Below are 115,343 nucleotides of genomic sequence, written 5' to 3'. Positions count from 1 at the left end.
GAACCTTCTCGCCCAGCTCACCGATCACCAGGTGCTGCGCTTCGGCCTGGCCAAGACCATGGCCCGCGGCCGCATCGACGACGAAAAGGTGGCCACCTCGGCCGGCGTGGCGCTGGTGCAGAACGGACCCGCGGCCGGCCAGGTGCTGTGGTCGGGCAGCGGCGGCAACCCGAGGCTCAAGCCTTATGTCGCGGTCGGCACCGACCTGTCGTGGGAGAACTACTTCGGCAAGTCCAGCTACGTCGCGGTGGCGGTGTTCAACAAGAACCTGCTGAACTACATCTACAACCAGACCACGCTGCACTACGACTTTTCCAACTACACCAACGACAACCCCACGCTCACCCCGACCAGCAACTACGGCTCGTTCACCCGGCCGGAGAATGGCACCGGCGGGCGCATGGAGGGCCTGGAGCTGTCCGGCTCGCTGGAGGGTGGACTGGTCGCCGATGCGTTGGACGGCTTCGGTGTGCAGGCGAATTTCTCGCTGACCAACAGCAGCATCCCTAAGAGCTCGGTGTCCTCGATCCCGGGCGGCCCTCACACCCTGCCCGGCCTGTCGCGCAAGGTGGCCAATTTTGCGATCTACTACGAGAAGCACGGCTTCTCCGCGCGCATCGCCGAGCGCTACCGGTCCTCGTACACCGGCGAGGCGGTCGCGCTGTTCGATCAGCTCGGCTACACCACGATCCTGGCCAACCGGCAGACCGACCTGCAGCTGGGCTACGCCTTCGACGAGGGCCGCATGAAGGGCCTGTCCCTGCTGCTGCAGGTGAACAACCTGACCAACTCGTCGGATACCACCCAGCAGATCGCGGGCCTGCCCAACAGCGTGCAGGTCGCCCGCCCGCTGGAGTACGACACCTGGGGGCGCACGGTGATGTTCGGGCTGAACTACAAGCTCTGACGCCGTCATCCCGGCCCGCGTGCCAGCGCGGGCCGGGACCCCATAGGCAGCGCGGGCGGCGCCACGCATACTCGGACGAACGTCACTCGACTTACCACGGGGAGCACCATCGAAATGAGAGCAGCACGCACCCTGCGGCCCCTGGCCGCCCTGATCGCCTTGGGCCTGACCGCCACCACTGCCGTCGCCGGACCGCCCGGGCCGCCGATGCAGACCCGCGAGCTGGGCGAGGCGATGGCCATGCTGCGCCACGCGATCAGCGTGCCCACGGTCAAGGGCAACCACCAGGTGCCGGCGCTGGCAGCCTATCTGGCCGACAAGCTCAAGGAAGGCGGCTTCGCCGCGGACGACGTCCAGATCATCCCGGTCGGCGAGACCGCCGCGCTGGTCGCCCGCTATCGCGGCACCGGCCACGGCAAGCCGATCTACCTGTCCGGGCACATGGACGTGGTGGCGGCCAAGCGTTCGGACTGGACCCGCGACCCGTTCACCCTGATCCAGGAAAACGGCTACCTCTACGGCCGCGGCACCGCCGACATGAAGACCGCCGACGTGGTGCTGGTGGAGACGCTGATCCGCCTCAAGCGCGAAGGCTTCAAGCCCAGCCGTGACATCGTGCTGCTGCTGTCCGGCGACGAAGAGACCGACATGGCGACCACCCGCGAGCTGGCCCGGCGTTACCACGACGCCGAGTTCCTGCTCAACGCCGATGCCGGCGGCGGTACGCTGGACCCGGCCAGCGGCAAGCCGGTGGTCTACCAGATCCAGGCCGCCGAGAAGACCTATGCGGACTTCCGCATCACCTTCACCTCGCCCGGCGGCCACTCCAGCGAGCCCTCGCCGGACAACGCGATCTACCGTCTGTCGCACGCGATCGACAAGGTGGCCGCCTACGCGTTCCCGCCGATGATCAACGACATCACCCGCGCCTCGCTGCGGGCCACCGGCCAGCACACGCCCGGCGCACTGGGTCAAGCGATGCTGCGGTTCGCCGCGCACCCGGACGATGCCCAGGCGGCCGCGACGATCTCGGCCGACCCAGCCTATGTCGGACAGATCCGCACCACCTGCGTGGCGACCATGCTGCAGGGCGGCCATGCGCTCAACGCCCTCCCGCAGAGCGCCAGCGTCAACGTGAACTGCCGGATCTTCCCCGGCACCCCGGTGGCCAGCGTGCGCGAGACCCTGACCAAAGTGATCGACGACCCGACGGCGACCATCACCGTGCTCGATCCGAAGCCGGTGGAAAGCCCCGCCTCACCGCTGCGCCCGGACGTGATCGCCGCGGTGACCGAGGCGGTGCATGCCCGCTTCCCGGGTGTGGAGATCGTGCCGGGCATGTCCGCTGGCGCCTCCGACAGCATGTACTTCCGCAACGCCGGTGTGCCCTGCTACGGCACCGATGCGGCCTTCACCAAGCCCGACGACACCTTCGCCCACGGCCTGAACGAGAAGCTGCCGGCGTCCGAGGTGGGCGCCGGACTGCAGTTCTGGCACCAGGTGCTGACCAAGCTGGCGAAGTGAGCCGGGCCCGGGCCGGCCGGATCGGCCGGCCCGGCTATAATGGGCGGTTCCCGCGCCTCGACACGTCGCCATGTCCACCCATCTGACCGAAACCCGCCGCCGCCGTACCTTCGCCATCGTCAGCCATCCTGACGCGGGCAAGACCACGCTGACCGAAAAGCTGCTGCTGTTCGGCGGCGCGATCCAGATGGCCGGCTCGGTGAAGGGCCGCAAGGCGGCGCGCCACGCCACCTCGGACTGGATGGCGCTGGAGAAGGAGCGCGGCATCTCGGTGACCTCGTCGGTGATGCAGTTCCCGTACGAGGGCAAGATCGTCAACCTGCTCGACACCCCGGGCCACGCGGACTTCTCCGAGGACACCTACCGCGTGCTCACCGCGGTGGACTCGGCGCTGATGGTGATCGACTGCGCCAAGGGCGTGGAGGAGCGCACGATCAAGCTGATGGAGGTGTGTCGCCTGCGCGATACGCCGATCATGACCTTCATCAACAAGCTCGACCGCGAGGGCCGCTCGCCGATCGAGCTGATGGACGAGGTGGAGTCGGTGCTGGGCATCGCCTGCGCGCCGGTGACCTGGCCGATCGGCATGGGCAAGCGCCTGAAGGGCGTGTACCACCTGGTGCTCGACGAGGTGCACATCTTCGAGCCCGGCAAGAACTTCACCCGGCAGGACTCGACCATCTTCAAGGGCCTGGACGCCCCCGGCCTGGAAGAAGCGGTGGGCGCCGAGGCGATGGCCGAGCTGCGCGAGGAACTTGAACTGGTGCAGGGGGCCGCGCCGGCCTTCGACCTGGACGAGTACCTCGCCGGCAAGCTGACCCCGGTGTTCTTCGGCTCGGCGGTGAACAACTTCGGCGTGCAGCTGCTGCTGGACTTCTTCGTCGAGCACGCGCCCTCGCCGCGTCCGCGCGGCACGCTCACCCGCGAGGTGTCGCCGGAGGAGGAGAAGCTGACCGGCTTCGTGTTCAAGATCCAGGCGAACATGGACCCGGCGCACCGCGACCGCGTGGCATTCATGCGCGTCTGCTCGGGCACCTACACCGCTGGCATGAAGATGGTGCAGCCGCGCACCGGCAAGGACGTGCGCATCGCCAATGCGCTCACCTTCATGGCCAGCGACCGCGAGATCGTCGAGACGGCCTACCCCGGCGACGTGATCGGCCTGCACAACCACGGCACCATCACCATCGGCGACACCTTCACCGAGGGCGAGCTGCTGAGCTTCACCGGCATCCCCAACTTCGCGCCGGAGCTGTTCCGCCGCGCCCGCCTGCGCGATCCGCTCAAGGCCAAGGCGCTGCAGAAGGGCCTGGCCCAGCTGTCGGAGGAAGGCGCCACGCAGTTCTTCCGTCCGCTGATGTCGAACGACCTGATCCTCGGCGCGGTCGGCGTGCTGCAGTTCGACGTGGTGGCCTACCGGCTGAAGGACGAATACAACGTCGACGCCAGCTTCGAGCCGGTCAGCGTGTCCACCGCCCGCTGGGTGCACTGCGACGACGAGAAGATGCTGGCCGAGTTCCGCGAGAAGAACGCGATGAACCTGGCACTGGATGCAGCCGGCGAGCTGGTCTACATCGCGCCGACCCGGGTCAACCTGCAGCTGGCGCAGGAGCGCTGGCCGAAGGTCCGCTTCTCTGCCACACGCGAGCACGCGGCCTCGGTCGAGGTCTGACGTTCCGCAGCAAGGCGTGCGGGGCTCAAGGGGCCGGCGCCTTGCAGTAGCGGTCGATGAACGCCTGGTGCATCGGCATCGCCGCCGCTGCCTCGGCCATGGACAGGCGCACGCGCTCGACGAACTGCACCAGCTCGGCCTCGGGCATGCGGTCCACCACCGGGTGGTAGCTGCGCGGCACGATGCCCTGCCCCAGCATCACCTGGATCCAGCTCGGCAGCGCGAAGAATTCCTCCGCATCACGGAAGAAGCGGCCGCTGGCGCGGAACAGGTCGATGTTCTCCTGCAGCGAAGCAGGCACCTCCATGGTGCGGCACGTATCCCAGAACGGCGTGTCGTCACGCTCGGTCGCCTTGTAATGCAGGATCAGGAAGTCGCGGGTCTTTTCGTACTCGAAGATCGTTTCGCGGTTGTAGCGCTCGACCAGCACCGGATCGAAATCGCGGTCGGGAAACAGGCCCAGCAGGCGCTGCAGGCCGGACTGGATCAGGTAGATGCTGGTCGACTCCAGCGGCTCCATGAAACCGGCGGCCAGGCCCAGCGCCACCACGTTCCGGTCCCAGAACCGCTTGCGCCGACCGGTGGTAAAACGCAGCGGGCGCGGATCGCCCAACGCCGGGCCGTCCAGGTTCGCGAGCAGGGTCGCGGCCGCCTCGTCGTCGCTGATCCGGTTGCTGGCGTACACATAGCCATTACCGACACGATGCTGCAGCGGGATGCGCCACTGCCAGCCGGCCGGCCGCGCCGTCGCGCGCGTGTAGGGCAACGGCGGCCCGGTGATTTCACACGCCACCGCCATCGCGCGGTCGCAGGGAAGCCAGTGCGTCCAGTCCTCGTAGCCGGCCTGCAGCGCCTGCTCGATCAGCAGGCCGCGAAAGCCCGAGCAGTCGATGAACAGCTCGCCCTCGATGCGCTCGCCGCCTTCCATCACCACCGCGTCGACGAAGCCGTCGTCCGCACGACGGCTCACCGAAACGATCTTGCCCTCCACCCGCTGCACGCCGCGCGCCTCGGCCAGGCCGCGCAGGTAGCCGGCGTATGCCGCCGCGTCGAAGTGGTAGGCGTAGGCGATGTCGCCCAGCGGCGAGCCGGGCGGTGCGTCGGGGGCGCTTGCCATGAAGCGCCCCATCGGCGCCGCCACGGTCTGCAGCGAGTAGGCACCGATCGGCTCCGCGCGTCCGCCGAGGAACAGCTTCAGCCAGAACTGGTGGAACGGTAGCGGACCCAGCCCCCGGCCGATCTTGCCAAAGCCGTGGATGTAGCTTTCGCCGACGCGCCCCCAGTCGTTGAACTGGATGCCCAGCTTGAAGGTGGCCTGGGTGCGGACCACGAACTCGCGCTCGTCGATGCCCAGAACCGAACGATTGAACGTCTGCATGTGCGGCACGCTGGCCTCGCCCACGCCGACGATACCGATCTCCTCGGACTCGACCAGGCGGATCCTGGCGCCCTCGCCGACGTAGGTAGCCAAGGTCGCCGCCGCCATCCAGCCGGCGCTGCCGCCGCCCACGACGACGATGTTCCTGATCCGGTGGTCGTTCATTGCCCCTGCATCCGGGATGAGGTTCGTGAATGAAAACGGCAGGGCCTGCAAAAGTACAGGCCCTGCCGTCACGGGAGGATCCGTTGCCTCAGAACTTGTACGTCAGGCCCATGTAGACGATGCGGCCGGCGTACCCGTTGGAGTAGAAACGGGCCTTGGTGTCGTTGCCCAGGTGCGAGCGCGACTCCTCCTTGGTCAGGTTCAGCACCGAGGCAGACGCGCTGAGCGCCTTGGTGATGTTGTACGCCACATTGAGGTCGATCTGCTGATATGGCTCCTCGTACACGTTCAGGCCGTTGACCAGCCCGTCGACCACCTGGCCGCGCCGGTTGTACGAGGCCCGCGCCAGGAACCGGGCGGTTTCGTAGAACACGGTGAAGTTGGCCTGGTTCTTGGCACTGCCGACCAGTGGCGACTTGCCGATCGCGGTGCCGTCGCCGAGGGTGATGGCCGCCTCGTTGGTCTTGTTGTAGGTGTAGTTGACCTGGAATCCGAGGCCGAAATCGAGCGTGTGCTGGGCGTACAGCTCGACGCCTTCGGACACGCCATTGCGGCCGCCGGCGGTGGTCGAGTAGTTCTGCACGGTCACCTTCTGGCCACCGACGTCCATCGACACGTTCTGCACCACCGGCACCGAGAAGTTGCTGACGTTCTTGCGGAACAGGTCGGCGCCGAGCACGGAGCCCGGATGGAAATACCACTCCAGTGCCAGGTCGTACTGGGTAGCCTTGTACGGCTGCAGGTTCTTGTTGCTGCCTGCGCCGTACCAGCCCACCTCGTCGCCGCCACCGATCAGGCGACGGTCGTTGACGTATTCCTGGCTGTAGTACTGCAGGCCGCCGGGGGCGGCGATGTCGTTGTAGCTCGGACGCGAAATCACCTTGGACGCGGCACCGCGCAGCAGCAGGCTGTCGGTCAGGTCGTAGGCGATGTTGAAGCTCGGCAGGACGTCGGTGTAGGTACGGTCGAGCGAGCTGACCACGAACGAGGAGATGTGCCCGGTCGCCGGGTTGGTCTGGCTGTCCGGCAGCGTCGTGAAGCCGCTGACGCAGCCGGAGCCGGCGGGCGCACCCACCGCCGGCAGGCCGCCGGTCTGGCAGGGCGCCGGGCTGCCGTTGGGTCCGTTGAAGAAGTAGTCGTTGTAGTAGTCGACCTGGTCGGTCGAATCGGCGTGCTGCCGGGTACGCGCGATATGCACGCCGAAGTTGCCGCGAAGGCGCTCGGTCTTGAAGTTCGCCTGCAGGTAACCCGAGTAGATCTTCTCGTCGACGTTGTAGACGAAGTTGTTCTCGTTGCGGGTCTGCATGCCGCCGTAGGTCTGGTTCAGATAGGCGATGTAGGCCGGGTAGTTGATCGCCGGGAAGGCACTGGCGCGGATGCCGCCGGCGATGTCGCCCAGCGACTGCCCGTACAGGAACTGCGGTTGGAACACCGAGGCATTCGGGTCGCAGCCGTTCTGGAAGCGGTTGTCGTAGTTGGAGGGATCGGTACCCTGGCAGACCCAGTAGTTGTTGCCGGTGCTGCGATGGGTGCCGCCGTCTCGGTACTTCACGCCAAACTGCAGCGAGTCCAGCCAGTTGCCGTAGGCGAGCCAGGTGAAATCGGCCTGGGCATACTTCTGCCGGGTCGCGTTGCGTGTCCAGGAAGAACCGGTCGAACCGAGGTCGATCTCGCCGATGCCATTCTTGAGGTTCTGCAAGAGCTCCGGCGAGAACGTCATCGTCGGCGTGCCGACCAGGCTCCACGCACTCATGTAGTTGCCGAGGTCGTAGTCGCCCGTCGCGTTCTGGCGGCGCGGCTTGATCGGCACCGAGAGCTGCAGTTGCGGACCGCCCTGGGCCCAGGTGCGGCCAGCCTTGAAGCTGGCGTTGAACGACTCGCCCTCCCATTCGCCGCCGAGGTCGACGGTCTGCGACAACGCGTGTTCGCGGTTGTAGCTGCCGGTGATCTGCGGCGTGGGGATGGTGCAGTCGTCCGGGCCAAAGCCGCCGGTATTGGTCAATCCACCTGCTGCCGCCTCGGCACTGCTGCAGTAGTAGGTCTTGCCCGGATGCACCGAATAGTTGGCGCCGGTGACGATGGTGCCGCTGGGATCGAAAGTCAGGCCGTCGAGCATGCGGCCGCCGGGCCAGTTGCCGTCACCGTTGTATCGGGCCAGGTTCCATTCCGGAATCTTCAGCGTGTTGGTCTGCGAGTCCTGCGACAGGTCGAAGCGGAAGTAGTTGGCCGTCAGGGTGAGCTGGTCCACCGGCCGGAACTGCACGGTCAACTGTCCGCCCTTGCGCTCGCGCTGCTCGTCCTTGATGTTGAGATTGACCGAGGTCGGCATCGCGAAATTGCAGTAGTAGCCGCAGCCGGTGGGCGAACCGTTGACGAAGGGACCGGTGTACGGATGGTTCTGGTCGTTGAAGCCCGACTGCCCCCACCAGTAGCCGGTCATGCCCGACGGCCTGCCGTTGACGTCGGTGGCCGGATGCGCGTCGTAGTTGTCGCCGTACCACTGCCAGTTCTCGGTGCTGGCGCCCATCGTGCGCGTCGTGCGTCGCTGGGTGGTGTAGCCGACGAGGATGCCGAGGCGGTCGTCCTTGTCGTGCCAGGAATACAAGCCGGAGAACTGTCCGTCGGTCTTCTTGGTCGTGTCGGCCCAGGTGCCCTCGGCAGAAACGAAGCCGGAGTTCGCCTTCATGTCCAACGGACGGCGGGTATGCAGGATCACGGTGCCGCCGATTCCGCCCTCGTCGATGCGCGCTTCGGGCGTCTTGAACAGTTCGGCACTGGAGAGCATGTTCGACGGCAGCAGCGTGTAGTTGAACGAGCGCGTCGGGTCGCCGTTGGATTCGGCCGTGGCGATGTAGTTGCCGTTCAATTCGGTCAGGGTCAGCTCCGAGGACAGACCGCGGACGCTGACGTTCTTGCCCTCACCGCCGTCGCGGCTGATGATCACGCCAGGCACGCGCTGCAGCGCGTCGGCCACGTTCTTGTCGGGAAACTTGCCGATGTCCTCGGCGGTGATGACCTCGACGACGGCGTTCGCTTCGCGCTTCTGGTCCAGGCTCTTCTCGATCGAGTAGCGGTAGCCGGAGACCGTGATCTTGTCCAGCGAGACCACCTTGTCCTGCTTCGCCTTCTTTTGCGTTGCCTTGCCCTGTTGCGCCTGGCTCTGCTGGGCCTTGTTCCCGGCATCGGCCTGCGCCTGGGCCCCCACGCAGTACAACGCCGACAGCACGGCCACGGTCAGCATCCTGGCCGGCACGGATTGACGTTTCATATCTATACCCCTTGGATCTGGATCAGCACGACTCCAGAGCAGCCGCCCCTTGGCTCGCCCCTCCGAAGCATTCACAGCCCCTGATTTGAGACGTGGAATTTAGATCGATCTAAATTCCACGTGCACGAACCGTATCCGAAATTTCCTCGGGTGTAATGCTGCGGCGCACTGCAACGGGGTGGGCCATCCTGGGCGATTACCGCGCCAAACCGCGGATCGGCATGGGTGGTGACGAGGCCGGTCGTGCCGGAATGCATCCACCGGGTTGCATCCGTCTTGCCTGGCCCGGGGGGCGCGAGATCTGCTCCGTGCATAAGCCGACACGCACTACGCCGCACGCGATAGCTCGCGACACGCTCACGCAGTGCCGGTCCGCCTCGGCCAGACCAGGCAGGACCTGCGGCGAGCGACACCTGCTCAACGGCGCGGCGAGAGCACCGCAGGAGCACGTGCGCGCCAACCGTGATGCGAGCCTGAGCCTTGCCGGCCTGCACCACGACGATCCGCCGCGCCAGACAGGCGGGATTCGTTGCAGGTCTGGGAGGCACCCCCGAGCGCTGCGTGGGTCACTGGGTGCACCATGGCAAGCCGGACATTGGAGCAGGCTGGAGCCCGGGATGATGACCTGGCGCAACGTGCGGCCCGTGTCACCAGGCCGATCATCCTGACCGACGGGTCGGCCGATACCGAGCGCCGGCTGCCTAACCGGTTCCACTCGCTGGCCGCGACGGACATCTCATGGCAAACGTCAGCACCAGCCGGGGCGTGCCGCTGCGACACGACGGGTCGCGGGATGGGCAGCCGCCGCTCCAGGAGGCCGACTGCGCGCTCCAGAAGGCGAATCCACCCGCGGTAGCGGTACGCGCCCGGCGGCTACGCCGACTGGTTCCCTACCCGCGGGACCGGGGCGAAACCCACATGCGTACCTCGGCTTCGAACACCGCCTCGCCGGCGCCGTCGGTCACCCTCACCGCGACCGGCCACTCGTAGCCGGTGGCGGCCGACAACGCCGGTGCCGTGGCTAACGCGGTCGCGCGCAGCGTGCCCACGGCCTTCTTCAGATAGCGCACTTCCATGCCCTTGGGGATCCAGCGCATGTCCGCCGGGACGGTGGCGTCGGTCATCACCCCGGCACTGAGTTCGGCCATGTTGCACAGGGCGATCGCGTGCACGGTGCCGATATGGTTGTGCACGCGGCGACGGTCACGGATGCGCACCGCGCAACGACCGGGAGCCAGTTCCACGAAGCGGGGCGCAATGGTCGCGAAATACGGTGCCTTCAGGCACACCGCACGCGAGAACAACCAGTGACCGAGCGGCCAGCGGGTGATACGGCGGTACAGCGCAAGCACGCTGGATGACATGAGCCTCCCCCCACAAAAAGGACAGCGGCCGGATGGCCGCTGTCCGTGCATCGCTTCCGGACCGGGCTTAAGCCGCGTCGGCCAGCCCCTTGGGCGCCGATTCGCTGCGCACCACGGCGGCACGCAGCTCCTTCGGATCGAAGTCGTCCACCGAGATGAACTCGAAAGTGCCTTCGCGCACGCGCTTGAGCAGCGCCGCTTCACCATCGGTGATGACTCCCGCCTTCGCCGCCTCCAGCAACTGGTCGTTGTATTCGTGGGAGGTGAACTGGCCGGTCTTTTGCGCCTTGAGGAACTTGCGCTCCACCGGCTCGGCAGCGATAACGTCCGGCAGCAGCGCATTCATCCGGCCCACCGTGTTGTTCGCGCTCGGCGTGAGGTAGGCCCACTCGGTCAGACGATCGCGGGCTTCGCCCGGCGCGGTGATGATCGCCGCGACGCGACGGCCGAGGCGATCCGACGGCGGCACCTCACGACGCCCGAACGGGAACACCAGCACGCGCAGCAACCAGCCCACCGGCTTCACCGGGAAGTTGCGGATCGCGCCGTCCAGCGCCATCTGCATGCGCCACACGCACTCGTGGAACGCCCAGGCCAGCAGCGGACGGTCGGCCTCGGGACGGCCGGTGTCCTCGTAACGCTTGAGCATCGCGCTGGCGATGTACAGGTAGCTGAGCACGTCGCCGAGGCGGGCGGACAGCTTCTCCTTGAACTTCAGCTTGCCGCCCAGCACGCCCATGAACACGTCGGCGCACAGCGCCAGCGCGGCGGAATAGCGGTTGAGCTTGCGGTAGTAGCGGCGGGTGTAGGCATCGCCCGCGGCATCACCGATCGCCGAGCCGGTGATACCCAGGGTGAAGGCACGCACCGCGTTGGAGATGCCGAAGCCGATATGGCCGAACAGCGCGCGGTCGAACGCCCTCAGGCGATCGCCGTAGTCGGCGATCGACAGCGACTGCATTTCCTTCAACACGTACGGATGGCAGCGGATCGCGCCCTGGCCGAAGATCATCAGGCTGCGCGTCATGATGTTCGCGCCTTCCACCGTGATCGCGATCGGCACGCCCTGCCAGGCGCGACCGGCGTAGTTCTTAGGGCCCAGCTGCACGCCCTTGCCGCCGTGCACATCCATCGAGTCGCCGGCCACCACTCGGCCCCATTCGGTGGCGTGGTACTTGGCGATCGCGGACGGCACCGCCGGCTTCTCGCCGCGGTCCACCGCCGCCGCCGTGGCGCGCGACAGCGCCGCGGTGGCGTAGGTGAGACCACCAATGCGCGCCAGCGCCTCCTCGACGCCCTCGAACCGGGCGACCGCCAGGCCGAACTGCTTGCGCATGCGAGCGTAGGCGCCCGTGGCCGCGACCGCCATGCGCACGCCGCCCGTGGCGTTGGACGGCAGCGAGATCGCGCGGCCGACCGACAGGCACTCCACCAGCATGCGCCAGCCGTGGCCAGCCATGTGCGGGCCGCCGATCAGCGTGGTCAGCGGCGCAAACACATCCTTGCCGTGCACCGGGCCGTTCTGGAACGGGATGTTCAGCGGGAAGTGGCGACGGCCGATCTCCAGCCCCGGGGTCGAGCGCGGCAGCAGCGCCAGGGTGATGCCCAGGTCTTCCTTGTCGCCCAGCAGGTGCTCGGGGTCGTACATGCGGAAAGCCAGGCCGACCACGGTCGCCACGGGGGCCAGGGTGATGTAGCGCTTGTCGAAGGTGAGGCGGATGCCCAGTGTCTCGACGCCGTCGACCACCTGCTTGCAGACCACGCCGTAGTCGGTCAGCGAGGTCGCATCGGAACCGGCGTACGGGCCGGTCAGCGCGAAGCACGGGATCTCCTCGCCCACCGCCAGACGCGGCAGGTAGAAGTTCTTCTGCTCGTCGCTGCCGTAGTGCAGCAGCAGTTCGGCCGGACCCAACGAGTTCGGCACGGCGACTGTGGAGGCCACCGTCGCGGACATCGTGGCCAGCTTCTGCAGCACCGCCGAATGCGCCAGCGCGGAGAACTGCAGACCGCCGTACTGCTTCGGGATGATCATGCCGAAGAACTTGTTCTTCTTGATGAACTCCCAGACCTCCGGCGGCAGGTCGCCCAGTTCATGGGTGATCTGCCAGTCGTCGATCATCGAGCACAGCTGCTCGACCGGGCCGTCGAGGAAGGCCTGCTCCTCCACGCTCAGCTCGGGCCTGGGCTGCTTCAGCAGCTCGTGCCAATCCGGCTTGCCCGAGAACAGCTCGCCCTCGAAACCGACCGTGCCGGCCTCCAGCGCGGTCTGCTCGGTGTCGGACAGCTTGGGCGTGACCTTGGCGAAGACCTTCAGCAGCGGCGCACTGATCTGGCGGCGGCGGAAGGTCGGCATCAGCAACGGTACGGCGATCGCCGCCTCGATGATCAGCAGCACCACCGTGGTCGCCGGAGCGCCGGCAAGCACGCCTACGGCCAGGGTGGCGAGGGCGGTGGCGATCGCCCACGTGCGCAGGCTGGTGCGGTGATAGGCACAGGCGCCGGTGGCGATCAGCGCGGCCAGCAGGGTCAGTAACACGGACATCTCGACACCCTCGTTGCAGGTTGGTGTTGCGGTTCAACCCGCCGCGATGCCCGGACGGGCATCGTGGCGATCCAGGTCGCGGACGAACGTTGCGATCTCGCGCGTGAACGCGTCGTTCGCATCGCCCGCCAGCATGTGCGTGGCCGCCGGCAGCTCGACGTGGCGGGCATGCGGCACCAGTTGCAGGAATTCCTCGACGGTGGCGCGCGACACCACGTCGCTGCGACCACCGGAGAGCAGCAGCACCGGCACGTCCACCTTCGCCGCGGCGGCCATCAGGCGGGGCTGGTAGCGTTCGCTGTCGCTGACCACGCCGGCCAGCAGGGCCGGGTCCCAGTGCCAGCGCAGCCGGCCGTCGTCGCCTTCGCGCAGCAGCGGGCGAAGCTGGTCTTCGGTCTTGCGTTCGCGCCGCTGCGGCAGGTACTCCGCGATCGCCTCGGCCGCGTGTGCGTAGTCGGAGAAACCGTCCGGGTGCGCCTGCATGAAAGCGAGGATGCGCTCTACGCCCGCAGTCTCCCAGCGCGGCGTGATATCCACCAGCACCATCGCGCGGAACGGCGTGGGGCGTTGCTCGCCAGCGACCACCAACCCGAGCAGGCCCCCCATCGAGGCACCCACCAGGATCGGAGCGTCCGGCTGGGCGGCAGCCACGATCGCCAGGTCGGTCGCGAACTGCTCGATGTGGTAACCGCCACCGGGCACGCGATCGCTCTCACCATGGCCGCGGCTGTCGAAACTCACGCATTGCCAGCCGTTCGCCGCCAGCGCCGCGGCGCTACCCGACCAAGCACCGCGCGTCTGGCCGAAACCATGAGCGAACAGCAACACCGGGCCGCCGGCAGCGCCACGGGTATCCACCGCCAGCTCGAGGCCGTCGGGAGTCTTGAGGCGGGAGGTACGGGGGACGACTTCGAACATACGCATGAGTATGGATTTTGCCCGAGGCCGCCGTCAACCCGCGATGCAGCATCGACGGCACGTCCCGCCCGATCCCGGACAGGCTTGGCGCGTCGCACATTGCAAAGAGGGGGACGCGGGCTACCATACGCCGATGAATGCAAACGCCAAACCTGAACGGACCCGCCTCAGCGCCGAGGACTGGGAAGAAGCCGCGCTCAAGCTGATCGCCGAGCAGGGCGTCAACGCGGTGGCTGTCGAGGCCCTCGCCCGGCAGCTGGGGGTGACCAAGGGCAGCTTCTACTGGCACTTCCGCACCCGCGAGGCACTCGTGCAGGCCTCGCTGGAGCGCTGGGAGCTGTATGGCGAACGCGAGATCATCAGCCAGATCGAGGCCATTCCCGACCCTCGCGTGCGGCTGCCCGAGCTGTTCCGCCGGGTCGCCCACGAGCTGCAGCCGCACCGCGTCTATGCCGCATTGCTCAAGGCGCTGGATCATCCGCAGGTGATCCCGGTGATGGCCCGCGTGTCGCAGCGGCGCATGGAGTTCCTCAACACCGCCTACCGCGAAGCCGGCATGCCTCCGGTCGAGGCGCTCAATCGGGCTCGCCTGACCTACGCCGCCTACGTCGGTTTCCTGCAGCTCAATTTCACCCTGGGCCTCCCGCGGATCACGCATGAGGAGTTCGACGCCTACGTCGAGCACATGATCGCGACCCTGATCCCGGCCTGAGACCTGCTCCGCCCCCAGCAAAAACGGCGCCCATGGGCGCCGTTTTTGCTGCACCATTCCTTGCAATGCCAGTGCACGTAAACTAGCGTGCGCGCTTCTTTTTCTGGCAAGACCACGGTGAGGAGCACATGGCAAGCACGTTGCAGGCATTGGAAAGCTGGGTCAACGAGACGGCTGCGCGCACGCGCCCGGCACGGATCCACTGGTGCGACGGTTCCGATGCCGAGTACGCCGCCCTGGTGCAGCAGATGCTGGCCAGTGGCGACCTGATCGAGCTGAACCAGGAAACCCATCCCGGCTGCTACCTGCACCGGTCGAACCCCTCCGACGTGGCCCGCGTGGAGCACCTGACCTTCGTCTGCCCGCCGAACCGCGAGGACGCCGGCCCGAACAACCACTGGATGGACCCGGCCGAGGCGCACGCGAAGATGGATGCGCTGTTCGACGGCTGCATGGAAGGCCGCACCATGTACGTGGTGCCCTACTGCATGGGACCGATCGACTCGCCATTGTCGCGCTGCGGCGTGGAGATCACCGACAGCCCGTATGTGGTGGCCAACATGCGCACGATGACCCGCATGGGTGCCGCCGCCCAGTCCCGCATCGAGCGGGAGGGGAGCTTCGTGAAGGGCCTGCACTCCACCGGCGAGCTGGATCCGGATCGCCGCTTCATCATGCATTTCCCTGAAGAGCTATCGATCCAGTCCTACGGCTCCGGCTACGGCGGCAATGCCCTGCTGGGCAAGAAGTGCCATGCCCTGCGCATCGCCAGCCACCAGGCCCGCCGCGAGGGCTGGCTCGCCGAGCACATGCTGATCGTCGGCATCGAGAACCCGGCCGGCGAGACCCACTACATCGCCGCGGCCTTCCCGTCGGCCTGCGGCAAGACCAACCTGGCCATGCTGATTCCGCCCGAGGGTTACCGCCGGGAGGGCTGGAAGGTCTGGACGGTGGGCGACGATATCTGCTGGATGCGTCCGGGCGAGGACGGCCGCCTGTACGCGATCAACCCCGAGGCGGGCTTCTTCGGCGTGGCTCCCGGCACCAGCGCGAACAGCAACCCGAATGCGCTGGCCAGCATTGCGCGCGACACCATCTTCACCAACGTGGCAGTAACTGCCGACAACCAGCCATGGTGGGAAGGCCTGCCGGGCGAACCGTCCGTCGACTGGCAGGGGCGCCCCTACGATCCGGCCAACGGCCCTGCCGCGCACCCGAACGCCCGCTTCACCGTGAGCGCGAAGCAATGCCCGACCTGGTCGGAGAAGGCCGAGGACGCCCAGGGCGTGCCGATCAGCGCCATCGTCTTCGGCGGCCGCCGTCCGTCGCTGCTGCCGCTGGTGATGCAGGCGCGTGACTGGACCCACGGCGTGCTGATGGGCGCGGCGATGGGCTCGGAAACCACCGCCGCGGCCACCGGAGCGGTCGGCGTGCTTCGCCGCGATTCGATGGCGATGAAGCCGTTCTGCGGCTACCACTACGGCGACTACTTCGCGCACTGGCTGTCGCTCGACCGACCCACCGCGAAGCTGCCGGCGATCTTCCACGTCAACTGGTTCCGCAAGGGCGAAGACGGTCGCTTCCTCTGGCCGGGGTTCGGCGACAACCTGCGCGTGCTCGAGTGGATGATCGAGCGGGTCGCGGGACGGGCAGAAGGACGGGAGACTCCGGTCGGCGTGGTGCCCTCGCCTGGCGAATTGCGATCGGAGGGGCTCGACCTGTCAAGGCAGAGCCTGGAGGCATTGCTGGCGATCGACGAGGATGGCTGGCGACAGGAGATGGAGGCGATCGGCGGTTACCTGCGGGAATTCGCTCCCCGGTTGCCCGAGGCGCTGATGCGCGAGCAGGCCCGGATCGCCGCGGCCCTGGCGCAAACCCCGGAAGCCCCTCGGCGCAGCGTCGCCTCGGCGTAGGCCTTTCCACCCGTCCGGCCGCCACGGCGACCGGACGGGTGATTCAAACCCTTTGCGAGGGTGGTGCATCGAAGCTGGCAAGATGAGCACCGCCTGCCTCGCCACCGGATACCCGATGACGCCCGCGATGACCGCACCGGCCCCCGACACGGAGGATGTGCGCGCCGCCGCCGGCGGTGACCGCGTGGCCTTCCAGCGCCTTTATCGCCGCCACGTCGATCGCGTGTACGGTGCGGTGCTCCGGCTGGCCGGCTACGACCACGCCCGCGCCGAAGACCTTACGCAGGACGCCTTCGTCCGGGCCTGGCAGAAGCTCGCCGAGTTCCGCCATGAGAGCGCCTTCGGCACCTGGCTGTATCGGCTGGCGGTCAACGTGGCACTGATGGACATCCGCGCGCGTGGGACCAACCCGGTGGGTTTCGTCGACGAGGACGCCCTCCCGGAGCAGGGCGACACGCCGTTCTGTGCCGCCGAGCGGGACGAACTGGAGCGTGCAATCGGCAAGCTGCCGCCGCGTGCACGGGCGGTGCTGGTATTGCATGACATCGAAGGCTGGAAACACGAGGACATCAGCCGGGACCTGGACATGGCCGTCGGAACCTCCAAGGCGCAGTTGCACCGCGCCCGCGCCCTGCTGCGCAAGCTACTGGGAGAACCCGCATGAACGATTTCGAATGGCGCCGGCAATTGCGCGATCTGGGCCAACCGCAAGCACCGGGCCGCGACCTCTGGGCCGGCATCGAGCAGGCGATCGGCGTTGGCCGTCCGGCCGCACCGGGAGGCCGGACGCCTGCGCGGGCAACATGGTTCTTCGCTGCCGGGCTGGCCGCCGTGACCGTGCTCGCGGTCGGCCTGGCAAGGCTGCAGCCGGCGCCGACCCCGACGACACCGGATATCGCCGCAAGCAGTCGCTGGAAGCCCGAGGATCCGCGCCTGGCCGGCGCCGCGATCGAGTTGGGCGCCGCCCAGATCGAACTGCGCCAGGCCATCGCGCAGGCACCCGGTTCATCGGCGCTGCAGCGCCTGCTCGAACGTACCGAACAGCAACAGTCACGCCTGCGCCAGCTGGGCCACGACGCGGGCTGAAGCCCCGGAGCATCCTCATGAAGACATTCCGCTATCTGACCCTGCTCGCCGCGCTCCATGCCGGAGCTGCATGGGCCGACACACCGTTGGATCTCACCCACGCTGCCACACCGAAGGTCCGCGTATCGATCAGCAACATCAAGGGCGAGGTCAACGTTACCGCGTGGGACCGCGACACCGTCCACGTCGGCGGCACGCTGGGCGACGGCGCTCGCCCGCTGGAGATCACCGGGTCGGACGATGATCTCGAGATCAAGGTGCGCGCGCAGGGGCATTCCGGGCTTCTCAACTGGGGCAGCGACAACGCCATGGGGGCAAGCACGCTTGATGTGCAGGTTCCACGCGGTGCATCGCTCGACGTAAGCGTGGTGAGCGCCCCCCTGAGCATCGACGGGATCGACGGCGGCACGGTCGAAGTGAACTCGGTGAGCGGTCGCGTCCGCATCAATGCGCGTACCCCGAAGCTCAGCGTGGACAGCGTCAGCGGCAGCATCGAGCAGGCCGGCCACGCGGCGACCGCCGATCTGCAGACCGTCAGCGGCGACATCCTCGCTCCGGTGCTGGGCGCCGAGGCCCGGCTTGAAACGGTATCCGGCAAGGTACAGGCGCACGGCGGCCCGTGGAAGAAAGTCACGCTCAGCACCGTATCGGGCGACGTGGACGTGGCCGGCGACATGGCCGCAGACGGCAAGATGGACATCGACAGCATGAGCGGCGACGTCCAGGTGTCGTTGCCGACCGGCGTGTCCACCTCGATCCACGCCAGCAGCTTCAGTGGCAACCTTCGCAGCGCCTTCGGCACGGCGCAGCGCAACGAACACGGGCCAGGCAGCGAACTCGACGCCACGGCCGGCAGTGGCAGTGCCCGCATCGTGATCGAGAGCTTCAGCGGTGACGTGCGGATCCGCGCCGGCGATCACTGAGCCGGGCGAAACCGGGCGCAAGAAAATGCCGTCGCGATGCGACGGCATTTTTATTGGGTTCGTGGTGCCGGAAGCCGGTACTCAGAGATCCTGGTGATACTGCACGTACGGGGTCCTGGACTGGTCGGGCTCGGGACCGACCGGAGTGCTGGTCGAGGAGCCGGACGACCAAAGATTCTGCGCACCGACGCTCAATTGACCCTGCCAGGGAAGCTTCCAGGTCACCCCGAAGTCGATGCTGCTCCAACGGCGGTCCGGGCTGTAGGCACCGGGGATGCCAGCCGAAGGCTGCATCACCCGCCCCACCAGACTGCCGCTGAGCGGGCCGCGGTCGATGCCGAAGCTCAGCGCCTTCTGGTCGAGCGTATCGATGCCCATCAGGTTGCCCGGGAGCAGATGGATGCGCCCCACGCTGGCACCAAGGTCGATGCCGCTGCTGGCGTCCAGCGCCACACGGCCACGGGCATTGAGTTGGGTACTGCTGCCGAACGAGGACAACCCGTTCACGCCGGGAAGTGCGCCCGGCAGCACGCGCGGGAGGCGCGCGGCACTGTTCACGGCGTCGGCGCCCATGCTCAGACCGAGGCTGTAGCGGCCGGCACTGTAGGTTGCGCCGACTTCGCTGCCGAGCACTCGATAGGGGGCATTGGCCCAGGAATGCTCGGTGACTCCGGCGTGGGCCTGCAGGGAGGGGCTCAGCCGGTAGAGCACCCCGTTGGTAGCGACCGCGCCAGCATCCACCACGCTGAAAGCCAGCGGGGCGTCCGCCGCGGAGACGCCGGCCGGCTGCCGACCAGCCCCCAGCATGAGTACCCGACCGTCAGCGCCCCGCCACAGCGGGACCGCTACCCCGGGAGACACCTCGGCCACCTGGTCGGCCTGTCCGGACAGCAACTGACCGGCAAACTGGTCGTTCCCGGGCAACGCCTGAGCGGCCGCCGAGAGCGGCAGCAGCAGAAGCACGGCGAGGGCAAGTGGGCGGCGCATGACGGCAAAAAGCACACCAAGTCGGAGATGACGATCAGTATATCCCTTTTTACGTTTTGCTAACAGCACCGAAAAGCCGCTGTGGTGCACAGAACGGCAGGGCTGACGCCAGCATCGGACCCCCGTCCGAGCGAATGGTTTCCTGCGCCAAAACACGCCGCGCCCGGCGACAAAGCAAGGCTGCCGAGCTATAAAGGCTGCCTGTAATTTTTCACGTCGAGTTCACCCTCCCTGATGAGCTTCGTGCCCACCCAGAGCGCGAGCGGATCTGGCCGGACCAGTTCCGGGCAGCTTGCGCTGCATGGAGCGGTCGAACGGCTGTTCAGCGTGACCGACGCGGCCGGCGTCGTCGATGTCTGCGAGCGCCTGCTCGCTACTCTCGGATTCGCCGGACGCCTGCGCTGGCGGCTCCATGGCGACAGCTGGACGCCGGACCCGGGGGTGCGCCAGATCGACCTGGCCGACGATCCGCAGGGCCTGCGCACACTGATTCTCGAGTGTCCCGCCGCGCCACTGCCGGTAACCCTGGAAGCCGAACTGGCCTGGCTGGGCCGGGTGGTGGCTTCGCGGCTACGGCAACTGGCCGAAACCGCCAGGCTCTACGAGGCCATCTCCCGCCTGGCCATGGCCGAGCGCCTGCAACGCGCGCTGTACGCGATCGCCGAGCAGGCCGGTTCCGACCATGCGATGCCGGACATGATGCGCGCCCTGCACGGCATCGTCGGCAGCCTGATGTACGCGGAGAATTTCTACATCGTGTTGTATGACGAAGCCTCGGGAAGCGTGCGCTTTCCGTACTACGTGGACACGATGGACAAGGACCCGCCCTCGCCCGGCGAGAGTGTTCCGCTCAGGGAGATGGAGTACAGCCTCACCTGGAACCTGCTCAAGGGCGGGCAGCCGATCATGGGATCGATCGAGGAGGTGTCGCAGCAGTTGCCCGGCCGGCTGATACCGATCGGACCGAACTGCGAGCACTGGCTCGGCGTCCCGCTGCTGCGCGAAGGGCGGGTCGTGGGCGGTATCGTGATGCAGAGCTACCGCAGCGACACGCGATATACCCAGAACGACCGCGAACTGCTCAGCTATGTCGCCCAGCACGTGCAGACAGCGCTGGAGCGCCGGGCGGCCCACGCCGAGCTGGAGCGTCGCGTGGCCGACCGCACCGCTGCTCTGCGGGAGGCCAACCGGGTGCTGCGCCAGCAGGTGCTGCAGCGTCAGCGCGGGGAGCGGCTGCAGGCAGCACTGTTCCGCATCGCCGAAATGGCCAGCGCACCGGAGAGCCTGGAGGGCTTCTACGCTGCCGTGCACCGGATCATCAGCGGCCTGCTCTACGCCCGGAATTTCTACATCGCGCTGCTGGACGAGGACGGCAAGCAGATCAGCTTCCCCTACTCGGTCGACGAGGTGGACGCGGTGCGCCCGCCGCGCTCGCACGGACGAGGCGCCACCGAATACGTGCTGCGCCACGGCAAGCCGCTGCTGGCCGATCCGGCCGAGATCGACCGGTTGGTGTCGATCGGCGAAATCAGCCAGTTCGGCGCCCGCTCGGTGTGCTGGCTGGGCGTGCCGCTGGTCTGGAACGACCGCGTCATGGGCGTGCTGGCGGTGCAGAGCTACACCCCGGAGCACACCTACACGGCGCGCGACCAGGAGCTGCTCACCTTCGTCAGCTACCACATCGCCAACGCGCTGCAGCGCAAGCACACCAATGAGTCGCTCAAGCAGGCCTATGCGAGCCTGGAGCGACGCGTCGACGAGCGCACCCGCGCGCTGGCGCTGGCCAACCGGGATCTGCGCGAGCAGATCGCCGAACGCGAGCGGGTCGAGCGCCGGCTCAAGTACGAGACGCTTCACGACTCGCTGACCGGCCTGCCGAACCGCACCCTGCTGCTGCAGCGGCTCGACCACGCACTGAACCAGTACAAGGCCGATCCGCAGCGGCTGTTCGCAGTGCTGTTCATCGACCTGGACCGCTTCAAGGTCATCAACGACTCGGTCGGCCATCTGGTCGGCGACGACCTGCTGTTCCAGGTGGGCGGCCGCATCCGCGGCTGCCTGAAGACGCGCGACCTGGTGGCCCGCCTCGGCGGCGACGAGTTCGCGGTGCTGCTCGACGGCATTACCGAACCGGCCATGGCGCAGCAGATCGCCGAGCGCATCATCACCCAGCTCCAGGCCCCGTTCCGGCTGGGCATCAAGGAGATCTTCACCTCGGCCTCGATCGGCATCTCCCTGCCCGCGCCTCATTACCAGCAGCCCGAAGAGCTCCTGCGCGACGCCGATGCGGCGATGTACAGCGCCAAGGACGACGGTCGCCATCGGGCCGCGCTGTTCGACGACCGCCTGCGTTACGAAGCGCTGTCCCTGCTCGAGATGGAGGGTGACCTGCGCCGCGGCCTCGCGCGCAACGAGTTCGAGCCCTACTACCAGCCGGTGGTGGCGATCTCCGATGGCAGCATCGTGGGCTTCGAGGCACTGCTGCGCTGGAACCACCCGGAACGCGGCCTGCTGTCGCCCGGCGATTTCCTGATCGTCGCCGAGGAGAGCGGCTGCGCCGAAAACATCGACTGGCAGATCTTCGAGCAGGTGTTCGCACAGACGCTGGTGCTGACCCGCGGCGAGGGTTTCATCAGCATCAACGTGTCCGGCCGGCATTTCCGGCTGGCCGACCTGGACGAACGGCTGCTGGCGGCAATGGAACGTCATGGCGTGCCGACCCACTGCATCCGCATCGAGGTCACCGAACGCGCGCTGCTGGAGAATCCGCCGCAGGTCAAACGCATCCTGGAGAGCCTGCGCCAGCAGGGCGTGCGGATCTCCCTGGACGACTTCGGCACCGGCTATTCGTCACTGAGCTACCTGCACCAGTACCCGATCCAGACCCTGAAGATCGATCGCTCCTTTATCACCGAGCTGCCCCGCGACCTGGCCGAGCTGGAGGAGAACCAGGGCCTGGCCGTGGTGCGCGGCATCCAGGTGCTGGCCGACTCGCTGAAGATGGAGGTGATCGCCGAGGGCATCGAGGAGGAGCACCAGCGCGAAGCACTGCTCCGTATCGGCACCCGCTACGCGCAAGGCTTCCTGTTTGCGCGCGCGCAGCCCGCCTCGCACTGGCTGGGGCCCGACGCGCCGGCCCGGCTCCTGCCGCTGGCGGACTGAACGTCCGCCCTCGTTGTCTTACTGCGCCGTGGTCGACTGCGGGGTGCCACCCGGACTGCTCAGCAGATGTTCGGCGTCGATGCGGTCGAAGGTGTAGCGCTGGGCGCAGAACTCGCAGATCACCTCGATCTCGCCGTCGCGCGCGGCGAGCGCCGCCTCCACTTCCTCGCGCCCCAGCGCGCGCAGCATGGCCGACACCCGCTCGCGGGTGCAGCTGCAGCCGAAGGCCAGCGGACGCGGCTCGAACAGGCGCACGTTCTCCTCGTGGTAGAGCCGGTACAGCAGCTGTTCGGGTGCCGTGGCCAGCATCTCGTCCGCGCCCAGCGTGGCGGTGAGGTGCTCGATGCGCGACCACGCGTCCTCGTCCTGCACCGCGTCGTGCCCGCCCTCGCCCGGCAGGCGCTGCAGCATCAGGCCGACCGCATGCTCGCCATCGGCGGCCAGCACGATGCGCGCCGGCAACTGCTCGGACTGCACGAAATAGGCTTCCAGCGAGCGGGCCAGATCGGGCTGATGCAGGTCCACCAGGCCCTGGTAGCGTTGGCCGCGCTCGGCCGAGCCGATGGTGATCGCCATCACCGCGCCGGGCAGGTCTGCCAGCGCCAGCGGCTCCGGCAAAGGATCGCTCCACCGCGCCAGGCCGCGCAGGCGACCCCGGTCGGTGCACTCGGTGAACAGCAGGCGCAGGGCACCGGCGCTCTTGAGCTCGATCGACAACGCGCCGTCGAGCTTGATGTTGCCGGTCAGCAGCGCGCTGGCCGCCAGCGACTGGCCCAGCAGCGCCCGCAGGGAAGCCGGATAGTCGGCCCGGCCGGCGACTTCGCGCCAGGCCGGCCCCAGCCGCACGAGCACGCCTCGCACGCCCGCACGCTCGAGCAGGAAGCGGTGCAGCACGTCTTCGACCAGAATCGTTTCCACGGGAAGCCTCGTCATTCGTTGAACCCGGCTATATGGGGCTGGCCAGCGCCGCCTCAACGGTCGCTCCACACGCGCCCCTTATACTCGATGCTTTCGCGCCAAGCCGCCGTCCATGCCCCCACGAACCGCACTACGCCGCCTGCTGCGCTGGCTTGGCCTGCTCGCCCTGGCCTGGGTGGCCCTCAGCTGGCTGTTCGTGCTGGTGCTGCGCTTCGTTCCGCCGTGGACCTCGGCGGTGATGATGGAAAGGCAGCTCAGCGCCTGGATGCACGGTGAGAAGGATTTCCACCTGCACCACCGCTGGGTGCCGTGGCGCGAGGTTTCGCCCTGGGTGCCGCTGGCGATGGTGGCCGGCGAGGATCAGAAATTCCCGTTCCACCACGGCTTCGACTTCGACCAGATCCAGGACGCGATCGACGCCGCCGACGACGGCCGGCGCCTGCGCGGGGCCAGCACGATCAGCCAGCAGACGGCCAAGAACCTGTTCCTGTGGAACGGCCGCAGCTTCATCCGCAAGGGGCTCGAGGCTTACTTCACGGTGCTGCTGGAGGCCACCTGGCCCAAGCGGCGCATCCTCGAGGTGTACATGAACATCGCCGAGCTCGGGGACGGCATCTACGGCGTGGGAGCGGCCAGCGACACCTACTTCCACGTGCCGCCCGCACGCCTCGGTCCGGAGCAGGCCGCGCGGCTCGCCGCGGTACTGCCCAGCCCGCGACGGTTCCACGTCGACCGTCCGAGTGCCTATGTGCAGCGCCGGGTGGACTGGATCGAAAAGCAAATGGAAAGGCTGGGCGGGCCAGGATATCTGGACAGCGAACGCCCGCCCGCCAATACCGGCCGGCGCTGACCTCCTCTATTGGCCAGCGGCCGGCCAGTGCATAGCATGCCGTGTCGACCCGAGCCGCCTTCCCCATGACCGAACTGACCATCGTCGTCCCTGCCTACAACGAATCGAGCGTGCTCGACGCGTTCCACGCGCGCGCGCTGGCCGTGCTCGACACCCTGGGCATGGATGGGCGACTGCTCTACGTCGATGACGGCAGCCGCGACAACACCTGGGAACTGATCCGCGGCTACTGCGCGGACCCGCGCGTGACCGGACTGTGCCTGTCGCGCAACTTCGGCAAGGAGGCGGCGCTCACCGCCGGCCTCGACGCGGTCACCGAGGGCGCCGCCGTGGTCATCGACGCCGACCTGCAGGATCCGCCCGAACTGATCCCCGCGCTGGTCGAGCAATGGCGGGCCGGCTACGACGTGGTCTATGCCACGCGCAGCGCCCGCGCCGGCGAAAGCCGGCTCAAGCGGTTCACCGCGGCGGCCTTCTACCGGACCATGGAGCGTCTCTCCAATACCCCGCTGCCACGCGACACCGGCGACTTCCGTCTGCTCTCGCGCCGCGCGCTGGACGCACTGGCCACGCTGCGCGAGCGCCAGCGCTTCATGAAGGGCCTGTTCGCCTGGATCGGCTTCCGCCAGACCGCCATCCGCTACCAGCGCGACCCGCGCTTTGCCGGCGACACCAAATGGAACTACTGGCGGCTGACTCAGCTGGCGATCGAGGGCATCACCTCGTTCTCCAGCGCTCCGCTGCGCCTGGCCACCTGGATCGGCGTGGCCGCGGCGGCGGTCTCTTTCGTCTACGGCACATGGGTGTTCACCAAGGCGCTGATCTGGGGCGACCCGGTGCGCGGCTACCCCACGCTGATGGTGGTGATCCTGTTCCTCGGTGGCGTGCAGCTGCTGGCGCTGGGCGTGATCGGCGAGTACCTGGGACGCAACTACACCGAGACCAAGCAGCGCCCGCTGTACTTCGTGCAGGAGCGTGTCGACGGCGACCGCTGAGGCGATTCACGACGCCACCACACCGCAGCGCTCCGGCGGCGCTAGACTCGGCACAGATCCAAGCCCGGGAGTCGGCCATGAACCAGGTCAAGCATCTGCTGGAGATCAAGGGTCACGCGGTACACGCCGTGCCACCGGAAACGCCGGTACTGGACGCGATCCGGATGATGGCCGAGCGCCGCGTCGGCGCCCTGCTCGTGATGCACGCCGAGCGGCTGGAAGGGATCGTTTCCGAGCGTGACTACGCGCGCAAGGTGATCCTGCAGGGGCGTGCCTCGGCGTCTACCCCGGTGTCCGAGATCATGAGCGCACAACCGATCACGGTGACCCCGGAGACCGAGGTGCTCGAATGCATGCGCTTATGCACGCACAGCCGGATCCGGCACCTGCCGGTGATCGAAGACGGCCGCGTGGTCGGCCTGATCTCGATCGGCGACCTGGTCAAGGCGGTGATCGACGAGCAGGCCGAACAGATCGAGCAACTGCAGCGCTACATCACCGGGTGAACCTGCGCTGGGGGAGTGCGGGCTACCCTGCCGCGGTCCCCTCGGTGCCCGGCCCGGCCGACTCGTCGGGCGCCAGATCGGCGGACCAGCCGGCACGGGTGGCCACCCAGGTGGCCATCGAGGCCACCCCCGCGCCGAGCAGCGCCAGGCCACCGACGCCGAGGCCGAGCATGCGCAGGCCACTGACCGCGCTGGTGACCACCACATCGCCGAATCGCCAGACGGCGGTCTCGACGAAGTTCTTGCCCTTGTAGCGGGTTTCGCGGGATACCCGCGTGTAGAGCGCATCGGTGGCCGGCTTGGTCATGCCGTAGGCAAAGCCGCGCGTGATCACCATCGTCAGGGCCAGCAACGACACACTCGAGCCGAACACGACGACGCTGCCGTCGGAACCGGACAGCGCCAAAACGACCAGCAGCAGCACGTTCACCACCGCTGGCACCACCAGCCCCCAGCCGGCACCGAGGCGGATCAGCAGCCATCGCGTGGCGCTCAGTTGCAGCACCGCCCCAAGCGTGTTGGTGGCCAGGTCCAGGTTGTTGTAGAACGCCGTACGCGCCACCACGCCGGCGAAATGTGCCTTGGCGTAATCGGCCACCAATGCATAGGCCAGCGTGCCGATGCCGTCACCGAACAGCATCAGCAGCGCCATGTAGCGCATGAACGGCTGGGTCCACACCGCGCGCAGGCCGGCCCACAGCGAGCCGCCGATCACCTGGTCGCCGCGACTCTGCGGCTCCCTGCCCTCCCTCGCCGACAGCAGCAGGAGCAGTCCGAGCGACGCACCCAGCGCCAGCGCCGACACCAGCAGCAACGGCGGCACCCCGATAAGTTGCAGCAGCAGCTTGGTCAGCAGCGGGCCGAAGACGGCCCCGCCCATGCCGCCCAGTGCGATCAGCGAAAACGCCTTGCGCGCCTCGACGCTGGAGAAGATGTCGGCCATGAAGCTCCAGAACAGCGACACCACGAAGAGGTTGAACACGCTGACCCACACAAAAAACACCACGCCCAGGTTGCGCGCGCCGAGACGATCCTGCGCCAGGAAGGCCGGCACGAAAGCCAGCAGGCACAGGATGAAGAAGCTGTAGCTCCAGCACAGCAAGGGACGCCTCGGGAAGCGCGCCACCAGAAGGCCGAAGACCGGCGTCAGCGCCAGCATGACCACGAACACCGCCCCGTAGAAGAGCGGCAGCGACTGCGAACCCACGGCGCCGCCGAGCTGGTTCATCACCGGCCGGATGATGTAGTACGACGTCATCAGGAAAAAGAACGCCAGTGCCGACAGGGCCGAGGCGGTACCCAGCCTGGCAGCGTGATTGGGGGATGCGCTCAAGGGGAGTTCCAGCGTGGGTCCGGCAAAGACTAGCATGGGGCCATCAGGCCCCCGCGGGGGCACGGGGGAACGGGAATGGCTTACGACTACGTCATCGTCGGCGCTGGCTCGGCCGGCTGCGTGCTGGCCCACCGGCTGAGCGCGAATCCGGACACGCGGGTACTGCTGCTGGAAGCCGGGCCGCGCGACTGGAACCCGCTGATCCACATGCCGGCGGGCCTGGCGCGGCTGGTCAAGGTGCGCAGCGTGAACTGGGACTACCACACCGAGCCCGAGCCGCAATTGCTCGGCCGGCGCCTGTGGTGGCCGCGCGGCAAGACGCTGGGCGGCTCCAGCTCGATCAACGCGATGTGCTACATCCGCGGCGTGCCCGGCGACTATGACCGCTGGGCCGAGGCCTCGGGCGATCCGCGCTGGAGCTGGCACCAGGTGCTGCCCTGGTTCAAGCTGAGCGAGGACAACGCGCGAGGTGCAGACGCCCGCCACGGCACCGGTGGGCCGCTGGGCGTGTCGGACCTTCGCCACCACAACGTGCTGTCGGACGCCCTGCTGGAGGCAGCCGGCCAGGTCGGCCATGCGCGCAACGAGGACTTCAACGGCGAACACCAGGAAGGCTTCGGCCTGTACCAGGTCACCCAGCGCAACGGCGCGCGCTGCTCCACCGCGACCGGCTTCCTGCGGCCGGTGCGCGACCGCGCCAACCTCGAGGTACGCACGGGCGCCCTGGTCGAGCGCGTGATCATCGAGCGCGGCCGCGCGGTCGGGGTGCAGCTGCGCAACGGCAGCGGCTCGCAACGCATCGATGCCGGCCAGGTACTGCTGGCGGCCGGTGCGATCAATTCCCCCCACCTGCTGATGCTGTCGGGCATCGGTCCGGCCGACCACCTGCGCGAACACGGCATCCCCGTCGTGCTCGACCAGCCGGAAGTCGGCGGCAACCTGCAGGACCACCTGGACATCTGCACCCTGGTCGGCAGCACCCGTCCGGTCACCTACGACCATCTGAACGAAGTGGCCGCAGGCCTGCGCTACCTGATCGCGCGGCAGGGTCCTGGCACGTCGAACATCGCCGAGGCCGGCGGCTTCCTGCGCAGCCGGCTGGCCACCGACGAGCGCTGCGACCTGCAGTTCCATTTCGTGCCCGCCCTGCTCGACGACCACGGTCGGCACCGTCTGCCCGGCGACGGCTACACCCTGCACGCCTGCTACCTGCACCCGCGCAGCCGCGGACGGCTGCGGTTGCGCTCGGCGGACCCTGCCCGGCCGGTGGCGATCCACGCCAACTACCTGGGCGACGGCGAAGGCCACGACCTCGCCCGGATGATCGAGGCGGCGAAGCTGTCACGCGACATCCTCGCCCAGGCCGCCTTCGATCCCTACCGGGGCGAACCGGTGTTCCCGGAGACGGCGCTGGAAAGCGACGCCGAGTTCGAGGCTTTCATCCGCCGCAAGGCCGAATCGGTCTACCACCCGGTCGGCAGCTGCCGGATGGGCCGGGATGCCGGCGCCGTGGTCGACAGCGAATTGCGCCTGCGCGGCATCGACGGACTGCGTGTAGTCGACGCCTCGGTGATGCCGGAACTGCCCTCGGGCAACACCAATGCGCCGACGATCATGATCGCCGAGCGAGCCAGCGCGCTGCTGCTCGGCATGGAGCACTGAAGCCGGCGGTGACGCTCCCGCCTGGAGGCTGACTCCCGCCTGTTCGTGCACCCCGGGTTTCGTTGTGGCCGGGCGCGAACTCGCCGACAATCCGGCGATCAGAAGCATGACCGGCGCCTGCCGGAAGTCCCCCTTTTTTCCCACCTCCGGCAGCGCTGCCGGGCACACCCTCGAGCCGCATGCCGTTCCGTCCCCTGACCCTTGCCCTCGCCAGCGCGCTGGCTCTGTCCGTCGCCATGTCCGCCGCTGCGGCCCCACTTCGACAGGATCCGACCACCCAGGTGGTCAGCAACGTGCCGTCCGCCCAGGTGCCACCGGCCCGGGTCAAGGCAGCCCTCGGCGACTACCGGCACTGGCTGGACGAACTGGGCCGGCGTCATTCGGTTGCGGGCCTGGCGACCGCCGTGGTGGTCAACGACAAGGTGGCCTTCGAATACACCATGGGTTACGCCGACGCCTCCACCAAGGCTCCGGTGGAGCCGAACACGGTGTTCCGTCTCGCCTCGCTGTCCAAGGCCTTCGCCACCGGACTCACCGCGCTGCTGGTGCGCGACGGCAAGCTGAGCTGGGATACCAGGCTGATCGACGTACTGCCGTTCTTCAAGCTCAAGGACATGCAGGCGGCCGAGCAGGTTACGGTCGGCGACATTCTCGGCCAGCGCGTCGGCCTGCCGCGCAACACCTACGACAACATGCTCGAGGACGACGTCCCCTACGAAGAGCTGGTCCGCAAGCTCGACGAGGTGGACATGGCCTGCGGCCCGGGCCAGTGCTACGGCTACCAGAACGTCGCCTTCAGCCTGATCGGCGATGTGATCTACACCGAGACCGGGGACTTCTTCTATCGCCTCGTGGACAAGCGGATCTTCTACCCGCTCGGCATGAAGACGGCGAGCTACGGGCGCGCCGCGCTGGAGGCCAGTCCGAGCTGGGCGCGTCCCCATCGACCCGCTGGTCACGGCGAGTGGCGCCCATTCGAGCCGAAGGAGGCCTATTACCGCGTCGCTCCCGCCGCTGGTGTGAACGCCAGTCTGCGCGACATGGAGAAATGGCTGATTGCCCAGATGGGTGGCCGACCCGACGTGCTGCCCGCCGACCTGCTGGCCGTGCTGCATGCCCCCGGCGTGGCGACACCGGTGGAGATGCACTCCACGCCCTGGCGCCGCGCGCGGATCACCCAGGCCCATTACGCACTGGGCTGGCGCGTATTCACCTATGGCGGCGAGACGCTGATCTTCCACGCCGGCGCGGTGCAGGGCTATCGCACGATGATCGGCTTTTTCCCCAAGTACCACGTGGGTATCGTGACCATGTGGAACTCGGCCGGCGCAGCGCCCTCCGGCCTGATGCCGATGATGTTCGACCGCCTGCTCGGCCTGCCGCACGTGGACTGGGCCGGGCTGGAGAGTCCGCCGCCGACCCAGCCGGAGCGGAGACGCTCTCCGCGTCGTCACCACCACCGCTGACGTCGGTTGGCGGACCGACCGCAACGGTCAACGCCGCCTCCCGGACAAGCAAACGGCCAGCAGTCCTCTGCTGGCCGTTTTCGCTCAACCCTCGCGCCCCGTCAAAGCTTGAAGTTGATGCGGTTGGTGACCGTGCTGTCGACCGGCTCGCCATTGCGGGTTGCCGGCTTGAACTCCCAGCGGTCTACCGCATCGATCGCCGCGCGCTCGAAGACATGCCGCGGCTGCGCCTCGACGACCTTGATGTCCGCGGTATGCCCGTCAGGCTTAACCGTGAAGGACAGCACCACGAAGCCCTCGGTCCGCGAGCGCTGCGCCTGGGTCGGGTAGCGCGGCTGCACGCTGCGGATGAGCACAGCAGGCGTCAAGGTCGGCTGCACCGGTGCAACCTGCGCGGTCTGGCTGGGCGTGCTGGCGGGCTTCTGCGTGGTCGCCGGTCCTGCCGGTCTGGCCGTCGCCGTCGCCGTCGCCACCTGCGCCGCCTGCTCCTGCGCCGCCTTGTCCGCTGCCGCCTTGTCTTCGGCCGCCTTCTGCGCAGCGAGCTGCTGCTGGCGCGCCTGGTCGGCAGCTTCCTGCTGGGCCTTGTCGGCCACCTTGCGCTGGGCATCCAGCTTGGAGCGCAGGATCGTCAGCGTGTAGTTGGCCGGATCGGCTTTCGCGAGCAGGTCGATCTCGCGCTGGGCCTCGTTGAAGTTGCCGGCATTGATCTGCTGTTCGGCCGCGCTTGCCGCGAACGGGAAAGTCTCGCGCAACGCGTCGGTCGCCACCGGATTGCCCGGCTCACGCTCCAGCGCCTTGAGGTAGAACTCGAAGGCGTTGTTGCCGGCCGGCGCCAGATAGCGCTGGTCGTTCATCGCCTTGCGGGCCTCGGCCAGCAGCTGGTCGGTACCCATCGCCTCCACGTTGGCCGGCGGCGGCGCCTGCACGGTGTTGGTGGTGACCGGGCTGGACGGATGGCCGCCTGCGTCGGACAGCAGCATCTCTTCGTGCGGCTGGATCACCAGGAACCAGGAGGCGACTGCCAGGACGACGATGATGGCCAGAGCGGCCAGTGTGACGGGCCGTACGGCCCCGCGCGCGCGACGGCGCGCCTCGAGTTTGATTCGGGTATCCATGATCTCTCGCTGAGTGGCATCAGATACCCGCGCTTTTTCCCCCCGTAAATCCAGGAGCGACGACCTGCCCCCAGGTGCGGCGCGGCGCGGATGAGCGAAAGGTAACCGCATTGCGGAGTCACGGCAAACGGCGGCAGGGCCTGTCGCCATGATGGGTGGGGAACGGCTTTTCCCGACCCCAGAACGAAGCATCCCGGCGCATGGCCGGGACGAATCGCTTTCGAAGGGCTTCCCCGCGCTGGGCACCGCGGGGAAACAAATTCGAACGAACTTTCTAGTTATGTAGCGACTTACTTCTTGGCCTTGGCCGTCTTGGTGGCCTTGGCCACCTTGGCCGGAGCGGCCTTCTTGGCAGCGGCCTTCTTCGGCGCGGCCTTCTTGGCAGCGACCTTCTTCACCGCGGTCTTCTTGGCGGCGGTCTTCTTGGCGGCGGCCGGCTTCTTGGCAGCAGCCTTCTTCGGAGCAGCCTTCTTGGCGGCAACCTTCTTCACGGCAGCCTTCTTGGCGGCCGGCTTCTTCGCCACCGGCTTCTTGGCGGCGACTTTCTTCACGGTGGTCTTCTTGGCGGCCTTCTTGGCGGCCGGTTTCTTTGCAGCGGTTTTCTTGGCAGTGGCCATGGTTCGTCTCAGCTCCTCATCAGTTGGCAGTGGTTGCCCAGTAAAAGCGTGAAGGAACGCCTCGACCAGCAAATCGCTGTTGGTGGCGTGCCGAAGATTGTTCACCTGGCGGTGGGTGCGCAGATCGGACAGAAGTCGCAGGACGTGAAGTGGAATCGAGACGGTGATCTTGCGTACCGCGCCAGCTTTCTCGCCGTGCTCGACATAGGGTTGTACATACTTCACTGCCGACATAGCACCTGTTCCCCAGAATCTGGTGCGAAAGCTATTCCCGAAGATTTCAACTGTCAATTGATTTTGAACACCCGGAAACGACCCGCCAGCCCCCTCCCAGCCCGCCCAAAAGCCCCGCCACACAAGGCGTTGCGGCAATTCGCGAATCAATAAGAAAGACGTATAGACGTCCATACAAAATTCTTTCGCATTTGCCGTCCGTCGCGGAAAACCGCGCTGTATAAAGGTTTGCGGCCACCATCGGAAAAAAACGCATCGCCGGCACATGCATCGCATGCACGATACGCTTGCTCGCAAACGCGCTCCCGGCACCTCGGAAAAATGGATGAACGGAAGACGACCGAAGCACCGTTCGCGGAGGAAATTTTTTTCCTTCACCCGCGCCGGCGACGTCCGGATACGACGACGGCCGCTCTCGCGGCCGTCGTCGGAACAATCGAGGAGCCGATCCGTCAGTGGTCTTCGTTCTCGATCTGCTCGGCGTAGGCGTCCGCGGAGAGCAGGTCGTCGAGTTCGGCGCGATCGCTCGGACGCACGACGAACAGCCAGCCCTCGCCGAACGCATCTTCATTGATCACTTCGGGCTTGTCGGTCAGCGCCTCGTTGACCTCGACGATCTCGCCGGACACCGGCGAATAGATGTCCGAAGCGGCCTTCACCGATTCGACCACCGCCACGCCATTGCCTGCCTGCACGCTCGCACCGATCTCGGGCAGCTCCACGTACACCAGGTCGCCCAGCGCCGCCTGGGCATGGTCGGAAATGCCCACGCGAACCAGGCCGTCGTCCTCGACGCGGGCCCATTCGTGGGATTTGAGGAATTTCAGATCGCCGGGAATCTCGCTCATGATCGGGTCCAGTCGTTGGAGTGGGAGGAAGGTGGACGCGGCGATTCTAGCGCGCGCGCCCGGTGCCGCCGAGTCACCCCGGCGGCAGGGAGTCAGATGCCCTCGCAGGGCTTGCCGTCGCGCACGAACGGATACTTGACCAGGCGTACCGGCAACTCGCGGCCGCGGATATCCACGCGGATGTCGCCCGGCTCGCCGGCCGGGATGCGGGCGAAGGCGATCGCCTTCTCCAGCGTGGGCGAGAAGCTGCCCGAGAGGATTTCGCCCTCGCCCTGCGCGGTGAGCACCTTCTGGCCGTGACGCAACACGCCCTTGTCGTCCAGCACCAGGCCGACCATCACCCGCTTCACGCCATCGGCCTTCTGCGCCTCGAGTGCGGCGCGGCCAATGAAATCGCGGCCTTCGTCCAGCGCGATGGTCCAGCCGAGGTTGGCCTCCCACGGCGAGACATCCTCGTCCATGTCCTGGCCGTAGAGGTTCATGCCGGCCTCCAGTCGCAGGGTGTCGCGTGCACCCAGGCCGCAGGGCCTCACGCCCGCATCGACCAGCGCCTGCCACAACGCCACGGCGTGCTCTTCCGGCACGATGATTTCGAAGCCGTCTTCGCCGGTGTAGCCGGTACGCGCGACGAACAGCGGCATGCCGTGCGGACCCGGCGCCGCGGCGGCGGCGAACTTGCCCAGCTTCTCGATGCGGGGGCGATCGGCCTCGGCGATCAGGCCGATGACCTTGCCGCGGGCGTTCGGTCCCTGCACCGCGATCATCGCGAACTCGGGGCGCTCCTTGACGGTGACGTCGAAGGCTCTGGCCTGGGTCTCGATCCAGGCCAGATCCTTGGCGCGGGTCGCCGCGTTGACCACCAGCCGGTAGTGGGCGTCGTCGAAGAAGTAGACGATCAGGTCGTCGATCACGCCGCCGCGCTCATTGAGCATGCACGAGTACAGCGCCTTGCCGGCGACCTTCAGCTTGTCCACGCTGTTGGCCAGCAGGCGCCGGAGGAACTCGCGTGTGCGCGGTCCGTGCAGGTCGATCACCGTCATGTGCGAGACGTCGAACATGCCGGCGTCGCCGCGCACGGCGTGATGCTCCTCCATCTGCGAGCCGTAGTTGATCGGCATGTCCCAGCCGCCGAAATCGACCATGCGGGCGCCGAGCGCGCGATGGGTGTCGTTGAGTACGGTCTTCGCAGTCATGGGGAGCGCGCCTGGGGAAAGCGCGAATTATCGCCGCCGCGCCCCGGCCAAGCCAAGCGGCAGTGCCGCGTCAGCGCGACGTGACGATCCGGCGAAAGGTCAGGTTGAGCCGCGGCCGCTCCAATCCCTTCGCCCGCGGCAGGTCGTGGCGATACAGGCGCTGGGTGTCGCCGGCCATCCGCAGCAGGCTGCCGTGGCGCAGGATCAGGCTGCGGATATCGTCGCGCCGCGAGGGTTCCCCGCGGGCGCGCCGCGGGCGCAGCCGGAAGCGCCGCTCCGCACCGAGGCTGAGCGAGGCGATCACCGGCCGCTCGCCCAGCTCGGGCTCGTCGTCGCTGTGCCAGCCCATCGCGTCGTCGCCATTGCGATAGAGATTGGCCAGCACGCTGTTGAAGCGTTCACCGCAGGCCTGCCCGACCCGTGCGCGAAGTCCGTCCAGCCGCTCCGACCAGGGATGCGGCTCGAAACGCGTGCCGGAATAGACGTAGCTCGTGCCCGGATCGCCGATCCAGCAGCTCAGGCGCGGCGAAGCCACCTCGCGCCCGAAGATCCGGATCCGGTGATTCTCCCAGCGGATCGCGACGAGCAGCTCGGCGAGCAGCGCATCGGCCTCGGTCGGCGCCAGCCAGTCCTCGATGATCGACAGCTCCGCCCCGGGTAGCGGCAGCGCCTGCCACGTGGCTGCGCCCATCACGACGCCCTCAGGCGATCGCGGGGTACGACGGCTCGGCATCCAGCGTGGCCGCCACGATGCCGGCCAGTTCCAGCAGGCGCAGGTCCGAGCCGCGCGCACCGACCAGCTGCAGGCCGATCGGCAGACCGTCCGGCAAGGTACCCATCGGGATGCTCACCGCCGGACAGCCGGCCAGGCTGGCGAAGCTGGTGAGATCGGCGATCGAGTCCGGCACCGGGCCATCGAGCGGAAACGCCCCCTGCGGGGTGGTCGGTAGCACCAGCACATCCACCTGCGAGAACAGCCGGCGCATCTTCAGGGTGGCCGCATCGAGCACGCGGTCGGCGTTGGCATAGTCGCCAGCCGATTTGTGCGCCGCGTAATCCAGCATGTGGCGGAAGCGGGGCGAAACCGGATGCGCGGTGTCGGCCAGGTCGGCGGCGAAGGTGCCGAGCATCTCCGCCTCCATCAGCAGCAGGCCGGCGCGGCGGGTGCGGGCGAAATCCCAGTCGCTGAAATCCACGGTGCGGCGCTCGCCCAGCTCGCGCGGCAGCTTCGTCATGGCCGTATCGAACACGGCGATCACGTCCGGCGCCACGCCGACCGCGGCCAGGTCCGGCAGCAAGCCGGCACGCAACCGTCCCGGCTCCCAGTCCGGCAGATCGAAGGCGACGCGCCGGCGGCGCGAGCGGGCATCGTCGGCGTCATAGCCGGCGAGCACCTGCAGCAGCACCGTGAGGTCGTCCACACCGCGTGCCAGCAGACCCACCGCATCGAGGCGCCGCGCGGCGGGCACCAGGCCACGGGCTGAGATCTCGCCGTGAGTGGGCTTGAGCGCGAACACGCCGCAATAACTGGCCGGGATGCGGATCGACCCGAGGCTATCCGAGCCGACCGCCGCCACCGCCAGGCCGGCCGCCACCGCCGCCGCCGCGCCGCCGGACGAGCCACCCGCGCTGTAACCGTGCTTCCACGGATTGTGGGTGGCGCCGAAATGCGGATTGTCGGTCACGGCGCCCAGCGCGCCTTCGTCCATGTTGGTCTTGCCCAGCAGCACCGAGCCGGAAGCACGCAGGCGCGCGACGGTGTGGGCGTCGTCCTCGGCCGGCACCAGACGCCCCGGCAGCCCGGCGCGGGTCGGCCAGCCCGCCACGTCGAAGTTGTCCTTGATCGCGACCGGGATGCCATCCAGCCGCCCGATCACCCCGTCACGCCGGCGCTTGCTGGCCGTGCGCGCCTGCTCCTGCACCAGGCTGCCGCGCACGTCCACGTAACAGTTGAGCTGCGCATCGATGCGCTCGATCGCCTGCAGGTAGGTGTCGGCCAGCACCTGCGGCTGCACGCGGTCGATCGCCAGCCAGTGCAACAACTGGCAAAGGGTCGCCCGGCGCATGTCCCGTTCGGAGATCGGCGGCAACGAATTCATGCAGGCTCCCTGTAAAAGACGTGCCGGGATTATCCCCGCGCCACGTGAAGCGAATGCAAGGCTTGCCGCAGCACGTTTGCCCGGCAGCGCGGGAATCCGGACAATGCGCCTCCTGTTCGATACCCGCGCGCACGGTCAATCCGGCGCCCCAGCCCGACCCGATGGAGCCCGCCATGAGCGAACGCGAGACGATGGAATACGACGTGGTGGTGGTGGGTGCAGGCCCCGCCGGCCTGTCCTTCGCCATCCGGCTCAAGCAGCTGCAGCCGGATACATCCATATGCGTGATCGAGAAGGCCTCGACCATCGGTGCGCAGATCCTCTCCGGCGCGGTGATCGAGGCGCAGCCGCTGGACGCCCTGCTGCCGGGCTGGCGCGACAATCCGCCGCCGATCTGCGTGCCGGCCACCGACGACGAGTTCTGGCTGCTCAACAAGACCGGCGGCCGCAAGCTGCCGGTGCCGCCGGGCATGAACAACCACGGCAACTTCATCGTCTCGCTTGGCGCGATGTGCGCCTGGCTGGCGCCGCAGGCCGAAGCGCTGGGCGTGGATGTGTTCCCCGGCTTCGCCGCCGCCGACACTGTCCATAACGAGGACGGCTCGGTCGCCGGCGTGCGGATCGGCGACATGGGCGTGGCGAAGGACGGCTCGCACAAGCCGGGCTACACCCAGGGCATCGACATCAAGGCCAGGGTCACCGTGCTGGCCGAGGGCGCGCGCGGCAGCCTGACCAAGCAGCTGATCAAGCGCTTCAGGCTCGACGCGGACAGCGACCCGCAGGGCTACTCGATCGGTATCAAGGAGCTGTGGCAGGTACCGGCCGGCCGCGTGACCCCGGGCAAGATCGTGCACAGCGTGGGCTGGCCCGCCGACAGCCGCACCTACGGCGGCAGCTTCCTCTATCACCTGGACGGCGACCGCATCGCGCTGGGCTACGTCAGCGGCCTGGACTACACCGACCCGAACTACCAGCCGTGGGAAGCCTTTCAGCAGTGGAAGAACCACCCGATGGTCAAGCCGCTGCTCGAGGGCGGCAGCATCCTCTCGGCCGGCGCCCGTGCCATCGTCACCGGCGGCTACCAGTCGCTGCCGAAGGTGGAGATGCCCGGCGCGCTGCTGATCGGCGACACCGCCGGCCTGCTCAACGTGCCGAAGATCAAGGGCACCCACCAGGCGATCAGGAGCGGCATGCTCGCCGCCGAGCACCTGGTGGCCCATGACCTCAAGCCCGCCGGCTTCGACGCGAAGCTGCGCGGCTCGGAGGTGATGGCCGAGCTGAAGAAGGTGCGCAACATCAAGCCCGGCTTCAAGAAGGGCCTGTGGTTCGGCATGGTGAATGCCGCGTGGGAAACCGCCGTCGGCGGCGCCTCGCCGTGGACGCTGAAGAACAAGGCCGACTGGTCGATGCTGCACAAGCTCGGCCAGCAGGAAGAGCCGAAGCGCGACTACGTGTCGCGCGAACTGCCCCCGCGCGACCGCCTTGCCGCCGTCTACTTCGCCGCCACCGAACACGACGAAGACCAGCCGGTGCACCTGCAGGTCGCCGACACCTCGGTCTGCGTGACGAAGTGCGCCGAGGAGTACGGCAACCCCTGCACCCGCTTCTGTCCCGCCAACGTCTACGAGATCGTCGACGACGAGGCGGGCAAGCGCCTGCAGATCAACGCCGCCAACTGCGTGCACTGCAAGACCTGCGACATCAAGGACCCGTACCAGATCATCAACTGGGTCACGCCGGAAGGCGGGTCGGGACCGAATTACCAGAATTTGTGAGCAGCACACTCACCTGGCGCATCCAGCGCCTCCTGTATCTCTCCCGGCGCGCCCGGGGCAGCATCGCATTGCGCGGCTGGGCGGGGACGCTCCGGCATCTTCTCCAGCGCCGCGCGAACATGTCCGGCGGCCATGCCTCCGAGACCACCATCCCGACTGCCGCTGCGCCCTTGGCGAGACTGATCACAGGAAGGCCGATACGCCGCATGCTGGTCATCGACAGTGTGGCACCGGATCCAACCCGTGATTCCGGCTCTGTACGCGCATGCCACATGCTCCATCTGCTGCACGAAGACGGGTGGGAGCTCGACTTTCTCGCCAGCGACGGCTTTTCCAGCACCGCGGACGTCGTCCGCCTGGCCAACATGGGGGTGCGTTACATCCAGTCATCCCCTTTGCGATGGCTACGAGAACACGGGCAGCAACTGGAGGCCGTTCTGCTCAGCCGGGTGAGCACCGCCACGCAGTACCTAGGACTGATCCGCCGTCACGCGCCCCAGGCAAAAGTCATATTCGACACGGTGGATCTGCATTACCTGCGCGAGCAGCGGGCCGCCCGCTTGAGCGGGAGCAGGCAGCTCAGCCGCCATGCCGAGCGGTCTCGCCGCCGCGAGTGGCAGGCCATCACCCATAGCGATGTGACCCTGGTGGTAAGCACCGAGGAACAGGCCGCACTGGCGCGTGACCTCCCCGGAAGTAGGGTGGAACTGCTCAGCAATATCCATGAGGTGCATGGACGCCGGCAGGGCTTCAACGAGCGTAAGGGCCTTCTCTTCATCGGCGGCTTCGGCCACCCCCCCAATGCCGACGCCGTGCGGTGGTTCGCCACGGATATCCTGCCCCTGCTGCTTAGGGAGGAACCGGAGCTCACCCTGCATGTCGCGGGAGACGTCGACACCACATCGCGGCAAGCGCTGTCCCGGCCGGGTCTGACGCTCCACGGCAGGGTGGCCGATCTCGAGCCACTGCTGGAGAGTTGTCGCGTCTCCGTCGCTCCACTGCGATTCGGCGCCGGGGTCAAGGGCAAGGTAAACCACGCCATGAGCTACGGACTGCCTGTGGTGGTCACCCCGATCGCGGCGGAGGGCATGCACCTGACCGATGGTGTCGACGCGCTCATCGCAGCCGACGCACAGGAGTTCGCCGCAGCGGTGCTGCGCCTTTACCGCGACCAGCGACTGTGGACGCAACTGTCCGAGGGCTCGTTGGCGAATGTGCGTACGCATTTCTCTATTGAACTCGCTCGTCGCACCCTGCGCAGGGTCTTGGCCGAGCCCGGGCAATCCTCCTCGACCGGAGCATGACGTGCGACGACTGCTCACACCTCTGCGGGCCTGGCTTGCAAGCCGGCCCGAGTTGCGCCGCCGCCTGACCCGATTGATCAGTCGCATCCCGGCACTCGACATGCGCCTCCGCCGACTCCTCCACACGGCGGAGCCCCGGGGCGACCATCACAGGATCGATAGCGCGCACCTGTCGGAAGAAGCACGACTGGTCATGGATCGGCTTCGTGCACGGAGCCACCGCCGATGAAGCTGCTGCTCGACATGCAGGGGGCCCAGTCCCAGAGTCGCTATCGCGGCATCGGCCGCTATACGCTGGAACTGGGCCGGGCCATGGCGACCCGTCCCCTTCCGGGGATGGATCTCCACTTTGCGCTGAACATGCAATTCGGAGAAGCGGCCGACGCGGCCATTTCCGCCCTTGGGCCACACGCCGATACCGCACACCGACTCTGTTACCGGTCTCTCGAAGACGTGTCCTTCGTTGCGCCTTCCAACGAGGTCCGCCGGCATGCTGCAGAAGCGATCGTCGCGCACGCTTTCGAGCAGTCGGGCGCCGACGTCGTGTGGTACAGCAGTGTTGTGGAGGGGTACCACGAAGACGTGGTGATCCCGGCGCGCTCCCTGCACACGGCACGCTCGGTCGCGACGCTGTACGACCTGATCCCGTTGCATGAGCCGGATACCTACCTGAATCACCCGCGCCTTCGTCACTGGTACGACACGCGCGTAAAGACGCTGATGCAATGCGACCTGCTGCTGGCAATCTCGGAATGGGCTCGCACCGATGCCATCGACCGGCTGGGGCTCGTGCCCGAACGCGTGGTGAACATCGGTGCGGGAGTGGATCCGCTCTTCCGGCCTCCCGCTATCCCCGGACCGCTGGCTGCCTCCTTGGCACACGCACTGGGCGTACGTCAGCCTTACGTGCTCTACAACGGGGGACTCGACCCACGCAAGAACGTACCCAGGCTCATCGAAGCATTCGCCCGTCTGCCCGAAAACGTCCGCAACCGCCACCAATTGGTGATCGTCGGCCGCACCTCCGCCGAGCAAATGGCCACGCTGTCGGCCGCTGTGCGAAAGGCCGGCCTGCCGGCCGCGACGGTGATCTTCGCGGGTTACGTTTCTGACCAGATGCTCGTCGAGCTGTACGCACGCTGCGCGCTCTTCGTATTCCCATCACTGCTGGAAGGCTTCGGCCTCTCCCCGCTGGAGGCGATGTCCTGCGGGGCAGCGGTGCTTTCCAGTCGTGCCGCGAGCCTGGCGGAAGTGGTCGGTTGCGAGGACGCCATGTTCGACCCGACCGATGCCCTGGCCATGTCGGAAAAGATGCGGCAAGGCCTGGAAGACCCCGGGTTCAACGCCTTCCTGCGCCACCATGGAAAAGCGCAATCTGCCAGATTTTCCTGGCAGGACACTGCTGCGCGCGCATATCAAGCGATCGATGCGTTGCCGGACCGCCGGATGGCGAGCGCCCGCAGCAGTGCAATCACCGTCCGCGCATCGTCGGTCGTGTGCCTGCATTCCGGCAGGCCACCGGGCTGGGTCGAGGCAATTCGGGGCCTCGCAAAGTGCGAGGCCGCCGAGCTGCCAGGGGACATCAGCCAGGCCAGCGACGCCTTGCGTCTGCAACTCGTCGCCACCGACCACATTGTCTACGCGCTTCCCCTCAGTGACGTTTGGCGTATGCCCTCCTGGCTCCAGGCCTGGCCGGGGACATTGGTGATCGAGCATGACGCCGAACCCTTGCACAGCGGAGGCTCCGCGCTGTTTCGAGCGCGCTACCGCGCCGGTGGCTATGCCGCCTGCCTCGATCCCCTGGCGACCATCCCGTTGCGCCTGGGAGAACGCTGCCTCGGCGTCGTATTCGATGAAGGCTGTTCTCCGACCGCTCTCTCCATTGATCCCGCGGTACCGCATGACTGCTTTTCTCCGGCCACGCACCCCGATCGCCTGATCTCCCGCCTCCTGGCATGGAGAGAGACATCTGCGGCCTCCAGTGAAAGTCGCCTGCTGGACGAACTGGCCGGCGATGCGACCGCAAGACTGGCCGATGACGAACTGGCCGCCATCAGCGACGCGATCGTCGCTGCACGCCCCTCCGCCCATGCACACCGCTGGCTGATCGATGTATCGCAGATTGCCCGGAACGACCTGGGCACCGGCGTACAACGTGTGGTGCGCTCGGTTCTCCGGCAATGGCTCCTGCATCCACCGCTGGGGATACGCATCGAACCGGTCGCCTTTGTGGAGGGGCACTTCCGCTTTGCCCGGCGCTACACGCTTGGCCTGATGGGAATCGATGCCGGGCAGTTGGACGATGACTTCGTCGCACCGGCCCTGGGAGACCAATACGTGGGCCTGGACTGGTCCGCCGAGACCATGGCCGCCGCTGCACCGGTATTGCAGGACTGGCATCGCCTGGGAGTAGGCATGCACTTTGTGGTGCACGACCTGCTTCCGTTGTCGCAACCCGAGGCGTTTCACCCATTCGCCCGCGAGCTTTTCCTCGGCTGGCTGCAGCTCGCCTCCCACGTGGCCGATGCCTTTCACTGTGTTTCGCGGGCCACGGCATCCGAGCTGGAGCAGTGGCTGGGCAACGGCGGAGCGCCGTTCCAGTTCGGGCGGCAGCCCGCAGTGGACTGCTTTCCTCTCGGAGTCGAAATAACGACGTGCGCCAGCGCCCCCGGTGAACTCCCCCTGCTACTGGCAGACGCGATGGCTGCACGTCCCTCGCTGCTCATGGTCGGCACGCTCGAGCCGCGCAAGGCGCATGCACAGGCACTGGGTGCGGCGGAGCATCTGTGGAACCAGGGAGTGGACGTCAACCTGGTGATCGTGGGGCGCTACGGCTGGCTGGTCGAAGACCTCGCCCGGCGGCTGGAACAGCATCCGGAGCAGAGCCACCGCCTGTTCTGGCTTCGGGACATCGGCGATCCCGCACTGGAAGCGATCTACCGGAAAGCATCGGTTCTACTCGCACCGTCCCTCGGCGAGGGTTTCGGCCTGCCACTGGTCGAGGCCGCACAGCGCAGTCTGCCGGTAATCGCCCGAGACCTGCCAGTATTCCGCGAGGTCATGGGCGACTATCCGGTCTATTTCCAGGGTCAAGAGCCCGGGGATCTTGCCCGCGTGCTGGCCGCATGGCTGGGCAACACCCCTCCACCGGCACCGAAGCGGGACTGGCCCAATTGGGCCCAGAGCGCGCAAACCCTGGCAGCAGCCATCCAAAAGCTCTCCCCGGGATGACCGGACCTCAAACGATCGTTTGATCCGAGCCAGTCATGCATAATTACGGCTTTGGCCACCCCCGCCCGGTGGAAAGACTCCCAAGGAACTGCACATGAAGATTCTGGTCGGCTACAAGCGCGTCGTGGACTACAACGTCCGCATCCAGGTCAAGCCCGACGGCACCGGCGTGGTGACCGACGGCGTGAAGCTCTCCGCCAATCCGTTCGACGACATCGCCCTGGAAGAGGCACTGCGCCTGCGCGAGAAGGGCGTGGCGACCGAGGTGGTGGTGGTGGGCATCGGCCCGGCCGACCTCACCGCGCACCTGCGCAACGGCCTGGCGATGGGCGCCAACCGAGCCATCCACGTGGTCACCGCCGATGCCGTGCAGCCGCTCAGCGCGGCGCGCGCCTTCCTCAGGCTGGTCGAGAAGGAGCAGCCCGGCCTGGTGCTTATGGGCAAGCAGGCGATCGACGACGACGCCAACCAGACCGGCCAGATGTTGGCCGCGCTGTGGGACCGCCCGCAGGCCACTTTCGCCAGCAAGCTGGAGATCGCCGACGGCAAGGCCACGGTGACCCGCGAAGTGGATGCCGGCCTGGAAGTGATCGAAGCCGAGCTGCCCGCCGTGGTCACCACCGACCTGCGCCTCAACGAGCCGCGCTTCATCAAGCTGCCGGACATCATGAAGGCCAAATCCAAGCCGATCGACACGATCGAGTTCGCCTCGCTGGGCGTGGAAGCGCACGACCACCTCACCACCACCCACTACGCCGCGCCGGCCAAGCGCAGCAAGGGCGTGATGGTGAAGGACGCCGCCGAACTGGTCGCCGCCCTCAAGCAGAAGGGCCTGCTGTAATTCCTCTTCGCGTCCCGCCCTCCCGCAGGGCAGGACAGGCGCTACGCGTCGAACGCGCATCGCCGACACCACTGGAGACACCTTCATGAGCAAGATCCTGGTCATCGCCGAGCACCTGCACGGCAAGCTCAACCCGGCCACCGCGCGCGCCGTGAGCGCCGCTGCCGCCGTCAAGGCCGAAGCCATCGACGTCCTGGTGCTGGCCGACAACGTCGACGCCATCGCCGCCGAAGCCGCTGCCATCGAGGGCGTGAGCCGCGTGCTCAGCGTTGCCCGCGCGGAGAACGCGCACGCGCTGGCCGCCGTGCTGGCGCCGCAGATCGCCAAGGCCGCCGCCGGCTACAGCCACGTGTTCGCGCCGTCCACCACCTTCGGCAAGGACCTCGCCCCCCGCGTGGCCGCCCTGCTCGGCGTGGCCCAGGTCAGCGACGTGATGAGCGTGGAAGGTACGCATACCTTCAAGCGCCCGATCTACGCCGGCAACGCCATCGTCACCGTCGAGGCCAACCCGGCGCACGCCGTGGTCGCCACCATCCGCACCGCCTCCTGGCCGGCCGCCGCGAACGGTGCAGGCAAGGCTCCGGTGGAAGCGCTGGCGCTCGACGTCGCCCTGCCCTCGCACACCCGCTTCGTCGAACTGCAGCAGGGCTCGAGCGACCGCCCCGACCTGCAGAGCGCCAGCAAGGTGGTGTCCGGCGGCCGCGGCGTGGGCTCCAAGGAGAACTTCGAGATCATCTACAAGCTCGCCGACAAGATCGGCGCGGCCGTCGGTGCCTCGCGTGCGGCGGTCGACGCTGGCTACGTGCCGAACGAACTGCAGGTCGGCCAGACCGGCAAGATCATCGCCCCCGAGCTGTACATGGCGATCGGCATCTCCGGCGCCATCCAGCACCTCACCGGCATCAAAGACGCCGGCACCATCGTGGCGATCAACAAGGACGGCGAGGCGCCGATCTTCGAGGTAGCCGACATCGGCCTGGTCGGCGACCTGTTCAAGATCATTCCGGAACTAGGCGAGCTGCTCTAAAAAGCGGGTGACATGCGAATTCTCTTTGTAACTCGCAAATACCCACCCTCGGTCGGGGGTATGGAGGTCTACTCCCGAGAGCTCTATCAGGCCCTTTCCGACAAGAGCGCAGACATCAAGCTGCATTGCCCGACCAAGCCGATCATCGGAAAACCGTCCCTGCTGCAGATGCTCGAATTCTCGTGGACGGCGGCCAGAGCCGTCTGGCGTTATCGGAAGAGCATCGACATCCTGCTTCTTGGCGATGTGCTTCTGACCCCCCTGTCCCTTGTTGCCAAGCTGTTTTGCGGCAGCCACCTGAAGGTGGTTGCCGCGGCACATGGAAACGATGTGTATTTCGCTCAAAATCGATCCGTCAAAGGGTGGATATACCGGTTAGGGGTCAGGTCGTTTTCCAGGCACGTAGACCTCCTCATCGCCAACAGCCTCGACACGGAAAGTGCCGCAGAGAAACTCGGGTTCTCCCCAACAACCAGAGTTCCCTTGGGCACCACCATCCCCAATGCGACAAGTCCCAGCCGGATTACCGAGTCTGCCATTCTCTTCGCCGGGCGCCTCAACAGATGCAAGGGGCTTGCATGGTTCGTGAGCGAGGTTCTTCCCAAGTTGCCTCCTGACATCCGCCTGATCGTGGCGGGTCCCAAGTGGCATGACAGCGAACTGGACGCGGTGCTCTCAACGCACCGGGCGGACTACCTGGGAGCGGTGACCCGAGCGGAGCTGGATGAGCTTCGCAGACACGTCATCGCTACCGTGATGCCGAATTTGCCAGCGAGCATTTCCGGCCAGAACGAGGGCTTTGGCCTGGCTGCGCTCGAATCTGCTGCGGTTGGCATCCCTGTCGTGGCATCAAGGCTCGGAGGGTTGTCGGAGGCCGTGGTTGAGGGCATCACCGGATTCCTCGTCGAACCGACGAATGCGGATGCGTTCGCAGAAAAAATCAACGAGATCGCGCATTGGTCCCCGGACGAGCGGATGAACTTTGCCGCCAGGGCAACCCAGGAGATCGAGCAGCGCTTTACCTGGGATCGTGTCGCCCAGGAATATCTGAGCTGCTTTGAAACACTCATCACGAAGAGCGGTGGCGCGAGCGTCGGCGGCTCGTCCTAATTACTCACTGATTCAGCCGGGCTACGCAAAGAACTATGAATCTGAATGGATACAGCGTAGTGACCGTCGCTCTCGGCCTTCGCTCGCTGCTCCTCAGCGGCCTGATGGTCTTGTTGGCCCGATCGTTCGGAACCTCCCTTTATGGAGGCTACGCAACGGCGGCGAGCATTGGCGGATTTCTCTCTACGTTTTCCGGCCTTGGCGCAGGCCCCCTGCATGTGCGGGAGGTCGCTCTCGGCGAACATCTTTTCGAAGCGAGCTTCGACAGGATGATCCGAAGGATCATCCGCACCACTCCGATTCTTCTCGCTCTTACCGCTCTACTCACCTGGCTTCTGATACCCGGCAGCCTTCCCCTGGGTTCGCTGTGCATCCTGGCATTGGGCGAATACCTCTCAGGGGTCGCATCGGATACCTGGATGCGGTCAATGCAGTCCCGGGAGCGATTCCCCGGAATGGGGATCGCGGTCTGCGCGATCCCTTTGGCAAAGATTCTTCTTGGTGGAGCAATCCTCTGGTCCGGATACCTCTCTCTCGAAGCATGGGCCTGGGCATCCTTCCTGACGGGAGGAATGGCTTTCATCCTGGTCTGCTTCGCCGGCCTATCGTCTTCCGCGTCCCGCGATGACGTGGCATCGGGCGCGAAGCCGGAGAAGGCCTTCGGCGCCATCGGATTCGCCATCGCGTCTGCTTCCTCCCGCGTACACGGAGACGCAGACAAGGTTGTCCTGACCCGACTGGCCAGCCCAACGGTCACCGGCCAGTACACGGTCGCGTATCGATTGACGGACGTACTCACGCTTCCCGTCGTGGCTGGCGCCGAGCGACTGCTCCCCAGACTCTTCAAGATTGGAGCGGAACGATCGACCGAATCGCACGCTGACCTGCTCAAGATGAGCATCGCCGGCGCCAGCTTGGCACTCACGTTGAGCGCAATCACCTACGCGGTCGCGCCACTGCTTCCGTGGGTCTTCGGTGCCGAATTCCAGGCATCCGTCAACATGGCTCGCGCTCTGTCGTTCGTCCCGGCAAGCATGACCTTGTGGGTAATGGTCCGCTCCTACGCCGGGACCAATGGCTTCGAGCACGCCATGGGCCTGTTCGAGCTGTTCGGCGCCGGCTTCAACGTTGCAGCCTCGTTGCTCCTCGTGATGCGATTCGGATGGTCAGGTGCGGTCATGGCGACGTACCTCACCCATCTTTCGATGGCGTCGACCCTTACCCTGTGGATAGCCTACCGACGGAAGTTCATCCGCCGCTAACCGGCCTACCCGGCGGCACCCGCCATGCCAACAGCTGACCAACAAAACGAACCGCAATGGATACCCCGACATGCCCCTGAAGATCTGGCTGCCAGCGATACGCGCCCTCAGCGGTGGTGACGTATACGTTCGACGCCTTGCGGCGGCCCTATCCAAGGCCGGCGCAGATCCGGTCATCGAGTGGTTGCCACACAGCTATCAGTATTTCCCTCAACTGTTGCATGGCCATCGAAAGCCCGCTGATGCCGACATCGTGGATGCCAACAGTTGGATCGCCTTCGCATTCCGGCGGCCGGGCCTGCCGCTGGTCGCCACCGCACTCCATTGCGTCTATAAGCGGGGGTATCCCGAATGGAAGTCGCGGCCCCAGGCCATTTACCACGACTATCTGGTAGGAATGTTCGAGCGACGCTCCTTCTCGAGAGCCGATGCCACCATCGCGATAAGCCAGTCGACGCATGACGAAGTCATGGAGGATTTCGCGCCCCGTCGCATCCAGACCATTCCGCTCTGGGTCGACGTGGATCGCTACACCCCGGCGAGGGGCAGCACGGCGTCAGCGAAAGCTTCCAGGCCATCCCGAATATTGATCGTGGGCAACATGAGCCGGCGCAAGGGTGGAGATCTTATCGCCCCGTTCTGCGACGCCCTCGGGCCGAGCTTCGAGGTAACGGTGGTGGCTGGCCTCCGTGGCGACACGCCGGATGTGTCGCCGCGGGGCGCCTCCCTGAGTTTCCTCAAAGGACTCAGCGAATCCGAGCTTATCGGTCAATATCAAGGCGCCGACATAGTCGTCTCGTTGAGCCGGCACGAAGGATTCGGCTACACGGCACTCGAAGGGATGGCATGCGGCAAACCCGTCGTGGCCTTCCGGGTTTCCGGCCTCAAGGACGTCATCGAAGATGGTGAAACCGGATGGCTTGTCGATGTAGACGATGTCGCCGCCATGGCAAGAGCATGCCATGTACTGAGGCTTGATCCGCCGAAAGCAGCCGAACTCGGTGAAAAAGGACGTGAACGCGCGATCCGGCTTTTCAGCGAGGATGTAGCCGCCGCAGCCCATCTGGATCTCTATCAGAGTCTGTTGGACACCCGGCCCTAGCCCACCTACTTCAGGGAGTCCTTCGAATGAATCCGTCAATACTGAACCTTGGCTGCGGTGAAGACTATGTCGAAGGTGCGACGAACGTCGATTTCTATGCTGAGCGCACTGATGTCCGCCATGACCTAAACTGCATCCCTTACCCTTTTGAGGACAACAGTTTCGATATCATTCGTTGTATGAATGTGATCGAGCATCTGGACGACGTCTTCCAGACGATGGCCGAGATCCACCGCATTGGAAAGCCGGGAGGACTGGTCGAAATAAGAGTTCCCCATTTTCGAAGCGCTTGCCTTTACGAGGACATTACCCACAAGCGGGGTTTCGCCTGGCGGACCTTGGATATCTTCTGTGACAGGGGAACAATTTACGGCAATTACTCAAGGACCCTGTTCACCATAGAATCCCGGAGATACACGCCGTACAAGCTCCGCTGGCTGTACGACCTGCTGTCGAAGATCCCGGTGCTCACCGACAACCTTCTCAGCAAATATGTCCCGATGGCCTCGATCTACTTCCGGCTGCGAATCGTCAAGTAGCCTGCCCACCAGCAGGCATGCGAGAGCGATGAGCACTTCATCCGTGCAGGCCAACCTGGCGGAGACAGGACATCATCCGTTTCGCGTATCCGGGAGAGGGCCCGCTCCGACTCCGCGACGTCGGACGAGGGGATTCGTGTTTCGCAGACCCGGTCCCACGCGCTGCGTCTGGATTGCGCGGAAGGTGGCAGGCCACAATGGCACCTTGCCGCCGCCGCAACGTGTTTGAAGCGATAATGGACGCTTATGAAACTCATCATCCAGATCCCCTGCCTCAATGAATCCGAGACATTGGCCATCGCCCTGGCGGATCTGCCTCGGGTAGTCGATGGCTTCGACATCGTGGAATGGCTGATCATCGACGACGGCTCCACCGACAACACGGCAGAAGTTGCCAGGGCCCATGGGGTGCACCATGTGGTCCGGCACCCCGTGAACCGCGGCCTCGCCGAGGCATTCATGACAGGGATCGATGCATGCCTGAGGCTGGGTGCCGACGTCATCGTCAACACCGACGCGGACAACCAGTACAGCGGCGCGGATATCGGAAACCTCACGCCCCCAATCCTCTCGGGTGAGGCCGATATCGTCATCGGCGCCCGCCCGATCGACCAGACCGAGCACTTTTCCTGGATCAAGAAGAAGCTGCAGCGTCTTGGGAGCTGGGCGGTGCGGATGGCCAGCGGCACTGATGTAGCTGACGCCCCGAGCGGCTTCCGCGCGATCTCACGCGAGGCAGCCATGCGACTGAACGTGTTCAACGCCTACACCTACACCCTGGAGACGATCATCCAGGCAGGTCGCAGCAACATGCGTATCGCATCGGTGCCGGTGCGCACCAATGCCGATCTCCGCCCTTCCCGCCTGGTCAAGAGCATCTCCAGCTACGTCAAGCGCTCGCTGGGCACCATCCTGCGGGTATTCATCATCTATCGACCTCTGGCCTTTTTTGCCTGGATCGGCGGGGCAGTGTTCGCACTTGGACTCGTGGCGGGGTTCCGTTTCCTCTACTTCTATGCCATCGGCTCAGGTGAAGGCCATGTGCAATCGGTTATTTTCAGCGCGCTATGCATCATTTCAGGCCTACTGCTGGGGATGATGGGCATGGTCGGCGACCTTATCGCGACCAACCGAAAGCTGCTCGAGCGCATCGACCTGCGCCTGCAGCACCTGGAACATCGCGACGACCACCCCCGACGTTGACATCACGCTGCTGAGCCTTATCAGTTTCACGGAGACACACGCATGATCATTCCTGTCATCCTCAGTGGCGGCAGCGGCACCCGGTTGTGGCCGCTTTCGCGCAAGAACCTTCCCAAGCAGTTCCTGCCGCTGGCCGGAGACTCGAGCCTGTTCCAGCAAACCGTCGAGCGCGCGAGCCAATTGGGAGACGTGGGCGCGCCGATCGTGGTTTGCAGCGACGATCACCGGTTCCTGGTCGCTGAGCAGCTGCTGCAAATGAAGGTCGGCGGTGCGTCGATCATCCTCGAGCCCGCTCCCCGCAACACTGCGCCCGCTATCGCCCTGGCAGCCCTGCAGGCGCTGCAACGCGATCCCGACGCGGTCATGCTTGTGCTGCCGGCCGACCACCTCATCGGCGACACCGCGAGCTTCCAGCATGCGGTCGAACAGGCGTTGCCCGTGGCCACCAACGACTGGCTCGTGACCTTCGGTATTCGCCCCGAGGCCGCCGAGACAGGCTTCGGTTATATCCGTCGCGGCGAGGCGCTGGAACATGCTTTCCGCGTTGCACAGTTCGTGGAGAAGCCCGATGCATCCACCGCCCAGCGCTACGTCGACGATGGAGGCTACGACTGGAACTCGGGCATGTTCATGTTCAAGGCCGCACGTTACATGGAAGAGCTGGACCGCCACGCCCCGGCCATCGCAGCTGCCGTCCGTGCCGCGTTCGCCCGAGCCAAGAGCGACCTCGACTTCGTGCGCATCGATCCGGCCACGTTCATCGCCAGCCCGGAGGATTCGATCGACTATGCAGTGATGGAGAAAACCGACCGAGCAGCGGTCGTCCCGGTAAGCTGCGGCTGGAGCGACATCGGCTCATGGGCTGCACTCTGGGCGGCCGCCGACAAGGACGACTCGGGCAACCGGCTGGAAGGCGACGTCATCGCCATCGACAGCCGCAACTGTCTGGTTCGCTCCAGCGAACGCCGCTTGGTGGCCACCATCGGAGTCGATGACCTGGTGGTGATCGATACACCCGACGCCACCCTGGTGGCATCCCGCGAGCGCTCGCAGGACGTCAAGAAGCTCGTCGACCAGCTCAAGGCCGCCGGCCGGCCGGAGCATGTGTTCCATCGCAAGGTCTACCGTCCATGGGGCAACTACGACTCGATCGACATGGGCGAGCGTTTTCAGGTCAAGCGCATCGTGGTCAAGCCCGGCGCGGCATTGAGCCTGCAAAAACATCACCACCGTGCGGAGCACTGGATCGTCGTTTCGGGGACGGCCGAGGTCACTCGCGACGAAGAGGTATTTCTGCTCAGCGAGAATCAGAGCACATACCTGCCGCTTGGCAGCGTGCACAGGCTACGCAATGTCGGCAAGGTACCCCTTGAGCTCATCGAAGTGCAGTCTGGCAGTTACCTAGGCGAAGACGACATCGTGCGCTTCGAGGATGTCTACGGACGCGCTTGATATCGGTTACGGCGAACCACAAGCCGGCCGTTAGGGTGGCAGCATCGTTTACGAATCGAGTCGGGCGCCGAATTGCGAAGACAGGAATTGCGCTAAGAAGCTCGCTATCGCGCCTCATCCTTCGATGGGGCCGGTGGCATCGGAAGCGCCTCCACGGACTTGAGCCCCAACGCCAGCACGCGCCCGTCATTTCCCAGGCCGACAGACCTCGGACTCACGGCGTCGGGCAAGTCGAAATCGATTCTGAGTTTCCGTTCTGCCTCGAGAAGCTCAGGCGAGATATCGACGTTAAAGCCCAGAGACGTTCGTGGGTAGACAACATCGCTTGAGCTCATCACGCGGCCGTCGAGGAAAACCGTCACGCGCTGGCGCGGATGTTTTGCCGTAACCAGCAGGTTCGCCTCGAAATGCAGACGCAGCCCCCCGGACGGATGCGGCAACTGGCGATTGTCTATGACAATCCGGGCGTGCTTGCCCGACGTCCATGTGCCGAAATTCTCCGGGACGCTCCAGCCATCGGCGAGGAAGCCGCCCCACGCCCCACTGGCGTTGAAGTACCCGATCTGGCGCATTGGTAGCACGGGACGCGTCAAGCGATAAAGGTACAGGCGCTTCTGAGCTACGGGCCCGAAATCGTCCGGGTAAAGAAAGCTGTGGTCGTATGCGAAAATCTTGATACGGGTACTTCCCACCGACTCGAACCCTTGTGGGGCGACCGGAGTCGACGAGACGAGAAAGACATCGTCGTAGTGGGCATCAATTCCCGCTATGTATGCATGATTATTGAGCGAAGCATCGCTCACGCTGATCGCCGAGAGGCCGAAGGTATAGACGATCGGTGTCTTCAGCTGAGTTACGCCCGGCCAACCTGGCTGGAGGGATGTCATTAACACCACATCCCCGGAATCGACCGGCGACAGAAGCTGCTCCAGTGCCGAGTAGAGCTGATCGTTTTCAGTTTTCCCCAGCTGGGCGCTGCTCGCGTAACCCATGTACAACAACGAAGCGCCCACCAGGCATCCGGTGACCGTCTTCCACGCGCCCCTTCTCATCTGCCACCACACAACAATGAAAAGGAGTCCGAGATACGGAACCACTTCACTCAAGAAATATCGTGTGTAATAGGGCCCGTAGGGAACCGCCCACTGAAGCAAGACCGCAAAGACGAGGAAACCGCTGACAAAAAAGCGCAGGAACTCAGCCGGCGGGTCCTGACGCCGCGACATGAGCACCACGACCCCTGCCGGGAAGAGCGGCCCAAGATAGACGAGCAACGCAAAGAGGCCCGTAGCCTCCACCGACGACCACCCCATGCGTGCGAGATGCCACTGTGTGCCCAGGCCGTTGTGCAGGTATCGATTCGTCCAGCCAAGCTGGTAGATCTTGACCAATCCCGCGATGAGGCAAAGGAGAACGATCAGGCCAAGATATTTTCTCGCCCGCTCCAGCCATTGATTTGCGAGCATCACGCGCCAGCGCTCCGATCTTGATGCCAGTCCGATCAGAAGCCAGCCCCCGAGGATAACGGAAGCGGAGGCCACCAGGCCCTGGTGCCAGTGGCTCCCAAAGAGATGCTCGAATGACATCCGATAAATGTCTCGAGAATAGGTCCTTGACCAATGCAACCCATAGCGAACGGACAATGCATAAAGCGCCGTCACGATTACCGACCACAGAACCATCGACCTGCGCATTGCACGATCTTGATCGCCAATGGAACTTGCGATTGCCACAGCGACGATAAACGGTAGGTACGTGAAACCGCTAATGCGGGTCGTGAACAGGCCGGCAAACGACAGCGCCGACAACCAGAGCAAGCGCGTTCCATCTCGCCGACTTTGCTGCCGCCGCAGGTCCACGAGATATGAGAAGCCCATCAAGGAAAATGCCAGTGCCTCAATCTCCGTGACGGGAAACTTCGAAAAAAACGCATGCAATGGATTCAGCGCGAGGAACAGACCCGCAACCAGCGCGGCCTTGGGAGAGCCCGACAAGCCCAAAGCGAGCCGGTACATGAATATGACGGACAGCAGGCTAAATAAAGTGAGCGCGTAGATCTCGGCCGGTATGCTGAATATCCCGGCAAACAATGCCATCCAAACTGGGAAGAGGTGGTAAAACTGAAATTCTAGGCGAGGAGACGAATTATCGAAGCTATATATACCCGGCAAGTAGTATGCGCCACGATTCTCCTCAAGATAGGTCTTGGCGAGGGGCGTGCCGGCAAGCCGTTGCAGAGGGAGATCCTGCACCACCACCCCTCCTGATCGGAGAATGTGGTTGGCTGCGTTTACATAGATGCCTTCGTCCTGGCCGCCGAGGACGTAGTGATAACCCGGCAACCGGAAAAAGAGGCACACCAGAACCAATAGCGCGAGATGACGCCAGTCGGGCAAAGCCTCGGTATCGTGTCGAACCCCTCGCGTGAGCCAGCCATAGCCCGCTGTGATGAGCAGTGACCCGATGAGGATCTGAGGCGCCAGAAAGTGCCCTGTCAATGCAGCAGCAAGCCCTATGGCGCTGGTACTGAGCACCCACACCACTAGGAGCTCCAGCCCCCGCTCCACTCTCCTGCCCGCGATGCAATTGCCGTACGCCACTTCTCTGCGCTCCTTCCCCGATTGAAGTCTTTGGCGGCAATCGTCTCTCAGCCTGCCGAGCGGTCGCGGCAGGCTGGATCGACCGACGGCGCCGCCAGGCGCCCTCGTGCTCTGTCAGGACGAATACATCCAGGCGAGAGTTTCTCTGAGCATATGAAATTCAGTGATGCCCGCTAGTTCACGAAGGCGCTGGTTGGCGCCGACGAGCCGATGCACTTCATTGTCCCGAACAAAAGCCGGATTGACCTTTACTTCGATGTGATACCCAGCGGCATCAGCCATCATTTCCAAAACGTCCTGCAGCGAGTGCGCCACTCCCGTGCACAAGTTCAGCGTACGGCCTACTGGCTTTGCTCTTACGATAGCCTTGTAGGCTCGAGCCACATCCCTGACATCACCGAAGTCCCTTGATATCCCGGCGTTCCCCAGCTCTATCACTCTCTCCCCTCGCCGAAAATGATCGACGATCTTGGGAATCAGGAACTGGGTGGACTGCCCGACTCCTGTGTAATTAAAAGGGCGAGTGACCGTTATTGGCAGCCGATCCATCCATAGCCTGGCCATGTACTCCATGGCCAGCTTGCTCACTGCGTAATCGTTCGCCGGAGCCGGTGGGGTGTCCTCGGTAATCGGATCCACCTCGGCATTGCCATACACGTTGGCGCTGCTCGCCAGCACCACGAGTTCGGGGCGTTTCTGGGCGCCAGCCAATGCCTCCAGCAGATTGCGCGTACCAACCACATTGACCCGATACATCTCATCCACGTCTCCGTGGGCCACGAAGGCGACAGCAGCCAGGTGCAGGACGACATCGGCATCTGCTTCGGCAACCGCCTGGGCGACGGCATCCCGGTCCAGCAGATTCGCCCGAATCGTGTGGCCGTCGTCGTCGCGCAAGTGATTGGCGAGGCCGATTACTTCGTACCCGGCCTGCTCGAGTTCACGGGCTACGTAGCTGCCCGTGAATCCGGTGCGCCCGGTCAGGAGCGCGCGCGGCCGCGCCATGTCAGAAGGACGCGCCACGCTCGTTCCGCACGAGGTCCGCCTCCACCATCATCCGGCAAAGCTCCTCGAGTGACGTCTTGGGTTCCCAGCCAAGCTTCGCGCGTGCTTTCGAGGCGTCTCCAATGAGCAGATCCACCTCGGCAGGGCGGTAGAAGCGGGGATTGATGCGAACCAGTTCGCGGCCGCTGCCTGCTTCGACACCGCGCTCGTGCTCATCGCGGCCACGCCACTCGATGTCGATACCGACCCCCTTGAAGGCCATCGATACGAAATCCCGCACCGTCTCTGTCCGATTTGTCGCCAATACGTAGGTGTCAGGCTCGCTCACCTGCAACATTCGCCACATGCCCTCCACGTATTCCTTCGCATAGCCCCAGTCACGCTTCGCATCGAGATTGCCCAGCTCCAGGACATCGAGTTTGCCGAGTTTGATCTTGGCGACGGCGTCCGTGATCTTCCGGGTAACGAATTCGCGACCGCGCAGCGGCGATTCGTGGTTGAACAGGATGCCGCTACTGCCGAAGATGTCGTAGGACTCGCGGTAGTTCACCGTCATCCAATGCGCATAGAGCTTGGCCACGCCATAAGGACTACGGGGGTAAAAAGGCGTGGTCTCGGTCTGCGGTACGGCCTGAACCTTGCCGAACATTTCCGACGTGGACGCCTGGTAGAACCGTATGTTGCGGTTCACGGTTCGGATGGCCTCCAGCATATGTACGGCACCGATACCGGTGATGTGGCCGGTGGTTATCGGCTGGTCGAACGAAACCCCGACAAAGCTCTGCGCAGCGAGGTTGTAGACCTCGGAAACCTCCGTATTCTCCAGCAGCCGGATGCTTGACCCGAGATCGGTCAGGTCGTACTCCACCAGCGAGAGATTCGGATGATTCTCGATACCGAGTTCCTCGATGCGCCAGAAATTCACCGAACTGGTCCGGCGGTAGGTACCGTAGACCTTGTAGCCTTTCTCCAGCAGCAGCTGCGTCAGGTAAGCGCCATCCTGGCCGGAAACGCCCGTGATCAAGGCAGTTTTCATGTCAACTCCCATTTGGTTCTTCGATGATGGTCCGTTGTCGTGGCCTCCGCAGCAGGGAGCCACCAGCTCAACCTCGAATTCTCGCCCGGCATGTGCTCGGACAGCAACGCTTTTTGGGGGGGCACTATGATCGGCGCCCTTGTGCCGGGACCACGGGCTGCACTTCGATTCCAGCGATCCACCCTTCATCGCCGTCATTCGCACGAATCCGGATCTCCAGATCCTTCACATCGATATTCAGCACGAAATCGAATCGGGTGGTGTCCGCCTCCCCGACTCGGACATCGGCCGCCGCGATGCTCCGCTCGGCATGGATCCTGGTTCCATCGGCGCTGCACACTTCCACCGTTCCCGTCAGTTTTCCTCCCCAGGCGATACTGAGGACGTAACGACCCGCTTTGTAAGGAACGCGCGGCCCCTGGAGCAGGATCCCCGCACATCCGGAGCTCATGATCCGGCCGCGCTCGAGCCGGCCAGCCTCGATGGCCAAGCGATAGTCGAAAGCTGCGTATCGCCTCAACGGCGTGGGCATCCAACGGTGCGTCCAGTGCCCTTCCTGAATCACCTCGACCAGGCGGTCCGTCGCCTTCTTCCAGGTGTTCCACGTCATACCGGCGCTCTGCGGAGCTTGCCCTTCTGCATCCAAGTCCAGCCACCTGCGCACGGCTACGGCGATTGCCTCGGCCTCGTATCCCGCAAAATAGAGCGCGTGCTCAGCGGCAATTTCACGGAACACAGGAAGGTCGCGCGCAAGCAGCGGCACGCCGTGGTGGGCGGCCTCGATCAACGGCAAGCCAAAGCCCTCGCCTTCCGAAGCCATGATCAGCGCGGAAGCACGGCGATACGCCGAAAGCAGCAACTGGTCGTCGGCGCGCTCGAACCAGAAGAAGCGCTCTCCACGCATCGGGTGGCTGGCCATGCTCGCCAGCAGGTCGTCCACCAACCACCCCCGCTTGCCGATGACCACGAGGTTGACCTCGACGCCGTCGCCCCAGAGCTCCTCGAAGGCAGCCAGCGCCTGAGCATGCCCCTTGCGTGGCTCGACGGTCCCGACCATCAAGAACGTCGGTCGCTTTCCCAGCGCCGCCAGCGCCTGATCCGGTTGCTCGCCCGCCATGGCCGAAGGAACCGTCGGTGCCAGATCGGCGCCGAGATGGAACCAGCCGATACCGAGCGGACGCAATCGTTCCGGCCGGCACTGGTGCAACCAACACTCAAGCTCATCTGCCACTGCCGCGGAAATGCAGAGCGCGCCGTCGGCCACTTCGGCGACAGCTTCGTACCAAGCTCGGAACAGGGGCAGTCCGGGAGGATCGAAGCAATCCGGCCGCAGCAGCGGAAGCAGGTCATAAACCACGAAATGCAGTTGCACACCACGATTGCGCATCCCGCGGAAAAGCTCGATGTTCTGCGGAACCAGATGGGCGCCGAGATCGAGCCCCAGGTAAACGTCTCCCGCCGAGCAGGCCACCGCCTCGTCGGGCGGCAACGGGTACCCGGGAAAGTAGCGTCGCGCGCAATATTCATACGCATAACGCAGAATGCCGTCGTCCCCCAGACGGACCGGCTCCACCCGAAAACCTGCCGGGGGCGAAGCCATCAGCTCGTCCAGCACGTGCCGGACAACACGCTGTATGCCTGTTCCGGCATCATGGACAGCGAGGTTGGAGATATCGACCAACCATTGAGGCGTGGACCGGGACGCTGGCGCATTGGCAGCAAGTGCGGAGGCGATACGCTGCCACTCCCCTTCGCCAGGGGACGCCGGGCCATGTACGGCCCGTTCCCTCTGCACCAAAGCGTCGATGGCGTGGCGGGCAGCGTCCCGCCACGCCATCGACGCCCCCCCCAGGTCGCCGCCCGGAGGCGCCGCAACCACCTGGCTGCGCCCGAGGGTCGTCAGGCTGTCGATGTTCACCAGCGGCCCCACGATGGACTCGGCGAATTCGCCATCGATCGCCGCCTTGAGCGCTGGATAACCCCCTGACGCGTAAAGCAGCGCAAGGACGATCGCACGCCCCTCCTCGCTCTGCGCGAGTGCATGGAGTGGCTTGCCGAAGGTCCTGTCGCGCACCACGATGTCTACCGCCCCCTCAGCAGCGAACCCGAGGGTTTTTGCGCAATAGACATCGTCGCCCAGTTCCAGGACAACACGGCCAAAGTCGCCCGCGGCGTACGCACGGGCGAAGCTCTCCAGCGAACCATCAGCCGCAACGCCATCACAGTCCGCGTCCGCATAGACCTCCATCGCCGCTGCCAACGGTGCGCCCGGCTGAACGCGTGGAGCCGGCAGGAATGCTGCCCTGGCCGTCAGCATGCTTTTCTGCTCAGCCGCCCCCGAAGGCGCTGCCGTCCGGTTTTCTCCCCGGCGTCTTTCCACCGCAAGCTCGAACGCATCCAGGGCGCGCCGAGCGGTCTCGCGCCAAGAAAACTCGCGGCATTGCCTTTCGGCGTGGGCCAGCAGGCGTGCGCGCATCGACTCGTCGGTCAAGGCCTGGATCATCTTGGCCGCGATGGCCTGATGCCGGTAGGGATCGAACAAAGCTTCTTCGCAACCGATGACTTCCGGGAGACTGGATGTGTTGGAGCCGATCACAACGGCACCGCTGCACATAGCCTCCAGCGCTGGCAATCCAAACCCTTCCTGCAACGACGGAAACACGTACAAAGCGCAGATGTTATAGAGCTTGACCAGGTCGTCATCGGGCACGTAACCGGCAAAAACCACCTCGTCTGCACCAAGCTCGAGCCCGCGAACCAGTTCATCCAGTTCAGCACGCTCCCGCGGCGGCGGATCGCCAACGATCACCAGTTGATGCGCGCACCTCAGTGCAGGGGGTAACAACGCAAAGGCGCGAATAAGAGCGCCGATATTCTTCCGCGAATCGAAGCCGCCGGTGTACATCACGAACGGCCGCCACAACCCGTAACGTGACATCACCCGATAGCGGAACGAATCGGTGTCGCCCTGTCGAACGAAAATCTCATCGGCGGCACCGGAGATGTTGGCCAGGCGCGCAGCCGGTATATGCAGCAATTCCCCGGCCTCGCTGCAGGAGTAGCGCGAGATGCCGAGCAGCAGATCGGCACGCCGCAAGTGCTCGATCTTCTCCGCGTACCATCGCGCGGCCTCGGCTGTGGGTAGGTATGCGCTCTTGTGAACCAGGGGGATCAGGTCGTAGAGCGTAACCGCGTTCAACCACGGACTGTCCCCGGGCACGGTACCCACGACCTCATTGGTGAACCCCTCGAACAGGCTCGAAACGTGGACCACATCGGGACGCAGCGCCTTGATCGCCTCCACTCGCAGCCGTTCGGAGGCGCCACGACGGAACGCATTGGCAGGAGTTGCTTGCGCCACTGGCCCCACAGCTTCCCACGTGCGAATCCGCGCTTGAGGCAGGAGGCCGTCGAACTGGCTCCGAATAAGCTCAGTGGCATCGCCCATCGCAGCGTTTAGCAGCAAGATGATTTCATGCCCTCGCGCATCAGCAGCCATCGCCTTGGCCAGAGCAAGCGAATAACGGCCAATGCCTCGCCGGCGGCTTCCCGGAGACTGATAGGCTTGGAGATCCAGTACGATACGCACGCCGCTATTTACCCCTCTGAGGTGCATTGCGGCTGGCTACCTCGCGAGACGCGCGGGCATCGTTTATCTCAGCGAGCATCTGCAAAGCCCTCTTGGTCAGAAACCCGGCGGTGCCGCTGGATGGCGTTGCCGTTGCCGGCTCGACCGCAGGGGGAACCCCGAACAGGAACAGCCGGGTTCTTGCCGTAAGCCAGGAGTCAGGACCGGCAGCACGCAGGCACAGTGCGCACAATCCCTCCGACCGGGCCAGAAACCGCAAAATCGGCCGCAACAATCGCGCCGGCCACCGCAATACGTGGTAAGCCAAACGCCGCCCCAGCCTTGGCAGCGCGCGCGCAGTGCGCCTGAGCAGTCGCAAGGGATAGGTAACGCGCCAGGATGTACTGGCCTGGATTTCGGCGTTCGCCAGGCGCAGCCGCCCCAGCTCCCGTTCGCGTAACTGGACTTCGGCCGTCAGGCGCTCGACCTCGCCACCCAACTGCTCGACCTGGCTGCTCAGGCGCATGGCCTCACCACTCAGCCAGACGATCTCTGCCTTTGACCGTGCGGCATCGGCGGCCGCCGCGACCTCCCTCTCCGAAACGCTTGCAAGCTCTCGCCGGTGCGCGACCAGCGCCGCCTCCCGGCGTTCGTTCTCTTCGCGCAGATGGCGGGCTTCGCCCTGTGCTGTCACAAGATCTTCTCTCAAGGTCAGCAGCTCATCCCTGACACGCGCGTCGGAAGCCCGGACAAAGTCATCGAAAACGTTCGGGGGATACGCGAACGCCGGGTCCAGATCGCTCTTTTCATCGGCTACGTAGTAGCGATTGAGGCCATCTCCGTAAACGAAGTGGTAGCCATGGCCAAGGACCACGTTCTCCCACTCCGCATGCGTAGGCTTCTGGCTCAGCGGCTCGGTAGCCTCCACCAGCACGATCCAAGGCCGGATGTGCCCGAAAGAGAATCCGCGCAATACCGCCGCCTCGCTTCCCTCGCAGTCGATCTTGAGAAAATGCACCACGCCAATTGGGTGCGCCGCGCAGATCTCGTCCAGCGTCCGGCACTCCACTTCGACCTCGCTCACCGGGAACCCGGCCTGCGCATGGCGATCGGCGAACTCGCCATGGGTCGTCGAGAGCCCGGTACCGCCCACCTCGAAAAGACGAAGCCGCCCGGTCGAATCGGATGCGGCCATCCGCAGGTTGATGTCGCGCGGACGATCGCGCTGGAGCATTTCGAACCAGTGCGTCACAGGCTCGATATTTATGCCATGCCAACCGGCCTCGTAGAAAGCCTTGGTCACGGAATGCTCGATCGGGTCCTGCGCCCCGACGTCGATGTAGAAACCGCGAGCGATGCCTCGCAGGACGCGTGCCAACATGACGTCTTCGCCGTTTTGGGCGTAGGAAACAAAGCTCATGGGTCGGCGGCCTCGGGTTGCAGCAAGATTCGCACCTTGCCCAGGATGCGCTGGAGTGAATTGCCGGATGCCATGGAGAGGAGCGCCGGCTCTTCCATATCCTCAAGCGCAGATCGGCATGGGGTGATGCAAAAGCACGCCCCCTGTCCCCGGGCGAAAGTGAGCCAGCGCCGGCAGTTCCCGCGCACAGCGGATGGAAGCACAGTTCCGGCCACTGCATCTACGGACAGGTAACCATAGAGGGCTGCATGGGCATCGATTCGCCCGCGCGTCGCCTTCACGCCGGCGGCGATCGCAAGCACGTCCGGAAAACCGTGATGCCCTTGGCGCGAGCTGTCGACACCGGCCGGATGCATTCGGCCGGCCGTTTCATCACCGTCAGGCAAGCGCACGGGCAAGTTCGTCTCGCAGGTCCTGAATGTCCTCGACACCCACGGAGATGCGGACCAGTCCGTCGCTGATACCCAGTCGCCGACGGTTGGCGGCCGGTACAGACGCGTGCGTCATGATCGCCGGATGCTCGATCAGGCTCTCTACCCCCCCCAGGGACTCGGCCAGCGCGAACAACTCGCAACGCTCAAGCATCCGACGGGCCTTCTTCAGCCCCCCTTTCACTTCCAGACTGATGATGCCCCCGAAACCGTCCATCTGGCGCCTGGCCAGTGCCTGCTGCGGGTGGCTCTTGAGGCCCGGGTAGATCACCCGCTCTATCGCGGGATGCTTTTCCAGCCACCGTGCCAGCTCCAGTGCGCTCTGGCAGTGGGCTTTCATGCGCAGGTGCAGCGTCTTTAGCCCGCGCATGGCCAGAAACGCGTCGAACGGGCCGGCCACGGCGCCGACCGAATTCTGCAGGAAAGCCATCCGCTCGGCGAGCTCCTGGCTCCCGGCAACCACGACCCCGCCAACCATATCCGAATGGCCGTTAAGGTACTTGGTCGCCGAATGCAGAACCAGATCAGCTCCGAACTCCAGCGGACGCTGCAACATCGGCGAGCAGAAGGTGTTGTCCACTACCAGGATCAGGCCGTGCTTTTTTGCGAAGGCGGCGATCTTGGCAAGGTCCACCAGTTTGAGCATCGGGTTGGTCGGTGTCTCGGCCCAGATCATCCGCGTGTTCGGCCTCAGCGCAGCCCTCAGCGCCTTGGCATCATTGAGATCGGCAAAGGTGAAATCCAGACCGGCCGAACGTCGGCGAACGCGTTCGAAAAGGCGATAGGTACCGCCATAGAGGTCATCCATTGCGATGACGTGGCTGCCTGAATCGAGCAATTCCAATACGGTAGCTGCGGCCGCCAGCCCGGAACTGAAAGCAAACCCCGCCTTGCCGCCCTCGAGGGCCGCTACGCACCGCTCGTAAGCCATGCGCGTGGGATTCTGGGTCCGCGAATATTCATAACCCTTATGCCTTCCCGGACTCTCCTGTACATAGGTCGAGGTGGCATAGATTGGCGTCATGATGGCGCCGGTAGCCGGATCGGGGGACTGACCGGCGTGGATGGCGCGCGTTCCCAATCCCAGGGAGCTCTTGGTTGTCTTTTTCATAAGTCCGAAATGGCCAGATCGAGGCATGCCCCGTTGGTGGTTCACCATGGTAACCGGCATTGGGGCGTCCGATGCATTGATGATCCGGCCCTGTTAAGGCGACCTTCTTCGGAAAGCACCGGCCTCCATGCCAAAATACGCCACCCCATGGCCACGAAACCGGGTCTCATGAGAACACTGTTGGTCACTGGCGGCGCAGGTTTCATCGGCGCCAACTTCGTGCTGGAGACGGTCGCGGACGGGTGGGTCGTCATCAACCTGGACAAGCTTACCTACGCCGGCAACCTCGATACGCTTACCCCCTTGTCCGGCCATGCGCGGCATCGCTTCGTCCATGGCGACATCGGCGACCGGGCGCTGGTGGCAAGACTGTTGGCCGAGCATCGGCCCGACGCCATCGTGAACTTTGCCGCCGAGTCCCACGTCGACCGTTCCATCGACGGCCCCGCCGCCTTCGTCGAGACCAACGTGACCGGCACGCTGGGCCTGCTCGAGTGCGCCCGGGACTACTGGCGCTCGCTGGAAGGCAATGCCCGCGATGCGTTCCGCTTCCTCCACGTGTCGACCGACGAGGTCTACGGCTCGCTGGGGCCGGAGGGCAGGTTCACCGAGACCACGCCGTACGCGCCGAACTCGCCCTACTCGGCGTCCAAGGCCGCCTCGGACCATCTGGTACGGGCGTTCCACCATACCTACGGGCTGCCCACCCTCACCACCAACTGCTCCAACAACTACGGCCCCTACCAGTTCCCGGAAAAGCTGATCCCGCTGGTGATCCAGAAGGCGCTGGCCGGTGAGTCGTTGCCGGTCTACGGCGACGGCATGAACATCCGCGACTGGCTGTTCGTGGGCGACCACTGCAGCGCCATCCGACGGGTGCTCGAGGCCGGGCGCGTGGGCGAGACCTACAACGTGGGCGGAAACGCTGAGCGCACCAACATCACCGTGGTGAAAACGATCTGCGCGCTGCTCGACGATCGCCGCCCGCTGGCCGAAGGCCGCCGGCGCGAGTCGCTGATCACTTACGTAAAGGACCGCCCCGGCCACGACCGCCGCTACGCCATCGATGCCGGCAAGCTCGAGCGCGAGCTGGGCTGGAAGCCCTCGCAGACGTTCGAGAGCGGCATCGCCGCCACTGTGGACTGGTACCTCGCCAACCAGCCGTGGGTGCAGCGTGTGCTCGACGGCAGCTACCGCATGGAGCGACTGGGATCATGAGCACGAAGCGCAAGGGCATCATTCTCGCCGGCGGCTCCGGCACGCGCCTGTATCCGATCACCCAGGCGATCAGCAAGCAGCTGTTGCCGGTGTATGACAAGCCGATGATCTACTACCCCCTGGCCACCCTGATGCTGGCCGGCATCCGCGATGTGCTGATCATCAACACGCCGCACGAGCAGGTCCTGTTCCAGCGCCTGCTTGGCGACGGCTCGCAGTGGGGAATGAACCTGCAATACGCCGTGCAGCCCTCGCCGGACGGACTGGCGCAGGCCTTCCTGATCGGCCGCGACTTCATCGGCGGCGATCCAAGCTGCCTGGTGCTGGGCGACAACATCTTCTATGGCCACGGCCTCACCGAAAGCCTGCGACGCGCCACCGCTAGGGATCATGGCGCCACGGTCTTCGGCTATTGGGTGAAGGATCCGGAGCGTTACGGCGTAGCCGAGTTCGATGAGGCCGGAAGGGTGGTCGGCCTGGAGGAAAAGCCGGCCAAGCCGAAATCCCCCTATGCGGTCACCGGGCTGTATTTCTATGACGCCCGCGTGTGCGACTACGCTGCCTCGCTCAAGCCCTCGCCACGCGGTGAGCTGGAGATCACCGACCTCAACCGCTGCTACCTTGAGGATGGGTCGCTGCATCTGGAGCAGCTGGGGCGCGGCTTCGCCTGGCTGGACACCGGTACGCACGAGTCATTGATGGAAGCGGGCAACTACATCGAAACCATCGAGAACCGCCAGGGCCTGAAGGTCTGCTGCCCCGAGGAAATCGCCCACTTCAAAGGCTGGATCGACGACGCCCAGCTTCTTCGCTTGGCAGAACCGCTGGCGAAGACGGGCTATGGCCAGTACCTGCGCAAACTGATCAAGAGCGGACAGGCCCGATGAAGGTGCTCGAAACCCGCTTGCCGGGTTTGCTGGTGGTTGAGCCTCAGGTGTTCGGCGACTCACGTGGCTATTTCTACGAGAGCTACAACGAGTCGAAGTTTCACAAGGCTGGCATCGATTGTCGCTTCGTGCAGTCGAACGTCTCGCGCTCTGCGCGCGGCGTGCTGCGCGGCCTGCATTATCAGTGGCCCAACCCGCAGGGCAAGCTGGTCAGCGTGCTCGAGGGCGAGGTGTTCGATGTGGCCGTGGACATCCGCCGTGGCTCGCCCACGTTCGGGCAGTGGGCCGGAGTCATGCTGACGGCGGACAACCACCGTCACCTCTGGATCCCGGAGGGTTTCGCCCACGGGTTCTGCGTGCTCTCGGAGTACGCAACCTTCACCTACCAGTGCACGGCGCTCTATGACGCCGGGGCCGATGCCGGGATCCGCTGGAACGACGCGGATATCGGTATCGACTGGCCGATTTCAGATCCGCAACTGTCTGTCAAAGACACTCGAGTGCCGTTGCTGAGCGACATACCTCACGACCGTCTCCCGGTGTTCGCGGCATGAAGATCCTGCTGCTGGGCGCCAACGGCCAGCTGGGCCGAAGTTTCGTCGAGGACGGGCGCCTGGCCAAGATGGGCCGGCTTGCAACCGCCAGTCGGGACGGCCGCCGCTTCGATGGCGAGGCGATCGCCGCCGTCGACCTGAGCTTGCCTGATACCCTCGTCGGCGCCCTCGAAGCGCTGCGGCCGGACGTGATCGTCAATGCTGCAGCCTATACCGCGGTCGACCGGGCGGAGCAGGAAGAATCGCTCGCCACGCGGATCAACGGCGAAGCCGTCGGCCTGCTGGGCCAATGGGCACACCAGCATGGCGCGCTGGTCGTTCACTTCTCCACCGACTACGTATTCGATGGGCTAGCCGCGGCAGCTTATCGAACCTCCGACCCGACTGGACCCCTCAGTGCCTACGGTCGCAGCAAGCTGGCCGGGGAGCGGGCGCTGGCTGCAAGCGGTGCCGATCACATGGTGTTCCGGACGGCCTGGGTCTACGCAGCGCATGGACACAATTTCCTGCGGACGATGCTTCGCCTCGGCGGCACGCGCGATGTCCTGGACGTGGTATCGGACCAGCATGGCGCACCCACCAGCACCGATGTGATCGTCGAAGGCACCTTCATCGCACTCAAGGCCTGGTCGGATGCAGATGCCGTCCGTCGAAACTCGATGCGTGGCATCCATCACCTGGTCGCCAGCGGTGTCACCACCTGGCACGGCTTTGCCGAAGCGATTTTTGCTGCGGCAGGCGAGCGTCGGATGCTCGACAGGACTCCCGAAGTAAGGGCGATCGACACGGCGCGATTCCCTACGCCGGCGCGACGGCCGGCATGGTCCGTGCTGGACAACCGCGACATGGTGGAGCACTTCGGCTACCGGCCTCCCGCCTGGCAAGACGCCCTTGGCCGGGTGATGGACCGACTGGCCGCCGCCTGAGCGTATACCCGTCGCGCCGAATGGCCTGCATTCGCCCGCACCGCGGCGGATGCCCGTGGCAGGCGACTTGCCCCATGCCCCACCAGATCCAGCGCTTCAAGCGGCCAGCGTCTGCATCCGCGCGCGCCCGGCCGGCCAGCAGGCTGGCCGGCTGAACCTGCAGCCCGCAGCGAGCCTGCCCCGTCGGTCCCGGCGACCTGCATCGGCGCGCATGGCGCGCCGCCAGCTCACCCCGCCGACGGATCGATCAGGGCACCAAGCTCGGCCGTCTTCGCCCGCATCAGCGCCTCGTCGCCGCGCGCCTCCACGTTCAGCCGGAGCAACGGCTCGGTGTTCGACGAGCGCAGGTTGAAGCGCCAGTTGCCGAACGAGGCACTGACGCCATCGACGCGCTCCAGCGCCGGCTGCTGACCGGCATAGAACGCCAGCACCCGCTCCACCGTCGCCGCCGCGTCGTCCACGCGGAAATTGATCTCGCCGCTGCAGGGGAAAGCGTGCATCCGCTCATCCAGCATGTCGGCCAGCGGCTGCCCGGTGCGGCACATCCGCTCGGCCACCAGCAGCCACGGGATCATGCCGGAGTCGCAGTAGGCGAAGTCGCGGAAGTAGTGGTGGGCGCTCATCTCGCCGCCGTACACCGCATCCTCGGCGCGCATGCGCTCCTTGATGAAGGCATGGCCGGTCTTGCTTTCCACCGGCACGCCGCCGGCCGCACGCACCATGTCGATGGTGTTCCAGGTCAGCCGCGGGTCGTGGATGATCTTCGCGCCCGGATGCTTCTCCAGCATCTGCGCGGCGAGCAGGCCGACGATGTAATAGCCCTCGATGAAGCGGCCCTGGGCATCGAACAGGAAGCAGCGGTCGAAATCGCCGTCCCAGGCGATACCGAGGTCGGCGCCCGAGTCGATCACCGCCTGCGCCGTCGCCGCGCGGTTCTCCGGCAGCAGCGGGTTGGGAATGCCGTTGGGGAATCGACCATCCGGCTCATGCTGGATGCGCACGAACTCGAACGGCAAGTGCGGTGCCAGCAAATCGATGATCGCGCCGGCCCCGCCATTGCCCGCATTGACCACGATCTTCAGCGGGCGCAGCGCGGGGCGATCCAGGTAACCCAACAGGTGCTCGATGTAGGCCGACTTGTCGTGGTCGCGCACCACCGCTCCGGCGTTGGCCGCCACCGGGCCGAAGGCGTTTGCCTCGACCGCGCGCTCGATGTCGCGCAAGCCCGTATCGCCGCTGATCGGCCGCGCACCCTCGCGCACCAGCTTCATGCCGTTGTAGTCGACCGGATTGTGGCTGGCGGTCACCATGATGCCGCCCGCCACGCCGCGGTGGGCGGTCTGGAAATAGACCTCCTCGGTGCCGCACAGGCCGATGTCGATGACGTCGCAGCCGCCTTCGTTGAGTCCCCGGGTGACGGCCGCGGCCAGCGCCGGGCTGTCCAGGCGCACGTCGTAGCCGACAATGACCGCCCCGGTGCCGACGACTTCGGCATAAGCCCGCCCGATCCGGCAGGCGATATCGGGATTGAGCTCGTCCGGCATCCGGCCGCGGATGTCGTAGGCCTTGAAGCACTTCATGTTCGATCGTTCCTTGGTATCAACAACGGAAAGTTGGCCGCGTCCTGCTCAGGCACGGCGCGCGTGGCGCACATGCCGCCAGACATAGAGCCCGGCGCCCAGCGCGATCAGCGCCACGATCACGGCGTCGAAGCGATGGAAGTACACGCCCAGGGTGTCCCAGTGCTCGCCCAGTTTCACGCCGATCCACGCCAGTCCCCAGCACCAGATCAACGAGCCGAGAAAGGTGTAGGCAGTGAATCGCCATAGCGGCATGCGCGCGACGCCGGCCGGGAACGCGATGAAGGTGCGCACCACCGGCAGCAGGCGGCCGATGAAGATCGTGATGTCGCCGTGCCGCTGGAACCAGCGGTCGGCCAGGTCCAGGTCGCGATGCGAGACCAGCAGGTACTTGCCGTAGCGCTCGACCAGGGGGCGCCCGCCCCAGGCACCGATCGCGTAGGCCAGCCAGGAGCCGATCACGCAACCCACGGCACCGGCCAGCGAGACAAGCCACAGCTTGAGCTCGCCCCGGGAAACCAGGTACCCGGAGAACGGCATGATGATCTCCGAGGGCAGCGGCACGCAGGCGCTCTCCACCGCCATCAGCAACGCGATACCGACGTACTGGAACCGCGAGATCACCGCGATGACGAAGCCGGCCAGCGCGGCGATCAGCTTCTCGATCATCCGTCGTTATTCCACCGTCACCGACTTGGCCAGATTGCGCGGCTGGTCCACGTCGGTGCCGCGCAGCACCGCCACGTGGTAGGCGAGCAACTGCAGCGGGATGGTGAACACGGCCGGGGCGATGAACTCGCCCACCGGATCGAGCCGCAGGGCCACGCCCTTGCCGGTTTCGGCGTCCATGCCGGCGTCGCCGGCGGCGAACACGATCAGCTCGCCCCCGCGGGCCTTCACTTCCTGCAGGTTGGACTTGAGCTTGTCCAGCAACGGACCGCTCGGCGCAACCGCCACCACCGGCATCTCCTCGTCGACCAGGGCCAGCGGGCCGTGCTTGAGCTCGCCGGCCGGGTAGGCCTCGGCGTGGATGTAGGAGATTTCCTTGAGCTTGAGCGAGCCCTCCAGCGCCACCGGGTACTGCGCGCCGCGACCGAGGAACAGCGCGTGCTGGCGGTGGATGAAGCGTGCTGACAGCTCCACCACCTGCGGCTCCAGCGCCAGCGCACGCTCGATCGCGCGCGGCAGCGAGATCAGCTGCTGGCAGAGGTCGGCGTAACGCGTGGCCTCCAGCCCGCGCTGCTGGGCCAGCTGCAGGGTGAGCAGCGCCAGCGCGGTGAGCTGGGTGGTGAACGCCTTGGTCGAGGCCACGCCGATCTCCGGGCCGGCCCGGGTCATCAGCTTGAGGTCGGCCTCGCGCACCACCGAGGACTCCGGCACGTTGCAGATCGCCAGCGTGCCGAGGTAGCCGCGGCGGCGCGATTCGCGCATCGCCGCCAGCGTGTCGGCGGTTTCGCCGGACTGGGAAATGGCCACGAACAGGGTGCCCGGCGGCACCACCACCTCGCGGTAGCGGTATTCGCTGGCCACCTCGACGCTCACCGGCAGGCGGGCGAACTCCTCGATCCAGTAACGCGCCACCATGCCGGCGTGGTAGCTGGTGCCGCAGGCGACGATGTGGATGCCCTGCACCTTCGCCAGCAGCTCGTCGCCGCCCACGCCGAAGATGTTCGGCAGCACGCCGTGCGGGCCGATGCGCGATTCCAGCGTATCGGCCACGGCGCGCGGCTGCTCGAAGATTTCCTTCTGCATGTAGTGGCGGTATTCGCCACGCTCCACCGCATCGGTGGACAGCTCGCTCTCGTGCACGGCGCGCTCGGCGGGCTGGCCGTCGAGCGTGAACACCTGGGCCGACTCGCGGGTGATCTCCACCACGTCGTCTTCTTCCAGGTAGATCATGCGGTTGGTCACCTGGATCAGCGCCTGGGCGTCGGAGCCTAGGAAGTGCTCGCCGATACCCACGCCGACCAGCAGCGGCGCACCGCGCCGCGCGCCGACCACGTGACCCGGCTCGTCCCGGCTGATCACCGCGATCGCATAGGCACCCTCCAGTTCACGGGCCACTGCCAGCACCGCCTCGCGCAGGCTGCCGCCCTGGCTCAGGCGCGACTCGACGAGCGCGGCGATGACCTCGGTGTCCGTCTCCGACGTGAACACGTGCCCCTTCGCCTGCAGCTCCGCACGCAGCGGCGCGTAGTTCTCGATGATGCCGTTGTGCACCAGCGCGACACGGCCGGCCATGTGCGGATGGGCGTTGGCCTCGTTCGGCACGCCATGGGTGGCCCAGCGGGTGTGCGCGATGCCGGTGCCGCCCGGCAGCGGATCGGCCAGGTACAGCGCCTCCATCTCGCGCACCTTGCCCTTCGCGCGTACGCGGCGGATCTCGCCATCGTCCAGCACGGCCAGGCCGGCCGAGTCGTAACCGCGATACTCGAGCGCCTTGAGCCCGGCGATCAGCAGGGGCGCGACATCGCGCTGGGCCACGGCTGCAACGATTCCACACATGTCGTCATTCCTTAGCTGGGATCGGGCCCGGAGCCCGGCTGCCGCATGGTGGCGGCGATGGTTTCCAACATCCTTTCGCGGGGGAGACAGCTGCCGTCAGGGCACCCGCCGGCGCAGGTAATTGAGCAGGTCGATGCGCGTGATCAGGCCCAGGAAGCGCTCGCCGTCCATCACGATCGCCACCAGACCGCGCTCGAACACCGGCAGCAGCGACTCGATCGACGAATGCACGTCGATCTTCTGCAGCGTGGTGATCATCGCGGTGGACACCGGGTCGCGGAAGCGCGACTGGTCGGCGTGCACGTGCATCAGCACATCCGATTCGTCGACGATGCCGACCAGCTGGTCGCCGTCCATCACCGGCAACTGGGAGACGTCGTAGAGCTTCATCCGCGTGTAGGCGGTCATCAGCAGCTCGTTGGGTCCGACCACCACCGTGTCGCGCTGGGCGAAGGGACGCAGCAGCAGGTCGCGCAGGTCGCCGTGCTGCTCGCGCTCGAGGAAGCCGTTGTCCAGCATCCAGTAGTCGTTGTACATCTTCGACAGGTACTTGTTGCCGGTGTCGCACACCAGCGACACCACGCGCTTGGGCGTGGTCTGCTCGCGGCAGTACTTCAGCGCCGCCGCCAGCAGGGTGCCGGACGACGACCCGCCGAGGATGCCCTCTTTCGCCAGCAGCTCGCGGCCGGCCAGGAAGCTCTCGCGGTCGGAGATCGCGTACGCCTTCTTCACCCGGGAGAAATCGCTGATCGAGGGCAGGAAGTCCTCACCGATGCCCTCGACCATCCAGCTGCCGGACTTCTCCGACAGCGTGCCCTCGTTGATGTACTGGGCGAGGATCGAACCGACCGGGTCGGCCAGCACCAGCTCGGTGTGCGGCGAGTGCTCGGCGAGAAAACGCGACAGGCCGGTCATGGTGCCCGACGAACCGCAGCCGAACACGATCGCATCGACCCGGCCATCCATCTGCTCGAGGATCTCCGGACCGGTCGTCTCGTAGTGCGCGCGGGGGTTGTCCGGGTTACCGAACTGGTTGATGAAGTAGGCGCCAGGAGTCTCGCGGGCGATCCGCTCGGCCATGTCCTGGTAGTACTCCGGATGCCCCTTGGCCACGTCCGAGCGGGTCAGCACCACCTCGGCGCCCATCGCCTTGAGGTTGAAGATCTTCTCCCGGCTCATCTTGTCCGGGACCACCAGGATCAGCCTGTAGCCCTTCTGCTGGGCGACCAGCGCCAGGCCGATGCCGGTGTTGCCGGCCGTGCCCTCGACCAGGGTGGCGCCGGAGCGGATCTTGCCGGCCTTTTCCGCCGCCTCGATCATCGAAAGGCCGATGCGATCCTTGATCGAGCCGCCCGGATTGGCGCTCTCGAGCTTCAGGAACAGCTCGCAGCTCCCCGTCTCCAGATGGTTGGCGCGCACCATGGGGGTGTGGCCGATCAGGTCGAGAACGCTGGCGTGAACCGTCATGGAAGCTCCGTGGCAAAGAACCGGGACAGGCAACCGGCCGACCCGCGGGCCGCCATGATAACCGAGTCCCTCCGACCGACACCGGGCAAGAAAAAAGCCCGGCATCCATCGGATACCGGGCCCTTGCCGCTGCCAACCGGCGTGACGTCAGTGCTGTCGCTGCGTTTGCGCATCCCAGATGCGTTGCAGGCGGTCCTTGGCGTAGAGCTTCTCGCGCTTCATCACCGCGAGCTTGGTTTCGGGAATGGGGAGCACGCCGATATCCGCATCGTGCACCTTGCTGTCGAGTTCCCGGTGGCGCTGGTACAGCGCGCGGAACTCCTTGTTGGACTTCAGCAATGCTTCGACGTCATCACGCGACTGGTTTTCGAACATGGGTCGACCTCCTCGCTGGGAAAGCGGGCGCGTGACCGGTGCGCCCGCGGCGTGGTGAGGCATGCGCAAACCGCCCGCACCGGGGAAACGGTGCGTGACAAGGACGGTTGGGGATACGGTGGGCGCATGCGACGGGTCAGGTTGTCCGCGCGGCGCATGTGCCCCGCGGATGACCGACGCTACTCCGCCGCCGGGGTGGGTGCAAGATCGTGCCATGGCACGACTGATGCTACTTGGAGTGGGCAAAAAGGCTGTCGAAACAGCTTGTTGGAGCTGCGGCGCGCCCCTGGGAACGGAGCGCGCCGGCGTGCCTCAGGGCTTGCCCTTTTTCTTGGCGGGCTTGGCTTCGGCCGGTGCCTGATCGCCCTCCATCTGGGAGCGCAGGGCCCGGGCCGCCTGGGCCGCCAGGGCGGCCTCCCGACGGGCGGCATTCGCGACCCGGCTCTGCGCCGCCGCCAGCTTCTTGGCGTGCTCGGCCTCGGCCTTGGCCTGCTCGGCGGCCTGCGCGGCCTCCATCCCCTGCTGCTGCAGGCGCTGGGCCTCTTCCTGGGCGAGCTGGTACTGCAGGCGCTGGCGCTCCAGCTCCAACCGGGCCGCCTCGGCGTCGCGCCGGGCCGACTCCAGCATGATCTGGTCGTGCTCACGGTCGAGCTTGGCCAGCCGGGCCTGGGCGTCCTGCAGCTGAGCGGCCGCCCGGGCCAGATCGACCCGGCGCTCGGCCAGGTAGAGGGCGTGCGGGCGCTCCTTCGAGCGGGCATCGGCCAACTGCGCCAAGGCATCGCGGGCACGCGCCTGCTCGGCCATGGCGTAGTGTCCGAGCACCGGGTCATGGGCCAGTTGGTCGAGGCTGGTGGTCAGCCGGGCGAGATCGATGTCGTCCTTGGCGGCGCTGGCGACACCGCTGCCAAGCAGCAGCCCCAGGGCGAACAGGGCGGTCGTGAGTCGCTTCATGGCTGACCCTCCTGGGCATTGCCTGCCGAGGTCGACGTGGCTGGCTGGGGCACGGTCTGGAAGCCGCCATCACCGCCTGGCATGGGCGCCGACAGCACCGAGGCGGAGGGGGCCGGCATGTCGCCGGTCGGCGCCGCGGCGGGAAGAGTGGCCGGCATCTGCGAGCGACTGGAGAGCTCGGGATGGGCCTGCTCCATGGCCTCGCGCAGCCGCGCGTTCTCGTCGGTCTTGGTCTGGATCCTGGCCCGGACGTCGCCCAGCCGTGCCTTGGCCGTAGCCAGCTCGGCATCGGCCTGGGCCTCGGTGGCCAGATCGGCGGCATCGGCGTACTTGCGCGAGGTCATGGCCGCCTGGGCCTGCTGGAACTTGTTCTGGGCGAAAGTCAGGTCCACCGGGGCGTAATCTGCTGCGTCGGCGTCACGAGCGGCCTGCAATTGCGTCTGGGCAGCGCTCATCGCAGCATCCGGAGGCGGTACGCTTGCGCAGCCGCCCAGCATCATCAGGGCGACCAGGGGCAGGCTGCGCGTCCACCCGCAAGAACGGGGGGCACCGGCCTCAGGCCGGGAAAAGCTGTGCACCATCACTCAGTACCTCGTAGTGTTGCGTCGTATTGTCCGTGGGCATAATCGCCGGTGCAATGTAGTTGAATCCAGGGGACTTCAGGTGGATATCGGTTACTTCCTCAAGCTGATGGTGGACAAGGGCGCGTCGGACATGTTCCTGACCACGGGCGCTCCGGTGAACATCAAGGTCGAGGGCAAGCTCTACCCGTTGGGCAATACCGGCCTGCCGGGCGGCATGGTCAAGAAGATCGCCTACTCGCTGATGGACGAGGGCCAGGTGCCCCAGTTCGAGCGCGATCTCGAGCTGAACATGGCGCTGGCGGTGAAGGAAGCGGGCCGCTTCCGCATCAACGTGTTCAAGCAGCGCGGCGAGGTCGGCATGGTGATCCGCGCGATCAAGAGCGAGATCCCCAACGTCGAGCAACTGCAGCTGCCCTCGATCTTCCGCGAGCTGATCATGGAGCAGCGCGGCCTGATCCTGGTGGTCGGCGCCACCGGCTCGGGCAAGTCGACCACCTTGGCGGCGATGCTCGACCACCGCAACTCCAACTCGCCCGGCCACATCCTCACCATCGAGGATCCGATCGAGTACCTGCACCGGCACAAGAAGTCGATCATCAACCAGCGTGAGGTCGGGCTGGACACGCACAGCTATCACGAGGCGCTGAAGAACGCGATGCGCGAGGCGCCGGACGTGATCATGATCGGCGAGATCCGCGACACCGACACGATGGAGGCGGCGATCGCCTTCTCCGAGACCGGTCACCTGTGCCTGGCCACCCTGCACTCCAACAACGCCGACCAGACGCTGGAGCGCATCCTCAACTTCTTCCCCGAGTCGGCGCACAAGAACGTGCTGATGAACCTGTCGCTCAACCTGCGCGCGGTGATCAGCCAGCGCCTGGTGATCGGCAAGGACGGCCGCCGCCTGCCGGCGGTCGAGGTGCTGCTGAACACCCCGCTGATCCGCGACATGATCCGCCGCGGCCAGATCCACGAGGTGAAGGAAGCGATGGACCGCAGCCTGCAGGAAGGCATGCAGACCTTCGACCAGTCGCTGTACCGGCTCTACAAGAGTGGCCGGATCGAACTGGACGAGGCGCTGGCCAAGGCCGACTCGCGCGACGGCCTGGCGCTGAAGATCCGCCTGGCCGAGGGCGGTGGATCCAACACCGACACCGAACTGGCCGGCAACGATCCCTACGGCCTGGGCTTCTGAGTCCCCTGCCCCGTCGCCGGCGCCTCAGGCGCCGGCAGGCGGAGCATCCGGTTGGCGCTCCGGCGCCGCCACCTGAAACGCCGGCAAGGCCACGCATTCGGCCTGGATGCGGCGGATCGTGGGGTACGCATCCAGTGGCAGCTGCCAGCGCGCGGCGTTGTAGAGCTGCGGGATCAGGCAGATGTCGGCCAGCCCCGGCTCGTCGCCGTGGCAGAACGTACCGGTGGCCACGTTGTCGGCCAGCATCGCCTCGAACGCAGCCAGGCCCACGGCCATCCAGTGACGGTTCCAGTCGGCCCGCTGCGCCTCGGTGGCGCCGAAGCGCGCCTCCAGCGCCTGCAGTACCCGCAGGTTGCCCAGCGGGTGGATATCGCAGGCGATGGTCTGCGCCAGCGCCCGGACGCGTGCCCGTCCGCGCGGGTCCACCGGCAGCAGCGGCGGCTCCGGCACCGTCTCGTCCAGGTATTCGACGATCGCCAGCGACTGGGTGAACACCCGCTCGCCGTCGACCAGCGCGGGCACCAGCTCCTGCGGATTGATCGCCCGGTAGGAGGCCCCGTGCTGCTCGCCGCCATCGCGCACCAGGTGGACCGGGTGGTTTTCCCAGTCCAGCCCTTTCAGCGCCAGCGCGATGCGCACGCGGTAGGCGGCGGTCGAACGCCAGTAGCCATAAAGCGCGAGATCCTGAAGCATGGGCTGTCTCCTGCCGGGCCGGTGGGCGCCAAGCATACCCGGCCGCGTTTGCATCGCCGGAGGGGCGCCACGAAAATGAGCGGCCACGGCATCCCTTCCGGGTACGGCCCCGCCGGCCGACCCGCCATGCAGCAGTCCAACCCAGGAGTCCCGACGTGTCCTTCCTCCGCATGAGCGACCTCGATCTGCGCGGCAAGCGCGTACTGATCCGCGAAGACCTGAACGTGCCGATCGAGGACGGTCGCATCACCTCCACCCAGCGCCTGGACGCCTCGCTGCCCACCATCCGGGCCGCGCGCGACGCCGGCGCCCGGGTGATGGTGCTGTCGCACCTGGGCCGACCGAAGGAAGGCCAGTTCGACGAGGCGTCCTCGCTGGCGCCGGTTGCCGCCTGGCTGGGCGACAAGCTCGGCAAGCCGGTGCGGCTGGTGCGCGACTACCTCGACGGCGTGGATGTCGCCGAGGGCGAGGTGGTGGTGCTGGAGAACTGCCGCATGAACGTCGGCGAGGGCAAGGACGACGAGGCCTTGTCGAAGAAGTACGCGGCGCTGTGCGACGTGTTCGTGATGGACGCCTTCGGCACCGCACACCGCGCCCAGGCCTCCACCCATGGGGTGATCCGCTTCGCAAAAATCGCCGCCGCCGGCCCGCTGCTGGCCGCGGAGCTGGACGCGCTGGGCAAGGCGCTGGAGCACCCGGCCAAGCCGCTGCTGGCGATCGTTGCCGGCTCCAAGGTCTCGACCAAGCTCACCCTGCTGGAGAACCTGATCGGCAAGGTCGACCAGCTGATCGTCGGTGGCGGCATCGCCAATACCTTCATCGCCGCCGCCGGCCACGGCGTCGGCAACTCGCTGTACGAACCCGACCTGATCGACGCGGCGAAGAGGGTCATCGCCGACGCCAAGCGGCGCGGTGCCGAGGTGCCGCTGCCGGTCGACGTGGTGGTCGCCCCCGAGTTCTCCGCGCAGGCAACGCCGACGGTGAAGGCGGTGGACCAGGTCAAGGACGGCGAGATGATCCTGGACATCGGCCCGGAGACCGCCAAACGCTACGCCGCGCTGATCGCCAAGGCCGGCACGGTGGTGTGGAACGGCCCGGTCGGCGTGTTCGAGTTCGACGCCTTCGGCATGGGCACCGAGACCCTCGCCCGCGCGATCGCCGCCTCCCCGGCGTTCTCGATCGCCGGTGGCGGCGACACCCTGGCGGCGGTGGACAAGTACGGCATCGAGAAGGACGTGTCCTACATCTCCACCGGAGGCGGCGCCTTCCTCGAATTCCTCGAAGGCAAGGAGCTGCCGGCGGTCACGGCACTCCAGGCCCGCGCCAAGGGCTGACTCCCCCTCCCGTAGTAGCCCGCTCGCGGGCGATGCTTTTGGCCCCGCTGTGGATCAGGAGCAGAAGCATCGCCCGCGAGCGGGCTCCTACAGTGCTCAGCTCCTGCCGCAGAGGATGCCCCGCACGGCGGCGATCACGCGCTCCACGTCACCGTCGGACAAGGCGGGAGAGAGCGGCAGGCTGACGGTCTGCCGGCCCAGGCGCATCGCGTTCGGCCACTGCTCTGGCGACCAGCCGTAGCGCCGCTGGTAGTAGGGGTGTTCGGGAATGGCCAGGTAATGCACGCCCGTGCCGATCCGCGCTGCGTTCATGGCATCGAGGAAGGCGTCGCGCGAAATGCCGCAGCGCGCCTCGTCGATCATCACGGTGTACAGGTGCAGGCCGTGCCGGGTATCCGCCTCCGGCGCCGCCGGCAGGACGATCGGCAGGTCGGCAAAGGCCGCGTCGTAACGTCGCCAAATCGCCTGGCGACGTGCCCAGTGGGCTTCCACCTTGGCCAGCTGCGGCAGCCCGATCGCTGCCTGCAGGTCCATCATGTTGTATTTGAAGCCGCACTCCAGCACCTGGTAGTGCTTGTAGCCGCTGTCACCGAAGCGATGCCAGGCATCCTTGCTCATGCCGTGCAGGGCGAGCATGCGGGCACGGGCAATGCGTTTACGGTCGCGGCCGAGGATCATGCCGCCCTCGCCGGTGACCACGTTCTTGGTCACATAGAAGCTGAAGCAGCCAAAATCGCCGAAGCTGCCCGCCGGCTGGCCGCGAAAGGTGGTTTCGATCGCATGGGCACAGTCCTCGATCACCACCAGGCCATGCCGTTGGGCGATGTCCATGATGCGGTCCATCGCACACGGCCGGCCGGCAAAGTGCACCGGCAGGATCGCCCGCGTGCGCGGCGTGATCACGGCTTCGATCGCATCCGGATCGATGTTCTGCGTGTGTGGATCGACATCCGCCAGCACCGGCACCAGCCCGGCATGTTCGATCGCATTGACCGTCGCGCAGAAGGTGAGTGGCGTGGTGATCACCTCGCTGCCCGGCTCCAGGCCGGCCGCGACCATGCTCACATGCAGCGCCGCGGTGCAGGAATTCACCGCCGCGACGCACTCGGCGCCCGCCTGCTTGTACTCGGCGAACGCCTGCTCGAAGCGCGCCACTCGCGGTCCGGTACCCAGCCACCCCGAGCGCATGCACGCCTCGACTTCGGCGATTTCCTCCTCGCCGATGCTTGGCGCACCGAACACGATGAAGGGGTTGATATCTGCCATGGGGCGGCTCCGGTGCGCGGAAAACGGATGCAACGAACGGGCGAGGTCACGCAAAGGTGCGAAGGGTACGTCGCCACCGGTTGAAAGACGAATACGACAACTACCACGCGCTCGCCGCGCAATGGCTCCGCGCGATGGCTAGAATCACAGTCCTCGCGCTCATGCGGGAGTATCAGGCGCAGTTCCGGCAAAGCCGCCCAGGGGGCCGATAGGGAAGCCAGCCGGTATCATGCGTGCGACTATCAGGGAACCAGGCGTGCAACAGATAAACGACCTTTCGGCAAGGATCTCCGGCCACAGCGCGCGCATCAAGGCCGCCCTGTCCAGGGTGGTGGATAGCGGCTGGCTGGTGCTGGGGCCGGAGGTCAAGGGTTTCGAAGCGGCGTTTGCCGGTTATCTGGGCACAGGCGATTGCGTCACCGTAGCCAACGGCACCGATGCCATCGAATTGGCGCTCCGGGCGCTTGGCGTGGGACCAGGCAGCAAGGTCGCCACGGTGGCGAACGCGGGCATGTATACCGGAACCGCCCTGGCGGCCATCGGGGCGTCACCCTGGTTCATGGACGTCGATTTCGACAGCCGCAACGTGACGATGGACGAAGTGGTCCGGGCGGTCGAAGCAGGCGTCCAGGCCGTTGTCGTCACGCACCTCTACGGCCTCGCCGCCCGGGACATCGCCAGCATCGCCGGTTACTGCAGGCAGAAAGGCGTCTGGTTGCTCGAGGATTGCGCGCAGGCCCATGGTGCGCGCATCGACGGCAAACACGTCGGCACGTTCGGCGATGCGGCCAGCTTCAGCTTTTATCCGACCAAGAATCTCGGCGCATTGGGTGACGGTGGCGCCGTCGTGACCGACTTGCCGGCGATCGCCGAGCGGGTGCGGCTGCTTCGCCAATACGGCTGGACCGCCAAGTACCGCGTCCAGGCGCACGGTGCACGCAACAGCCGCCTCGACGAGTTGCAGGCGGCGATCCTCTCCGAGCTTCTGCCTTTCCTCGATGCGGCCAACACCCAACGCCGCGCCATCTCCCAACGGTACAGCACGGGCATCAACCACCCACTGGTGAAAGTGCCTAACCACGACGGAGAAGGGTATGTCGCCCACCTCTACGTCGTCACCAGCCCGGACCGGGACCTGCTGCGCGAGCACCTTCGCACCGTGGGCATCGCGGCGGAGGTTCACTACCCGATTCCCGACCACCTGCAGCCGGTCTACGGCGACAGCTACGCCGGACTGAAACTGGAGGTCACCGAAAAGCTGGCCGGGGAGATCCTCACCCTCCCCTGCTACCCGGAGATGAGCGGCGCGGCCGTGGACGCGGTGATCCGCGCAGTGAACGGTTGGCGGGCATGAAGTACTCCGTCATCGTTCCGATCTACCGCAACGAGGCCTCCATCCCCCGCCTGTTGCAGGCGCTATCCGCGATCAACGATTCGCTCGACGATGGCATCGAGGCGGTGTTCGTGGTCGACGGCAGCCCCGACCGGTCCTATGCCATCCTGCACGAGGCGCTGGCGGGGCTCGCGTTTCCCGCCCAGTTGCTCGCCCATTCGCGCAACTTCGGCTCCTTCCCGGCCATCCGCTCGGGGTTGCAGGCAGCGCGCGGCGACCACTTTGCGGTGATGGCGGCCGATCTGCAGGAGCCACCCGAGCTGGTGACCACCTTTTTCAGGATGCTTGGCGCAGACGAGTGCGACGTGGTCGTCGGCACGCGCACGGGCCGCCAGAACGACCCGTGGTCCTCGCGCATGGCCTCGGCCGTGTTCTGGGGGCTGTACCGGCGACTGGTCGTCCCGGAGATGCCGCCGGGCGGCGTCGACATCTTCGGCTGCAATAGGGTGTTTCGCGACCAGCTGTTGCAGCTGGAGGAATCCCGCTCCTCGCTGATCGCGCTGATCTTCTGGCTCGGCTTCCGCAGAAAGCAGGTCGGCTACGAACGCCTGGCGCGTCAGGAAGGCCGTTCGGCATGGACGCTGGGCAAGAAGATCGACTACATGATGGACAACGTCTTCGCCTTCACCGATTTCCCCATCCGCCTGCTGATCAAGGTGGGCGCGGGGGGCGCTGCGGTGTCCGGCCTGGCGGGACTGGTGGTGCTGATCGCCCGGCTCACCGGCTCGATCAGGGTGCCCGGCTATGCGCCAACGATGCTCGCCGTGCTGTTCCTCGGCGCAGTCAACCTGTTCGGCCTTGGCCTGGTCGGCACCTATGCCTGGCGCGCCTATGAGAACAGCAAGCGACGGCCGCTCGCGGTCATCGCCAAGCAACACCAGAACGATCGGGGTCAATGAACCATGGAACCAGCACCACAGATACACGCGTCGGCCGACGTGCAGAGCCAAGCCATCGGTGAGCGTACGACGATCTGGCAGTACGTCGTCGTGCTTCCGGGCGCCCGGATCGGTAGCGACGTCAACCTCTGTTCGCACTGCTTCGTCGAGAACGACGTGGTGATCGGCGACCGGGTCACGATCAAGTCGGGCGTGCAGCTGTGGGACGGCATCCGTATCGAGGACGACGTGTTCGTCGGCCCCAACGTCACGTTCACCAACGACAAGTTTCCGAGGTCCAAGGTCTACCCCGAGACGTTCGCCGGTACGCGGGTGCAGCGCGGGGCCTCGATCGGCGGCGGCGCGGTGATCCTGCCGGGCCTGTGCATCGGCACGGGGGCGATGGTCGGTGCCGGCGCGGTGGTGACCAAGTCGGTGCCGCCCTTCGCGATCGTGGCCGGCTCGCCCGCGCGGATTACCGGCTACGTCGATGCACGCAACGCAACGGACAGCCAGGGTGCGTCGCAAGCTCCGCACACCGCCCCCGCGCCGGAGGCGCCCGTGGTCAGGCTCGGGGTGGGCGACGTCACGCTGCACCGCTTCAAGCTGGTCCGCGACATGCGCGGTGACCTGTCGGCCGGCGAGTTTGCCCGGGAGATTCCCTTCGAGCCCAAGCGGTATTTCCTGGTCTTCGACGTACCCAGCGAAAAGACCCGGGGCGAGCACGCGCACCGCACTTGCCACCAGTTCCTGATCTGCGTCCGCGGCAGCTGCGCGGTGGTCGCGGACGACGGCGTCCATCGTGCGGAAACCCTGCTGGATTCCCCCGACAAGGGCGTTTACCTGCCGCCCATGACCTGGGGCATCCAGTACAAGTACTCGCCCGACGCCGTGCTGCTGGTATTCGCGTCCGACTACTACGACGCCGACGACTACATCCGCGACTACGGTCAGTTCCTGCAGGCCGCGCGCGCCGGGCAAGCGCCCGGGGCGCCCGCGCCGTGAGGCCCAGGACAAAGCGCTGGCTGCTGTTCCTGGTCGGCGGCGGGCTCAACACCGGCCTCACCTACGGCATCTATCTCGGGTTGTGCCGCTTCTTCGGCTACCAAACGGCCTACTTCATCGCCTATGTCCTGGGCATTGTTTTTTCGTACCTGTTCAATGCCCGCCTGGTGTTCGGGCAAGCCTGGTCCTGGCGCGGCCTGTTCGCCTACCCGCTGGTCTACCTCGTGCAGTACCTGCTTTCCGCCGGTGCCCTCGGTGTCCTGGTCGAGTGGCTGCACATGCCCAAGCTGTACGCCCCCCTGGTCGTCACCGCGGCCATGGTTCCCATCACCTACGTCATGAGCAAGGTCGTGCTGCAACTGACGGCGAGAGCCGGCACGCCCCCGGAGAGCAACCCGTGAAGCAAGAACGAGTCGAGCCGAGCCACGCCTGGCCAGCACAAACCGCAGGCGACCGTGGCTGGCGCGAGGCAACCGGCCTGAGCCTCCCGGTGCTGCTGACCGTGCTGGCGATCTGGCTGCCGTTCGGCTTCGCGATGACGGCAGTGATCGAAGGATGGGGCGTCCTCGGGCTCTTCAACATCGATCACCCGTTCTTCCTGGCCAGCATCCACAGCCCGATGCAGGCGCAGGCACTGCGCCCGCTCACCATCTTCCCGCAGGCGCTCGCCTATTTTCTCGATCCGGATTCGTTCTTCTATTGGCATGTGCTGCTGATCGCCGCGCTGGTCGTGAAGGGCTGCGCCAGCGCGCACCTGGTGGCCCGGGTGAGCCGCTCGGTGCGCTGGGGCGCGCTGATGGGCGTGCTGGTACTGCTGTACCCCGCCGATACCATGCAACTGTCGTTCCGCAGCATCCACATCAACTGGGCGCTCGCGCTGCTGCTGCTCGGCTGCAGCCTGCTCATCGAGGCCTCCCGGCGCCGGCACCGGCTCGGCGCGTACCTGCTGGGCGCGTCTGCCGGGCTCGCGCTCTTCCTGGCCTGCTGCATGTACGAAGCGAGCCTGCCGCTGGTGGTCGCACCACTGCTGCTGGCCTACGCCGCCTTCGGCCTGAAGGGGGCGATCGCCCACCTGCGCGCCAACCTGGCCCCGCTGCTGCTCTGGCTGGCCGGCGCGGCAGCCTACGCCGGCTATGTCGCGCTTACCGCACCGCAGATCGCCAGCTACGAGTCGGCCCTGCTGGGCAGACAGAGCGCATTCTCGATCCTATTGAACGCGTTCCCGAAGCTGTTCTCCATCGGAGCATCGCGTGCATTTCTTGGGGGTTGGTTCGACGCATTCCGGATGGTCGCCACGGAATTCCGCACCTATCCGTATCTCTTGCTGGCTACGGCAGTCATCACCTTTGTCACGCTGGGAGTCGCTGCACGCCTGGCCCGAAGCGATTCCCTTCATCACCCGGAATCGACGGGAAGCTCCCTGTCACTGGCATCGCGCACAGCCGTAGCGGGCGTGATCATGAGTCTTGCCGGCTATGCGCCGTTCCTTCTTTCGGCATCCCATCTCGCCATCAGCCAACGCACGTTCCTCTTCGCTAGTCCCGGCGCTGCGATGGCCTGGATCGGCGTACTCATGCTCGTGGGGACGCCCGCGAAATGGCTGGCCCAGGCGATGGCGGCATTGCTCATCCTCGCCGGACTGGGCGCGCAGCTCGTGCAGTTCCATCACTACGTCCGGATCACACAGGTCCAGCGGACCCTGCTGAAATCGATCGTGCAGAACTTCGACGGCCAGCTCCACGGCAAGACCCTGCTGGTTCTCGATGGCAGCAACCAGTTGGGCCAGACCTGGATGCTCGGCCTGGGTAACCTCGATGTGGCGCTGAGCTACCTGTACGGCCATACAGTCACGCCAACACAGATCTGCCGGATGCCCAACGCGGAGTGGCAACAGGTCGACAACCTGGGGCGCAAGGGTTCGTGCGAGCAGACGGCGAGCGAATGGATCCTGCGCCCGGCCAGCGCCGTCACCGGGCCCGGCTATGTCGCGCCGCCGCGGAAGCCGGACATCCACCTGCCCAAGGACCAGGTGGTCACCGTGACGATCAAACCCGACGGCTCGGCCGTCGTCGACCCGGCCCTGGCGCAGTACCGCCGCGAGTTGCTGGTCAGCGACAGCGTGGCCGCCCGCCGCTACCGCAACGTGCTGCTCGCTCAGCCCCACCTGATGGACATGTTCCGGGACCGCCCCCGGTACGATCACTTCCACTGGGACTTCGGCAAGTGGTGGAGCCTGGAAATCATCGTGCGCGGTACCGGCTGGCGCGAGCCGGAATGGAACCCGCAGGGCCTTTTCCACCGGTCGGCAGCGTGGAAGGTGCAGGACAAGGGCGCGCTCTATTTCGACATGTCGCCCGGGCCGGGGCCGCACGTGTTGAGCGGGCGGTTCAACATCATCGTCAACAATGCGATCAGGCGCAGCATGGTGATCCGCCTGAACGGCGTGACGCTGCCGCTCCAGTGGCTGCCGGGCGATGCCTTCCAGGCCGAGATTCCCGCCGGCGTGCTGCGCGCGAACGACAACGAGATCGTGTTCCAGTCGCTCAGCGACTCCAAATACTACGGGCTCTCTGCCGGACTGGTGGACTTCGATATCCGCCCGCGGTAGCGGTATCGCCACGGGAGTCGCCTGCCGGGGCGCCCCCGATGCGGGGGAGGAGAAGTGACGCGCGCTCCTCCGAATCCGCGTCGCGTCACCCGCCGCTCGATGCGGCGGGTGACGCGATTGCCGTTCATCCCGGCAGGATTTTCATATGCCGCAGCGCGATGCCCAAGGCGCGAATGTCATTGGGCGGCACGGTCGGCTCGGGGACAATTATCTGAATATGGCGATGCGCACGGGGCGTGGCGAAATCCACGGCCACCTCATCGTCGCTGCCCGGCTCGCTGGAAAAACGGAACGTGCGCCGCTCGTCCCCCACCATGACCTCGATCGGCGCACCGATGTTCGGCCCGTAGGCTCCGCCCCGGAGCACCAGCTTGAACGCCTTCGGCAAGGGTCTGGCCAGTTCGATATCCACCGTCTTGCCGATGCTCCATCGCCCGCCGGACTCCGGCCCGGCCAGGCCATCCACCCGCAGGACGAAATCGGGGTAGCGCGCGTGCACGAAATCGATCCCCTCCTGGAACGTCTGCTCGCGCTCGATGCGCATGTGGTGCAGCGCAATACCAAGGGTACGAATGTCGTTGGGCGGCACCGTCGGCTCGGGTACGGTGATCCGGATCAGGCGCTGCGCCGTGTGCAGCGAAAAGTCGACGGTCGCTTCGCTGTCGCCCCCCGGTTCCCAGGAAAAGCAGAATGAGCGCCGTGCGCGGCCGACACGGATCTCGATCGGCACGCCGACGTTCGGCCCGTAGGCACCGCCCTTGATCACCAGCTTGAATGCCTTGGGCAACGGTTCGGCCAGGGATATGTCGATCGTCTTGCCGATACTCCAGCGACCGCCAGACTCCGGCATGGACACGCCGAGCACCCGCCGGACAAAGGCCGGATAGCGCAATTTGCCGAAGTCGATGCCATCGTGGAAGGTCGACTCGTGGTCGTCCTCTTCCAGCGTGAACGAATAGCTGCGGCGGAACCGGCTACGCCCGTGCAGCAGCGGGCGTGCCAGGCTCCTGACGGCCTCCCGCAGCAGCACCGTGCCGAACGGCTCCGGTTGCAACGCGGCCATGTAACCGCATTCGACCAGGTTCTTCTCCCACTCGGCGCGGCAGTAGGCATCGGAGAATTTGTAGGCGAGCGAGCGCTGATCCGCGCACACGGCGGCGACGAACGCTTCATCGCCGGCCAGGATCCGCTCCACGGTGCGGCGTGCCTCGACCAGGCTGTCGACCCGGCCGTGCGTTATCTCCGGCGTCATCCGACCCAGCAACGAGTCGGCGAAGTACACCACCGGCATGCCGTTGATCGCCGCTTCCACGGGCGAATAGTGCACGTGCCGGAGCTCGGTGGAGTGGTAGTACAGCACCGCGCAGTCGCGGTAGAGCCGTGCAAGCTCCGCGTCGGAGACGAAGCCCAGCACGCAGGGATCGTCCACGGGTACATCCTGCGCACCGATGATGTAGTGCGGCAGATCGCCGAAGTCGCGCTTGAAGGCCCGGTAGACGTCGGCGTAATAGGGATTGGTCACGCAGTTGGGGCAGACGAACAGGATGTGCTTGTCTGTCCCCGTGTAGGAGTCGGCCGTATCCCAGAACGAGTCGGGCACGCCGATCGGCAGGGTGACCGCCCGGTTGGCGAACAGCGAGACCTCACATTCCTGCAGTTGCTCGTATCCCTGCGCAAACCAGAAGCGCTCGCCGAGCTCGCCGAGATCCGCGAGGATCTCCGGCCCATGCATCACCTGGAGGACCTCGGTATAGGTCTTCGTGTTGTCCAGACCGAACGCCCGGAACATGATCTGGCCTTCGAACTTGTCCACGGCCTCCCTGACCTGCACCCCATAAGGGATGACATAGGCCGTCGCGAAGTACCGGTTGATCAACGCGACGATGTCGTCGGGCCATCGGTCTTCATAGAAGTTGAAGGCGTTGAGGCGGTCGAGCACCCGCCTTGGCAGCGACAGGCTCGCGTCATAGCGATGGTCCACCAGGTTGCTGCGGAAGCTGCTGGACTCCGGGATCACCTTGGGCGTGAAGACCTCGAAGCCCAGGTCGCACAGGAGCCGGGCTTCGTACGGCATCAGCGTCTTGTGGTTGAGCAGCCAGAGGACGCGCTTGTTCTTGGCCCGCATAAAGACCTAACCCGCTTGGAATCTGCCCTAGTCTGCCCGAACGGCGGGGCGAATGACTCGATGGGCGGGATGTCCGGCAGGCTCACCCTGGACACCGGCAAACATCGCGCGCAGCTCTGAGGCCGGTCCGACACCAACGCTGGTATCGCCCCAGGAGGCCATGACACCGGTGAAGTAGGCTGACGCCTCGAGCAACGGCCTGACCCGGGCAGACATCTCGACCATGCTGATGACTTCCTCGGCATAGTTACTTGCAGTAAACGTCTTGGCAGCCCAGTCGCGACTCCGCTTCCCGAGCGTGGCCCGCAGGTCATGGCTGGCCCCCAGGCGCTCCAGCGCGCATCGAAGCGATGCGACCTCATCCTGCGGAGCAACCTTGGTAACCAACTCGTCGGGCAACTCCCGATAGAACCCGGTATCGGTAACCACGATGGCCTTGCCATGCAACATGGCCTCGATCGCCGATGCCGAGGCCGCTTCGAGGCTCGGCCAGCGCAGGCAGCAAACGACATCGGCCTCCTGGAACGCCCTTGCCAGGCCGATATCGTCGACCTCGCCACTGATTCGCAGCCTTACGCCGCAACTTCTCGCCAAGGCCGACAGCTCGCGCACCATCGAACTGCGAACGGGCCCAACGAGCCGATATACAGCGCGGCCACGAAGCGCGGGACTTGCGCCGATGGCGCTAATGACGCTGGCCGCGCGTTTGTTCGTGTTGACGTACCCCACGGTCAGGATATTCAGCATGCCCAGGTCGTCGCTATCGCCGGGTTCCTCAAGCTGGGCATCGACCGGCAGGAAATCGTAGGCGAGGGGTACGACCCGGACCGGGCCCGAGCAGGCCTTTTTGATTCGACCTACGTCCCAGCTGCTATGGGTGATGACCCCGCTGGCCATCGAGCAGATCCATTCGGTCATCGGCGCTGCTTCCCACGTCAACTCCATGAACATGGGGCGGGTCGCAAGCTCGAAAAACGTCTCGGCTACCTTGTCTCCGTACCAGTGCCGCAGAATTTTCCCGGCCTGCGCGCGCCGCTTCGCGGCCCATCCGTTGAACAGGTGCCCGAGATAGTAATCGTGCAGGCAGACCACACCAGGGCACCGGAGAAGCCATTCCACGCAGCCTCGGTGGAATAAGGCGTTGTCGCCAATCTGGTAAAGGACCAGATCCGCTCGCGAGGTCGCCGCGCGGACGGCCGATTGATCGTTCCAGGCAATAGGCACCTGGCCGAAATCATGGGCCTCGTCCCCGTACAATTCCTCGTCTTCGCTCCTCACCACGGCGACATCGTGGCCGAGTCTGAGCAGCTCCCGCGTGATGAGGCGAGCCACACGGCCGATCGCCGATGCCTTCAACACCGGCGTGAACATCACGATCTTCATTGCAGCAATGCCTCGATGGTCTGGGGCCAGTCGGCGCCGAAGCTGATCCAGTGTTCCCTCGCCGCATTGCCACAGATCCGCGCCAGCGCCCGGTCCTGCCACAGGGCCGACATCGCGTCACCGAGGGACGCGGCGTGGGGTTTGGCAACCAGTCCGGTGTCCTTGTCGCGAACCAGGCCCAGCACGCCACCGCTATCGGTGGTCGTGATCAGTGCCTTGCCCGCCGTCGCCGCCTCCATGGTGACGTAGCCTAGCGAGTCCTCGTCGAACGGGAGGTAGGCCACGGCCAATGCCCCATTGACGTAGCCGGCGTAGGTTTCGCGGGGAAGGAAGCGCAGATCGAGCTGCACCCGATCCTGCAGGCCAAGGCGCTCCACGGTCTCGACCAGCCGCCGGGCGTCGGCCGGCGTGTCCGGGGGACCGGCGATCACCAACTTCACGCCAGGATCTGCGTGGCACAGGGCTTCGAGCAGGAGGTGCTGGCGCTTCATGTCGTTGATGCGCCCGCCGGCAAAGATGTACTCGCCTGGAGGACCACCGGTGAAGAGGTGTGGATCGTTGATCGGTGGCAGCAGCAGCCCGGCATCGAATCCGTTGTAGCGGGCCAGGCGATCGCGGGTGACTTCGGAGTTGGTGAAGATGCGCCGGCTCTCGCGGAAACTCTCGTCGTCCGCATGGCGGATCAGGGCGCGCAATTCGTCTCCCTGCTCGCCGGCAGGCAGGTTGGTCTGGCCGGCGTCGAAAAGATCGTAGGCCTGCCGGTACTGGTGCAACAGCCACAGCGTCTTGTGCGGATGGCGAATCAGGTAGGCCGGAAACTTCAGGGCGATCACCCGATCGACATTGAACAGTTCCAGTGCACGCACCATCAGCATCTGCGATGGGATACGCGTCGCCGGTTCCCATTGGAACGGGATACGCAGGATTTCCGATTCGTGTCCGGCGGCCACCAGGTTCCGCTGCAGGTGGACGGCCAGCTCCTCGGCGCCACCCCAGACGAACGGTGCCATGTTGTTCACGACGAGGACCTTCACGCCAGCAGCCTCTGCAACACATGCGACCAGGAGATATTGAGCTCGACCAGCCTGGCCTGCGCGGCTTCGCCCATGCTTCGGGTCCGCTCCCGATCGGAATACAGCGCATCCATCGCACGGGCGAGCGCCCGTGGATCGGGCTCGGCGACGAGGCCATTGATGCCGTCGTTGACCAGCTCGAGCACACCACCGGAATCGGTCGTGGTCAGGATGGCCTTGCTTGCGTGGCTCGCCTCGATGCTTGGATACCCGTAGGAATCCTCGTCCAGCGGCAGATAGGCCGCGGCCAGGCAGTCGGCGAGCAGGTCGACCTTTTCCTCCTCGGAGATCCAGCGATCGTCGAGGACTACCCGTTGGTCCAACGCATGGTCGCGGATCGCCTCGCTCAACTGGCGGTTATAGCCGGCGTTGGAACTTCGGCCGCAGAGCCTCAGCCGGACCGGCGTACGCGTGTATTTCATGGCTTCGACAAGCAGATGCTGTCGCTTGTGATGCTCCATACGACAGATATAGACCACCTCGTCGCTGAAGCCCCGGCACGTGAAGCGCTCGGGCGCGAATACGGGGGGATAGAGCACCTCGCTGTCGACGCCGTTGAACTGCCTGAGTCTGGCGGAGACCACCTTCGAGTTGGTGAAAACCTGCTGCGCCTCGAGCAGTGCCATGTTGTCGGCAGCAAACAGCGCATCGCGAACTCCCCGGTGCCTCTCGTCATCGGGGAAACCGCGATAATCGCTGTCCCACAGGTCGTAGAAAACACGGATGTGGTGGATGAACCAGAGGATCTTGTGCGGGTGATCGATCAGGTGCGCCTGCGGCCGGAAGCAGATGACCCGGTCCGCGGCGCTCAGGTCGATCCACCGGAATGCCGCCATCTGCTGGAAAAGCAGATCCGGCGCGTCCCACTGGGGCAGGTAGACACGCTCGACCTCATGCCCCTCGCGCTCGAGCATCGCCTGCAACCACTCGACGATGTTGCGGGCCCCTCCGTTGATGAACGGCACATAGGTCGAGCACAGCGCTATTCGCATCGTCAGGCCATCGCGGCAGCGAGGCTTTCAGCCACTCGCTGAACGTCCTCGCGGGTGAGGTCCTGGTGGGTGGGCAGGTTGATGCCGCGCGGGCTCCACAGGTCGGCCACCGGGTAGGTGGCACTTTCGCGATACGGCGGCATGACGTGCATCGGGTAGAACACCGGCCGCGTCTCGATACCCATCTCGTCCATCCGGCGCATCACGGCATCGCGCTGCTCCTCGGTCGCATCGCGCAGGAAGATGTTGTACATCCAGTACACCTCCTTGGCTCCATCGCGCCGGACGGGGAGGACGATCCGGTCGCCAAGCGCGGAAAGCGCGTCGGCGTACCACCCCGCCAGTCGCTCCCGTTCCGCCAGCGCGGTGTCGATACCCTCCATCTGGGCCAGCCCGATGGCCGCCTGGATGTTGGTCATCCGGTAGTTGTATCCCACCACCGGAAACCAGTAGCGGCGCTGCAGATCCATGCCCTGGCCGCGGTACAGGCGCAGCGTCCTGGCCAGTTCGGCGTCGTTGGTGGTCACCATGCCACCTTCGCCGGTAGTCACGATCTTGTTGCCGAAGAAGCTGAAGGTCGCGCAGGTTCCCAGCCCGCCCACCCGGCGCCCCTGCACCTCGGCGCCATGGGCCTCGGCGGCATCTTCCACCACCCACAGGCCGTGCCGCTGGGCGATCTCGTTGATCACGTCCATCTGCGCCGGATGCCCGTAGAGGTGAACGGGGATGATCCCGCGCGTGCGCGGCGTGATCTTCGCTTCGATGGCCGCCGGATCGATGTTCATCGTGTCGGCGCACACATCGACCAGGACCGGCGTGGCCCCGCAGTAGCGAACCGCGTTCGCAGTGGCGATGTAGGTCACCGTAGGTACGATGACCTCGTCGCCAGGCTGAAGCCCCAGCGCCACCAGCGCCAGGTGCAGCGCCGTGGTGCCGTTGTTGGTGGCGATCGCGTGCTTCACCCCGCAGAACTCCGCGAAGCTCTCCTCGAACGCCCCGATGTACTTGCCGTTCGACGAGATCCAGTTGGTGTCCAGGCAATCGAGCACATATTTCTTCTCGTTGCCGCCCAGCCGGGGCTGTGCCACAGAAATGCGTTTCATCCCTGTCTCTCCAAGTAAGGTCATTGCCTGATGATTCTTGCTGGCACGCCGACCGCGGTGACACCGTCCGGGATCGACGCAATGACCACGCTTCCCGCACCGAGCACCACGTTATTGCCGATGGATTGCTCGGGAATGACTTTGCAGCCGATTCCCAGCATGCTGCCGTCGCCCACCGTCACGTTGCCCGCCAAACCGCATTGCGGAGCGATGTGGACGGCGCGGCCAATGCGGCAATCGTGATCCACGGTTGCCCCGGTATTGATGATCGCAAGGTCGCCAATCGCCGAATCGGCGTTGATCGTGGCGCCCGCCATGATGGCTATGCCGCCACCCAGTCGGACGCTTGGCGAGATCACCGCCAGCGGACTGATGGCATTGACCAGGCGGTAGCCTTGCGAAACCGCCTTCCCCGCAAGCTTTTCACGAAGTCGGTTCGAGCCGATCGCGACAAAGGCATCCTGGTAATTCTCTTCTTCACGCAACCGGCGGATGTGCTCGTCCCCATGCAGGACCGGCACACCGACACACGTCTCCGCACCGCCGTCGCCACTGCCAATGCAGTAGTCGACCTGGACCCCCATGGCGCGAAGCAATTCCACGCAAACCTTGGCGTGCCCGCCCGCACCGACGACGACGACTCCCTTTTTCATGGCTTTGGCACCCCGAATCCCCTCGTCCCGTTTCGACAAGCGCCCAAGCCGAAAGCCAGCTTACGCAAGCCGTTGTCGTGTTCGGGGCAGCCACCTGAGCGGTAGCCGCGGGGCGCGGCGGAAGCTGTTCTGACGGTGTCCATCATATCTTCAGGAAGGGTGAACCAGTGCGCGCGAGCAGCATCCTGATCGAGTCCATGCTGCCTGTCCGATCGTCGGTCGAGAGCTCAAGCGCGCCCGTTTCGGCATTGATCATCCGGAAGTCGATTCCGTGTTCCGCAAACGCGGCAAGCAGCGCGCTCCACTCCCATCCGGCCTCGCGGATACGCGAGGCCTCGAACTCGCCAATGACCGGCACATCGGGGCCGTACCGGGCTACCGCCTGGATCACGCCCAGCACCACCGGGAGAGCTTCATCCGAACCGAGCCGGACGGCCGCCACCGGATATCCACCGCCAATCTTTTCGCTGATCCCTGCCAACCACTCGCTGGCGTCGATACGCCCGGGAACACGCACCATCGAAGGAGGCGGCAGACGCCGGTCATCGGATGCACCAACCCGGCGATCATCGCCCGCTCCCTCGAGAGAGAAAGGTACCGCCTGCTGGATCTCGATCAGATCCGAGAGCCCGTTGAGCAGCACGGACTTTTCCAGGAGATGCGCAATCTCACCGCGCGATTCGTATGCCAGGACCCGCCCACTTGCCTGCATGGCTCTCGCCGCAGTGAGCGTTCCCAGACCCATGCCAGGGCTGATATCGATGAACAAACCGCCAGGACGAACCAGTCGCTGAATCAGCCGCAGGGTTCCCCGCTGGGCATCGACAACAGTGGCCGGGCTCGGGATCGACTGGCGCTCGCCGGCCCGGCAAAACAGGTAACCGGCCTGCGTTCCAACGATTACCTCGCCGGCAGCACAGTCGATCACGACCGGTGGCGTTGCCGGGTGCGGCCTTTCGCCCTCGAGATGCGGCCCATCCGCCACGGTCCGTGCCGACGCAGGGGTGCGAAGCTCCCCAACGATTCGAGCAGAGAGATTGAATATGTCGGTTTCGAGGAAGCTCCTCGACGCCTGCACTTCCTGGATGATTTCCGCAGACAGCTCCGAACGCTCGATACCGGAGGCACGCGCCAAGGACTCCAGCACCTCGCGAAGGGCGTGCCCTTGGTCCTGCATTTCTCGCTGGGCCAACAGGATGCGATGCACCAGCTCCTGCGTCTCCCCGGACAACAACCTCATCTCTTGACGGGCCTGGCCGTGCAACGCATGCGCCTCACGTCGCAGCTCGCTCAACTCACGCTGGACGTCGACCAGAAGGAAACCTCGAACCCTGAAGGCGATCGGGCGAACCAGTGGCCTGAGCAATCGGTAGACGAATTTCGCCGGCGTCCGCAACAAAGCTTTCATCGGGCGCTGCCCCCAAGGCAATCGACACCTCTTAGCGTTACTGGTCGGCTGCACGCTGCCGGGCTCCACTCCTCGCGCATCAGTCCAGCAATTGAGTTCGTTGCAACGATGGGTTGCGTAAGACCGCTGTGCATTCCCCTCGACGTGGAATCCCGACGGACATCCAAATATCCCTTTGTACCGATCATCAGCAGGTCATCCGCCGAAATACGCCGCAGTCACTGTGGCCGGGTCTCCATCCATGCGCAGCTTTCCGTGCTCCAGCCATATCACGCGGTTACACGTGTGCATGATCAGGTCGCGCGAATGGCTGGCGATGACCAGGATATTGGTCGACTGCACAACCTCGGTCATGCGTGCCTCAGCCTTGTGCCTGAAGCCCTCGTCGCCCACCGACAGCCATTCGTCCATCAGCAATATCTGTGGTCGCACCACGGTGGACACCGCGAAGGCGAGGCGCATGTGCATGCCGGTGGAATAGGTGCGTACCGGCATGTCGACGAAATCGCCGAGCTCGGAGAACTGGATGATCTCGTCGATCTGGCGCGTAACCTCGCCTCGCTTGAGACCCAGCAACGCCCCCCGGATATAGATGTTTTCACGACCGGTCGCTTCGGCATCGATACCAAGCGAAATGTCCAATAGCGAACCGACCTCGCCCTCCATGCGGGCGATACCGGAAGACGGCTCGTACACTCCACTCAGCAAGCGCAGCAAGGTGCTCTTGCCGGCGCCGTTGTGGCCTACCAGCCCAACCCGATCACCGTCCCTGAATGTGAAGCTCAGGTTTTCCAGCGCACGGACGATCACACGCCCCTGATCGTTGGCACCCAACTGGCCACCGGTGGCCACCTGCATGATGTGCTTTTTTAGCGAGCGACCACTTGCGTTGTAGATCGGAAAATCGACGCTGACATTCTTGAAATCGATAAGTGCCATTGGTTTGATCTTGTGCGTGTCAAAGCCAGTAGGCGATGCGGCGCTTGTAGCGGCCATAGACCAGCAGCGCTGCCATCCAACCCAACAATGCCAGCGCGATGGACACGACCCAATCGCTGGTCGTGGGCAACTCGCCCAGCAGTGGCGACCGCGCAACGGCCAAGAGGTGATAAACCGGATTGAGGTTGAGCAGGAAGCGGCCAATGTGGTGCGGCAAACTCGATGGCACCCACATGATCGGGGTCAGATAGAACAACACCTGCAGTACGTTTCCGACAATCTGCGGCAGGTCCCGGTAACGTGCGCAAAATATGCCCATCAAAAGCGAGACCCAGGTCAGGTTCACGACCACGAGAATGAAGCCGGGAATACTGACCAACGCCTCCCACCCAAGTGGCCGGCCCACGGCCAGAAGAACCAGGGGGAAGATCACAATGTTGTGCCCCAGGATCAGGATATTGCGCCAAATCATGCGCAACACGTGGACGAACAGGGGAATAGGAAGCTGCTTGATGATGGCATCGGCAGAGATGAAGCTGACGCAGCCTTCTGTGACCACTGCTGCGATGAAACTCCACAAGATCATTCCTGCAGCAAGGAACGGCAGAAAGTCCTTGAGCGACGCTTTGAAGATCTCGCCGAAGACAATCCCAATGGTGCCGATCATGACTCCCATGCTTATCGTCAACCAGAACGGACCGAGCGCCGACCGGCGATAGCGCTGGAGGACGTCCTGCCAACCAAGCAAACCGACCAACTGATAGCGCCGCATGCCTGCGGCTATATCCATGAGAGCGTTGTTTATCGGTCTGGTCTGCATGGTCTGAAGCATCAATCCACTCTCAAGAATCGCCCAGAAGTCTAGGCCGACTGGGGAGGTACGTCACTCGTTTTCAGGGACCAAAGAAATTGCGCGCAAGGTGCATTTCGTTCCTCTGTGTCCGCGCATTGAAGCAGCTGGCCACACCACCAATGGTGAATGCTCGGGCGGCAACGTAGCGGTCGGAGCAAGTGCCGAACGAGGCCACAGCGGTGGCGCCCCGACACCGCACGCCGAGGCGCGCGGACCGCGGACGCCAGGCGCGATACCACACCTGGCGGGCAGCCGTGCACACCGCAACCCCCTCTCTCATACCGCGGCCACGATGCTCCATGGGCTCTTGGTCAAGAAATGAGAGCTGCGCCGCCCCCACCTCGACCATGAGGAACGGCCTTGCTTACTTGATTGTCGATTTGACCGCATCCACCACGTGGCTGACGGTGATGCCGAAGTGCTCGAACAGCTGGGGCGCCGGCGCCGACGCACCGAACGAACTCATGCCGACCACCTCGCCATCCAGCCCGACGTACTTGCGCCAGAAGTCGGCCGTGGCTGCCTCCACCGCCACGCGGGCGCGGCACCAGCCCGGCAGCACCGCCTCGCGGTAGGCCTGCGGCTGGGCATCGAACACCTCGGTGCACGGCATCGAGACCACACGCACCGCCATGCCCTGCTGGGCCAGGGTGCGCATCGCCTCCATCGCCAGTTCGACTTCCGAGCCGGTGGCGATCAGGATCGCCTGGAAGCGCGCGTCGGCCGGATCGGACAGCACGTAGCCGCCGCGCGCGATATCCGCCACCTGCTCGGCCGTGCGCTGCTGGTGCTTGAGGTTCTGGCGCGAGAACACCAGGCAGCTGGGCAGGCCCTTGCGCTCGATCGCCGCCTTCCACGAAGCCGCCGACTCGACCGCATCGCAGGGACGCCACACGTGGTTGTTCGGGATGTAGCGCAAGCTGGCGAGATGCTCGACAGGCTGGTGGGTCGGACCGTCCTCGCCCAGGCCGATCGAGTCGTGGGTGTAGACGTGGATTGCCTGCGCCGGGATCAGCGCGCTCATGCGCACTGCATTGCGCGCGTAGTCGGAGAACACCAGGAACGTCGCGTCGTACGGGATGAAGCCGCCGTGAAGCGCCAGGCCGTTGGCGATCGCGCTCATGCCGAACTCGCGCACACCGTAGTAGACGTAGTTGCCCTGGCCACCCGCGCTGTCACCGTTGCCGGCATCCTTGCTGCCCTTCCACTTGGTGAGGTTGGAGCCGGCCAGGTCGGCCGAGCCGCCGATCAGTTCCGGAAGCAGCGGACCGAACGCGTCCAGCGTCATCTGCGAGGCCTTGCGCGAGGCCACTTCCGGCCCTTCGGCCTGCAGCCTGGCGACGTAGGCCTGCGACTTCTCGGCCCAGTCCGCCGGCAGCTCGCCGCGCAGGCGACGCTCGAACTCGGCGGCCAGTTCCGGGTGCGCCTTGGCGTAGGCGGCGAAGGCGTCCTTCCAGGCCTGCTCGGCAGCGGCACCCTTGGCCTTGTGGTCCCAGCCGGCGTAGATCTCGGCCGGGATCTCGAACGGCGGGTACTTCCAGCCGAGCTGCTCGCGCGCGGCAGCCACCTCGTCCTTGCCCAGCGCGGCGCCGTGGCTCTCTTCCTTGCCCTGCTTGTTCGGCGAACCGAAACCGATGATGGTCTTGCAGCAGATCAGGGTCGGCTTGGCGGACTGCGCGGTGGCCTGCGCGATCGCCGCCTTGACGGCCTCGGCGTCGTGGCCGTCGACGTGGCGGATCACGTTCCAGCCGTAGGCCTCGAAACGGCCTGGGGTGTCGTCGGTGAACCAGCCGTGCACCTCGCCGTCGATGGAGATGCCGTTGTCGTCGTAGACCGCCACGAGCTTGCCCAGCCCCCAGGTGCCGGCCAGCGAAGCCACTTCATGCGAAATGCCCTCCATCAGGCAGCCGTCGCCGAGGAACACGTAGGTGTGGTGATCGACCACCGTATGGCCGGGGCGATTGAAATGCGCAGCCAGCACCTTCTCGGCCAGCGCCATGCCCACCGCATTGGCCAGGCCCTGGCCGAGCGGGCCGGTGGTGGTCTCCACCCCGGGGGTCTCGCTGGCTTCCGGGTGGCCCGCGGTCTTCGAATGCAGCTGGCGGAAGCGCTTGAGCTCGCTCATCGGCAGGTCGAAGCCGGTCAGGTGCAGCAGCGCGTACTGCAGCATCGAGCCGTGCCCGTTGGAGAGCACGAAGCGGTCGCGGTTCGGCCATTTCGGGTTGGCCGGGTTGAAGTGCAGGAAATCGTTCCACAGCACTTCGGCGATATCGGCCATGCCCATCGGCATGCCCGGGTGGCCGGAATTGGCCGCCTGCACGGCGTCCATGGCGAGGGCGCGCACGGCATTGGCGAGTTCGCGGCGGGTGGTCATCGGCGTCTCCGGAAGGGGCGTAAAAGGCGCATTGTCGCCGATTCGGCAGCGCGAGTCGCGCGGACGCGAGTGCCGCTCGGCACCGCCGCTGGTGGAACGCGCCCGCGTGACGCCCGCACGATTAATTGTCGCTTAACTTTTCCCGGCGAAATACCGCTTCTCTTCAGCCTCGGCTGCGTTCAATGGCGCCGCGCCATCCCCAGGCGCCCCGCCGCCGGCCTTCCCCATGCCGGATGGCGCAGGACGATAAGAAGGAGAGTCCCGATGAAGAAATCCCTGCTTGCCATTGCACTTGTTTCCGCCGGTTTCGGCGCCCTTCCCGCCTTTGCACAGGACACTGCCGGGAACACCGGCAACTACCAGCCGGGCCAGGCCGTGGGTACGGGCAACTGGTTCCTCAACGGCAGCGTCGGCCAGTCCCACCTGTCCAAGGGCCCGTACAACGACCACCCGACCACCTACGCCATCAATGGCGGCTACCGCTGGAAGGTGGGACCCGATGTCGGACTGGGCGTGGAGATCGGCTACAACGACCTCGGCAACTTCAAACTCAAGAATGCCTTCAACAGCAACAACGTGAACCTGACCTCCCAGCGCAACGCGCTGCGCGGCTGGACCGCAGGCGTCAACGGAAAGATCGACGTCTGGAACGGCCTCTATGTCAGCGGCCGTACCGGCATCTACGGCTGGAAGGGCCATGGCTACAGCGACCAGGACATCAATCGGCACAACCTCGACAAGGTCGACTACTACGCCGGCGCCGGCGTCGGCTACGACATCAACGAGCACTTCGGCCTGGGCCTGTCGTATGACTACTACCACGCCGACAAGGACCGGGTGCACCTGTCCACCGACACGGCATCGCTGACTGCCGAATACCGGTTCTGACCGCTGCCTCGCCCTGCCGGCTTCCTTAACTCCGGATTAATACTGTACTAACCGGTATTGAATCTTTCGGGCATCCACCCATCTAACCCTTGTGCCGACCGGAACGATCGGCACGTCCCACGACAGCTCGGGCATTCCCCCAAGCCGCCCGGCTGCGATAACAACAAGAGGATCATCGCGATGAAGAAGACTCTGCTTGCCCTTGCCCTGGTATCTGCCGGCCTGGTCGCCGCCCCCGCCGCGTTCGCGCAGAGCGCGCCGTCCGACAACGGTGGCTGGTTCGTCAACGGCAATGTCGGCCGCACGTCCATCAACAAGGGCCCGTACGACGGGCACGACACCGGTTACGCCCTCAACGGCGGCTACCGTTGGTCGCTGAGCCCGAACGTGGCACTGGGTGTCGAGGCTGGTTACAACGATCTGGGCAACATCCACGTCAAGAACGTCTTCAACAGCAACAACGTCGTCGACAGCGGCCGCTCCCAGCTGCACGGCTGGACCGCTGGCGTGAATGGCCACTTCAACCTCAACCCGAACTGGTACATCAGCGCCCGCACCGGTCTGTACGCGTGGAAGGGCCACGGCCTGAGCAACGACTCCAACCCGATCCGCGAGAGCCTGGACAAGACCAGCTGGTACGCCGGCGCCGGCTTCGGCTATGACTTCACCAACAACTTCAGCGTCGGCCTGAACTACGACTACTTCGACGCCAAGAAGCACAACGTTGACCTGAGCACCGACATGGTCTCGGTCAGCGCCGAATACCGCTTCTGATCCAAGCCGCAAGGCAAAAAAAGGGCGCCCCTCGGGGCGCCCTTTTTCGTGGAGTAGGAACCCGGCTTACTTGCCGCCGGTCCAGCGGCCCAGCGCGGCCTGGCCATTTTCCTTCGCGCGCGCGGCGACGGTCTTCTGCGCCTCGGCGTAGTTGGCCTTCATGTCCTTGGCCCACAGCTTCAACGCCGCCTGCTGCATGGCGCGGCCGTAGGAGAACGACAGCGGCCACGGATGCGGGCCGATGCGGTTCATCGCATTGAGGTGGGCGGTGGACTGCTCGTCGGTCTGGCCACCGGAGAGGAACACGATGCCCGGCAGCGAGGCCGGCACGGTGGACTTGAGCACGCGCACGGTGGCCTCGGCGACTTCCTCGACCTCGGCCTGCTCCTCGGCGTCCTTGCCCGGGATCACCATCGATACCTTAAGGATGGCGCCCTCGAGCATCACATTCTGCTCGTACAACGCGTTGAACAGGCTGCGCAGCACGGCTTCGTGCACTTCGTAGCTGACGTCGATGCTGTGGTCGCCGTCCATGATCACTTCCGGCTCGACCATCGGCACCAGGCCGGCTTCCTGGCACAGCGCGGCGTAGCGGGCCAGCGCGTGGCAGTTGGCCTCGATCGCGGTGGAGCTGGGGTTGTCCTCGGAGATGTTGATCACCGCGCGCCACTTGGCGAACTGCGCGCCGAGCTTGGCGTACTCGGCCAGACGCTCGCGCAGGCCGTCCAGGCCCTCGGTGACCACGTCGCCCGGGAAGCCGGCCAGCGGCACCGGGCCCTTGTCGACCTTGATGCCCGGGATGATGCCGAGCTTCTTCATCACCTGGGTGAACGGCACGCCGTCCCTGGTCGACTGGCGGATCGTCTCGTCGTAGAGAATCGCGCCGGAGATGTGCTCGTTCAGGCCCGGGGCGGTGAGCAGCAGCTCTCGGTAGGCACGGCGGTTCTCTTCGGTGTTCTCGATGCCGACCGACTCGAACCGCTTGGCGATCGTCTTGGTCGACTCATCGATGGCGATGATGCCCTTGCCGGGTGCGACCATCGCCAGCGCGATGCTTTCCAGATCTTCGATGCTCATGACGACTCCGTGGAAACGACAGCGGCCGCCAGGCCGCGCAAAGGACACGCCGCCCCCGGAACCGGGAGCGGCAAGGCTGAAAGCGGCGGATTATAGGGCAGATCGCCCGGCGGCACCGGGGCGGCCGGAAGGCCGGCTCAGTTCTGGTCGTAGCCGGGCAGCTGGCAAGGGGCCATCAGGGCCTGCTGGCCGGCCTTGTCGGACGGTCCGTTGAAGGGCACCACATAGTAGGTGTCCACCGGCTCGCCGGCCCGGTTGGTCAGCGAGGGACCGTAGGTGAAGTGCTTCACCGCGTTGACCGCGACCGGCGTCAGATCACTCGCCGGGATGGTCTTGACCGCCTTGATGTCGCGCGGGATGCCGTCCGAGCCGATGGTGAAGGTGACGGCCACGCAGCCGGGCTTGTAGATGTTCTTGCCGCTGTTCGGCACGTCCACGTCCACGCTGCGATTGAGCAGGATCCAGTAGCCGTTGATCTTGTCCGGCGACACCCGCCGCGCCTGGGCCATCAGCGGGGAGGAAACGGCCAGCGCCAGCAGGCACAACGGCAGTTGCAAGCGAAGCAGGTTCTTCTTCATCGGTCGCCTCCGGGGATGGGGTGGTAGCCCAGTCTAGCGTCAGCGCACGGCATCGGCGTCGATCTCCGTCGTCGCGGGCGACGCCTCGGGGAACCGGCGCAGCCGGTGGAACAGATTCACCATTCCTGCCGCACCCAGCGCCACCGCAGCGCCGGCCAGTGCCTGCAGGACGTAGAAGACCACCCAGCGCCACTCGGCGGGTGGCAGATGTCCGGTGGAGTAATCGGTCATCCGGTCATGCAGGAAAACCATCACGACGCCATGGCTCAGCAAGCCGGACACCCCCTGCACCACCTGCCAGACACCAAGCACCGAGAGCGCTACGCGCTGCAGTTCGTCCGCGCCGATCGGCGCCTCCAGCACCTGTCCGCCCGAGCGGCTGCTGGCCCACCAGGCCAACGCGCCCGGCCACAGCCAGAGCACGACCCCGACGGCGAGATACCAGGCATCGAACAGCAGGCTGGCAAACAGGCGATGGGTATTGCCGTCGGCGGCGGCCACCACTGTTGCCGCATCTTCCAGTGCATGCACCGCCAGCAGCACGGCGCCCAGCCGGATCGAGGTGCACAGCACCGTGTGGAGATTGGTCTTCATGCGTTCCCTCGCTCCCGCCGTTGCGCGGGCAACCAGCCTCAGAGCTCGCGCAGGCTGTCGACGATCCCGTCGGCACCCACCGAAAGCAGTTTCAGCGTGTTGGTGCCGCCGGCCTGGCCGACCCGGTCGCCGTAGGTGATCACCACGCGGTCGCCTTCGGCCAGCTTGCCCTGCTCGAACAGCATGCGCACGGCGGCGCGGGTGGAGGCGGCCATGCTCTGCTGCTCGCCGTGGCTGAACTCCACCGGATGCACGTCGCGCAGCACCTGCATGCGGCGACGCGCCTCGCCGAACGGCGACATGCCGTAGATCGGCACCGCACTGCGGTAGCGCGACAGCCACTGGGCGGTGGCGCCGGACTCGGTCAACGCGACGATCGCGCGCACGCCCAGGTGTCCGGCCAGCACCATCGCGGCCAGGGCGATCGCCTGGTCGGCCCGGTCCAGTTGCAGCGCCGCATCGAGCATGCGTTCGTCCTTCGGCTCGAACTGGCGCTCGGCACCCAGGCAGATGCGCACCATCGCCGCCACCGCCTTGTCCGGATGCGCGCCGGCCGCGGATTCTTCCGACAGCATCACCGCATCGGTACCGTCGATCACCGCATTGGCCACGTCGAGCACCTCGGCGCGGGTCGGGATCGGCGAACGCACCATCGACTGCAGCATCTGCGTGGCGGTGATCACCGCGCGGTTGCGCTGCACCGTTTCACGGATGATCTTCTTCTGCAGGCCCGGCAGCTCGGCATCGCCGATCTCCACGCCCAGGTCGCCGCGCGCCACCATCACCACGTCGGTGGCATCGATGATCTCGCCCAGCACCGGAATCGCGTCGGCACGCTCGATCTTGGCCACCATCACGGCGTGGCCGCCGGCCTCGCGCATCAGGCGACGCGCGGTATGCATATCCTCGGCCGAGCGCACGAACGACACGGCCAGAAAATCGGCGCCGAGCTCGGCGGCCAGCTTGATGTCGTTGCGGTCCTTGTCCGACAGCGCGTCGACGGTGAGTCCACCACCCTGCCGGTTCAGGCCCTTGCGGTTGGACAGCTTGCCACCGACGGTGACCGTGCAGTGGATCTCGGTGCCGTCGATCGACTCCACCCGCATCGCGACCAGCCCGTCGTCGAACAGCAGGATGTCGCCGGGGCTCACGTCCTGCGGCAGGCCGAGGTAACTCACGCCGACGCGGGTGGCATCGCCGTCCGGCGCGTCGTCACGACAGTCCAGCGTGAACGCGTCACCGACCTCGAGCTGCACCGGACCGTCCGCGAACTTCTCGACGCGGATCTTCGGGCCCTGCAGGTCGGCCAGGATGCCGACCTCCACGCCGACCTTGGCGGCAGCGGCGCGCACGGCCTCGGCGCGGGCGCGATGGTCGTCGGGCGTGCCATGCGACAGGTTGAGGCGGGCGACATTGACGCCCTCGGCGATGATCTTTTCGAGCATCCCCGGCGCATCGGTGGCGGGGCCGAGCGTGGCGACGATCTTGGTACGGCGGACTTGCTGGGATTGGGTAGTCATCCCGGAAGCGTAGCAACAACGCGAGCTGCATCGCCACGATTCAAATCGCGAATTTTCAGCCGTTTGGACGGCTGCGCGAGGTGCGTCGCCGGCCATGAAAATGCGGCGTGAAGATACCAGTCGGCGTCGACCAGCGATCTGCGGTCGACAACCATGCAGACCACGTAACGCCACGCGATGCGGCATCGATGTGTTGCGCCGCAGCAACCCTGGCAAAAAAATTTCCCGGCCGACCGCCCTGCCGGCTTATCGATGCACAGCCAGGCCCGGAAGGCGTCCCGAACCCTGAGCCTGCACCGTCACGACCGGTCGCCGCGACGGTACGAGCGGCGATGCCTCAGCGGCTGCCCAGCGCCTCGTCCAATATCTCGGCGAGGCGAACACCGCCTTGTTCGAGCCGCTCGCGGATCACCGGCCAGGCCTTGGCCTGGTAGCGCTCGGACCAAGCCACGCCGGACGGCTTGGCCAGATCGGTATAGGCGACGGTCCGGGCGAGATGGTGCGACTCGTTGGCCCAGTCGACGACACGCGTGTCGAGCGTGGCGAGCGTCCCGGCAGGGGCCCACTGCGCAAGCTCGGCCGGGGTGATCCCTGCTTCCAGCTGCTTCGCGCGCGCGGCCACCGCCGTCCGGTCGATCGAATAGTTCGGCCCCAGCTTGAGGTCCAGCTGGTGTTCGATCACGCGACCGTCCCAGACCGAGTGCAGGTTGGTGCCGATGCCGAAGAACTGCACCTGGACCGTGTTGCCGCCCTTGTCGTCGTGGTCCACCGCGTGCATCGGCTGGTGGATGTCGCCGGCCAGGTGGACCACCCACTTCAGCGCCTCCAGCCGGGCCTGCGGGCTCGCCGACCGGTCGGCAAGGACGCGGGTGAAATGGTCCAGCTGGGCCACGATACAGTTGTCCCGGGGGCAGTCGCGCGCGGCCCGGTAATCCGGCGCCTCGAGCGGGATGTCGACGTAATGCCAGCCCCCCGTGCCGGGCATCTCCTTGCGGTGCTGGTCGGCCCACGAGGCGATCTGGTCGAGCCGATCGTAGCCTTCCAGCGCGAGCAGCGCCCGCACCTGCGCGGCGGCCGCCGGATCCAGATGCGACTGGGCGATGTCCGCCACGATCGCGTGGCCTTCCGGCCCCCAGGCCATGGCGTGCGGGGCGGCGACCCCCAGGGTGAAGGCGAGGGACAGCAGGCTGAGGCGAGAGGGACGCAGCTTCATCGGATCGTCAGGGCGTGATGGGGAAGACCGGGAGTCTGCCACAGCCCCGTGCAGCGCCGGATGACACCGGGCGGGGCCCGGCACCGCTTGTCCCCGGCGTCGAAGCGGCCTGACGGCCTGCTAGAATAAAGGGCTCTTTCCACAGGCATGGGCCAGACGCAGGAGTCAACGGCAATGACGATCAAGGTGGGCATCAACGGCTTCGGCCGCATCGGACGCAACGTGCTGCGTGCAGCCGTGCAGAACTTCAGCGACATCGAGATCGTTGCGATCAACGACCTGCTCGAGCCGGACTACCTCGCCTACATGCTGCAGTACGACTCCGTGCACGGCCGCTTCAAGGGCACCGTGGCGGTCGAGGGCAACACGCTCATCGTCAACGGCAAGAAGATCCGCCTCACCGCCGAGCGCGACCCGGCCGCGCTGAAGTGGGACGAGGTCGGCGCCGAGGTGGTGATCGAGTCCACCGGCATCTTCCTGACCAAGGAAGGCGCGCAGAAGCACCTCGACGCCGGCGCGAAGAAGGTGATCATGTCGGCGCCGTCCAAGGACGACACGCCGATGTTTGTCTACGGCGTCAACGACAAGAGCTACAAGGGTGAGGCGATCATCTCCAACGCCTCGTGCACCACCAACTGCCTGGCGCCGCTGGCCAAGGTGCTGAACGACAAGTGGGGCATCAAGCGCGGCCTGATGACCACCGTGCACGCCGCCACCGCCACCCAGAAGACCGTCGACGGCCCGTCCAACAAGGACTGGCGCGGCGGCCGCGGCATCCTGGAGAACATCATCCCGTCCTCCACCGGCGCGGCGAAGGCCGTGGGCGTGGTGATCCCCGAGCTCAACAAGAAGCTCACCGGCATGAGCTTCCGCGTGCCGACCTCCGACGTCTCGGTGGTCGACCTGACCTGCGAGCTGGAAAAGCCGGCGACCTACGCCGAGATCTGCGCGGAGATGAAGGCGCAGTCCGAGGGCGCGCTGAAGGGCGTGCTGGGCTACACCGAGGACAAGGTGGTCGCCACCGACTTCCGCGGCGAGACCCGCACCTCGGTGTTCGACGCCGAGGCCGGCATCGCACTGGACTCCACCTTCGTCAAGCTCGTGTCCTGGTACGACAACGAGTGGGGCTATTCCAACAAGTGCCTGGAAATGGCCCGCGTGGTGGCGAAGTAAGATCTGCCGCCGCGATACGAAGAAAGGCGCCCCAGGGCGCCTTTCTTTTTGGTTCGGTGGACGGGACGGCCGCCTCATCCCGAAACCTCCAACGGCACGTCATTCCGGCGCAAGGCGGAGACGCTTTTCAACAGCCGCAGGGCTGGTCATCCAGTGCCTTGGCTCGCGATGTCCGGAAAGACGCCGGATTCCAGCTTTCGCTGGAATGACGGCTGGGAGAAGCGCCCGAGCAACTCGCTACCGCGGGGGCCTGATCGAGTCGATCGCCTTACTTCAGCGCGGCCAGCGCCGCGTCGTAGTCCGGCTCCTGGGTGATTTCCGGCACCAGTTCGGCATGCTTCACGTGGTCGTGCTCGTCCAGCACCACCACCGCGCGCGCCGCCAGCCCGGCCAGCGGGCCGCTGGACAGCGCCACGCCGTAGGTCTTGAGGAAATCGGCGCCGCGCAGGGTCGACAGCGTCACCACGTGGTCCAGGCCCTCGGCGCCGCAGAAGCGCGCCTGCGCGAACGGCAGGTCGGCCGAGATGCACAGCACCACGGTGTTGGCGAGTTCGGAGGCATCCTGGTTGAAGTGGCGCACCGAGGCGGCGCACACCGGGGTGTCGACGCTGGGGAAAATATTCAGGATCTTGCGCTTGCCGGTGAAGTCGGCCAGCGAGACGTCGGCCAGGTCCTTGGCGACCAGGCGAAAGCCGGGGGCCTTGGCGCCCACGGCGGGAAAATCGCCCTGGACCTCGACCGGATTGCCCTTGAGCGTAACGTTCTGCGACATGGGATGCCTCGTGCGGATAAGTCGGGAGCGCCATCCTAGAGGCTGGCCGCTCCCCTGTCGCGGCCTCAGTGCTCCCCGAGCAGCTCCCGGATCACCCGCTCGGCCAGCTGTTCCGGAGCCTCTTCACCGCCATGCAGATGCACTTCCGGCGCTTCGGGTGCCTCGTAGGGCGAATCGATACCGGTGAAGTTCCTGATGCCGCCGGCACGTGCCTTGGCGTACAGGCCCTTCACGTCGCGCGCCTCGCACACCGCCAGCGGCGTGTCGACGAACACCTCGTGGAACTCTCCCGGCGCGAACAGCTCGCGCGCCATCCGGCGCTCCCCGCGGAACGGACTGATGAAGGACACCAGCACGATCAGCCCGGCATCGACCATCAGCTTGGCCACCTCGGCCACGCGGCGGATGTTCTCCACGCGATCCTCGTCGGTGAAGCCCAGGTCGCGGTTGAGCCCGTGGCGCACGTTGTCGCCATCCAGCAGGTAGGTATGCCGGCCCATCGCGAACAGGCGCTTCTCCACCAGGTTGGCCACGGTCGACTTGCCGGAGCCGGACAGGCCGGTGAACCACAGACAGGCCGGCGCCTGGCCCTTCAGCCGCGCACGCGCGGCCCGGTCGATGTCCAGGTGCTGCCAGTGGATGTTGTCGGCACGGCGCAGGGCGAAGTCCAGCGTGCCGGCGCCGACGGTGGCGTTGGTCTGCCGATCGATCAGGATGAAGGCACCGAGTTCGCGGCACGTCGCGTAGGGTTCGAACGCCACCGCCTGGTCCAGCGACAGGTTGCAGTAGCCCACCTCGTTGAGCTCCAGCCGCTTGGCCGCCAGCTCGTCCTGGGTGTTCACGTCGACCTTGTGCTTGATCTCGGTAACCTGCGCACCGACCGTGCGCGAACCGATCTTCAGCCAGTAGCCACGCCCGGGCAGCAGTGCCGCCTCGTCCATCCAAAGCACATGGGCGGCGAACTGGTCGGCCACCTGCGCGGGATCGGCCGCCGCGGCGATCACGTCGCCGCGACTGATGTCGCGTTCGTCTTCCAGGGTCAGCGTGACCGCGTCGCCGACCGTCGCCCGCTTGAGGTCGCCATCGGCGGTGACGATGCGCGCCACGCGCGAGCGCGCGCCGCCGGGCAGCACCACGACTTCGTCACCGGGGGCGATCGATCCGGCCACCACCGGCCCGGCATAGCCACGGAAGTTCTGGTCAGGCCGACACACCCACTGCACCGGCAGGCGGAAGCCCGTCGTCTGCGCCGGTGGGGTCATCGTCACCGTCTCCAGGTGCTCGAGCAGGCTCGGGCCATCGAACCAGGGCATCGCCGTGGCCCGTGCGCTGACGTTCTCGCCGCGCAGCGCCGACACCGGGATCGCGGTGACCTGGGGAATGCCCATGCCTGCGGCCAGCGCCGCGTACTCGGTCTGGATGGCACGGAAGGTGGCCTCGTCGAAATCGACCAGGTCCATCTTGTTCACCGCCAGCAGCACGTGGCGGATGCCGAGCAGCGCCGCGATGTAGGTATGCCGGCGGGTCTGCGTGAGCACGCCCTTGCGCGCATCGATCAGCACCACGGCGAGGTCCGCCGTGCTGGCGCCGGTGGCCATGTTGCGCGTGTACTGCTCGTGCCCCGGGCAGTCGGCGACGATGAACTTGCGCCGCTCGGTGGTGAAGAAGCGGTACGCCACGTCGATGGTGATGCCCTGCTCGCGCTCGGCCGACAGGCCGTCCACCAGCAGCGCGAAATCCAGCTCGCCGTTCTGCGTGCCGTGGCGCAGCGAATCGCCTTCCAGCGCAGCAAGCTGGTCGTCGAACAGCACCTTGGTGTCGTACAGCAGGCGCCCGAGCAGGGTGCTCTTGCCGTCATCGACACTGCCGCAGGTGATGAAGCGCAGCAGGTCCTTCGATTCGTGGCGGGCGAGGTAGTCGTCCACGGACAGGATCGGTTCGCGGCCCATCAGAAGTACCCCTCCTGCTTCTTCTTCTCCATCGAGGCGGAGGGATCGTGGTCGATCGCCCGCCCCTGCCGTTCGGAGGTGCGCGCGACCAGCATCTCCTGGATCACCTTGGGCAGGTCGTCGGCCTCCGATTCGATCGCGCCGGTCAGCGGGTAGCAGCCCAGCGTGCGGAAACGCACCTTGCGCATCTCGGGCCGCTCGCCGGACCTCAGCGGCAGGCGTTCGTCGTCGACCATCACCAGCATGCCGTCGCGCTCGACCACCGGCCGCGGCGCGGCCAAGTACAGCGAGGGCACCTCGATCGCCTCGCGGTAGATGTAGAGCCAGATATCCAGCTCGGTCCAGTTCGACAACGGGAATACGCGCACGCTCTCGCCCCTGGCGATGCGGCCGTTGTAGAGGTTCCACAGCTCCGGACGCTGGCGCTTCGGGTCCCAGCGGTGCTGCGCGGTGCGGAAGGAGAACACCCGCTCCTTGGCGCGCGACTTCTCCTCGTCGCGACGGGCCCCGCCGATCGCCGCGTCGAAGCCGTGCGCATCCAGCGCCTGCTTCAGCGCCTGGGTCTTCATGATGTCGGTGTGCACGGTGGCGCCGTGGGTGAACGGACCGACGCCCTGGCGCACGCCCTCCCGGTTGATGTGCACGATCAGCTTCGCGCCCACCTCGGCCGCGCGGCGATCGCGGAAGGCGATCATCTCGCGGAACTTCCAGGTGGTGTCCACGTGCAGCAGCGGGATCGGTGGCGGCGCCGGATGGAAGGCCTTCTGCAGCAGGTGCAGCAGGACCGAGGAATCCTTGCCGATCGAATACAGCATCACCGGGTGGCGGAACTCGGCCGCCACCTCGCGCAGGATGTGGATGCTCTCGGCTTCGAGGCGCTTGAGGTGCGACTGGCGGGTGGCCAGCGCACCAGCAGGAGTGGTCTGGAGAACGGTCATGATCCACCGATTCTAGCCAGCACCGACCGGACCGGTGATAACCACTTCGCCTATGGATATGCCACGCCGCCCGCACTCACCGGGTGGCGTGGCACGCGACTCAGCGCTTGAGCGGCGCGATGACCTGTTCGATGGCGCCGAAGATCGACTGGCCGGCGGCATCGGTGATCTCGATGCGTACGGTATCCTCGTACTTCAGGAACGGGGTGGACGGCTGGCCGTCGCGCAGGGTTTCCACGGTGCGCTGCTCGGCCAGGCAGGAAGCGCCCTTGGCCGTGTCCTGGTTGGCAATGGTGCCCGAACCGACCAGGGTGCCGGCAGTCAGCGGGCGGGTCTTGGCCGCGTGCGCCACCAGCTGGGCGAAGTTGAACTGCATGTCCACCCCGCACTCGGCCTCGCCGAACCACTGGCCGTTGATCCAGGTGCGCATCGGCAGGTGCAGCTTGGAGTCCTGCCAAGCGTCGCCCAGCTCGTCCGGAGTCACCAGCACCGGCGACAGCGCCGAGCGCGGCTTGGACTGCAGGAAGCCGAAGCCCTTGGCCAGTTCGGCCGGGATCAGCCCGCGCAGGCTGACATCGTTGACCAGGCCGACCAGCTGGATGTGCCCGGCGGCCTGCTCCGGCGTCACCGCCATCGGCACGTCGTCGGTCACCACCAGCACCTCGGCCTCCAGGTCGATGCCGTAGTCCTCGCTGGGCACCACCACCGGATCGCGCGGGCCGAGGAAGCCGGCACTGGTGGCCTGGTACATCAGCGGATCGGTGTAGAAGCTGGCCGGCACCTCGGCGCCACGCGCCTTGCGCACGCGCTCCACGTGCGGCAGGTAGGCCGAGCCGTCGACGAACTCGTAGGCGCGCGGCAGCGGCGCGGCCAGCGCGTTGAGGTCCAGCGCGAAGCGGCCCTCGGCGGTACCGGCGTTCACCTCGTCGTACAGCGCATTCAGGCGCGGCGCGGCGTTGTGCCAGTCGTCCAGCGCGGCCTGCAGGGTCGGCGCGATGCCGGTGGCGCGCACGGCGTGGGTCAGGTCGCGGCTGACGACGATCAGCGTGCCGTCGCGGCCGCCTTCCTTGAGACTGCCAAGCTTCATCGAATCATTACTCCTGGAACGGTGCGATCAGGGCTTCGTCGGGTCGAAGTGCTTCGCGATGCCCTGCCAGCACGTGTAGTAGTCGTCCTGCAGCTGCGGCGCGGACAGCGCCTGGGCGCTGGGACGGAACACTTTCCGCGTCTCGAACATGAAGGCCATGGTACCGGTCAGGTGGTCCGGCTGGCTCAGGTCGGCCGCAGTGGCCTTCTCGAAGCTCGCCGCGTCGGGGCCGTGGCCGCTCATGCAGTTGTGCAGGCTCATGCCGCCGGGAGCGAAACCGCCGGCCTTGGCATCGTAGGCGCCCTCGATCAGGCCCATGAACTCGCTCGCCACGTTCCGGTGGAAGTACGGCGGGCGGAAGGTGTGCTCGGCCACCAGCCAGCGCGGCGGAAAGATCACGAAGTCGAGGTTGGCGGTACCGGGGGTGTCGCTGGGCGAGGTCAGCACGGTGAAGATCGACGGGTCCGGATGGTCCACGCTGATCGAGCCGACCGTGTTGAAACGGGTCAGGTCGTACTTGTACGGCGCGTAGTTGCCGTGCCAGGCGATCACGTCCAGCGGCGAGTGACCGATATCGGCCTGCCACAGCGCGCCCTGGAACTTGGCGACGAGTTTGAAATCGCCCTCGACGTCTTCCCAGGCCGCGTGCGGCGTCAGGAAGTCGCGCGGCAGCGCCATCGAGTTGGCGCCGATCGGCCCGAGGTCGGGCAGGCGCAGCAGCGCGCCGAAGTTCTCGGCGACGTAGCCGCGCGCCTCGGCGTCGAGCAGCTCGACGCGGAGGCGGATGCCGCGCGGGATCACCGCGATCTCCAGCGGCGCCACGTCGAGCACGCCCAACTCGGTGAGCAGGCGCAGCCGGCCCAGCTGCGGAACGATCAGCAGCTCGCCGTCGGCGTCGTAGAAATAACGCCCTTCCATCGAGCGGTTGGCGGCATAGACGTGCACACCGATGCCGCCCTGCTCGGCCGCACCGCCGTTGCCGGCGATCGTGACCAGTCCATCGAGGAAATCGGTCGGCGCCGTCGGCAGCGGCCACGGGTCCCAGCGCAGCTGGTTCGGCGTGGCCGGGGCTTCGTCGAAACGGTTGTGGAACGTGGCGTGCACCAGCGGCGCGAACGGCTTGTGCATCGCCGCCGGGCGGATGCGGTACAGCCAGCTGCGGCGATTCTCGCGCCGCGGCGCAGTGAACGCCGTACCGGACACCTGCTCCGCGTAAAGCCCATGGGCCACGCGCTGCGGCGAGTTCTGCCCCTCGGGCAGCACGCCGGGCAGCGCCTCGGTGGCGAACTCGTTGCCGAACCCGGACTGGTAACCGTTACCTACCATCGTCGTCATGGGTGTGTTCCTTCAGAGCACGCCGCGCTTCATCTGGTCGCGCTCGATCGACTCGAACAGCGCCTGGAAGTTGCCTTCGCCGAAGCCCTCGTTGCCCTTGCGCTGGATGATCTCGAAGAAGATCGGGCCGATGCAGTTCTGGGTGAAGATCTGCAGCAGCTTGCGCTGCTTGGTCTCCGGATCGGCGTCGATCAGGATCTTGTTCCTGCGCAGCCGCGGCACGTCCTCGCCATGGTTCGGGATACGCATGTCGATCACGTCGAAGTAGGTGTCCGGCGTGTCGAGGAATTCCACGCCCTGCGCATGCATCGCCTCGACCGTGGCGTAGATGTCGTCGGTGAAGCAGGCGATGTGCTGGATGCCCTCGCCGTGGTAGGCATCGAGGTACTCGTTGATCTGGCTCTTTGGATCGTTCGATTCGTTGAGCGGGATGCGTACGATGCCGTCCGGGGCGGTCATCGCCTTGGACACCAGGCCGGTCTTGGCGCCCTTGATGTCGAAATAGCGGATCTCGCGGAAGTTGAACAGGCGCTCGTAGTAGTCCGACCACTTCTGCATGTTGCCGAAGTAGAGGTTGTGGGTGAGGTGGTCGATGAAGGTGAGCCCGAAGCCCTTAGGGTTCTGCTCGGCGCCGGGCACCGGCTGGTAGTCGCCGTCGTAGATGCTGCCGGCCTCGCCGTAGCGGTCGACCAGGTACAGCATGCAGTCGCCGATGCCCTTGACCACCGGCGCGTCGACCGCGCGGGTATCGGCCTTGTGCCCCACCGCCTCGCCGCCGTTGCCGAGCACGGTGTCGAGCACGTCCGCCGCCGACTTCTGGAAGCGGATCGCAAAGCCGCAGGCGCTGGGACCGTGCTGGGCGGCGAAATCAGCAGCGAACGAGTCCGGTTCCTCGTTGAGCAGGAAGTTCACGCCGTTCTGGCGGTACACCGTGATCGCGCGGCGCTTGTGGCGCAGCACGGCGGTGAAGCCCATGCGGCGGAACAGGTCATGCATCGCGGCGGCCTGGTCCGCCGGCGCGGCGAACTCGACGAACTCGAAGCCGTCGATACCCATCGGGTTCTCGAACGTGGTCACCTGCATCCCGAGGTTGGGCTGGACGGCGGTCTGGGGCTGGAAGTTCATGGCGCTCTCCTGCGTCAGCTGCGCTAATGTCACGGATGCGGCTTTGCAGCATGCGCTGCCGGTGCGAAAGTCCGCATGAGCCCTTCTTTATAGTTACAGTTGAAACCAATTGCAAGGAGCGTCGCCGCAGTGTCCATTCCCCGCAAAGCCACTCCGCCCGGCATCAAGCACGCCCCGCTGGAACTGGAGCACTTCCTTCCGTATCGCCTGTCGATCCTGTCCAACACCGTCAGCCAGGGCATCGCGGACGACTACCAGAGGCTCTACGACCTCAGCATGACCGAGTGGCGCGTCATGGCGGTGCTGGCCCGGTTCGAGGGACTGTCGGCACGTGAAGTCGCCGACCGCACGGCGATGGACAAGGTGGCGGTGAGCCGCGCGCTGGCACGCCTGGTAGAAGCCGGCCGGGTCAGCCGGCACATGGCGGACAACGACAAGCGCCGCTCGGTGCTCGACCTCACCGAAGAGGGCTGGGCGATCCACGACGTGGTCGCGCCGATGGCCCGCGCCCGCGAGCAGGCGCTACTGGACAAGCTCGACGAAGACGAACGGCGATGGCTGGTGCGCATCCTGGACAAGCTGCAGGAGCGCTAGAGCGAGGAGTGAGTGGAGAGGAGTGAGAAGTGAGAGAAAAGCCGACGGCGGAACCGGGGCACTCCTCTCACGTCTCACGTTCCTCAATCGGTTCCGAACTCATGCATCACAGGGCAGGTGAGTGACGGAGGCTGAGCGAAGAGTGCAGCCGACGCTTTGGCTCCTCTCTCACTCCTCACTCCTCACTCCTCACTCCTCTCCACTCACTTCTCGTTTCTCTACTTCACCCCATGCATCAACCGCGCGATCAACGGCGCGGCCAGGAACAGCAGCGCACCGGGCACCACCAGCAGCCAGAAGCTGAAGGTGAAGCCGGACAGGGCCGAAGCCACGGTCATGCCGCTCTCGCCGCTGACGTGGCCGGCGAAGATGCCCGACAGGTTGTTGCCGATGCCGGTGGAGAGGAACCAGCCGCCCATCGCGAAGCCGACCATGCGCACCGGCGCCAGCTTGGTCACCATCGACAGGCCGATCGGCGACAGGCACAGCTCGCCGATCACCTGCAGCACGTACACCAGCACCAGCGGCCAGAACGGGATGTGGCCGCTGCCGTCGACCAGTCGCGACAGCGCGAACATCAGCACCACGAAGGCCAGCGCGTTGAACAGCAGGCCCAGACCGAACTTGCGCGGGATCGACGGCTCGGCCCTGCGCCGGTCCAGCCAGCCCCAGGCCAGCGAGACGAGCGGCGCCAGCAGCACGATCGCCAGCGGCGCGACCGACTGGAACCAGCCGACCGGGAAGCTCCAGCCGCCGAACATCTCCCGGTCCACCAGGTTCTGCGCCAGGAAGTTGAACGAGCTGCCGGCCTGTTCGTAGAACATCCAGAACAGCACGTTGAAGGCGAAGATGATCAGCATCGCGATCACCCGGTCGCGCTGCACCGCGCCCTCGCGCAGTCCTTCGACGAACAGCATCACTGCCAGTCCCACGAACATCGCGCTGAGCAACCATTGCAGCGCGATGGCGCCCGCCCTGGCCATCAGCAGGTAGACGAGGGGAATCGCCAGCACGCAGCCCAGCGCTACCCAGACCACCCGCCGCGGTGAGGACTGCCCGGGCGCCGGCTGGCCCACGCCCTTGAGTTCGCCGCGGCCCCACTCGAACCAGACCAGGCTCACCAGCATGCCCAGGCCCGCGGCCAGGAACACCGCCTTGTAGTTCTGCTGCATCGGGGTGTCGCTGAAATAGGCGGCCAGCCAGCCGGTGACCAGCGGCGCGACCAGCGCACCGCCGTTGATGCCCATGTAGAACAGCGTGAAGCCGCGGTCGCGGCGCGGATCGCCCAGCCCGTAGAGCCGGCCGACCATCGAGGAGATGTTCGGCTTGAACAGGCCGTTGCCGACGATCACCGTGGCCAGGCCGAACAGGAACACCTGCTGGTCCGGCCACATGATCAGGAACAGGCCGCAGGCCATCACCACCGCGCCGAGCAGGATCGAGCGCTGGTAGCCGATCACCTTGTCCGCCACGTAACCGCCGAACACCGCCGCGGCGTACACCAGCGCCAGGTAGGCGCCGTAGGTGCGGCTGGCATAACCCTGGCCGGACGGATCGCCATCGAAGAACTGCGCCACGATGTACAGCGCCAGCGCCCAGCGCATGCCGTAGAAGGCGAAGCGCTCCCAGAACTCGGTCATGAACAACATCCACAGCGGGCGCGGATGGCCCAGGGTCTGCGGATAGTCCGGCGCGTTCGGCGCGGGCGCGGCGGTCTCGGTCATGCGGACGTCCCCTCGGTGGATTCGCAATATTTTGCGAACCCTAGCCGGTTGGGGTGGGGAATGCATCCGCAGACCGCCGAGGCCACGAAGGAGTAGGAGCGCACCCTGTGCGCGACCGCCGTGCATCCCGCAGACCGCACACGTCGCCCACTGGGTGGGCTCCTACGGGATCGTCGCCCTGCTCATTTGACCCCGTGCATCAGCCGGTTGATCAGCGGCGAGATCGCCAGCAGCAGCACGCCGGAGCCGACCAGCGCCCAGAAGCAGAAGCTGAAACCGGACAGCGCCGAAGCGACGGTCATGCCGTGCTCGCCGCTGATCGAGCCTGCCACCAGCCCGGAGAAATCGCCGCCCGCCGCCAGCGACAGGAACCAGCCGCCCATCGCCAGGCCGACCAGGCGTGGCGGCGCCAGCTTGGTCACCATCGACAGGCCGATCGGCGACAGGCACAGCTCGCCCAGCGTCTGCATCACGTAACACAGCACCAGCGGCCAGAACGGGATCAGCCCGGTCGGGCCGAGCAGATCCTTCAGTGCATACACCAGCACCACGAAGCCCAGCCCGTTGAAGATCAGGCCGAAGCCGAACTTGCGCGGGATCGACGGCTCCGCGTTGCGGCGCCCCAGCGCGCTCCAGACCAGCGTCACCAGCGGAGCGAACACCAGGATCGCCAGCGGCGTGACCGACTGGAACCAGCCGACCGGGAAGGTCCAGCCACCGAACATCTGGCGGTCCACCCAGTTCTCGGCCAGGAAGTTGAGCGAGGTCCCGAACTGAAAGTAGAAGGTCCAGAACAGCACGCTGAAGACGAACACGATCAGCATCGCGATCACCCGGTGCAGCTGCACGCGGTCGTGCCGCAGCGCCTCGACGATCAGCGCCGCCGCCACGCCCACGAACAGCAGGCCGAGCAGCCATTGCAGGCCGTCGGCACCGACGTAGGCGAGCATGGCGTAGATCAGCGGCACCGCCAGCGCCGTACCGACCAGCACCCACAACACGCGCCCCCGGCCCTCCATGCCCGCCAGCGGCCGGCCCACGCCTTTCAGGCTGCGCCGCCCGAACCAGAACCACAGCATGCTCAGCAGCATGCCTACGCCCGCCGCACCGAACACCACGCGGTAGTTCTGCTGCATCGGCGTGTCGGTGAAATGGCCGGCCATCCAGCCGGTGAGCAGCGGCGCCACGAAGGCGCCGGCATTGATGCCCATGTAGAACAGGGTGAAGCCGCGATCGCGGCGCGGATCGTCGCGCCCGTAGAGCTGCCCCACCATGGTGGAGATGTTCGGCTTGAACAGGCCGT

Annotated in this window: 93 protein-coding genes (2 of these 93 running past the window's edge); 40 read left to right on the top strand and 53 right to left on the bottom strand. The window is 66.0% G+C overall.

Annotation, left to right across the window (positions count from 1 at the left end):
* The 3 genes from ATSB10_RS17890 to ATSB10_RS17880 form a co-directional block, all read left to right on the top strand.
* Window positions 1-907 carry the 3' end of a TonB-dependent receptor gene (locus ATSB10_RS17890; protein ID WP_063674567.1) on the top strand. The gene continues 1,985 nt to the left of window position 1, outside the view, so 907 of the gene's 2,892 nt are visible here — the last part of the coding sequence; its start codon lies beyond the left edge, outside the window; it ends in the stop codon at window positions 905-907.
* Window positions 908-1,021: 114 nt separating this feature from the next.
* The gene (locus ATSB10_RS17885) at window positions 1,022-2,431 is read left to right on the top strand and encodes a M20/M25/M40 family metallo-hydrolase (RefSeq protein ID WP_063674070.1); all 1,410 of its coding nucleotides are present in this window, start codon (window positions 1,022-1,024) and stop codon (window positions 2,429-2,431) included.
* A gap of 70 nt (window positions 2,432-2,501) precedes the next feature.
* Complete coding sequence (locus ATSB10_RS17880) at window positions 2,502-4,103, top strand: peptide chain release factor 3 (protein ID WP_063674069.1); 1,602 nt, start codon at window positions 2,502-2,504, stop codon at window positions 4,101-4,103.
* Window positions 4,104-4,128: 25 nt separating this feature from the next.
* On the opposite strand, the gene ATSB10_RS17875 is transcribed toward ATSB10_RS17880, so the two are convergent.
* The 5 genes from ATSB10_RS17875 to ATSB10_RS17855 all read right to left on the bottom strand — a co-directional run bounded on the left by ATSB10_RS17875 (window position 4,129) and on the right by ATSB10_RS17855 (window position 13,744).
* A complete protein-coding gene (locus ATSB10_RS17875; protein ID WP_063674068.1) occupies window positions 4,129-5,646 on the bottom strand; it encodes a tryptophan halogenase family protein in 1,518 nt (505 codons plus the stop codon).
* Between the two features lie 88 nt (window positions 5,647-5,734).
* Entirely contained in the window at window positions 5,735-8,887 is a 3,153-nt protein-coding gene (locus ATSB10_RS17870; RefSeq protein ID WP_083966358.1) for a TonB-dependent receptor, read from the bottom strand.
* Window positions 8,888-9,804: 917 nt separating this feature from the next.
* Window positions 9,805-10,278 (bottom strand): hotdog fold domain-containing protein, encoded by a 474-nt coding sequence (locus tag ATSB10_RS17865; RefSeq protein WP_063674067.1) that lies wholly within the window; start codon window positions 10,276-10,278, stop codon window positions 9,805-9,807.
* 67 nt (window positions 10,279-10,345) lie between these two features.
* Window positions 10,346-12,820, bottom strand: coding sequence for an acyl-CoA dehydrogenase (locus ATSB10_RS17860; RefSeq protein WP_063674066.1), 2,475 nt, complete (start codon window positions 12,818-12,820; stop codon window positions 10,346-10,348).
* Window positions 12,821-12,853: 33 nt separating this feature from the next.
* The gene (locus tag ATSB10_RS17855; protein WP_157469353.1) at window positions 12,854-13,744 is read right to left on the bottom strand and encodes an alpha/beta fold hydrolase; all 891 of its coding nucleotides are present in this window, start codon (window positions 13,742-13,744) and stop codon (window positions 12,854-12,856) included.
* A gap of 127 nt (window positions 13,745-13,871) precedes the next feature.
* Here ATSB10_RS17855 and ATSB10_RS17850 point away from each other — a divergent pair, with 127 nt between their 5' ends.
* The 5 genes from ATSB10_RS17850 to ATSB10_RS17830 all read left to right on the top strand — a co-directional run bounded on the left by ATSB10_RS17850 (window position 13,872) and on the right by ATSB10_RS17830 (window position 18,372).
* Complete coding sequence (locus ATSB10_RS17850; protein ID WP_063674064.1) at window positions 13,872-14,450, top strand: TetR/AcrR family transcriptional regulator; 579 nt, start codon at window positions 13,872-13,874, stop codon at window positions 14,448-14,450.
* Between the two features lie 128 nt (window positions 14,451-14,578).
* A complete protein-coding gene (locus ATSB10_RS17845) occupies window positions 14,579-16,363 on the top strand; it encodes a phosphoenolpyruvate carboxykinase (GTP) (protein ID WP_063674063.1) in 1,785 nt (594 codons plus the stop codon).
* Between the two features lie 115 nt (window positions 16,364-16,478).
* The gene (locus tag ATSB10_RS17840; protein ID WP_063674565.1) at window positions 16,479-17,027 is read left to right on the top strand and encodes an RNA polymerase sigma factor; all 549 of its coding nucleotides are present in this window, start codon (window positions 16,479-16,481) and stop codon (window positions 17,025-17,027) included.
* Window positions 17,024-17,449, top strand: a complete 426-nt coding sequence (locus tag ATSB10_RS17835; protein WP_063674062.1) for a hypothetical protein — start codon at window positions 17,024-17,026, stop codon at window positions 17,447-17,449. The genes ATSB10_RS17840 and ATSB10_RS17835 overlap by 4 nt, the downstream gene beginning before the upstream one ends.
* Window positions 17,450-17,466: 17 nt before the next feature.
* Complete coding sequence (locus ATSB10_RS17830; RefSeq protein WP_063674061.1) at window positions 17,467-18,372, top strand: DUF4097 family beta strand repeat-containing protein; 906 nt, start codon at window positions 17,467-17,469, stop codon at window positions 18,370-18,372.
* A gap of 81 nt (window positions 18,373-18,453) precedes the next feature.
* Here the strand turns inward: ATSB10_RS17830 and ATSB10_RS17825 are convergent, their stop codons facing one another.
* Window positions 18,454-19,359, bottom strand: a complete 906-nt coding sequence (locus tag ATSB10_RS17825) for a hypothetical protein (RefSeq protein ID WP_063674060.1) — start codon at window positions 19,357-19,359, stop codon at window positions 18,454-18,456.
* A 234-nt stretch (window positions 19,360-19,593) separates the two neighbouring features.
* Here ATSB10_RS17825 and ATSB10_RS17820 point away from each other — a divergent pair, with 234 nt between their 5' ends.
* Window positions 19,594-22,521 (top strand): bifunctional diguanylate cyclase/phosphodiesterase, encoded by a 2,928-nt coding sequence (locus ATSB10_RS17820; protein ID WP_063674059.1) that lies wholly within the window; start codon window positions 19,594-19,596, stop codon window positions 22,519-22,521.
* Window positions 22,522-22,539: 18 nt separating this feature from the next.
* Here the strand turns inward: ATSB10_RS17820 and hslO are convergent, their stop codons facing one another.
* The gene (gene hslO, locus ATSB10_RS17815) at window positions 22,540-23,454 is read right to left on the bottom strand and encodes an Hsp33 family molecular chaperone HslO (protein ID WP_063674058.1); all 915 of its coding nucleotides are present in this window, start codon (window positions 23,452-23,454) and stop codon (window positions 22,540-22,542) included.
* A 97-nt stretch (window positions 23,455-23,551) separates the two neighbouring features.
* Between hslO and mtgA the strand changes: the two genes are divergently transcribed.
* The 3 genes from mtgA to ATSB10_RS17800 all read left to right on the top strand — a co-directional run bounded on the left by mtgA (window position 23,552) and on the right by ATSB10_RS17800 (window position 25,790).
* The gene (gene mtgA / locus ATSB10_RS17810) at window positions 23,552-24,289 is read left to right on the top strand and encodes a monofunctional biosynthetic peptidoglycan transglycosylase (protein WP_063674057.1); all 738 of its coding nucleotides are present in this window, start codon (window positions 23,552-23,554) and stop codon (window positions 24,287-24,289) included.
* 65 nt (window positions 24,290-24,354) lie between these two features.
* A complete protein-coding gene (locus ATSB10_RS17805) occupies window positions 24,355-25,284 on the top strand; it encodes a glycosyltransferase family 2 protein (RefSeq protein ID WP_063674056.1) in 930 nt (309 codons plus the stop codon).
* Window positions 25,285-25,361: 77 nt separating this feature from the next.
* Complete coding sequence (locus ATSB10_RS17800; RefSeq protein WP_063674055.1) at window positions 25,362-25,790, top strand: CBS domain-containing protein; 429 nt, start codon at window positions 25,362-25,364, stop codon at window positions 25,788-25,790.
* Window positions 25,791-25,812: 22 nt separating this feature from the next.
* Here ATSB10_RS17800 and ATSB10_RS17795 read toward each other — a convergent pair whose 3' ends face one another.
* A complete protein-coding gene (locus ATSB10_RS17795; protein WP_083966287.1) occupies window positions 25,813-27,123 on the bottom strand; it encodes an NTP/NDP exchange transporter in 1,311 nt (436 codons plus the stop codon).
* A 75-nt stretch (window positions 27,124-27,198) separates the two neighbouring features.
* Here ATSB10_RS17795 and ATSB10_RS17790 point away from each other — a divergent pair, with 75 nt between their 5' ends.
* Together ATSB10_RS17790 and ATSB10_RS17785 are read left to right on the top strand one after the other, a co-directional pair.
* A complete protein-coding gene (locus ATSB10_RS17790; RefSeq protein ID WP_063674054.1) occupies window positions 27,199-28,785 on the top strand; it encodes a GMC family oxidoreductase in 1,587 nt (528 codons plus the stop codon).
* A 179-nt stretch (window positions 28,786-28,964) separates the two neighbouring features.
* Window positions 28,965-30,251: a serine hydrolase domain-containing protein gene (locus tag ATSB10_RS17785; protein WP_063674053.1), complete on the top strand. Its 1,287-nt coding sequence runs from the start codon at window positions 28,965-28,967 to the stop codon at window positions 30,249-30,251.
* A 101-nt stretch (window positions 30,252-30,352) separates the two neighbouring features.
* Here the strand turns inward: ATSB10_RS17785 and ATSB10_RS17780 are convergent, their stop codons facing one another.
* The 6 genes from ATSB10_RS17780 to ATSB10_RS17755 all read right to left on the bottom strand — a co-directional run bounded on the left by ATSB10_RS17780 (window position 30,353) and on the right by ATSB10_RS17755 (window position 36,357).
* A complete protein-coding gene (locus tag ATSB10_RS17780; protein WP_063674052.1) occupies window positions 30,353-31,366 on the bottom strand; it encodes an energy transducer TonB in 1,014 nt (337 codons plus the stop codon).
* A gap of 290 nt (window positions 31,367-31,656) precedes the next feature.
* Window positions 31,657-32,391, bottom strand: coding sequence for a met regulon transcriptional regulator MetJ (metJ, locus tag ATSB10_RS19870; RefSeq protein WP_343123800.1), 735 nt, complete (start codon window positions 32,389-32,391; stop codon window positions 31,657-31,659).
* 278 nt (window positions 32,392-32,669) lie between these two features.
* Complete coding sequence (gcvH, locus tag ATSB10_RS17770) at window positions 32,670-33,065, bottom strand: glycine cleavage system protein GcvH (protein WP_063674050.1); 396 nt, start codon at window positions 33,063-33,065, stop codon at window positions 32,670-32,672.
* A 92-nt stretch (window positions 33,066-33,157) separates the two neighbouring features.
* Window positions 33,158-34,258, bottom strand: coding sequence for a glycine cleavage system aminomethyltransferase GcvT (gcvT, locus tag ATSB10_RS17765; protein WP_063674049.1), 1,101 nt, complete (start codon window positions 34,256-34,258; stop codon window positions 33,158-33,160).
* A gap of 70 nt (window positions 34,259-34,328) precedes the next feature.
* Window positions 34,329-34,949, bottom strand: a complete 621-nt coding sequence (locus ATSB10_RS17760; RefSeq protein ID WP_063674048.1) for an alpha-ketoglutarate-dependent dioxygenase AlkB family protein — start codon at window positions 34,947-34,949, stop codon at window positions 34,329-34,331.
* A 10-nt stretch (window positions 34,950-34,959) separates the two neighbouring features.
* The gene (locus tag ATSB10_RS17755; RefSeq protein WP_063674047.1) at window positions 34,960-36,357 is read right to left on the bottom strand and encodes an amidase; all 1,398 of its coding nucleotides are present in this window, start codon (window positions 36,355-36,357) and stop codon (window positions 34,960-34,962) included.
* 173 nt (window positions 36,358-36,530) lie between these two features.
* On the opposite strand from ATSB10_RS17755, the gene ATSB10_RS17750 reads away from it, so the two are divergent.
* From ATSB10_RS17750 to ATSB10_RS17700, 11 genes are all read left to right on the top strand, one after another.
* Complete coding sequence (locus ATSB10_RS17750) at window positions 36,531-38,132, top strand: electron transfer flavoprotein-ubiquinone oxidoreductase (RefSeq protein ID WP_063674046.1); 1,602 nt, start codon at window positions 36,531-36,533, stop codon at window positions 38,130-38,132.
* The gene (locus tag ATSB10_RS17745) at window positions 38,129-39,436 is read left to right on the top strand and encodes a glycosyltransferase (RefSeq protein ID WP_063674045.1); all 1,308 of its coding nucleotides are present in this window, start codon (window positions 38,129-38,131) and stop codon (window positions 39,434-39,436) included. Before ATSB10_RS17750 ends, ATSB10_RS17745 begins: the two co-directional genes overlap by 4 nt.
* A gap of 225 nt (window positions 39,437-39,661) precedes the next feature.
* Window positions 39,662-42,667: a glycosyltransferase family 4 protein gene (locus ATSB10_RS17740; protein WP_063674044.1), complete on the top strand. Its 3,006-nt coding sequence runs from the start codon at window positions 39,662-39,664 to the stop codon at window positions 42,665-42,667.
* 94 nt (window positions 42,668-42,761) lie between these two features.
* Window positions 42,762-43,508 carry an electron transfer flavoprotein subunit beta/FixA family protein gene (locus tag ATSB10_RS17735; RefSeq protein WP_063674043.1) on the top strand — a complete coding sequence of 249 codons (747 nt, stop codon included), beginning with the start codon at window positions 42,762-42,764 and terminating at the stop codon, window positions 43,506-43,508.
* Between the two features lie 85 nt (window positions 43,509-43,593).
* Entirely contained in the window at window positions 43,594-44,535 is a 942-nt protein-coding gene (locus ATSB10_RS17730; RefSeq protein WP_063674042.1) for an electron transfer flavoprotein subunit alpha/FixB family protein, read from the top strand.
* A gap of 60 nt (window positions 44,536-44,595) precedes the next feature.
* Window positions 44,596-45,645 (top strand): glycosyltransferase family 4 protein, encoded by a 1,050-nt coding sequence (locus tag ATSB10_RS17725; RefSeq protein WP_169816732.1) that lies wholly within the window; start codon window positions 44,596-44,598, stop codon window positions 45,643-45,645.
* 35 nt (window positions 45,646-45,680) lie between these two features.
* On the top strand, window positions 45,681-46,907 hold the full coding sequence (locus tag ATSB10_RS17720) for a lipopolysaccharide biosynthesis protein (RefSeq protein WP_157469351.1): 1,227 nt from the start codon (window positions 45,681-45,683) through the stop codon (window positions 46,905-46,907).
* Between the two features lie 70 nt (window positions 46,908-46,977).
* Window positions 46,978-48,009: a glycosyltransferase family 4 protein gene (locus ATSB10_RS19785; RefSeq protein ID WP_063674039.1), complete on the top strand. Its 1,032-nt coding sequence runs from the start codon at window positions 46,978-46,980 to the stop codon at window positions 48,007-48,009.
* Between the two features lie 26 nt (window positions 48,010-48,035).
* Window positions 48,036-48,548 carry a class I SAM-dependent methyltransferase gene (locus ATSB10_RS17710; protein WP_083966285.1) on the top strand — a complete coding sequence of 171 codons (513 nt, stop codon included), beginning with the start codon at window positions 48,036-48,038 and terminating at the stop codon, window positions 48,546-48,548.
* A 246-nt stretch (window positions 48,549-48,794) separates the two neighbouring features.
* A complete protein-coding gene (locus ATSB10_RS17705; protein ID WP_063674037.1) occupies window positions 48,795-49,751 on the top strand; it encodes a glycosyltransferase family 2 protein in 957 nt (318 codons plus the stop codon).
* A 42-nt stretch (window positions 49,752-49,793) separates the two neighbouring features.
* A complete protein-coding gene (locus ATSB10_RS17700) occupies window positions 49,794-51,203 on the top strand; it encodes a mannose-1-phosphate guanylyltransferase/mannose-6-phosphate isomerase (RefSeq protein WP_063674036.1) in 1,410 nt (469 codons plus the stop codon).
* Window positions 51,204-51,307: 104 nt separating this feature from the next.
* Here ATSB10_RS17700 and ATSB10_RS17695 read toward each other — a convergent pair whose 3' ends face one another.
* The 7 genes from ATSB10_RS17695 to ATSB10_RS17670 all read right to left on the bottom strand — a co-directional run bounded on the left by ATSB10_RS17695 (window position 51,308) and on the right by ATSB10_RS17670 (window position 62,374).
* Entirely contained in the window at window positions 51,308-53,803 is a 2,496-nt protein-coding gene (locus ATSB10_RS17695) for a phospholipid carrier-dependent glycosyltransferase (RefSeq protein ID WP_063674035.1), read from the bottom strand.
* Between the two features lie 114 nt (window positions 53,804-53,917).
* The gene (locus ATSB10_RS17690; RefSeq protein WP_236886453.1) at window positions 53,918-54,826 is read right to left on the bottom strand and encodes an NAD-dependent epimerase/dehydratase family protein; all 909 of its coding nucleotides are present in this window, start codon (window positions 54,824-54,826) and stop codon (window positions 53,918-53,920) included.
* Window positions 54,810-55,844: a GDP-mannose 4,6-dehydratase gene (gmd, locus tag ATSB10_RS17685; RefSeq protein WP_063674033.1), complete on the bottom strand. Its 1,035-nt coding sequence runs from the start codon at window positions 55,842-55,844 to the stop codon at window positions 54,810-54,812. Before gmd ends, ATSB10_RS17690 begins: the two co-directional genes overlap by 17 nt.
* A gap of 124 nt (window positions 55,845-55,968) precedes the next feature.
* A complete protein-coding gene (locus tag ATSB10_RS17680; RefSeq protein ID WP_169816731.1) occupies window positions 55,969-59,433 on the bottom strand; it encodes a glycosyltransferase family 4 protein in 3,465 nt (1,154 codons plus the stop codon).
* A 4-nt stretch (window positions 59,434-59,437) separates the two neighbouring features.
* Window positions 59,438-60,832 carry an FkbM family methyltransferase gene (locus ATSB10_RS17675; protein WP_063674031.1) on the bottom strand — a complete coding sequence of 465 codons (1,395 nt, stop codon included), beginning with the start codon at window positions 60,830-60,832 and terminating at the stop codon, window positions 59,438-59,440.
* Window positions 60,829-61,224 carry a hypothetical protein gene (locus ATSB10_RS19505; RefSeq protein ID WP_157469349.1) on the bottom strand — a complete coding sequence of 132 codons (396 nt, stop codon included), beginning with the start codon at window positions 61,222-61,224 and terminating at the stop codon, window positions 60,829-60,831. Before ATSB10_RS19505 ends, ATSB10_RS17675 begins: the two co-directional genes overlap by 4 nt.
* Window positions 61,211-62,374, bottom strand: a complete 1,164-nt coding sequence (locus ATSB10_RS17670) for a cystathionine gamma-synthase (protein ID WP_063674030.1) — start codon at window positions 62,372-62,374, stop codon at window positions 61,211-61,213. The genes ATSB10_RS19505 and ATSB10_RS17670 overlap by 14 nt, the downstream gene beginning before the upstream one ends.
* 168 nt (window positions 62,375-62,542) lie before the next feature.
* On the opposite strand from ATSB10_RS17670, the gene rfbB reads away from it, so the two are divergent.
* Genes rfbB through rfbD form a run of 4 tightly spaced genes read left to right on the top strand, consistent with a single transcriptional unit; the run spans window position 62,543 to window position 65,959 of the window.
* The gene (rfbB, locus tag ATSB10_RS17665) at window positions 62,543-63,592 is read left to right on the top strand and encodes a dTDP-glucose 4,6-dehydratase (RefSeq protein WP_063674029.1); all 1,050 of its coding nucleotides are present in this window, start codon (window positions 62,543-62,545) and stop codon (window positions 63,590-63,592) included.
* Window positions 63,589-64,479: a glucose-1-phosphate thymidylyltransferase RfbA gene (rfbA, locus tag ATSB10_RS17660; protein ID WP_063674028.1), complete on the top strand. Its 891-nt coding sequence runs from the start codon at window positions 63,589-63,591 to the stop codon at window positions 64,477-64,479. The genes rfbB and rfbA overlap by 4 nt, the downstream gene beginning before the upstream one ends.
* Window positions 64,476-65,033 carry a dTDP-4-dehydrorhamnose 3,5-epimerase gene (gene rfbC / locus ATSB10_RS17655; RefSeq protein WP_063674027.1) on the top strand — a complete coding sequence of 186 codons (558 nt, stop codon included), beginning with the start codon at window positions 64,476-64,478 and terminating at the stop codon, window positions 65,031-65,033. The genes rfbA and rfbC overlap by 4 nt, the downstream gene beginning before the upstream one ends.
* Window positions 65,030-65,959, top strand: coding sequence for a dTDP-4-dehydrorhamnose reductase (rfbD, locus tag ATSB10_RS17650; protein WP_063674026.1), 930 nt, complete (start codon window positions 65,030-65,032; stop codon window positions 65,957-65,959). Before rfbC ends, rfbD begins: the two co-directional genes overlap by 4 nt.
* A 227-nt stretch (window positions 65,960-66,186) precedes the next feature.
* Here rfbD and ATSB10_RS17645 read toward each other — a convergent pair whose 3' ends face one another.
* From ATSB10_RS17645 to ATSB10_RS17615, 7 genes are all read right to left on the bottom strand, one after another.
* On the bottom strand, window positions 66,187-67,539 hold the full coding sequence (locus tag ATSB10_RS17645; RefSeq protein WP_063674025.1) for a phosphohexomutase domain-containing protein: 1,353 nt from the start codon (window positions 67,537-67,539) through the stop codon (window positions 66,187-66,189).
* Between the two features lie 48 nt (window positions 67,540-67,587).
* Window positions 67,588-68,208, bottom strand: a complete 621-nt coding sequence (locus ATSB10_RS17640; RefSeq protein WP_063674024.1) for a DedA family protein — start codon at window positions 68,206-68,208, stop codon at window positions 67,588-67,590.
* Between the two features lie 6 nt (window positions 68,209-68,214).
* Complete coding sequence (glmS, locus tag ATSB10_RS17635; protein ID WP_063674023.1) at window positions 68,215-70,044, bottom strand: glutamine--fructose-6-phosphate transaminase (isomerizing); 1,830 nt, start codon at window positions 70,042-70,044, stop codon at window positions 68,215-68,217.
* A gap of 96 nt (window positions 70,045-70,140) precedes the next feature.
* A complete protein-coding gene (locus ATSB10_RS17630; protein WP_063674022.1) occupies window positions 70,141-71,511 on the bottom strand; it encodes a pyridoxal-phosphate dependent enzyme in 1,371 nt (456 codons plus the stop codon).
* A 147-nt stretch (window positions 71,512-71,658) separates the two neighbouring features.
* Window positions 71,659-71,886 (bottom strand): HP1242/YdcH family protein, encoded by a 228-nt coding sequence (locus ATSB10_RS17625; RefSeq protein WP_017463511.1) that lies wholly within the window; start codon window positions 71,884-71,886, stop codon window positions 71,659-71,661.
* 312 nt (window positions 71,887-72,198) lie between these two features.
* Window positions 72,199-72,837 carry a hypothetical protein gene (locus ATSB10_RS17620; protein WP_063674021.1) on the bottom strand — a complete coding sequence of 213 codons (639 nt, stop codon included), beginning with the start codon at window positions 72,835-72,837 and terminating at the stop codon, window positions 72,199-72,201.
* On the bottom strand, window positions 72,834-73,292 hold the full coding sequence (locus ATSB10_RS17615) for a DUF4398 domain-containing protein (protein ID WP_169816730.1): 459 nt from the start codon (window positions 73,290-73,292) through the stop codon (window positions 72,834-72,836). The genes ATSB10_RS17620 and ATSB10_RS17615 overlap by 4 nt, the downstream gene beginning before the upstream one ends.
* 208 nt (window positions 73,293-73,500) lie before the next feature.
* On the opposite strand from ATSB10_RS17615, the gene ATSB10_RS17610 reads away from it, so the two are divergent.
* On the top strand, window positions 73,501-74,619 hold the full coding sequence (locus ATSB10_RS17610) for a PilT/PilU family type 4a pilus ATPase (RefSeq protein ID WP_017463508.1): 1,119 nt from the start codon (window positions 73,501-73,503) through the stop codon (window positions 74,617-74,619).
* A 24-nt stretch (window positions 74,620-74,643) separates the two neighbouring features.
* On the opposite strand, the gene maiA is transcribed toward ATSB10_RS17610, so the two are convergent.
* Window positions 74,644-75,312, bottom strand: coding sequence for a maleylacetoacetate isomerase (gene maiA / locus ATSB10_RS17605; protein ID WP_063674020.1), 669 nt, complete (start codon window positions 75,310-75,312; stop codon window positions 74,644-74,646).
* A gap of 155 nt (window positions 75,313-75,467) precedes the next feature.
* Here maiA and ATSB10_RS17600 point away from each other — a divergent pair, with 155 nt between their 5' ends.
* The gene (locus tag ATSB10_RS17600) at window positions 75,468-76,646 is read left to right on the top strand and encodes a phosphoglycerate kinase (RefSeq protein ID WP_063674019.1); all 1,179 of its coding nucleotides are present in this window, start codon (window positions 75,468-75,470) and stop codon (window positions 76,644-76,646) included.
* Between the two features lie 96 nt (window positions 76,647-76,742).
* Here the strand turns inward: ATSB10_RS17600 and ATSB10_RS17595 are convergent, their stop codons facing one another.
* Window positions 76,743-77,912: a DegT/DnrJ/EryC1/StrS family aminotransferase gene (locus ATSB10_RS17595; protein ID WP_063674018.1), complete on the bottom strand. Its 1,170-nt coding sequence runs from the start codon at window positions 77,910-77,912 to the stop codon at window positions 76,743-76,745.
* A 256-nt stretch (window positions 77,913-78,168) separates the two neighbouring features.
* Between ATSB10_RS17595 and ATSB10_RS17590 the strand changes: the two genes are divergently transcribed.
* The 5 genes from ATSB10_RS17590 (at window position 78,169) to ATSB10_RS17570 (ending at window position 83,796) form a co-directional block, all read left to right on the top strand.
* Window positions 78,169-79,266, top strand: coding sequence for a DegT/DnrJ/EryC1/StrS family aminotransferase (locus ATSB10_RS17590; RefSeq protein WP_063674017.1), 1,098 nt, complete (start codon window positions 78,169-78,171; stop codon window positions 79,264-79,266).
* Window positions 79,263-80,204: a glycosyltransferase family 2 protein gene (locus tag ATSB10_RS17585; protein ID WP_063674016.1), complete on the top strand. Its 942-nt coding sequence runs from the start codon at window positions 79,263-79,265 to the stop codon at window positions 80,202-80,204. The genes ATSB10_RS17590 and ATSB10_RS17585 overlap by 4 nt, the downstream gene beginning before the upstream one ends.
* A gap of 3 nt (window positions 80,205-80,207) precedes the next feature.
* Entirely contained in the window at window positions 80,208-81,188 is a 981-nt protein-coding gene (locus tag ATSB10_RS17580; RefSeq protein ID WP_063674015.1) for a WxcM-like domain-containing protein, read from the top strand.
* The gene (locus ATSB10_RS17575; protein WP_205631071.1) at window positions 81,185-81,589 is read left to right on the top strand and encodes a GtrA family protein; all 405 of its coding nucleotides are present in this window, start codon (window positions 81,185-81,187) and stop codon (window positions 81,587-81,589) included. The genes ATSB10_RS17580 and ATSB10_RS17575 overlap by 4 nt, the downstream gene beginning before the upstream one ends.
* An 89-nt stretch (window positions 81,590-81,678) precedes the next feature.
* Window positions 81,679-83,796: a hypothetical protein gene (locus ATSB10_RS17570; protein WP_157469347.1), complete on the top strand. Its 2,118-nt coding sequence runs from the start codon at window positions 81,679-81,681 to the stop codon at window positions 83,794-83,796.
* Between the two features lie 124 nt (window positions 83,797-83,920).
* Here ATSB10_RS17570 and ATSB10_RS17565 read toward each other — a convergent pair whose 3' ends face one another.
* The 10 genes from ATSB10_RS17565 to tkt form a co-directional block, all read right to left on the bottom strand.
* Window positions 83,921-85,921 (bottom strand): DUF7024 domain-containing protein, encoded by a 2,001-nt coding sequence (locus tag ATSB10_RS17565; protein ID WP_063674013.1) that lies wholly within the window; start codon window positions 85,919-85,921, stop codon window positions 83,921-83,923.
* A 27-nt stretch (window positions 85,922-85,948) separates the two neighbouring features.
* Entirely contained in the window at window positions 85,949-87,304 is a 1,356-nt protein-coding gene (locus tag ATSB10_RS17560) for a glycosyltransferase family 4 protein (RefSeq protein WP_063674012.1), read from the bottom strand.
* Window positions 87,301-88,338, bottom strand: coding sequence for a glycosyltransferase family 4 protein (locus tag ATSB10_RS17555; RefSeq protein ID WP_063674011.1), 1,038 nt, complete (start codon window positions 88,336-88,338; stop codon window positions 87,301-87,303). Before ATSB10_RS17555 ends, ATSB10_RS17560 begins: the two co-directional genes overlap by 4 nt.
* The gene (locus ATSB10_RS17550; RefSeq protein WP_063674010.1) at window positions 88,335-89,369 is read right to left on the bottom strand and encodes a glycosyltransferase family 4 protein; all 1,035 of its coding nucleotides are present in this window, start codon (window positions 89,367-89,369) and stop codon (window positions 88,335-88,337) included. The genes ATSB10_RS17555 and ATSB10_RS17550 overlap by 4 nt, the downstream gene beginning before the upstream one ends.
* Before the next feature lie 2 nt (window positions 89,370-89,371).
* Entirely contained in the window at window positions 89,372-90,472 is a 1,101-nt protein-coding gene (locus ATSB10_RS17545) for a DegT/DnrJ/EryC1/StrS family aminotransferase (RefSeq protein ID WP_083966283.1), read from the bottom strand.
* Between the two features lie 20 nt (window positions 90,473-90,492).
* Window positions 90,493-91,125 (bottom strand): acetyltransferase, encoded by a 633-nt coding sequence (locus tag ATSB10_RS17540; protein ID WP_063674008.1) that lies wholly within the window; start codon window positions 91,123-91,125, stop codon window positions 90,493-90,495.
* Window positions 91,126-91,267: 142 nt separating this feature from the next.
* Window positions 91,268-92,533 carry an SAM-dependent methyltransferase gene (locus ATSB10_RS17535; protein ID WP_063674007.1) on the bottom strand — a complete coding sequence of 422 codons (1,266 nt, stop codon included), beginning with the start codon at window positions 92,531-92,533 and terminating at the stop codon, window positions 91,268-91,270.
* Between the two features lie 195 nt (window positions 92,534-92,728).
* Complete coding sequence (locus tag ATSB10_RS17530) at window positions 92,729-93,472, bottom strand: ABC transporter ATP-binding protein (protein WP_063674006.1); 744 nt, start codon at window positions 93,470-93,472, stop codon at window positions 92,729-92,731.
* 19 nt (window positions 93,473-93,491) lie between these two features.
* Window positions 93,492-94,262, bottom strand: a complete 771-nt coding sequence (locus ATSB10_RS17525; RefSeq protein ID WP_236886452.1) for an ABC transporter permease — start codon at window positions 94,260-94,262, stop codon at window positions 93,492-93,494.
* Between the two features lie 427 nt (window positions 94,263-94,689).
* Window positions 94,690-96,699 (bottom strand): transketolase, encoded by a 2,010-nt coding sequence (tkt, locus tag ATSB10_RS17520; RefSeq protein ID WP_063674005.1) that lies wholly within the window; start codon window positions 96,697-96,699, stop codon window positions 94,690-94,692.
* A 264-nt stretch (window positions 96,700-96,963) separates the two neighbouring features.
* On the opposite strand from tkt, the gene ATSB10_RS17515 reads away from it, so the two are divergent.
* Together ATSB10_RS17515 and ATSB10_RS17510 are read left to right on the top strand one after the other, a co-directional pair.
* A complete protein-coding gene (locus ATSB10_RS17515) occupies window positions 96,964-97,587 on the top strand; it encodes an outer membrane beta-barrel protein (RefSeq protein WP_063674004.1) in 624 nt (207 codons plus the stop codon).
* Between the two features lie 180 nt (window positions 97,588-97,767).
* Window positions 97,768-98,361, top strand: a complete 594-nt coding sequence (locus tag ATSB10_RS17510; protein WP_063674003.1) for an outer membrane protein — start codon at window positions 97,768-97,770, stop codon at window positions 98,359-98,361.
* Window positions 98,362-98,427: 66 nt separating this feature from the next.
* Here the strand turns inward: ATSB10_RS17510 and ATSB10_RS17505 are convergent, their stop codons facing one another.
* From ATSB10_RS17505 to ATSB10_RS17485, 5 genes are all read right to left on the bottom strand, one after another.
* Window positions 98,428-99,438 (bottom strand): class I fructose-bisphosphate aldolase, encoded by a 1,011-nt coding sequence (locus ATSB10_RS17505; protein WP_063674002.1) that lies wholly within the window; start codon window positions 99,436-99,438, stop codon window positions 98,428-98,430.
* A gap of 137 nt (window positions 99,439-99,575) precedes the next feature.
* A complete protein-coding gene (locus tag ATSB10_RS17500; protein ID WP_063674001.1) occupies window positions 99,576-100,016 on the bottom strand; it encodes an energy transducer TonB in 441 nt (146 codons plus the stop codon).
* A 39-nt stretch (window positions 100,017-100,055) separates the two neighbouring features.
* Window positions 100,056-100,610: a hypothetical protein gene (locus ATSB10_RS17495; RefSeq protein WP_063674000.1), complete on the bottom strand. Its 555-nt coding sequence runs from the start codon at window positions 100,608-100,610 to the stop codon at window positions 100,056-100,058.
* A gap of 38 nt (window positions 100,611-100,648) precedes the next feature.
* Entirely contained in the window at window positions 100,649-102,130 is a 1,482-nt protein-coding gene (pyk, locus tag ATSB10_RS17490; protein ID WP_063673999.1) for a pyruvate kinase, read from the bottom strand.
* 337 nt (window positions 102,131-102,467) lie between these two features.
* Complete coding sequence (locus tag ATSB10_RS17485; protein ID WP_063673998.1) at window positions 102,468-103,343, bottom strand: S1/P1 nuclease; 876 nt, start codon at window positions 103,341-103,343, stop codon at window positions 102,468-102,470.
* 174 nt (window positions 103,344-103,517) lie between these two features.
* On the opposite strand from ATSB10_RS17485, the gene gap reads away from it, so the two are divergent.
* A complete protein-coding gene (gene gap, locus ATSB10_RS17480) occupies window positions 103,518-104,516 on the top strand; it encodes a type I glyceraldehyde-3-phosphate dehydrogenase (protein ID WP_063673997.1) in 999 nt (332 codons plus the stop codon).
* 268 nt (window positions 104,517-104,784) lie between these two features.
* Here the strand turns inward: gap and tpx are convergent, their stop codons facing one another.
* The 6 genes from tpx to hppD all read right to left on the bottom strand — a co-directional run bounded on the left by tpx (window position 104,785) and on the right by hppD (window position 111,722).
* Entirely contained in the window at window positions 104,785-105,288 is a 504-nt protein-coding gene (tpx, locus tag ATSB10_RS17475) for a thiol peroxidase (RefSeq protein WP_063673996.1), read from the bottom strand.
* A gap of 65 nt (window positions 105,289-105,353) precedes the next feature.
* Window positions 105,354-107,237: a sulfate adenylyltransferase subunit CysN gene (gene cysN / locus ATSB10_RS17470; protein ID WP_063673995.1), complete on the bottom strand. Its 1,884-nt coding sequence runs from the start codon at window positions 107,235-107,237 to the stop codon at window positions 105,354-105,356.
* Window positions 107,237-108,175 (bottom strand): sulfate adenylyltransferase subunit CysD, encoded by a 939-nt coding sequence (gene cysD / locus ATSB10_RS17465; protein WP_063673994.1) that lies wholly within the window; start codon window positions 108,173-108,175, stop codon window positions 107,237-107,239. Before cysD ends, cysN begins: the two co-directional genes overlap by 1 nt.
* A gap of 100 nt (window positions 108,176-108,275) precedes the next feature.
* Entirely contained in the window at window positions 108,276-109,262 is a 987-nt protein-coding gene (locus tag ATSB10_RS17460; protein ID WP_063673993.1) for a fumarylacetoacetate hydrolase family protein, read from the bottom strand.
* 27 nt (window positions 109,263-109,289) lie between these two features.
* Complete coding sequence (gene hmgA / locus ATSB10_RS17455; RefSeq protein WP_063673992.1) at window positions 109,290-110,597, bottom strand: homogentisate 1,2-dioxygenase; 1,308 nt, start codon at window positions 110,595-110,597, stop codon at window positions 109,290-109,292.
* Window positions 110,598-110,609: 12 nt separating this feature from the next.
* Window positions 110,610-111,722, bottom strand: a complete 1,113-nt coding sequence (hppD, locus tag ATSB10_RS17450; RefSeq protein WP_063673991.1) for a 4-hydroxyphenylpyruvate dioxygenase — start codon at window positions 111,720-111,722, stop codon at window positions 110,610-110,612.
* Between the two features lie 129 nt (window positions 111,723-111,851).
* Here hppD and ATSB10_RS17445 point away from each other — a divergent pair, with 129 nt between their 5' ends.
* Window positions 111,852-112,316, top strand: a complete 465-nt coding sequence (locus ATSB10_RS17445) for a MarR family winged helix-turn-helix transcriptional regulator (protein WP_063673990.1) — start codon at window positions 111,852-111,854, stop codon at window positions 112,314-112,316.
* Window positions 112,317-112,534: 218 nt separating this feature from the next.
* Here the strand turns inward: ATSB10_RS17445 and ATSB10_RS17440 are convergent, their stop codons facing one another.
* Window positions 112,535-114,040: a peptide MFS transporter gene (locus ATSB10_RS17440; RefSeq protein ID WP_063673989.1), complete on the bottom strand. Its 1,506-nt coding sequence runs from the start codon at window positions 114,038-114,040 to the stop codon at window positions 112,535-112,537.
* Between the two features lie 182 nt (window positions 114,041-114,222).
* On the bottom strand, window positions 114,223-115,343 hold the 3' portion of the coding sequence (locus ATSB10_RS17435) for a peptide MFS transporter (RefSeq protein ID WP_063673988.1). 388 nt of this gene lie beyond the right edge of the window; only the last 1,121 of its 1,509 coding nucleotides appear in the window; its start codon lies off the right edge, out of view; its stop codon occupies window positions 114,223-114,225.

This window comes from Dyella thiooxydans (assembly GCF_001641285.1).
GTDB classification, from domain to species: Bacteria; Pseudomonadota; Gammaproteobacteria; order Xanthomonadales; family Rhodanobacteraceae; genus Dyella_A; species Dyella_A thiooxydans.
Note: the sequence above shows the minus strand (reverse complement) of the source record. Positions and strands in the feature narration are given on the sequence as shown.

Coding starts and splice junctions, on each gene's coding strand:
- ATSB10_RS17885 (WP_063674070.1), top strand. CDS start 1,022: ATGAGAGCAGCACGCACCCTGCGGCCCCTGGCCGCCCTGATCGCCTTG.
- ATSB10_RS17880 (WP_063674069.1), top strand. CDS start 2,502: ATGTCCACCCATCTGACCGAAACCCGCCGCCGCCGTACCTTCGCCATC.
- ATSB10_RS17875 (WP_063674068.1), bottom strand. CDS start 5,646: ATGAACGACCACCGGATCAGGAACATCGTCGTCGTGGGCGGCGGCAGC.
- ATSB10_RS17870 (WP_083966358.1), bottom strand. CDS start 8,887: ATGCTGACCGTGGCCGTGCTGTCGGCGTTGTACTGCGTGGGGGCCCAG.
- ATSB10_RS17865 (WP_063674067.1), bottom strand. CDS start 10,278: ATGTCATCCAGCGTGCTTGCGCTGTACCGCCGTATCACCCGCTGGCCG.
- ATSB10_RS17860 (WP_063674066.1), bottom strand. CDS start 12,820: ATGTCCGTGTTACTGACCCTGCTGGCCGCGCTGATCGCCACCGGCGCC.
- ATSB10_RS17855 (WP_157469353.1), bottom strand. CDS start 13,744: ATGCGTATGTTCGAAGTCGTCCCCCGTACCTCCCGCCTCAAGACTCCC.
- ATSB10_RS17850 (WP_063674064.1), top strand. CDS start 13,872: ATGAATGCAAACGCCAAACCTGAACGGACCCGCCTCAGCGCCGAGGAC.
- ATSB10_RS17845 (WP_063674063.1), top strand. CDS start 14,579: ATGGCAAGCACGTTGCAGGCATTGGAAAGCTGGGTCAACGAGACGGCT.
- ATSB10_RS17840 (WP_063674565.1), top strand. CDS start 16,479: ATGACGCCCGCGATGACCGCACCGGCCCCCGACACGGAGGATGTGCGC.
- ATSB10_RS17835 (WP_063674062.1), top strand. CDS start 17,024: ATGAACGATTTCGAATGGCGCCGGCAATTGCGCGATCTGGGCCAACCG.
- ATSB10_RS17830 (WP_063674061.1), top strand. CDS start 17,467: ATGAAGACATTCCGCTATCTGACCCTGCTCGCCGCGCTCCATGCCGGA.
- ATSB10_RS17825 (WP_063674060.1), bottom strand. CDS start 19,359: ATGCGCCGCCCACTTGCCCTCGCCGTGCTTCTGCTGCTGCCGCTCTCG.
- ATSB10_RS17820 (WP_063674059.1), top strand. CDS start 19,594: ATGAGCTTCGTGCCCACCCAGAGCGCGAGCGGATCTGGCCGGACCAGT.
- hslO (WP_063674058.1), bottom strand. CDS start 23,454: ATGACGAGGCTTCCCGTGGAAACGATTCTGGTCGAAGACGTGCTGCAC.
- mtgA (WP_063674057.1), top strand. CDS start 23,552: ATGCCCCCACGAACCGCACTACGCCGCCTGCTGCGCTGGCTTGGCCTG.
- ATSB10_RS17805 (WP_063674056.1), top strand. CDS start 24,355: ATGACCGAACTGACCATCGTCGTCCCTGCCTACAACGAATCGAGCGTG.
- ATSB10_RS17800 (WP_063674055.1), top strand. CDS start 25,362: ATGAACCAGGTCAAGCATCTGCTGGAGATCAAGGGTCACGCGGTACAC.
- ATSB10_RS17790 (WP_063674054.1), top strand. CDS start 27,199: ATGGCTTACGACTACGTCATCGTCGGCGCTGGCTCGGCCGGCTGCGTG.
- ATSB10_RS17785 (WP_063674053.1), top strand. CDS start 28,965: ATGCCGTTCCGTCCCCTGACCCTTGCCCTCGCCAGCGCGCTGGCTCTG.
- ATSB10_RS17780 (WP_063674052.1), bottom strand. CDS start 31,366: ATGGATACCCGAATCAAACTCGAGGCGCGCCGTCGCGCGCGCGGGGCC.
- metJ (WP_343123800.1), bottom strand. CDS start 32,391: ATGGACGTCTATACGTCTTTCTTATTGATTCGCGAATTGCCGCAACGC.
- gcvH (WP_063674050.1), bottom strand. CDS start 33,065: ATGAGCGAGATTCCCGGCGATCTGAAATTCCTCAAATCCCACGAATGG.
- gcvT (WP_063674049.1), bottom strand. CDS start 34,258: ATGACTGCGAAGACCGTACTCAACGACACCCATCGCGCGCTCGGCGCC.
- ATSB10_RS17760 (WP_063674048.1), bottom strand. CDS start 34,949: ATGGGCGCAGCCACGTGGCAGGCGCTGCCGCTACCCGGGGCGGAGCTG.
- ATSB10_RS17755 (WP_063674047.1), bottom strand. CDS start 36,357: ATGAATTCGTTGCCGCCGATCTCCGAACGGGACATGCGCCGGGCGACC.
- ATSB10_RS17750 (WP_063674046.1), top strand. CDS start 36,531: ATGAGCGAACGCGAGACGATGGAATACGACGTGGTGGTGGTGGGTGCA.
- ATSB10_RS17740 (WP_063674044.1), top strand. CDS start 39,662: ATGAAGCTGCTGCTCGACATGCAGGGGGCCCAGTCCCAGAGTCGCTAT.
- ATSB10_RS17735 (WP_063674043.1), top strand. CDS start 42,762: ATGAAGATTCTGGTCGGCTACAAGCGCGTCGTGGACTACAACGTCCGC.
- ATSB10_RS17730 (WP_063674042.1), top strand. CDS start 43,594: ATGAGCAAGATCCTGGTCATCGCCGAGCACCTGCACGGCAAGCTCAAC.
- ATSB10_RS17725 (WP_169816732.1), top strand. CDS start 44,596: ATGGAGGTCTACTCCCGAGAGCTCTATCAGGCCCTTTCCGACAAGAGC.
- ATSB10_RS17720 (WP_157469351.1), top strand. CDS start 45,681: ATGAATCTGAATGGATACAGCGTAGTGACCGTCGCTCTCGGCCTTCGC.
- ATSB10_RS19785 (WP_063674039.1), top strand. CDS start 46,978: ATGCCCCTGAAGATCTGGCTGCCAGCGATACGCGCCCTCAGCGGTGGT.
- ATSB10_RS17710 (WP_083966285.1), top strand. CDS start 48,036: ATGAATCCGTCAATACTGAACCTTGGCTGCGGTGAAGACTATGTCGAA.
- ATSB10_RS17705 (WP_063674037.1), top strand. CDS start 48,795: ATGAAACTCATCATCCAGATCCCCTGCCTCAATGAATCCGAGACATTG.
- ATSB10_RS17700 (WP_063674036.1), top strand. CDS start 49,794: ATGATCATTCCTGTCATCCTCAGTGGCGGCAGCGGCACCCGGTTGTGG.
- gmd (WP_063674033.1), bottom strand. CDS start 55,844: ATGAAAACTGCCTTGATCACGGGCGTTTCCGGCCAGGATGGCGCTTAC.
- ATSB10_RS17675 (WP_063674031.1), bottom strand. CDS start 60,832: ATGAGCTTTGTTTCCTACGCCCAAAACGGCGAAGACGTCATGTTGGCA.
- ATSB10_RS17670 (WP_063674030.1), bottom strand. CDS start 62,374: ATGAAAAAGACAACCAAGAGCTCCCTGGGATTGGGAACGCGCGCCATC.
- rfbB (WP_063674029.1), top strand. CDS start 62,543: ATGAGAACACTGTTGGTCACTGGCGGCGCAGGTTTCATCGGCGCCAAC.
- rfbA (WP_063674028.1), top strand. CDS start 63,589: ATGAGCACGAAGCGCAAGGGCATCATTCTCGCCGGCGGCTCCGGCACG.
- rfbC (WP_063674027.1), top strand. CDS start 64,476: ATGAAGGTGCTCGAAACCCGCTTGCCGGGTTTGCTGGTGGTTGAGCCT.
- rfbD (WP_063674026.1), top strand. CDS start 65,030: ATGAAGATCCTGCTGCTGGGCGCCAACGGCCAGCTGGGCCGAAGTTTC.
- ATSB10_RS17645 (WP_063674025.1), bottom strand. CDS start 67,539: ATGAAGTGCTTCAAGGCCTACGACATCCGCGGCCGGATGCCGGACGAG.
- ATSB10_RS17640 (WP_063674024.1), bottom strand. CDS start 68,208: ATGATCGAGAAGCTGATCGCCGCGCTGGCCGGCTTCGTCATCGCGGTG.
- glmS (WP_063674023.1), bottom strand. CDS start 70,044: ATGTGTGGAATCGTTGCAGCCGTGGCCCAGCGCGATGTCGCGCCCCTG.
- ATSB10_RS17630 (WP_063674022.1), bottom strand. CDS start 71,511: ATGACGGTTCACGCCAGCGTTCTCGACCTGATCGGCCACACCCCCATG.
- ATSB10_RS17625 (WP_017463511.1), bottom strand. CDS start 71,886: ATGTTCGAAAACCAGTCGCGTGATGACGTCGAAGCATTGCTGAAGTCC.
- ATSB10_RS17620 (WP_063674021.1), bottom strand. CDS start 72,837: ATGAAGCGACTCACGACCGCCCTGTTCGCCCTGGGGCTGCTGCTTGGC.
- ATSB10_RS17615 (WP_169816730.1), bottom strand. CDS start 73,292: ATGAGCGCTGCCCAGACGCAATTGCAGGCCGCTCGTGACGCCGACGCA.
- maiA (WP_063674020.1), bottom strand. CDS start 75,312: ATGCTTCAGGATCTCGCGCTTTATGGCTACTGGCGTTCGACCGCCGCC.
- ATSB10_RS17595 (WP_063674018.1), bottom strand. CDS start 77,912: ATGGCAGATATCAACCCCTTCATCGTGTTCGGTGCGCCAAGCATCGGC.
- ATSB10_RS17585 (WP_063674016.1), top strand. CDS start 79,263: ATGAAGTACTCCGTCATCGTTCCGATCTACCGCAACGAGGCCTCCATC.
- ATSB10_RS17580 (WP_063674015.1), top strand. CDS start 80,208: ATGGAACCAGCACCACAGATACACGCGTCGGCCGACGTGCAGAGCCAA.
- ATSB10_RS17565 (WP_063674013.1), bottom strand. CDS start 85,921: ATGCGGGCCAAGAACAAGCGCGTCCTCTGGCTGCTCAACCACAAGACG.
- ATSB10_RS17560 (WP_063674012.1), bottom strand. CDS start 87,304: ATGAAGATCGTGATGTTCACGCCGGTGTTGAAGGCATCGGCGATCGGC.
- ATSB10_RS17550 (WP_063674010.1), bottom strand. CDS start 89,369: ATGCGAATAGCGCTGTGCTCGACCTATGTGCCGTTCATCAACGGAGGG.
- ATSB10_RS17545 (WP_083966283.1), bottom strand. CDS start 90,472: ATGAAACGCATTTCTGTGGCACAGCCCCGGCTGGGCGGCAACGAGAAG.
- ATSB10_RS17540 (WP_063674008.1), bottom strand. CDS start 91,125: ATGAAAAAGGGAGTCGTCGTCGTCGGTGCGGGCGGGCACGCCAAGGTT.
- ATSB10_RS17535 (WP_063674007.1), bottom strand. CDS start 92,533: ATGAAAGCTTTGTTGCGGACGCCGGCGAAATTCGTCTACCGATTGCTC.
- ATSB10_RS17530 (WP_063674006.1), bottom strand. CDS start 93,472: ATGGCACTTATCGATTTCAAGAATGTCAGCGTCGATTTTCCGATCTAC.
- ATSB10_RS17525 (WP_236886452.1), bottom strand. CDS start 94,262: ATGGATATAGCCGCAGGCATGCGGCGCTATCAGTTGGTCGGTTTGCTT.
- tkt (WP_063674005.1), bottom strand. CDS start 96,699: ATGACCACCCGCCGCGAACTCGCCAATGCCGTGCGCGCCCTCGCCATG.
- ATSB10_RS17515 (WP_063674004.1), top strand. CDS start 96,964: ATGAAGAAATCCCTGCTTGCCATTGCACTTGTTTCCGCCGGTTTCGGC.
- ATSB10_RS17510 (WP_063674003.1), top strand. CDS start 97,768: ATGAAGAAGACTCTGCTTGCCCTTGCCCTGGTATCTGCCGGCCTGGTC.
- ATSB10_RS17505 (WP_063674002.1), bottom strand. CDS start 99,438: ATGAGCATCGAAGATCTGGAAAGCATCGCGCTGGCGATGGTCGCACCC.
- ATSB10_RS17500 (WP_063674001.1), bottom strand. CDS start 100,016: ATGAAGAAGAACCTGCTTCGCTTGCAACTGCCGTTGTGCCTGCTGGCG.
- ATSB10_RS17495 (WP_063674000.1), bottom strand. CDS start 100,610: ATGAAGACCAATCTCCACACGGTGCTGTGCACCTCGATCCGGCTGGGC.
- pyk (WP_063673999.1), bottom strand. CDS start 102,130: ATGACTACCCAATCCCAGCAAGTCCGCCGTACCAAGATCGTCGCCACG.
- ATSB10_RS17485 (WP_063673998.1), bottom strand. CDS start 103,343: ATGAAGCTGCGTCCCTCTCGCCTCAGCCTGCTGTCCCTCGCCTTCACC.
- gap (WP_063673997.1), top strand. CDS start 103,518: ATGACGATCAAGGTGGGCATCAACGGCTTCGGCCGCATCGGACGCAAC.
- tpx (WP_063673996.1), bottom strand. CDS start 105,288: ATGTCGCAGAACGTTACGCTCAAGGGCAATCCGGTCGAGGTCCAGGGC.
- cysN (WP_063673995.1), bottom strand. CDS start 107,237: ATGGGCCGCGAACCGATCCTGTCCGTGGACGACTACCTCGCCCGCCAC.
- cysD (WP_063673994.1), bottom strand. CDS start 108,175: ATGACCGTTCTCCAGACCACTCCTGCTGGTGCGCTGGCCACCCGCCAG.
- ATSB10_RS17460 (WP_063673993.1), bottom strand. CDS start 109,262: ATGAAGCTTGGCAGTCTCAAGGAAGGCGGCCGCGACGGCACGCTGATC.
- hmgA (WP_063673992.1), bottom strand. CDS start 110,597: ATGACGACGATGGTAGGTAACGGTTACCAGTCCGGGTTCGGCAACGAG.
- hppD (WP_063673991.1), bottom strand. CDS start 111,722: ATGAACTTCCAGCCCCAGACCGCCGTCCAGCCCAACCTCGGGATGCAG.
- ATSB10_RS17440 (WP_063673989.1), bottom strand. CDS start 114,040: ATGACCGAGACCGCCGCGCCCGCGCCGAACGCGCCGGACTATCCGCAG.